The organism is Curtobacterium sp. WHRI 8282, assembly GCF_040223925.2.
Taxonomy (GTDB): Bacteria; Actinomycetota; Actinomycetes; order Actinomycetales; family Microbacteriaceae; genus Curtobacterium; species Curtobacterium flaccumfaciens.
Window position 1 is genome coordinate 283,037 of the sequence record NZ_JBEHCD020000002.1, and the last position, 114,475, is coordinate 397,511.

Genomic DNA, 114,475 nt, shown 5'->3' on the forward strand with positions numbered 1-114,475 from the left:
CCTCGGTGCGGCTCGGCTTGTAGTCGAAGTGCCGCGGGCCGTCGTACGCCGGGCCGCCCTGCGGGGCACCGTGCTCGAGCAGGTCGACGAGCGAGAACGCGTTCTGCAGGTCGCCGTGACCGAACACCAGGTCCTGGTCGTACTTGATGCCGCGCTGACCGTTGAGGTCGATGTGGAAGAGCTTGCCCTGGTAGAGCGCCTGGGCGATGCCGGCCGTGAAGTTCAGGCCCGCCATCTGCTCGTGGCCGACCTCGGGGTTGATGCCGAACAGCTCCGGACGCTCGAGCGTCTCGGTGAAGGCGATCGCGTGGCCGAGGGTCGGCAGGAGGATGTCGCCGCGGGGCTCGTTCGGCTTCGGCTCGATGGCGAACCGGATGCCGTAGCCCTTGTCGGTGACGTACTGGGCGAGCAGGTTGACGGCCTCGCGGTAGCGCTCGAGCGCGGCCTGCACGTCCTTGGCGCTGTCGTACTCGGAGCCTTCGCGGCCACCCCACATCACGAACGTCGACGCGCCGAGCTCGGCGGCGAGGTCGATGTTGCGGAGCACCTTGCGGAGCGCGAAGCGGCGGACCTGCCGGTCGTTCGAGGTGAAGCCGCCGTCCTTGAAGACCGGGGCGGAGAACAGGTTCGTCGTGACCATCGGCACGACGAGCCCGGTCGACTCCAGCGCACCCTTGAGGCGGTCGATCTGGGTCTGGCGTTCGGCGTCGGTCGAACCGAACGCGAACAGGTCGTCGTCGTGGAAGGTCAGGCCGTAGGCCCCGAGCTCGTCGAGCTTCTCGACCGCCTCGACCACGTCGAGGGCGGGTCGGGTCGGCCCGCCGAAGGGGTCGGAGCCGTTGTAGCCGATGGTCCAGAGACCGAAGGAGAACTTGTCTGCACGGGTGGGCGTCGTTGCCATGGTGGTCACCGTTCGTCGTCGAAACAAAATGTTGCCGCGCCCAACATAAGCGGTAGTGTTGGCTGTGGCAAGCACGTGATCGCAAAGGAGCGAGCGGATGGCAAGTGAGTCGACGGTGCAGCAACGACTGCGGGTCGCGATGGTGGGGCACGGCTTCATGGGAGCCGCACACTCACAGGCGTGGCGGACCGCCCCCAGGTTCTTCGACCTCGGCACCGAGCCGGAGATGGCGGTGATCGTCGGGCGTGATCCCGGACGCACCCAGGCCGCTCGGCAGCAGTACGGCTGGCAGGCGGCGTCCACAGACTGGCGCGCCGTCGTGGCCGATCCGGACATCGACGTGGTCGACGTCGTGTCCCCGGGGTCCTCGCACGTCGAGATCGCGATCGCCGCGCTCCAGGCCGGCAAGCACGTCCTGTGCGAGAAACCGCTCGCGAACACCGTCGCCGAGGCCGAGGCGATGACCGCCGCCGCCGACGCCGCCCGTGCACAGGGTGTCCGGGCGATGGTCGGGTTCAGCTACCGCCGGGTGCCGGCCATCGCGTTCGCCCGGCAGCTGGTGCAGGACGGCCGGATCGGCACCGTGCGCCAGGTCCGTGCGCTCTACCTGCAGGACTGGCTCGCCGACGCCGACGGCCCGATGACCTGGCGCCTCGACAAGTCGCTCGCGGGCTCGGGGGCGCTCGGGGACATCGGCGCGCACGCGATCGACCTGGTCGAGCACGTGACGGGCGCGTCGCTCGCCACCGTGTCCGGCACCCTCGAGACCTTCGTGACCGAGCGTCCGCTGATGGCCGAGGGGGTCGGGCTCTCCGGCACCGCGTCGAGCGAGCGCGGGCAGGTCACCGTCGACGACGCCGCGTTCTTCACCGCACGGCTCGACGGCGGCGCGGCCGACGGTGCGATCGGCACGTTCGAGGCGACGCGCTACGCGACCGGGCGGAAGAACGGTCTGACGCTCGAGATCAGCGGTTCCGAGGGCGCGATCCAGTTCGACCTCGAGTCGATGAACGAGCTCCGGCTGTACGAGTCGAACGCCCCGGCGGGGGAGCAGGGCTTCCGCCGCATCCTCGTCACCGAGCCCGAGCACCCCTACATGGCCGCGTGGTGGCCGACCGGGCACCTCATCGGGTACGAGCACACCTTCAGCCACCAGGTGAAGGACTTCGTCGACGCCATCGTCGCCGGCACCGACCCGTCGCCGTCGTTCGCCGACGGCCTGCACGTGCAGCGGGTCCTCGACGCGGTCGAACGCAGCGCGGCCGCCGGCAGCACCTGGACGGCGACCTCGTGAGCGCCGTCGAGCAGACCCGCCAGGCGCTCGTCGTCCGCGGCGGGTGGGACGGCCACCAGCCCGTCGAGACCACCGACCTGTTCATCCCGTTCCTGCAGGACCACGGCTTCGCGGTCCGGGTCGAGGGATCGCCCGCCGTGTACGCCGACCAGGAGTACATGGACACGGTCGACCTGATCGTCCAGGTGAACACCATGACGACCATCGCCGCCGACGAGTTCGCCGGTCTGCAGCGGGCCGTCCTGAACGGCACCGGCCTGGCCGGCTGGCACGGCGGCATCGCGGACTCGTACCGCGACAACGCCGACTACCTGCACATGATCGGCGGGCAGTTCGCGCACCACGCGGGCAAGCACCCCGACGAACGGGTCGGGGAGCAGTCGGACAACTACATCCCCTACACGGTGCACATCACCGACCTCGGGCACGAGCACCCCATCACCCAGGGCATCGACGACTTCGACCTCGTCACCGAGCAGTACTGGGTGCTGAGCGACGAGTACGACGACGTCCTCGCCACCACCACGCAGGAGGCCCGCTCGTGGGACCCCTGGAACCGGCCGGTCACCGCACCGGCGATCTGGACCCGGCAGTGGGGGAAGGGACGCATCTTCGTCTCGGCCCCCGGACACCGGATCGAGATCGTCGAGTCGCAGCCGGTCCGCACCATCATCGAACGGGGACTCCTGTGGGTAGCACGGTGAACGAAGGGGTGCTCCGCGGCGCTGCTGCCACGCCGCTCCGCGTCGGAGTCGTCGGCGTCGGGGTCATCAGCCAGCAGTACTTCGAGCACTTCCCGGCCCTGCCCGGCCTCGAGCTCGCCGCGGTCGCCGACCTCGACGTCGCCCGTGCCCAGCAGGTCGGTGCCGCCCAGGGCGTGCGCGGGACCACCGTGGACGACCTGCTCGCCGCCGATGACGTCGACGTGGTGCTCAACCTGACGATCCCGGCCGCGCACGCCGACATCGCCACCCGGGCGCTCGCCGCGGGCAAGCACGTCTACGGCGAGAAGCCGCTCGCGATGTCCACCGCCGAGGCCGCACCGGTGCTCGAGGCCGCCCGCGACGCCGGCCTGCGCGTCGGCAGCGCCCCGGACACCGTCCTCGGCACGGGCATCCAGACCGCACGGGCCGCCCTCGACGACGGTGCGATCGGCACCCCGGTCGGTGCCGCCGTCGCCTGGAGCGCACCCGGGCACGAGCTCTGGCACCCCGCGCCGGCGTTCTACTACCAGCCGGGCGGCGGACCGCTCCTCGACATGGGGCCGTACTACCTGACCAGCCTCGTCACGTTCTTCGGGCCGGTCGTCCGGGTCAGCGGCAGCGCTACCCGCTCCACCCGCGAACGGACGATCGCCACCGGGCCGAACGCCGGCACGTCGATCCCGGTCGACATCGACACCCACGTCGTCGCGATCCTCGAGCACGAAGGCGGGGTGGTCTCCACCGTGACCGTCTCGTTCGAGGTGTGGGCCACCCGCGCCCCGCTGTTCGAGGTGTACGGCACCGCCGGCACCCTGGGCGTCCCGGACCCGAACCGGTTCTCGGACACCGTCTCGATCGCCACCGCCGACGACCGCTCGTGGCGCGACCTGCCCGTCGCCGCCGGGTACGCCGACGCCGGCCGCGGTTACGGCCTCGCCGACATGGCGCACGCGATCGCGACGGACCGGCCGCACCGGGCCTCCGGCGACCTCGCGTTCCACGTGCTCGAGGTCATGGAGGCGGTCTCCGCCGCCGCCCGAGACCACACGGTCGTCGACGTGCACTCGCGCGTCGAGCGACCCGCCACCGTCCCCGCCGGGTCCGCACCCGGATCCTGGTGACGGAACCCGACCACCGCGAAGAAGGACGACGACGATGACGACGACGGACGCGAGCGACACGACGGAGACGACCCGGGCCTCCAGGCCGGTCACCCTGTTCACCGGACAGTGGGCCGACCTGCCCTTCGAAGAGGTCGCCCGGCTCGCCGGCGAGTGGGGCTACGACGGGCTGGAGATCGCCTGCTGGGGCGACCACCTGGACGTCCGGCGCGCCGCGACGGACCCCTCGTACGTCGCCGAGCGCAAGGCGATCCTGGAACGCCACGGGCTGCAGGTCTGGACGATCGCCAACCACCTGGTCGGCCAGGCCGTGTGCGACGACCCGATCGACCAGCGGCACGAGGACATCGTCCCGCCGCACGTGTGGGGCGACGGCGACCCGGAGGGCGTGCGGCAGCGTGCGGCCGAGGAACTGCAGTGGACCGCCCGTGCCGCCGCGGCGCTCGGGGTCGACACCGTCACCGGCTTCTCCGGCTCGTCGATCTGGAAGACCGTCGCCGGGTTCCCGCCCGTGCCCCCGGGGATGATCGACGCCGGGTACCAGGACTTCCACGACCGCTGGTCACCGATCCTCGACGTCTTCGAGGAGGTCGGGGTCCGGTTCGCGCTCGAGGTGCACCCGTCCGAGATCGCCTACGACTACTGGACCGCCAAGCGCACACTCGAGGTGTTCCAGGACCGGCCGGCGTTCGGGTTCAACTTCGACCCGTCGCACTTCGTCTGGCAGGACCTCGACCCCGCCGCGTTCCTGCTCGACTTCGCCGACCGGGTGTACCACGTGCACTGCAAGGAGTCGGTGAAGCAGCTCGACGGGCGCAACGGGCGGCTGTCCTCGCACCTGCCGTGGGGCGACCCCCGGCGCGGGTGGGACTTCGTGACCGCCGGCCACGGGGACGTGCCGTGGGAGCGGGTGTTCCGCGTGCTGAACCACATCGGGTACGCCGGACCCACCAGTGTCGAGTGGGAGGACGCCGGCATGGACCGGCTCGTCGGCGGGCCCGAGGCGCTGGCGTTCGTCCGGCAGCTCGGTACCATCGCGCCGCCGGACGCCGCGTTCGACGCCGCGTTCTCGCAGTCGCGCTGACCGGCCGACCACGACCTCAGACCCCACCCACCACCCCGAGGAGGACCCATGGCACGGCAGCCCACGGCGACGCCGGGCAACGCCGCGCGCGTCCTCCGGCTCGTCCACGAGGACGGCCCCGTCACCCGCGCCGAGCTCACCCGGCGCACCGGCCTGAACCGCTCCACCATCCTCGCGCTCGTCGGGGAACTCGTCGATGCCGGTCTCGTGCACGAGGAGGCCCCCGCCGCGGGGACCCCCGGTACCGGTGTCGGACGGCCGAGCGGAGTCGTCCGGGCGTCCGGCGACGTCCTCGCCGCCGCGGTCACGGTCGAGATCGACGCCGTCGGGGTCGCCCTCGTCGGCCTCGACGGCACCGTGCGCGACCGGCTGGTCGAGCCGCAGACCACCGTGCCCACCGTGGCGCAGGCGATCGACGCCGTCGCACGGGTCCTCGCAGCACTCCTCGCCCGCACCGGACCGGCAGCCCGGATCGTCGGGGTCGGCGTCGCCGTGCCCGGCATCGTCCGGGTCGAGGACGGCACCGTACGCGACGCCCCGCACCTCGGATGGCGTGACGAACCCCTCGCCGCACCGCTCGCGGAACGCCTGGGGCTGCCAGTCCGGGCCGCGAACGACGCCAACCTCGGCGCCTGGGCGGAACGGCTGTACGGCAGCGCCCGCGGCGTCGACGACCTCGTGTACCTGAACGGCGGCGCGAGCGGCATCGGCGGCGGGATCGTCAGCGCCGGCCGGCCCTTCAGCGGCGCCGACGGGTACGCGGGCGAGCTCGGGCACACCTTCGTCGCGGCGAACGGGATCCGCTGCCACTGCGGTGCGGTCGGCTGCCTGGAGACCGAGGCCTCGCGCTCCGCACTCACCGCGGTCACCGGGACCCCGCCGGACGACCTCGACGCGCTCGCCGCGGCGCTCGCCGAGGGCCGGCCCGAGCTCGAGCGGGTCGTCGACCGACAGGTCACCGCACTCGCGACCGCACTGCGGAACGCCATCCACACCGTCGACCCCGAGGTCGTCGTGCTCGGCGGGTTCCTCGGTGCGCTGCTCGGACACGTCGGCGACCGGATCGACACCGACGTGCGGGCGCAGACGATGGCCGCCATGACCGACCGGCTCCGCATCGTCCCGGCGGCACTCGGCCGCGACGTCCTGGTCCGTGGCGCCGCCGAGATCGGCTTCGCGGAGCTGCTGCGCGACGCCACCATGCCCGCGCCAGCGCCAGCGCGAGCGACCACGCCCGCAGCGCCCGCAGCCGCCCCGTCCACCACCCACACGTCCGGCCGCGACGACGCGGCCGAGGAAGCGAGAACCGCATGACCTCCACCCAGCGCACCAGCGTCCTGCTCGGCACCCAGGACCTCACCGTCGAGGACCGCCCCGTCCCCGCTGTCGACCCCGGCGACGTGCTCGTCCGGGTCGCCGCCGTGGGGGTCTGCGGCTCCGACGTGCACTACTTCCGCCACGGCCGCATCGGCGACTTCGTCGTCGAGGAGCCCCTCGTCCTCGGGCACGAGCTGTCCGGCACGATCGAGGCCGTCGGCGCGGGCGTCGACCCGTCCCGCGTGGGGGAGCGCGTGGCCATCGAGCCGCAGCGCCCCTGCCACCGCTGCGCGCAGTGCCTGGCCGGCCGCTACAACCTCTGCCCGCACATGCGCTTCTACGCGACGCCGCCGGTCGACGGGGCCTTCACCGAGTTCGTCACCATCGAGGCCGAGTTCGCGCACGTCCTGCCCGACGCCGTGTCGTTCGAGGCCGGCGCGCTCCTCGAGCCCCTGTCCGTCGGCATCGCCGCCGTCCGCAAGGCGGGCATCGTGCCCGGTTCGTCGGTGCTCATCGCCGGCGCCGGTCCGATCGGCATCATCTGCGCCCAGGTCGCGAAGGCCTTCGGTGCGTCGCGCATCGTCGTCAGCGACCTGGTGCCGGAGCGCCGTGCGCGGGCCCTGGAGTTCGGCGCCACCGAGGTCGTCGACCCCACCGCCGTGTCCGTCGCGTCTGACATCGTCCCCGTCGACGCGTTCATCGACGCCAGCGGTGCGCCCCGTGCGGTGTCGGACGGCATCAAGGCGGTCGGGCCGGCGGGTGCCGCGGTGCTGGTCGGGCTCGGCAACTCCGAGATGACACTGCCGGTCGAACACATCCAGAACCTCGAGGTCACGGTCACTGGGATCTTCCGGTACACGAACACGTGGCCGGTCGCCATCGAGCTGGTCGCGTCCGGGCAGGTCGACCTCGACTCGCTCGTCACCGGTCGCTTCGGGCTCGACGACGTCCGCGAGGCCCTCGAGAGCGACACCGACCCGGAGTCGCTCAAGTCCGTCGTCTACCCCGGCGGCGTCCCGGCCTGAGCGACCTGCGCGTCGTCCGGTGCGAGGTTCCGTACTCCGTGACGGCGCGCAGACCTCGCACGGAGTGCGGGACCTCGCACCAGAGCGGGCGAATCCGCGGAAGCGCATGCGGGGTGCGGGCGCGCGGACAAGGCGGACGGGAGGCTCGGGGGCGGGCCCGCCCCGCGCCTCCAGTCCGGCACGTGACCCGGAACGGGGCCACCGCCGCGTCACCGGGACGCGCTACGGTTCGCGCATGACCGCTTCACCGGCCGCCGTCGTGCCGCAGCGCACCGACCGGCGCGCGCTCGTCTCCTGGGCGCTCTGGGACTGGGGCTCCGCCGCGTTCAACGCGGTCGTCACCACCTTCGTGTTCAGCACGTACCTGGCCAGCCGGGCGTTCGTGGACCCGGCGCTCGTCGCCGACACGTCCGCGGCAGGAAAGGCGATCGTGGAGCGCGAGCTCGCGCACAACGCGGCCGTCGTGTCCACCGCACTGACCATCGCGGGCATCGTCGTGGCCCTGGTGGCACCGGCCATGGGGCGGCTCGCGGACTCGTCCGGACACCGCCGCCGGTCGGTCCTCATCGCCACGATCGGCGTCGCGCTGTCGATCGGCGGCATGGTCTTCGTGGCGCCGAGCCAGCCGTACCTGCTGCTCGGCGCCGCCCTGCTCGGCATCGGCACCGTCGCCTACGAGATCGCGAGCGTGGGCTACAACGCCATGATCGGGCAGGTCGCCTCCGGGGAACGCACCGGCCGGGTCTCCGCCATCGGGTGGGCTGCCGGGTACTTCGGCGGGATCGTGCTGCTCGTGGTGCTGCTCGTGCTCTGCATCCAGGACTTCCGGGGCGACGGGGTCGTCGGCGGGCTCCTGCAGTTGCCGGCCACCGTCGCCACGGGGCAGTGGGACGTCCGCGTCGCGATCGGCATCGCCGCCGTCTGGCTGGCCGTCAGCTCGATCCCGCTGTTCCTCACCGTGCCTGAGGCCGTGCCCGACCGCACCCGCGGCGGCGGCGTGTTCAGTGCCTACGCGGACCTCGGCCGGGACATCGCGCGGCTCTGGCGCGAGCGGCGCAACGTCCTCGCCTTCCTGCTCGCCAGCGCGGTGTTCCGCGACGGTGTCGGGGCCGTCTTCACGTTCGGCGGGATCGTCGCCGCGCAGGTGTTCGGCTTCACGCCGTCGCAGGTCATCCTGTTCGCCATCGCCGCGAACGTCGTGGCCGGCATCGCGACGTTCGTCTCCGGACGCCTCGACGACCGGTTCGGGTCGCGTTCGCTCATCATGGTCTCGCTCGTCGGCCTCGCCGTGTGCGGGGTCGGGGTCTTCGCCGCCGGCAACGAGACGCAGTGGTTCTGGGTGCTCGGGCTGACCCTCGCCGTGTTCGTCGGCCCGGTGCAGTCGTCGTCCCGCGCCTACCTGGCGCGGCTGGCGACCCCCGGCCGCGAGGGCGAGCTCTTCGGCCTCTACGCCACCACCGGCCGGGCCGCGTCGTTCCTCGCGCCGGCGCTGTTCGGCGTGGCGGTGACCGTCGGTGGATCGACCCGGTTCGGGATCCTCGGCGTGGTCGTCGTGCTCATCGCCGGGCTGGTGCTGATGGCGTTCGTCAAGCGGGAACCGCAGGGCGCGCGGGCCTGATCCACGGCGGGCCGTCGGCGCGGCCTGGAGGCGCGGTGCCGGTCCGTCCACAGGCTGCGGTTCCGCGCACGGTTCCGCACAGTGCCGTGGTCGCGTCGGGCGGCCCGGGCTGCGGTGCGCCAGGATGGGTGCATGACCGACCAGCGCATCGCCGTCGTCGTCCTCGCCGCCGGGCAGGGCACGCGCATGAAGTCGTCCACGCCCAAGGTGCTGCACCGGCTCGCCGGTCTGCCGCTCATCGGGCACGTCCTGCGCACCGCGTCGTCGCTCAGCCCCGAGCACGTCGCCGTCGTCGTGCGGCACGAGCGGGACCTCGTCGCGGCCGAGGTCGTCGAGCGCGCCCCCGACGCGATCGTCGTCGACCAGGACGACGTCCCCGGCACCGGACGCGCGGTCGAGGTGGCGGTCGAAGCACTGCCCGCCGACTTCGACGGCGCCGTCGTGGTGCTGTCCGGCGACGTCCCGCTGCTCGACGCCGCATCGCTCCGGCTCCTCGTCGACGCCCACGTCGGTGGCGGCAACGGGGCGACCTTCGTGAGCGCGATCGCCCCGGACCCCACCGGCCTCGGACGGATCGTGCGGGATGCCTCTGGCGCCTTCGTCAGCGTCGTCGAGCACAAGGACGCGACGGCCGAACAGCTGACCATCACCGAGGCGAACGCGGGCATCTACGCGTTCGACGTGGCACACCTCCGGGCGGCCCTGCCGTCGCTCACCACGGCGAACGCCCAGGGCGAGAAGTACATCACCGACGCCCCCGCGCTGATCAGCGAGCGCGGCGGGCGCATCGACGTGGTCACCCTGACCGATCCGTGGCTCGTCGCCGGCATCAACGACCGTGCGCAGCTCTCCGACGCCGCGCGTGAACTCAACGCCCGCATCGTCCGCCGCCACCAGCTCGCCGGCGTCACCGTGCAAGATCCGGCGACCACCTGGATCGACCTCGACGTCACCATCGAGCCCGACACCGAGGTCCTGCCGGGCACCCAGCTCATCGGCGCCACCGCGATCGCCGCCGGCGCCGTCGTCGGGCCGGACACCACGCTCCGCGACACCGAGGTCGGGGCCCGCGCCACCGTGAACCGCGTCGACGCCACCCTCGCCGTGATCGGGGACGGCGCCTCGGTCGGCCCGTTCGCCTACCTGCGGCCGGGCACGATCCTCGGCGACGACGGCAAGATCGGCACCTTCGTCGAGACGAAGAACGCCCGGATCGGTCGCGGCAGCAAGGTCCCGCACCTGTCCTACATCGGCGACGCCGAGGTGGGCGAGGACTCCAACATCGGCGCGAACACCATCACCGCGAACTACGACGGCGTGCACAAACACCGCACCGAGGTCGGCTCGAACGTCCGTACAGGCTCGCACAACGTGTTCGTCGCCCCCGTTAGGATTGGTGACGGTGCGTACACCGGCGCCGGGACCACCGTCCGCAAGGACGTTCCGGCAGGATCGCTCGCGATCAGCTACGCCCCACAGCGCAACACCGACGGATGGGTCGAGGAACACCGACCCGGCACACCGGCGGCCGAGGCTGCTCGGCTCGCGAACGGCGAATAGATCCCGGCGACCACCCGTCGCCGACATCGACCCCTCGTGGGTCAGGGAGTGAGCACCGCACTTGTCCGGAATCAAGACAACCGGCCAGAAACGACTCGTCCTCGTCTCGGGGCGAGCACACCCGGCGCTCTCTGCCGAGATCGCGGAGGAGCTCGGGGTCGACCTCGTGCCGACCGATGCCCGGACCTTCGCGAACGGTGAGCTCTACGCCCGCTTCGACGAGTCGGTCCGTGGCTGCGACGCCTTCGTCATCCAGTCGCACACCGCGCCGATCAACGAGTGGCTCATGGAGCAGCTCATCATGGTCGACGCGCTGAAGCGTGCCTCGGCGAAGCGCATCACGGTCGTGGCGCCGTTCTACCCGTACGCCCGTCAGGACAAGAAGGGCCGCGGCCGCGAGCCGATCTCGGCCCGCCTCGTCGCCGACCTGTTCAAGGCCGCCGGCGCGCACCGCATCATGAGCGTGGACCTGCACGCCGCGCAGATCCAGGGCTTCTTCGACGGCCCCGTCGACCACCTGTTCGCCATGCCGGTGCTGCTCGAGCGCTTCCGTCAGATCCTCGACCCGAAGACGCTCACCGTCGTGTCGCCCGACATGGGCCGCGTCCGTGTCGCCGACATCTGGTCCGAGAAGCTCGGCGCCCCGCTCGCCATCATCCACAAGCGCCGCGACCCGCTCGTGCCGAACCAGGTCTCGGTGCACGAGATCGTCGGTGACGTCAGCGGCCGCGTGTGCCTGCTCGTCGACGACCTCATCGACACCGGCCGCACGATCGCCAAGGCTGCCGAGGCGCTCAAGAACGCCGGCGCCACCGGTGTCGTCGTCGCCGCGACCCACGCCGTCTTCTCCGACCCGGCCACCGAGCTGCTGCAGAGTGAGTTCATCGACCGCGTGGTCGTGACGGACACCCTGCCCCTGCCGATGGACAAGCGCTGGGACCGCCTCGAGGTCCTGCCGATCGCCCCGCTCATCGCCCGTGCCATCCACGAGGTCTTCGACGACGGCTCGGTGACGTCGATGTTCGACGGCGCCGCTTGACACATCCCGCGCGTGACGCCCTCGCGGCCCGGCTCCGGGCCGCGGGGAGCGTCTTCGCCGAGGACGAAGCCGACCTGTTGCTCGAGGCCGGTGACGGTGAGCCGGTGCGACTCCGAACCCTCGTGCAGCGTCGGCTGGCCGGTGAGCCGCTCGAGTACGTGCTCGGCTGGGCCGCCTTCGACGGGCACCGCATCCGGGTGACCCCCGGCGTCTTCGTGCCGCGAGCCCGCACCAGCGTCGTCGTCGAGCAGGCTGCGCGTCGGCTGCAGCGCTACGACCGCGTGGTCGACCTGTGCTGCGGCGCCGGCGCGATCTCGGTGGCCCTGTTCGGTCGGGTCGGCGCGCTCGACCTCGTCGCCACCGACATCGACCCGGACGCCGTCGACGTCGCAGCCGAGAACATCGGCGACCGCGGCATCGTCGTCGCGGGTGACCTGTTCGCGCCGTTGCCCGATCGGTTCCGCGGGGCCGTAGCGGTCATCGCGGTGAACGCACCCTACGTGCCGACGGCCTCGATCGAACTCATGCCGACCGAGGCCCGCGAGCACGAACACCGCGTCGCCCTCGACGGAGGTGTGGACGGCCTCGATCTGCACCGCCGGATCGCCTCGGGTGCGGGGGAGTGGCTCCGTCCCGGTGGCGCCGTGGTCATCGAGGTGTCCGAGGCCCAGGCCGAGGCGTCCGCCGCTGCCTTCACGGCCGCCGGCTTCTCCACCGTGGTCGAGCGGGACGCCGAGGTCGACGGCACCTGCGTCGTCGCGATCCTGCCCGCCTGACCGGGTCTGCCTGGACCCGGTCTGCCTGCCGAACCCCGCGGTCGAGCGGTCACGACATGCCGCTCAGGTTCGCCGGGGCGGCACGAAGTGTCGCCTGCGCGTCCGCGAACCGACGCTTTCTGCACCCCCGGCGTGACGCACGTGGCGTGTCGCGCGACCAGGGCGAGGGACGGGGCGGGCCGGCACCGGGCCTCCAGGCCATCGGGCGACCGGAGCGCGCCGGCGGTGGGCGGTCACGACACACCGCTCAGGTTCGCCGAGGTGGCACGAAGTGTCGCCTGCGCGTCTGCGAGCCGACGCTTTCGGTACCCCCGACGTGACGCACGTGGCGTGTCGCGCGACCAGGGCGAGGGGCGGTGCGGGCCGGCACCGGGCCTCCAGGCCATCGGGCGACCGGAGCGCGCCGGCGGCGGGCGGTCACGACATGCCGCTCAGGTTCGCCGGGGCGGCACGAAGTGTCGCCTGCGCGTCCGCGAACCGACGCGTTCTGCCACCTCGCCGGCAGTCAGCGGGCGTGTCGCAGACCCACTCCCGGACGGTCAGCGCGCGTCGACCGTGACCGTGTGCCAGCCCGTCGCACCGTTGGGCGCCGGCGGCCGGTCCACGCTCGTCTGCACCTCGCCGTCCGCACTGGTCGCGCGCACCTCGATGCGGTGTGAGCCGGCGACCGGCGTCCACCGCACCACCCACTGTCGCCAGGTGTCCGCCGAGACCGAGTCGGCGAGTTCGGCGCGCTGCCAGTCGCCGCCTCCGACGCGGACCTCGACGGCCTTCACGCCCTTGTGCGGCTGCCACGCGACCCCGGCGATCGCGACCGGCTTGCCCGCGGTCACCGTCGACCCGTTCCGCGGGGTGTCGATGCGGGACTCGAGCTTGACCGGGCCACGCTCCGACCAGCCACGCGGGGTCCAGTAGCCCTGCGCGTCGGCGAACCGGGTGACCTCGAGCTCGGTGACCCACTTCGTTGCCGAGACGTACCCGAACAGGCCCGGTACGACCATCCGCACCGGGAACCCGTGCTCGGTCGGCAGGGGCTCGCCGTTCATCCCGACCGCGAGCAGCGCCGCGGTGCCGTCGTCCTGCAGCACGTCGAGCGGGGTGCCGGCGGAGAACCCGTCGATGCTCCGTGAGAGCACCATGTCGGCGTCGCCCGTCGGACGTGCCCGGCCGAGGAGCTTCCGGATGGGGTAGCCCAGCCACCGGGCCGTGCCGATGAGGTCACCGCCGACCTCGTTCGACACGCAGCTCAGGGTGGCCACGTGCTCCTCGAGCGGCAGCGCGAGCAGCTCGTCCCACGTCAGCGTGATCTCCTGCTCGACCGCACCGTGGATGCGGAGCGACCAGTCGGCGGGATCGACCTGCGGCACGCGCAGCGCCGTGTCGATCCGGTAGAAGTCGGCGTTGGGCGTGATGTAGGGGGTGATGCCGTCGACGTCGAGCGACGCACCCGCGGGGACCGCCGGTGCAGCGGTCGCCGCGGCGGGCAGCCGGATGGCCCGCCTGGCAGCAGCGGCCGCCTGCATCGCGGACGACCCCAGCCGGGAGGCGGTGCCCACCACGACCGCGACGGTCGCCGTCGCGACGCCCCAGACCAGGAACGTCCGGCGCTCCGTCGACGCGGGTCGCGGTGCCGCCGTCGGCACGGTCGCCGCGGCCTCCCACCGACGCAGCCGCTGGAGCAGCAGGCGCAGGACGACCACCGCTGCCGCGATGCCGAGGACCGTCGGGGCACCGTCGAGCGTCCCGCTGCCCGAGCGGGTGCTGACGGCCAGCAGCGCCAGCACACCTCCGGCGGCGAACACGAGGGCGCCGAAGGGTGGGCGCACGCGTTCGAGGACTCCGGCACCGGCACTGATCGCGATGACGATCACCGTCATGAGCACGAACAGGGCGACCTTGTCCCCGGTGCCGAACACGGCGACCATGAAGTCCTTCGCACCCGGGGGAGCGAGGTCGATGACGGCGGACCCGACGGCGACCAGGGGGCTACCAGCTCCGCCGAGCAGCAGCGCGCCGAACTCGGCGACACCGAGGAACGCGGCGGCGGCCACGACGCCGACGATCGCAGCGATCAGCGTCCAACGTCGGGTCGCAGGGCCGTCGGGCCCGCTCGGGCAGTCCGACGGACCCGCCGTCGATCGCCCGATCGGTTCGTCCGTCGTCTCGGTGGTCACCGCCCGAGCGTAGGTCTCCCGGCCGCTCGTGGGCTGTGTGTGCGGGCTTCCCCGCGCGTTCATCGGGTTCGGCCAGCAGGTGGCGCGCGGCTCGTGGGAGGATCGGACCGTGCTGCAGCGTCCGGATGGTGTCCCGCGGTCCGGTCGTGCCCGCGGTGCACGGCGGACACCGATGTCTCCGGCACGTCGACTCGCCACCCTGCGCTGGGTGATCGTCGCCGTCTGGCTGGTCCTCCTGATCACCCGGATCGTCGTCGTCTCGACGGCGCCGGGCGTCGACCTCTCCTGGTACGGCATCGTCGAGTTCGGCGCGATCGCCCTCGGCGTCGTGGTCATCGTGGTCGCCGTCGTGCGGACCGCGACGGCACGGCGGCGGCAGGCGGACGAGGCCCTCGCGCTCGCCATCCGGCGGATCGACCCGACGGTGTGGCTCGTGCCGGCGGCGCCGACACCGGAACTCCGTGGCATCGTCGACGAGGTCCGTCCGGACACCCACCTCGGTTCGCGCGTGACCTGGGCCTTCGGCGCCACCGAGGCCTCCCTGTGGGAACTCGACGAACGACGGGCGACCCGGCTGCTCGTGATCCGGTGGAGTCGTGTCGTGCACGTCGGGCTCGAGGACGTGGCGGACGGCTTCGACGGCTCGGGACGACTCGACGGTGCAGCAGCAGCCGACGGCGCGGGGCGACCCGGCGACTCGCCGCGACCTGGCGGTTCCGGTGCTGCTCGCCGCGCGTGTGCGGTGGCGATCCACCACGTGCGACCGGACGACACCCCCGCCGTGGCGACCTTCTTCGTCCGGAGCGCTCCGGGTTCGCGTCGGCTGCTCGGGCGCGGTCCGCGGCTGGACCGACTCGTCGCCGACCTGGCACGGGAACGCATCGTCGCCTGACGCTGCGGAGGGCCCCGGGTTCAGCGAGGCCCTCCTCGCGATGCCCCGCACCGACCACGGTGGTCGGCAGGGGGCGCGGCAGCGGGCGCGGTCGTCAGTGCGTGGACGGCTCCTGTTCGACCTCGCGGCGGTCGTCGTCCGACCACAGCGTGTGGAAGGTGCCGTCCTTGTCGATGCGCTGGTAGGTGTGCGCGCCGAAGAAGTCGCGCTGGCCCTGGATCAGCGACGCCGGCAGACGGTCGGACGCGAGCGAGTCGAAGTACGACAGCGCGGACGAGAAGCCCGGCGCGGGCACGCCCGACGCTGCCGCGATGCCGACGATGCGGCGCCAGGCGGCTTCGCCCTCGGCCACCGCGTTCGCGAAGTACGGGTCGACCAGCAGCGACTCGAGCTTCGGGTTCTCGGCGTACGCCTCGACGATGCGGTTCAGGAACTGGGCACGGATGATGCAGCCGCCCCGCCAGATCTTCGCGACGTTGCCGAGGTCGATGTCCCAGCCGTACTCCTTCGCCCCGGCGATGATGAGGTCGAACCCCTGTGCGTACGCGACGACCTTCGAGGCGTAGAGCGCCGCACGGACGTCGTCGGCGAAGGTGTCCGGCACCTCGGCGATCTGCGGACGGTTCTTGACCGACTGCTGCACGGCGGCACGCTGCGTCGGCTTCGACGACACCGCACGGGCGAACACGGCTTCGCCGATGCCCGACACCGGGATGCCCAGACCCACGGCGTTCTGCACGGTCCAGACGCCGGTGCCCTTCGAGCCGGCCGCGTCGCGGATGACGTCGACGAGCGGCTTGCCGGTGTCGGCGTCGCGCTGCTTGAGGACCTCGCCGGTGATCTCGATCAGGTAGGACTCGAGGTCGCCCTTGTTCCACTCGTCGAACACCTGCACCAGGTCCTCCACCGAGAGTCCGCCGACGCGACGGAGCAGGTCGTACGACTCGGCGATGAGCTGCATGTCGGCGTACTCGATGCCGTTGTGCACCATCTTGACGAAGTGCCCGGCGCCGTCGGTGCCGATGTGGGTCACGCACGGTTCGCCTTCGGCCACCGCGGCGATCGATTTGAGGATCGGCCCGAGCGTCTCCCAGGCCTCCTTCGAGCCACCGGGCATGATCGACGGGCCCTTGAGCGCGCCCTCTTCACCACCGGAGATGCCGGTGCCGACGAAGTTCAGCCCCTTCTCGCGCAGGTCGTGCTCACGTCGGATGGTGTCGTGGAAGTTCGCGTTGCCGCCGTCGACGATGATGTCGCCCGGTTCGAACCGTTCGGCGAGCTGCCCGATCACGGCGTCGGTGCCCTTGCCGGCCTGCACCATGATGATGGCCGTCCGGGGCTTCGACAGCGAGGCGACGAACCCGTCGATGTCCTCGGACGCGATGAACCCGGCGTCGCCGTGCTCCTGGAGCAGCTCCTCGGTGCGGGCGTACGTGCGGTTGTAGACCGCCACCGTGTTGCCTTCGCGCGATGCGAGGTTGCGGGCGAGGTTCGAGCCCATCACTGCGAGTCCCACGACTCCGATGTTCGCCTGACCGTTGTTGTCTGCCACGGGGGCCTCCTTTGTCCTGACGTTGGCGCCCAACCTACGACCGGTGGTCTGGGACTGCACAGGTGTTCCGGGAACTGGGGACCAGAGTTCACCGGATCAATACTGTGGAGGGATGAGCGAGCTCGCTGTCCACCCGCCCGTCCTCGTGATGGGGGTCTCCGGCTCCGGCAAGTCCACCATCGGCCAGGCGCTCACCGACGCCCTGGTCGCGCAGGGTGAACCGTGCGTCTTCGTCGACGCCGACGACCTGCACCCGGCCGCCAACAAGGAGAAGATGCGGCAGGGCATCCCACTCACCGACGAGGACCGCTGGCCGTGGCTCGACGCCTGCGCCGAGCGGATCGCCGCGGTCGAATCGGGCGGCTCCCGGTGCGTGATGGCGAACTCGGCGCTCAAGCGCGCCTACCGGGACCGTCTGCGCGAGTCGGCGCGGGGTCTCGTCATCGCCTTCCTCGACGGGTCGCGCGACCTGATCGCCGAACGGCAGTCCCACCGCCAGCACGAGTACATGCCGACGACGCTGCTCGACTCGCAGTTCGCGACCCTCGAGCGGCCGCAGCACGACGAGGCCGCCGTCGCGGTGTCGATCGACGGATCGGTCGACGACACCGTGCGGGAGATCCTCGCCGCGCTCGCGGTCACTTCCGGCTGAGCTCGGACAGCCGGGCGCGGTACTCCTCGGCGTCGATGTCGCCGCGAGCGAACCGGTCGGCCAGCACACCGCGGGCGTCTGAGCGGGCGCGCCGGCTCCCTCGTCGGAGCACCCCGAACACCAGGAACACGACGAGGAACGCGAAGAAGAACGCGGGGAACAGGAAGAACGGGAACCCGCCGCCCTGCCAGTACGGGCCGTGGGCTGCTGCCGTCGTGAGTGCGGATGCGGTGATGGACGTGAACACGGTGATCTCCTGTGGTCGGTTTCGGGGCCGCTGTCGCGACACGTCGACTCTCCGGCCTGGAGGCCCGCCACGCGTCCGCCGCGCAGCCCCACTTCCGTCTGCTCCCGCGGTCGTACTGCGGTCGTCCCTCACCAGGGCCGTACTCCCCGGGGAGTAGTCCACAGGCACCCCTGCGGTCGATGCCGGGGCGGACCGACGTCCCTAGGCTCGACCCATGACGACAGGGCCACGCGAAGACGACCGCGACTCGGCTGGCGACCGCTGGCCGGGGCGCCAGCGATTCGCCCGGTCCGGTCGGGTCCTGCCGGTGGCTGTCGTGCAGATCGTCGGCACGATCCTCGCGTCCCGCATCACGGTCGCAGGGCCGGGCGGTCCGCCGTGGGCACGGCACGGTGCGGTCGGCGGCGTCGATCCCGTCGTGCTCGGCCCACTCGCCGGCGCGCTCCTCGTGGCCGGCGTCGTCGTCCTGCCGTGGCGGTGGAGGTGGCCACGGTCGGTGCTGCTCGTCACGTTGGCGACGACCGTCGGGTACGCCCTGGTCGTCAGCCCCCGCGGGCCCTTCGTGGCGGCGCTCACGATGGCGATCGCGAACGCGTGGCTGCGGGGAAACCGACGGACCGTGGCGGTGGCCGCTGTCGTCGCTGTCCTGGTGCTCCCGTCGGCCGACGTGCTGCTCGGCCGGGCTCCGGGGCTCGACCTCGGTGCTGTGCTGCTGTGCGCGGCGTGGCTGACGGTGACGATCGCCGTGTCCGAACTCGTCCGGGTGCAGGTCGAGCGGGTCGCCGAACGCCGTCGACAGCGTGCCGAAGCCGAACGGGTGCGGGCGGGCGAGGAACGTGTACGCATCGCCCGCGAACTGCACGACTCGGTGGCGCACAGCATGTCCCTCATCAACCTGCAGGCGGGCGTGGCTCTGCACCTCGGTGACGGACTCCCCGCGCAGACCCACGACGCCCTGCTGAACATCCGTGACTCGAGCCGCGATGCGCTCGTCGAGCTCCGGACAATCCTCGGGGTGCTGCGCTCGGTGGACGGCGGCCCCGCGAGCAACGGTGGACCCGATCGGAGTCCCGTTCCCGGCCTCGATCGGGTCGCGGAGCTCGTCGATCGAGCGCGTGCCGCCGGCGTCGCGGTCGAGCTCCGGATCCACGGCGACCCGTCGAGCGTCACCGGGACCACCGGCCGGAGCGCTTTCCGCATCGTGCAGGAATCCGTCACGAACGTCATGAAGCACGCCCCCGGTCACGACACGTCGGTCGTGGTCACCGTCGGGGCCGACGTCGTCGACCTGGTCGTCGAGGACCACCCGTCGGCCGTCCCGGACCGCTCCGCGCGACGAGTCGGCCTCGGCGCGACCGGCAACGGCATCATCGGCATGCGGGAGCGCGCCGCCGCGGTCGGCGGAGAGCTGTCCGTGGGTCCGACGACGGACGGCGGTTGGCGCGTCGTGGCGCGCCTGCCGATCAGTACCGGCGGTTCGACCGACGACGCCGGTTCGATCGACGTCGCGGACGGAGCCGGATCATGACCCCGATCACCGTCCTGCTCGTCGACGACCAGGTCCTCATCCGTGCCGGCCTCCGCGCTCTCCTCGACGCCGAACCCGGCATGGCCGTCGTCGGCGAGGCCGGCGACGGGGACGCTGCGGTCGAAGCTGCCCGGGCGCTGCGACCCGACGTGGTGCTCATGGACATCCGCATGCCCGGCACCGACGGGCTCGCCGCCACCCGCAGCATCAACGACGACCCGGACCTCGACGGCGTGCACGTCGTCATCCTCACGACGTTCGAGCAGGACGATTACGTCTTCGAGGCGATCCGGTCCGGGGCGGCCGGGTTCCTGGTGAAGGACACGGAACCCGCCGAGCTCCTCCGCGCCGTCCGCACCGTGGTGGCCGGCGACTCGTTGCTCTCACCCGGTGCGACCCGTTCCCTGGTCGAGGCGTACGCCACCCACGCGAAGCCGTCGTCCCTCGCGCCGGGCCTCTCGGTGCTCACCGATCGCGAGCGCGAGGTCATGCAGCTCGTGGCGGTCGGGCTCACCAACGCCGAGATCGCCGCGCGGCTGTTCGTCAGTCCGCTCACCACGAAGACCCACGTCTCCCGAGCGATGATCAAGCTCGGTGCCCGCGACCGCGCGCAGCTCGTCGTGTTCGCCTACGAGACCGGACTCGTCACTCCGGGCTGGCAGCCCTGACACCGCGGCCGATCAGCGGCGCACCGCACTGATCGCCCCGTGCGGCCGGTGCCCCGGGTCCGTGCGGGTGTGGACGTCCACGACGTCGAAGCCCGCTTCGTCCAGCAGCGCCGCCAGGGACGCGACCGGCCAGCGGTAGGCGGTGATGACCGCGTGGTCGAAGGCTTCGACCGCGGCGCCCTCGAAGAACCCGAGCAGCAGCCCACCGCCGGGGGTGAGCACCCGACGGAACTCGTCGAGTGGCCCACCGATCCGCGACGGTTCGTGGTGGATCACCGAGTACCAGGCCAGGACCCCGTCGACGCTGCCGTCCGCGAGCGGGAGCGCGTCGAGCGACCCGACCCGGAAGTCGACCGAGGCGCCGTGCGTCCGTCGTGCGTGCTCGACGAACTCCGGTGCCGCGTCGATGCCGCTGACCCGGTGCCCCTGCTGTGCGAGGTGCGCCGTCCAGTGACCGGGGCCGCACCCGGCGTCGACCAGGGCACCGCTCTGACCGGCTGCCCAGGCGTCGACGAGGGCTCGGTCGTCGGGGTGGACGGCGTCCATCGACCCAAGCAGCGCCGCGTACTCGTCGGCCCGAGCGCTGTACGCCGCCGTCACGCGCTCCTTCATGCGCCCGACCGTACCGCCGCAGCGCCGAACCGTGCGAGGTTCCGTGTTCCGTGCGACCCGGCAACCCTCGCACCGAGAACGGAACCTCGCACCAAGCAGCAACACCGCGCTGCGCCAAGCAGCCGCACTACCCGCGCCGCGCACCACCCGCCCCGCACCCGCCCGCGTCAGAGCTTGAACGTCGCCCGCGGGATGTCGGACACGATGCGTCGGGCGGTGCGGACGGCGTCCTCCTCGGAGACCTGGTGCGTGACCACGAGCGACGCCAGGTACGCCGCGTCCGCCCGCCGCGCCATGTCGTGCCGCGCGGGGATGGAGCAGTACGCGCGGGTGTCGTCGATGAACCCGGAGGTCTTGGTGAACGATGTGGAGTCGGTGACGGCCGACCGGTAGCGCCCGATGGCCGCCGGGGTGTCGATGAACCACCACGGTGCGCCCGCGTACACGGCGGGGTAGAAGCCCGCGAGCGGCCCGATCTCGCGCGAGAAGACGGTCTCGTCGACGGTGAAGAGCACAAGGTGGAACCCGGGAGCGGTGCCGAAGGACTCGAGCAGCGGCCGGAGCGGCTCGGTGAAGGACCCGACGGCCGGCAGGTCGTGCCCGGTGTCCGGCCCGAAGCGCTCGAGCGTCGGGGTGTGGTGGTTCCGGATCACCCCGGGGTGCAGCTGCATGACCAGGCCGTCCTCCACGCTCATCTCCGCCCAGCGGTAGAGCATGTCGTGCCGGTACGCCGTCGCCTCGGCCTCGGTGACCGACGACGCATCGCGAAGCGCCGCCGCGTGGATGCGTTCCCGCTCGCTCGACGGCAGGGGGGCGGAGCCCGCGTCGAGCACCCCGGTGTCCGTGGCGGTCGCGCCGTGTTCGATGAAGTAGTGGCGACGTGCGCGGAGAGCCGCCAGCAGCCCTGCGTGGGTGCCCGTGTCGATGCCGGCGGTCTCGCCGATCGACGCGACCACGGGCCTCCAGTCCGACCGCGTCGGGTCGAAAACGGCGTCCGCGCGGAACGTGGGGAGCACCCGGCCGGTGAAGCCGGCGTCCGCCGCGAGCTGCGCGTGCGCAGCGAGGTCGTCCGCCGGGCCGTCCGTGGTGGCGAGGACCTCGATGCCGAAGGCGTCGAAGAGCGCGCGTGGCCGGAAGGCGGGGGAAGCCAGCAGGCCGGCGATGTGGTCGTACTGGTCGTCCGCGTTCGCGGCGGACGGCGCCTGGTCGAGCCCGAACACGTCGTGCAGCTCCGTCTCGAACCAGTAGCGCACGGGGGTCCCGAGGAAGTCGTCCCAGTGCTCCGCCAACTGCCGCCAGATGGCGCGGCCTGGCGGCGTCGGCTCAGCGGCATCGCGCCAGCGATGCGCCGACGCCGCCGGGCGAGCCTGCGAGCCCGGGCGGGGCCCCGACAGGTCCGCGCGTCCCAGCGCGGCCAGGTCCACCCCGTTCGCGTGCAGCAGGCGGAGCACGTAGTGGTCGGGCGTGATGAGCAGCGACGCGGGGTCGCTGAACGGCTGGTCCGAGGCGATCAGCGCCGCATCGACGTGCCCGTGCGGCGAGATGATCGGGGCGTCCTTCACCGCCTCGTACACGGTGCGTGCCACGGCTCGCGCTCCGGGATCGGCGGGGAACAGCCGGTCGGGGTGCGGTGCGAGCCGGGTCGGGGTGCTGGTGCGGGTCATCATCGACTCCTTCGGGGGCGGCGAGTTCGCCGGTGGCGAGTGCGGGGGCTGCTCGTGCGGGATCAGTCGGTGCCGGTGCCGGTGCCGGTGCCGGTGCCGGCGCGAGGTGCCGGTCCGGTCGACTCGCGCACGGTCAGGTGGGTGGGCAGGGCGACGGCGCCGGACATGTGCTCCCCGGGCAGTTCGTCGGCGGGCAGCGCGCCGAGCCGTCCGAGCAGCATCCGGATCGCGACCCGTCCGGCGCGCTCGATCGGCGAGGTCATCGTGGTGAGCGGCGGGTTGCAGAAGTCGGCGCCGAAGATGTCGTCGCAGCCCACGATGCTCATGTCCTCGGGGACGCGGACCCCGCGCTCCCGCAGCCGGGCGAGCATCCCGATGGCGATCAGGTCGTTGAAGGCGATGCACGCGGTCGCACCGGCGTGCACGGCGGCGTCGGCGGCCGCCGCGCCGGAGTCGACGAAGGGTGCGTGCGGCCCGACCCGGGCGACGCGGATCCCCAGGCGCTTGGCGACCTGCACGAGGGCGCGCCACCGACGCTCGTTCGACCACGAGCTGTCCGGCCCGGCGACGTACAGGATCTCCCGGTGTCCCAGCGACACCAGGTGCTGCACCGCCTGCTCCACCCCGCCGGGGGTGTCGATGAGCACCGAGGGCACGCCGGTGGGCCGACGGTTCACGACGACCAGGGGGATCCGTTCGGCAAACCGTGCGATCTGCGCGTCGGACAGGCGGGACGCCGTGAGCACGACCCCGTCGGCCTTCGCCCCCACGGCGGTGAGTGCGGCCATCTCGGCGTCGGCGGACTCCTCGGTGTCGACGAGCAGCTGCGTCCAACCGGCCCCGGCGAGCTGGTGCTGGGTGCCCCGGATGACGTCGAAGTAGAACGGATTCGTGATGTCGGACACGAGCACGGCGACGGCGCGGGTGCGCCCGGACGTCAGCGCCCGGGCCTGCGAGTTGGCGACGTAGCCGAGCTCGCGGGCCGCCCGCTGGATGCGCTCCTGGGTGACGGGGTTGACCCGGTCGGGCAGGGACAGGGCGCGGGAGACGGTGGACGCGGCAACCCCGGTGGCGTCGGCGATGTCGCGGATGGTGACGCGACGCGCGGCACCAGCGGCGGTGCCGGCAGCACCGCCCGTGCGCCCGCCGCCGTCCGTCGAGAGGTCCTTCACGAGGCCGAACGTATTCGCGTCTGGCAACAAGTGGCAACCGGTTGCCGCATGTTGCCAACGGCGGAACAGTGGTGCCACCGAGCAGCGCCGCTCGGAGGAGGTCTCGAGGAGGAAACCCCCGTGAAGACGCGAAGACTGCAAGTCCGCACCCTCGTCGGTGCCGTCGCCGTGGTCGCCCTCGCCGCACTGTCCCTGCAGGGATGTGCCGTGGTGAACGGCAGCGGCGACGACCCGAACACCCTCCGCGTGATGATGGGCGCGGACACCACCTACCCCAAGGAACGCAAGCAGTGGCAGCGGGAGACCGCCGCCGAGTTCAAGCGCACGACCGGTGCCGACATCCAGTGGGAGACCTACTCCTCCGCGCAGGAGGAACTGACCGCGATCCAGACGAGCGTCATCTCGGGGCAGGGCCCCGACGTCTACGCGATCGGCACCACCTTCACCCCGACCGCGTACGCCACCGGTGCCTTCGTCGAGATGGGCACGAAGGAGTGGGACGCGATCGGCGGCAAGGACCAGTTCGACCCCGCGTCGTTCGGCATCTCCGGTCCGAGTGCGTCGAAGCAGATCGGGATCCCGTTCGCCAGCCGTCCGTTCGTGATGGCGGTGAACAAGGACCTGCTCGCGAAGGCCGGCATCACCGACATGCCCACGACGTGGGACGAGCTGACCGCCGACGCGAAGGCCACCACGGGTGACGGACGCCACGGCATGGCGATCGCCTACGCCGACGGCTTCGACCCCTGGAAGTTCGTGTGGGGGATGGCCCAGAACGCCGGCAACACGATCGTCGACGGCTCGAAGGCCGAGATCGACAGCGAGGCCGTCGAGAACGCCTACCGCACCTACTTCGACTGGGTGACGAAGGACGGTGTCGTCGACCCGGCCGCGATCGGCTGGAACAACGCCCAGGCCCTCGCGCAGTTCACCGAGGGCAAGGCGGCGTTCTTCCCGATGACGACCACCACCGCCATCAACTCCTTCAAGGGCACCAAGGTCGACGGCAAGTACGAGTTCGCGCTGCTGCCGACCGTCCCGCCGGGTGCGACGGAACGTCCGTCCGACGGCATCGAGGCCGCCAGCATCCTGTCCGGCGACAACTGGGTCGTCGCCGACTACGGCACCAAGCAGGAGCTGTCGTTCGCGTTCGTCAAGCAGCTCAGCGCGCCGAAGGCCCAGCTCGAGTACTACGACCTGTTCGGCAACCTGCCGACCAACGCGTCCGCCGCCGCCGACCTGGCGGCCGACAACCCGCAGCTCAAGCCGATCATCGACGCCGGCCGCCTGTCCAAGCCGACCGCGTTCACCGGCGCCTGGTCCGACATCCAGCTCGCCCTGGTCGACGTGGTCGTGCAGTCGATCCCGTCGCTGAAGTCCGGCGAGGTCACCGACGACCAGCTCCGCAAGCGACTGCAGGACGCCCAGAAGGACGCCCAGGCCACCCTCGACCGTCAGAAGAACGGAGGTCTGTGATGACCAGCACGCAGACCAGGCCCCGCACCGACGCGGCGCCGCCCCGGCCGGTCCGCCCCGCCGGCAAGACGCCCCTCTACAAACGGGAGCGTCCACTGTGGATGCTCCTGCCCGGCGGGGTCCTCATGCTCGCCGTCATCGTGGTGCCGCTCCTGGTGGGCTTCTGGATCGCGATGCTCGACCTCGACCAGTACACGCTCCGCCAGTGGTTCAGCGCCCCGTTCGTCGGGTTCGCCAACTTCACCGAGGCGTTCACGAACTCGCCGCTGCTGCACTCCATCTGGATCTCGGTGTCGCTGTCGGTGCTCGTCACGGCCGTGACCGTGCCGATCGGGGTCGCCGCCGCGATCTCGACCCAGAACCGGTTCCCCGGTCGCGGGCTCGTCCGCTCGATCTACCTGATCCCGTACGTGCTCCCCGCGTTCGTCGTCGGCACGTTCTTCCGCACGATGCTCCAGCCGCAGGGCGTCGTGAACTCGATCCTGCACACCGACGTGCTGTGGCTGAACGGCTCGGCGTCGTACTGGGCGCTCGCCGGGGTGATGATCTGGACGAGCTGGCCCTTCGTCTACCTGCTGTCCCTGGCCGGGCTGCAGGCCGTGGACAACGAGGTGCACGAGGCCGCCGCGCTCGACGGGGTGACCTGGTGGGCGAAGCTGCGGTACATCATCTTCCCGTACCTGCGCGGACCCCTCAGCCTCGCGGTGATCATCTCGATCCTGCACAACATCAACAACTTCACGCTGCCGTTCGTGCTGTTCGGCATCCCGCTGCCGTCCAGCGTCGAGGTGATGCCCGTCCTGACGTACATCGCGAGCTTCCAGTCGTTCCGCTTCGGCCTGTCCGCAGCGATGGCGATCTGCTCGCTCGTGATCGTCGCGATCCCGCTGTTCGTCTACCTGCGGGCGGTCAAGCTCGACACCGGCGACGACGCCGGCCCCAACCGGAAGCAGCGTCGCGCCGACCGCGCCACGCTCGCCGCCGCCCCGACCGCCGCCGACATCGACGGAGCACGCGCATGACCACCCCGAGCACGTCCTTCAGCACCCGCACCCGCCCCACCGCGACGCTCACCGAGAGCATCACGACCGGCAACGGCGGGCGAGGGAACAAGCGCCCGTACGACACCGACGTCACCCGGCTGCTGCCGCGCTGGCTGCTCGTCACCGTCATCGGGGTGATCATCGCGTTCATCGCCGTCCCCGTGCTCTACATCCTGTTCGGCTCGGTCAACTCCGACGTCGCCGTCGCCCGTGGCGAGTACTTCCCGTCCGAGTTCACGCTGTCGAACTACGTCGAGATCTGGTCCACCGTCGCCCTCGGCGAGGGACTGGTGAACTCGATGCTCACCGCCGGTGCCGTCGCCGTCGCGAGTGCCGCGCTCGCCGTGTCCACGGCCTACGTGCTCGTCCGGTTCCGGTTCCTCGGGCGGCTGACCATCCTGCGTGGGCTCCTCGCCCTGCAGTCGATCCCCGGCACGCTCCTGCTCCTGCCGGTCTTCGTGGTGTTCTCGAACATCGCCAGCGCCACCGGCGTGCAGATCATCGGCACCCGTTGGGGCCTGTTCGTCACCTACCTGACGTTCGCCCTGCCGTTCTCGACGTGGGTCATGGTCACGTACCTGCGCGGCCTGCCGAAGGAACTCGAGGAAGCGGCGCGCATCGACGGCGCCAGCTCGACGAAGATCCTGACGAAGATCGTGCTCCCGCTGTCGTGGCCGGGCATCGTCGTGTCCGCGATCTTCGCCTTCCTGCTCGGCTGGAACGACGTCCTGTTCTCCACGATCATGACGACCCCGAACACCCGGACGGTCGCCGTGGTCCTGCAGGTGCTCGGCACCACCCAAGAGGGCGGCGCGGTCCCGATCTACGGCCAGATGATGGCCGCCTCGATCGTCTGCGCGGTCCCCGTCGTCGCCCTGTACCTGATCTTCCAGCGCTACCTGGTCGGCGGGCTCACCGCTGGCTCCGTCAAGTAGGCCGCAACCCAGAACCGGACTGGAGGCCCGTGGCGGCCCCGCCACGCGCCTCCCGTCCGAACGAAAGGACACCATGACCGACCAGCCCAGTTGGGAACTCTCCGGTTTCGGCGACGAGATCGACGCCGACCCGGTCGTCCAGGTCGCGGTCCTCCAGGCGCTCGGCGCGAGCGCCATCGAGGTCCGCAGCGCCTGGGGCGTCAACGTCGTCGACCTCGACGAGGACCAGCTCGCCGGACTCCACCGGCTGCTCGACGAGCGCGGGCAGACCGTGTCCGCGATCGCCTCGCCGATCGGCAAGGTGTCCGTCGACGAACCCGTCGAGCACGAGGTGTCACGGCTCGCCCGTGCGATCCGTGCCGCGCACGCCCTCGGCACGACGAACATCCGGATCTTCTCGTTCTACTTCGAGGGCCGCACGCCCGACGACGTCCGCGACGACGTCCTCGTCCGGATGCGGGCGCTGGCCGACCTCGCCGAGCGCGAAGGCGTGACCCTGCTGCACGAGAACGAGAAGGACATCTACGGCGATGTCCCCGCGCGCGTGCTCGACATCGTCGAGAGCGTCGGTTCGTCCGCGCTCCGCCTGGCCTGGGACAACGCGAACTACGTGCAGTGCGGCGTCCGGCCCTTCACCGACGGCTGGGAGCAGCTCGCCCCGTACGTCGACTACCTGCAGGTCAAGGACGCCCTCGCCGCCGACTCGTCGGTGGTGCCAGCGGGCGAGGGCGACGGCGAACTCGTCGAGACCCTCACCGCGCTCCGCGACGCCGGCTACTCCGGGTACGCCTCGCTCGAGCCGCACCTCAGCGACTTCACCTCCCTCGGCGGGTTCTCCGGCCCCGCGGCCTTCGGTCGTGCCGGCCGGGCCTTCCGCACCCTCACCGACCAGATCGGAGTCACCCTGCGATGACCGAGCCCACCAACCCGCTCCGCCTGGCCGTCGTCGGCGCCGGTGTCATCGGACGCCACCACGCCACCGTCGCGGTGCACCACCCCGACCTGCAGGTCGTCGCCCTCGTCGACGCCGTGCCCGAAGCCGCCACGAGCGCGGCGGACGCGGTGCAAGCGGTGGGTGCCGCCCGCCCGATCACGACCTCCACCATCGAGGAAGCGATCGAACAGACCGACATCGACGTCGTCGCGATCTGCTCGCCGTCCGGCATGCACGTGCAGCTCGCCGAGGCCGCCCTGGCCGCCGGCAAGCACGTCGTCATCGAGAAGCCGCTCGACACCACGATGCCCCGGGCACGGCAGATCGCGGCGCTCGCCGCAGCCGCTCGCGACCGCGGGCTCGTCACGAGCGTCATCAGCCAGCACCGCTTCGACCCGGCGTCGGCAGCCGTCGCCCGGGCCGCGCATGACGGCGGGTTCGGTACCGTGACCTCGGGGCTCGCGAGCGTCGCCTGGTACCGGTCGCAGGGGTACTACGACTCCGGTGACTGGCGCGGCACCTGGGCGCTCGACGGCGGCGGCGCGGTGATGAACCAGGGCGTGCACACCGTCGACCTGCTCGTCTGGGCACTCGGTCGTCCGGTCGAGATCTCGGCCCAGACGGGGCTCCTCGCCCACGACCGCATCGAGGTCGAGGACACCGCCGTCGCCACCGTCCGGTTCGCCGGCGGGGCGCTCGGGGTCGTCCACTGCACGACCGCGGCGTACCCGGGGCTCTCCGCCCGGTACGCCGTGTACGGCACGCACGGTTCCGCCATCGTCGACGACGACCGGCTCGCGTACTTCCACATCGCCCCGGACACCGCCACGCTCGAGTCGGCGTCCACCACGTCGAACGCCACCGCGGTCGCCGGCGCGGTCGACCAGAAGGACCAGGTCGTCCCGCCCGAGCACGTCGTCGGCGGCCCGGCTGAACCCGACCACTTCGCCGCGGGCCACGCTCGGCAGTACACGGACATCGTCGACGCGATCCGGCAGGGACGCGAACCGGGGGTCACCGTCGACGCGGCCCTCGTGTCGCTCGCCACCGTCCGCGGGCTCTACGTCAGCGCGACGCTCGGGCAACCCGTCCGCATCGACGACGTGATCGAGGGCAAGTACGACGACGTGGTGCCGGTCGTCGGCACACCCGCCACCGCCAGCGCGACCGAAGGAGCCACCCGATGAAGTTCTCCGTGTTCACCGCCTCCACGCCCGACTGGACCCCGTCCGAAGCCACCGAGACCCTGGCCGCACAGGGCTGGGACGGCATCGAGTGGCGCATCGTCGACGACCGCCCGGCCGACGGCGCCGAGGTCCCCGCCGAACGGTCGTTCTGGGCGGGCAACAACTCGACGTGGCAGTACACCGGCATCCGCGACCGGGTCGGCGAGATCGCCCGGGTCACCGACGCCGCCGGGCTCGAGTACTCGGGCATCGGCGGCTACCAGTCGGCCGCCGACCACGACGGCGTCGAGACGATGCTGCGCGTGACCAGCGAACTGGGTGCCCGGCAGGTCCGCGTCACGATGCCGAACTACCGGGCCGAGAAGGAACGCACCGGCGAGACCTACCCCGAGCTCTTCGACCGCACCCGCACCGACCTCGAGTGGGCGGCGGACCGCGCGGCCGAACTCGGCGTCAAGGTGTTGGTCGAGCTGCACCACATGACGATCACACCGTCGGCCTCCGCAGCGCTGCGGCTGATCGACGGTCTCGACCCCGCACACGTCGGCGTCATCCACGACCTCGGCAACCTCGTGATCGAGGGTGACGAGGACCACCTCGCCGCGTTCGAACTGCTCGGGCCGTACCTGGCACACGCCCACGTGAAGAACGCCCGCTGGGTCGACACCGGCGACACCCGGGCCGACGGCAGTTCGATCTGGCAGCACGAGTGGGCACCCCTGCGCACCGGCCAGGCGTCGGTGTCCGAGTACCTCGACGCGCTCCGCCAGGTCGGGTACGACGGGTGGGTCACCATCGAGGACTTCTCCACCGACCTCCCGCTCGAGACCCGCACCGCCGACAACCTGGCGTACCTCCGCTCCCTCGTCCCGGTGTCGGCATGACCGACCGGCGTCCGGGCATCGTCCATCTGGGGGTGGGTGCGTTCGCTCGTGCCCACCTCGCCTGGTACACCGCCCACACCACGGGGGAGCCGTGGGGCATCACCGCCTTCACCGGCCGCTCGCCCGCGGCCGCGGACGCGTTGGCCGCGCAGGACTGCCGGTACACGCTGGTCACGCGAGCTGCGTCCGGCGACGGAGCCGAGGTGGTCGACACGATCGTGGCCGCCCACCCGGGCAGCGACGACACGGCCTGGAGGCACGTGGTCGCGTCCCCCGAGACGACCATCGTCACGCTGACGGTCACCGAGCAGGGCTACCGGCCCGGTTCCGACGTGCCGGCGCGGCTGGTCGCGGGGCTCGACGCCCGCCGTGCCGCCGGTTCCGGGCGCATCGCGCTGGTCAGTCTCGACAACCTGACGCACAACGGGGTGGTCCTGCGCGGCGCCGTGCTCGACGCCGTCACCGACGACGACCTGCGCGACTGGATCGAGGCAAACGTCGCGTTCCCGAGCTCGATGGTCGACCGGATCACCCCCGCGACCACCGACGACGACGTCGCGCGCCTGTCGGAACTGCCGGGTGCGCTCGCCGGAGACCGGGTCCCCGTCGTCACCGAGCCGTTCGCCGAGTGGGTGCTCGAGGACGCCTTCGACGGGATCGACCGCCCCGCGTGGGAGACCGCCGGGGTGCGCATCGTCGACGACGTCACCCCGTACGAGCAGCGGAAGCTCTGGCTGCTGAACGGCTCGCACTCGCTCCTCGCCTACCTGGGGTTGCAGCTCGGCCACGACACCGTGGCCGAGGCGATGGACGACCCGGTCTGCCGCACCGCCGTCGAGCAGCTCTGGGACGAAGCCGCGCTCGAGCTCCCGCTGCCCGAGGCCGAGGTCACCGACGCCCGCGCAGCCCTGGTCGAGCGGTTCGCCAACCCGCGCATCCGGCACACGCTTCGGCAGATCGCGTCCGGCGGCTCGCAGAAGCTGCCCGTCCGTGTCGTCGACGTCGTGCGGCACCGGCTCGCCCGCGACCCCTCGGCCGGCATCGGCACCGGAGCGGCCACCGCCCTCGCCGCGTGGTGGTTGCACCTCACCGAGCAGTCCGACCTGGTGGACGACCCCGGTGCCCCCGGGCCAGACTCGGACGTGCACGACGTCCTGGCCGTCGTCGCGCCCGAACTCGACACCACCCCCGTGGTCGCCGCCGTGAAGGCGGCGGCCGACCGCATCCGCACCGCCGCGGCACGCGCCCGCGAACGCTCCAACGGAGGAGTCCACGCATGACCGACACGACCACCACGAACCCCGCGGCCCCGGTGCCCGGGGCCGCCGACAGCGGGCCGGCCGAGACCACCGCCGGCCGTCCGGACACCTGGGCCTCGGCGGACCGCGGCCAGCTGATCGATCGGGCCGAGGTCATCGTGACCAGCCCGAACCGGAACTTCGTGACGCTCAAGCTCACCACGGCCGACGGCGTCACGGGACTCGGCGACGCCACCCTGAACGGCCGTGAGCTCGCGGTCTCCGCCTACCTGTCCGAGCACGTCGTCCCGCTGCTCGTCGGCCGTGACGCCAGCCGCATCGAGGACGCCTGGCAGTTCCTGTACCGGTCGTCGTACTGGCGCCGTGGTCCGGTCACCATGGCCGCGATCGCCGCCGTCGACATGGCCCTCTGGGACATCAAGGCGAAGGTCGCCGGGATGCCGCTGTACCAGCTGCTCGGCGGGGCATCGCGCACCGGGCTCATGGCGTACGGCCACGCCTCGGGCAAGGAGCTGCCCGAGCTGTTCGACTCCATCCGCGAACACCAGGAAGAGGGCTACCGCTCGATCCGGGTGCAGACCGGTGTCCCCGGCCTCGAGTCCATCTACGGCATCGCGTCGAACAGGACCACCGAGGGCAACGCCGGCGTCCGCTACGACTTCGAGCCCGCCCAGCGCGGTGCGTACCCGGCGATGGAGGACTGGGACACCCGCGCCTACCTGCGCCACGTGCCCACCGTGTTCGAGGCCGTCCGCAACGAGTTCGGTCCCGAACTGCCGCTGCTGCACGACGGCCACCACCGGATGACCCCGCTGCAGGCCGCCAAGCTCGGCAAGTCGCTCGAGCCCTACGACCTGTTCTGGCTCGAGGACTGCACCCCCGCCGAGAACCAGGAGGCCCTGAAGCTCGTCCGGCAGCACACCACGACGCCGCTGGCGATCGGCGAGGTCTTCAACACCATCTGGGACTTCAAGGACATCATCCGCGACCAGCTCATCGACTACGTCCGCGGTGCCGTCACGCACATGGGCGGCGTCACCCCGCTCAAGAAGACGATGGAGTACGCGGCGCTGTACCAGGTCAGGTCCGGGTTCCACGGACCGACCGACATCTCCCCGGTGGGGCTCGCCGCGCAGATGCACCTCGGGCTCGCGATCCACAACTTCGGCATCCAGGAGTACATGCAGCACGGGCCGCAGACCAACCAGGTGTTCCACCAGACCTTCACGTTCACCGACGGCTACCTGCACCCGGGTGACGAGCCGGGCCTCGGGGTCAGCCTCGACGTCGACGAAGCCGGCAAGTACCCCTACGAGCAGGCGTACCTGCCGTTCAACCGCCTGGCCGACGGCACCGTCCACGACTGGTAGTCCCCGGCGCCGTGGCGGGCACGGTGTCGAGCGGGCACAGTGGTGGCATGGAGTTCGCCGACGTCGCCAGGGAGCTGCTGCTCGTCGCGCCGCAGGACTTCGTCGCCGAACGCACCGCACGACAACGCGCGGCGCGGAAGGACGACCGTGCCCTCGCGACGGCGATCGGGAAGCTCCGGAAGCCCGCCCCGGCGGCCTGGGTGATCGACCTGCTCGCCCACGACGGTGCCCTCGACGACGCCGTCGACCTCGGACCGGCGCTCCGCAAGGCCCAGGCCGACGCCGACCCCGACGCGATCCGGACCCTCCGCCGGCAGCGCGCCGAGGTCGTCGACGCCCTCGCGCAGGCCGGTGCGGACCTGGCGTCCGACGCCGGACACCCCGTCACCCCGGCGGTGCTCGAGCTGGTCCGGTCGACGATCGAGGCGGCGATGGCAGACCCGCACGCCGGCGCGGCCGTCCGGTCGGGGCTGCTCGTGACGGCGCTCGAGAGCGTGGGGTTCGACGCGGTCGACCTCGACGGGGCGCTCGCGGATCCGCACGCGGTCCCCGATGCCTGGTCCGGCAGCGATGCCCCACCCATCCCCATCTCCCAGGCGAGGGGTGCGCGGAAAGCGAGCCGTGCCTCCAGGCCCGCGCAGCGCGACGCTCCGGAACCGGACGCCGATCCCGAATCCGAACCCGAACCGAAGCGCGACCCGGCCGCCGACCGGAAGGCCGCGCGCCAGGCCGAGACCGCAGCGCGCACGGAGTCCCGCGACGCCGACGCAGCACTCGACGCCGCCGAGGCCGATCTCGAACAGGCGGAGGAGCGCCGCGCGGAGCTCCAGCGTGCCCTCGAGCAGGCCGAGGCCGAGATCACCCGGCTCGAGGCAGCCCGCGACGAGGCCGAGGCGGCGAGCGACCGGGCGCGCGACGTCCTCCGTGCTGCGCAGGAACACCGCCGGAAGGTCGGCCGCTGAGCCGTCCGGTCGGACCTCATCACCTCGGATGAAAAGCGGCCGAACGGCTCGGTCCCCGTCCGGCGCGGCCCATACGCTCGCGTCATGACCTCCCTCCTCCGCCGGTACCGGCACCTGCTGGCCCCCGCCGCCGGCGCCGTGTACCTCGTGCTCTGGATCGTCGCCGAGGCCGGACGCGCGGGGCTCGCCGACCACGTCGTCGTGGTGTCGGCCTTCGCCGTCGCCATCGGCCTCGCCGCGTGGATGCCCGCGACCGCGCTCGGACTGGTCGTCGGCATCCCGCTCCTGCAGGCGGCCCGGCTGCTCACCCGGCCGACCGACACGACCTGGCCGGAGTACCTGGCGATCGCGATCGTCGTCGGCGTCGTCGGCGCCGGTCGGTCCGATCTGCTCCGCTACCTGGCGGTCCCCGTGCTCCTGCTCGCGAGCGCGGCGGCCGCCTGGGCGATGGCGGTCCCGACCGCTGCCGACCAGGACGTCTGGGGCAGCTGGGTGGGGACCTCCGGAGGGACCCGGTCCGACCTCGTCACGATCACCTTCGCGTTCGTCGGGGTCAGCGGTGTCACCTGGGCGGTCGGCGTGGCCATCGGTGCCGCGTGGCGGATCGGCCTCGCCCGGGTCCGGGTGGTCGAGGCGCAACGCCGCACCGAGGTGACCACGACCGAGCTCCGGGCCGAGCAGGAGCGCGCACGGATCGCCCGCGACGTGCACGACTCGCTCGCCCACTCCCTGGCGGTCGTCGTGTCCCAGGCCCAGGGTGCCGCCGCCATCGCCGTGCGGGACGAACACGCCGCCCGGGCGCTGCAGGACATCGCCGACGTGAGCCGCTCGGCGCTGGGCGACGTCCGGGCCCTGGTGGAACGCATCCAGGCGAGCGACGACGCCGACCGTCACGGGCTGGCCGACGTCCCCGACCTGGTGGAGGACATGCGGGAGCTCGGGATGACCGCGACGTTCGAGGAGCACGGCGCCGGGGTCCTGCCCGCGGGCAGCGCCAGCGCGGTGCACCGGATCGTGCAGGAGAGCCTGACGAACGTGCTGAAGCACCAGGGGCGGACAGCGACGGCCCGGGTGGCGCTCGACTGGCGCGGCCCGGGGCTCGGCGTCGTCGTGACGTCACGGGGGAGCGAACCCCTCGTCGAGCTCGACGGCGCGGGGTCCGGTGTCGCCGGGATGCAGGAGCGTGCCCGGCTGGCCGGCGGCTGGCTGCGTGCCGGTGTCGGCGACACCCCGGACGAGTGGGTCGTCACTGCGTGGCTGCCGACGATCGCCGCCGTGCCGACCACGGCGACGGCCGACACCGACACCGACACCGCGGCCGTCCTGCCGGAGCACGTCCGATGAGCGCCGTCCGCGTCGCCGTCGTCGACGACCAGCGACTGTTCGCCACCGGGATGCAGATGCTCGTCGACGCCCAGGACGACATGACCTGTGTCGGGACCGCCGGTGACGGTGCCGCCGCCCTCGAGCTCTGCGCCGCCGAACACCCCGACGTGCTGCTGCTCGACCTGCGGATGCCGGTCATGAACGGCATCGAGACCCTGACGCGTCTCGTCGCCTCGACCCAGGACCGCCCGCGGGTCGTCGCGCTCACGACCATCCGCCGCGACGATGCCGTGCTCGCCGCACTCCGCGCCGGCGCCGCCGCGTTCCTGACCAAGGACGCCCTGCCCGACGTCGTCACCGCGACCATCCGTGACGTGCACGCCGGGCGACCGGCCCCGACCGAAGCCGAGGCACTCGACCTGCTGCGCGCGCAGGGCACCCCGGCCGTGACCGACCGACGCGACGAGGTCCTCGACGCGCTGACGGCCCGCGAGCGCGAGGTCTTCCTGCTTGTCGCGAAGGGGCTCAGCAACGCCGAGATCGCCGAGTCGGTCTTCCTGAGCGACGCCACCGTGAAGACCCACGTCCGCGCCGTCCTGACGAAGCTCGGACTCCGGAACCGGATCCAGGTCGTCATCACCGCACACGAACGCGGCCTCGTCCGCGCCTAGGGGGAACCATGCAGATCACGAACCGCGTCGCGAAGACCGGCACCGCCGTCGTCGTCCTCGCCGGACTGGCCACCGCCGTCGTCCACGGGTTGCCCGAACGCGCCGACGTCGCGGTCGCCCCCACCGTCGAACAGGACAGCACGGCGTGGGCGATGCCGCTCGACGCCTTCGTCGCACCGGCCTCGTCGAAGACCACGTACGCCGAGGACCTCGTCGCCCAGCCCTGCCTGCGGAAGGCCGGCATCGACGACCCGGCTCCCTGGGCGACCGCGGCCGGGCTGCAGGCCGACGACGACGCGGCCGACACCGCCGCTCGGGCGAACCCCGCACCCGCACTCGCGACCACCCGGCCCCTCACCGCGGCGCTCGCCGAGACCCGCGGTTACCACGGGCCGTCCGCCGCCGGTGCGAACCAGGAGGGCCTGCGGCAGTGGGGGTACGACCCGGACCGCCAGGCCGCGTTCGCGGCGCTCCCGGACGACGTGGCCGCCCGTTGCTGGAACGCCGCCCGGAAGACCCTCGGCACCACGCTGCGCGGCACCGAGCAGACCGCGTCCGAACTGGCCCAGCGCCTGACGTACCTGGCGGCGCTGGACGCACGCCAGGACGACCCGGTCCGCACGGCCGCGGCCGGGTGGCGCACCTGCATGGCGCCGTCCGGTGTGCCGGACCTGCCGTCGGGTCCGGAGGGCATGCCGACCCCCTCGATGCACGTCAGCGCCCGTGACGGCGACCAGGTCGTCCTGTTCTCGGACGATCCGGGGAGGGCCGAGGTCGCCGTCGCCGGACGGGACGTCGCGTGCCAGGAGTCATCCGGCTACCGCAGCGCGCTGTACGCGGCGGAGTGGGAACGGCTGCTGCACGTCACCGCGACCGACGCGGCCGCGCTCCGGAAGGGTTCGACGCGGCAGCCGCAGGTGGACGCCCGCCTCGACCGGGTGATCGCGCGGCTCGCCCCGGCGGCACCGGCGGACGTCGACTGACGCGGCGGTCGCGGAGAGCGGTCCTGGGGGGAGCGCCCCGCGCCCGCCGCGTGGGGACGACGGACGGGAGGCCCGTGGCGGGACCGCCACGGGCCTCCCGTCCGTCCCGCTGCCCGGGGGACGTCGCGTGTCGACCCGTGTCAGCCCGGGACGGCTTCGAGGACCCCGTCCCGTTCGCGGAGCGCGCCGTGCTTCGGGACCCACACCTGCAACTCGTCGACGGTGAAGTGCTCGAGGTCGTCGCGGTGTGCCGCCAGGTACGAGGCGATCCCGGGCTTCATCGGGAACCGCGGGTCGATCCCCTGCACCACGGCGACGACGTCGTCGGCGTCCGGCTCCCAGGTGCCGCGCTCGAAGAAGTACGGCCGCCACGCAACCAGGTTGTACCCGCTGAACAGGACGGTGCCGTCGTCGACGCCACGTGCCCGCAACTCGGCGTCGAGCCGGGCGACACCAGCCGGACGCGCCTGCGCCACCGCGCTGCCGAGCCGGACCACCGGCACGACGGCGAGGGCGAGCACGAGGCAGACCGCCGTGACCCGCAGTACCCGCTGCCGACGGCTGACGGGCCTGGACGGCCAGCCGGCACGTCCGAGTCCGATGCCGGCGAGGGCGATGAGGAGCGGCATCCACGCGTAGTAGTAGTGCGCGAGTGCGACGTCCGACGCGGTCAGGAAGGCGACCTGCGCACCGAGGCCGATGCCGAGGTAGGCGACGAGCCGGTCGGGTCGGAACACGAACGCCGCGACCAGCCCGATGACCAGCACGAGGACCACCCAGCGGCTGGTGCCCTGCGTGAAGTACACGAAGTTCGCCCACCACGGGGCGAACAGGTACTCGCGACCGAGCAGCTCGATGGAGTGGCCGAGCTCCGCGTGCCCGGTCTGGAACTGCAGCATGTGCACGAAGCCGCGCTCGAAGCCCACGGGCGCGTACAGCAGCACGAACGCGACGACGAACGACCCGGCCGCGATCAGCCCGCCGGTCAACAGGTCCCACCACCGGCGGAACAGGATCGGCAACGCGATGATCGCCACGACGAGCACGGCGGAGGTCATCTTCGACGTCACGGACAGGGCGAGCAACAGGCCGGACGCAGCGGCCCAGAGCCAGCGTCGGCGGTCGGCGCCGTTCACCCACCGCCACGCGGCGTACAGCGCGGCGACCGCGAAGAACACCATGACCGGTTCGAGCAGCGCCGTGCGGTCCATCCTGGTGGCGACACCTGAGCCCGGGTCACCCCAGGCGATGCCGTTCGCCCGGGGGGTGAGCCACCAGAGGGCGGCGGCGATGAGTGCCGCCCAGTACCCGACCGGACGGCGGAACCACAGGAAGAACAGGAGCCCGGTGCCCAGCGAGGCGGTCGCCGCGACGTAGCGCGGACCGAGCGGCCCCGGAGCGCCGAGGACGACCTCCGCCAGGCCGAACAGGTACTTCGCCGTCGGCGGGTGCTCGAGGTTGCGGATGAAGACGCCGTGCAGGTACTCCCAGCCGGACACCACGTACACGTCCTCGTCGACGTCCACGCGCTGCCGGCCCACGTGCCAGTAGGCGAAGACCACCGCGGCGGCGACGACGACCAGGAACGCGACGATCCGCACGACCCGCGGACGGTCGAGCGTTCGGCGGGCACGGTGGGAGGCGATCACGGTGGACAAGTCTCACACGCGGAGGTCGGCCGCGACGTGAGCCGGTCCCGTCCTGACCGCACCTGCACCCGTGGTCCGACACGCCCGGACGGGTGCTGCTAGACTCAGTCCCTGACTTCGGCGAGGGCTGCGTACGCGCGGCCGTGATCGACGCGGTGGGATACCCGGCAAGACCCTGGGATCGTTCCTCACGCGTGCACGCGTTCGAGTTGCAACACCACAGACCCCCACGATGCCGGCACCCCGGCGTCGTCCCCGACACCAGGAGGCACCATGGCCGACTACACCAAGCTCGCAGCGGAAGTCCGCACCAAGTTCGGCAAGGGCGCTGCTCGCAAGCTCCGCGCGGCCGACAAGATCCCCGCGGTCGTCTACGGCCACGGCACCGAGCCGATGCACATCTCGCTGCCCGGCCACGAGACCATGCTGCTCGTCCGTACCGCCAACGCGGTCGTCGACCTCGACATCGAGGGCGCTGCGCAGCTCGCCCTCGTCAAGGACGTCCAGCGTGACCCGGTGCGCCAGATCATCGAGCACATCGACCTCGTGGTCCTCCGTCGCGGCGAGAAGGTCACGGTCGACGTGCCCGTCGTCGTCGAGGGCGAGTCCTTCTCCGGCACCATCCACGTGCAGGACCTCAACACGATCTCGCTGCTCGTGCTCGCCACCGACATCCCGGAGCACGTCTCCGTGAACGTCGAGGGCCTCGAGGACGGCGTGCAGATCCACGCCTCGCAGCTCGAGCTCCCCGAGGGCGCCGAGCTCGAGACCGACCCCGAGGCGCTGGTCGTCGCGATCGTCACCCCGCGTGGCACCGCTGACGACGACGCCGCGGACGAGGCCTCGGCCGAGGCCGGCGCCGAGTCGGGTGCCGAGGGCGCCGCGGACTCCGAGTAACACCCCTTCGAAGACATCTGGTCGACGCTGTGACACTGCGCTCATGAACGGCAGCAGCATCCTGGTGGTGGTCGGGCTCGGGAACCCCGGGCCCGACTACGCCGGCAACCGCCACAACGTCGGCCAGATGGTCCTCGACGAACTCGCTTCCCGCATGGGAGCGTCGTTCAAGAAGCACAAGACGCCGAACCAGGTCACCGAGGGGCGCCTGGTGCCCGGCGGCACACGACTCGTGCTGGCGAAGCCCGGGTCGTTCATGAACACCTCGGGCGGACCGGTCTCCTCGGTGCTCGGGTTCTACAGCGCCACCCCGGCCGACCTCGTCGTCGTGCACGACGAGCTCGACCTGCCGTTCGACACCGTCCGCCTGAAGGGCAACGGCGGGCACGGCGGGCACAACGGGCTGCGCGACATCATCAAGGCCACCGGCACGAACGAGTTCATGCGCGTCCGGGTCGGCATCGGGCGTCCGCCCGGTCGGCAGGACCCGGCCGACTACGTGCTGCGTGACTTCTCCGCAGCCGAGAAGAAGACGCTGCCGATCCTGCTGGCCGACGCGGCCGACGCGGTGGAAGCGATCGCCGAGGTCGGGTTGCTCGCCGCACAGCAGCGCGTGCACGCTCCGTCCTGAGCGCTCGGCGCTGTTCGCCCGTCGCGCACGCCGCGGCCGGTGTCGGTGGCGGCCGGTACCATCTCCTGAGTGACGATCTCGGGCATCATCCCTGCGCTCTCGCGCGCCTCCGCCTTCGATCGCGTGCTGCGCGCCGCACCGCGCGACGCCGACTTCTCCGTCGTGGACGGCCTGCGCGTGCCGCTGCTCGGCGCGCTGCTCGCCGAGCGCAACGGTCCGCAGTGCGTCCTCGTCATCACGGCGACCGGGCGTGAAGCCGAAGCGGTCCGCGAAGCGTTCGGCAGCTACGTCCCCGACGCCGACGTGCTCGAGTTCCCGGCGTGGGAGACCCTGCCGCACGAACGCCTCAGCCCGAGTGCGCAGACCGTCGGCACGCGCATCGCAACGCTCCGGAAGCTCGCGGCGTGGCAGGCGGCGGACCCGGCCGAGCGTCGCCAGACCATCGTCGTCGCGAGCGTCCGCGCCGCGCTGCAGCCGATCGCGAGCAACCTGACGTCCCTGGCGCCGGTGGTGCTGCGGACCGACTCGCGGGGCAACGACCTGGCGGCGATCGCGTCCCAGCTGGTGGACCTCGCCTACTCCCGCGTCGACCTCGTCACCCGCCGTGGTGAGTTCGCGGTGCGCGGTGGCATCCTCGACGTCTTCCCACCGACGGCCGACCACCCGGCACGCGTCGACTTCTTCGGCGACGAGATCGAGGCGATCAAGGCGTTCTCGGTCGCCGACCAGCGCACGACAGAGGACGACCTCGGCTCGGTCGAGCTCACCGCCTCGCGCGAACTCCTGCTCAGCGACGACGTCCGGCAGCGGGCGCGCGAGATGCTGCACGAGTTCCCGAACCTGTCCCAGATGCTCGCGAAGATCGCCGAGGGCATCCCGGTCGAGGGCATGGAGTCCCTCGCTCCGGCGCTCGTGCAGGACCTCGTGCCGATGACCTCCTACCTGCCGGACGACGCCACCATCGCGGTGTTCTCGCCCGAGCGGGTGAACGGCCGGGCGAACAGCCTCGCCGAGACGAACACCGAGTTCCTGCAGGCGGCCTGGAGCGCAGCGGTCGCGGGTGCACAGGCCCCGATCGACCTCGACGCCGGCAACTTCCTGACCGTGCAGCAGCTCAAGAACACCCGCGGCCAGCGCACCTGGTGGACGGTGTCGCCGTTCGACTCCGGCCTCGACGAAGGGGACACCGAGCGTGTCCTCACCGACGCCGAGGCCGCTGCCGAGGCCGGTGAGTACATCCGCGTCCGGGCCGAGGCCGTCCCGAGCTTCGCCGGCAGCGCCGACGGGGCGATCGCGCACGTCAAGTCGCTGACCGACGACGGGTGGGCCGTCGTGGTGACCGCGCAGGGCCAGGGCCTCGTCGAGCGTGCGGTGCAGGTGCTCGCCGACGCCGGGGTCGCCGCCCGTGCCGATGCCGTGACCGCGCCGCCCGAGCCCGGCGTCGCCGTCGTGACGACCGCGACCGTCGAGCACGGCTTCGCGATCCCCGACCCCCGCATCGCGGTCCTGAGCGAAGCCGAGTTCTACGGCCGCAGCGTCCAGCAGGGCGCCCGCACCGTCAAGAAGCTCGCGAGCCGGCGCAAGAACGTCGTCGACCCGCTGCAGCTCAAGCCGGGCGACGTCGTCGTGCACGCGACCCACGGCATCGGCAAGTTCGTCGAGCTCGTCAGCCGCGAGGTCTCCAGCGGTGGCCGCAACGCCGTGAAGACGCAGCGCGAGTACCTCGTGCTCGAGTACGCGCCGTCGAAGCGCAACTACCCGGGCGACAAGCTCTTCGTGCCGACCGACCAGCTCGACCAGCTGTCGCGCTACGTCGGTGGTGAGTCCCCGACCCTGTCGAAGATGGGCGGCTCGGACTGGTCCGCCGCCAAGTCGAAGGCCCGCAAGGCCGTCCGCGACATCGCCGTCGACCTGGTCAAGCTGTACTCGGCGCGGATGGCGTCGAAGGGGCACGCGTTCGGCCCGGACACCCCGTGGCAGCGCGAGCTGGAAGAGGCGTTCCCGTTCGCCGAGACCGCCGACCAGCTCACCACGATCGACGAGATCAAGCGCGACATGGAACGCCCGATCCCGATGGACCGCCTGCTGTCCGGCGACGTCGGCTACGGCAAGACCGAGGTCGCGATCCGTGCCGCGTTCAAGGCGGTGCAGGACGGCAAGCAGGTCGTCATGCTCGTCCCGACGACCCTGCTCGTCCGCCAGCACATGGAGACGTTCCAGGAGCGCTTCGCCGGGTTCCCCGTGCACCTGCGTGCCCTGAGCCGGTTCCAGACCGAGAAGGAGTCGAAGGAGACCATCGCCGGGCTCGCCGACGGCACGGTCGACATCGTCATCGCGACCCACCGGATCCTGTCGCAGGGCATCACCTTCAAGGACGTCGGGCTCGTCATCATCGACGAGGAACAGCGGTTCGGCGTCGAGCACAAGGACCAGCTCAAGAAGTTCAAGACGAACGTCGACGTCCTGGCGATGTCGGCGACCCCGATCCCGCGCTCGCTCGAGATGGCGGTCACGGGCATCCGTGAGATGTCGACCCTGGCGACCCCGCCCGAGGACCGCCACCCCATCCTGACCTTCGTCGGGCCCGAGTCCGACCTGCAGGTGGCGGCGGCGATCCGCCGCGAACTGCTGCGCGAGGGCCAGGTGTTCTACGTGCACAACCGCGTGAAGGACATCCAGTCGGTCGCCGCACACCTGGCCGAGATCGTGCCGGACGCCCGTATCGCCGTGGCGCACGGGCAGATGTCCGAGACCACCCTCGAGCAGGTCATGGTCGACTTCTGGGAGCGCCGCTTCGACGTCCTCGTCTCGACGACGATCATCGAGACGGGCCTCGACATCGCGAACGCGAACACGCTCATCATCGACAAGGCGGACAAGTACGGCCTGTCGCAGCTGCACCAGCTGCGCGGTCGTGTCGGCCGTGGGCGGGAGCGCGGGTACGCGTACTTCCTCTACGACTCCGACAAGCCGCTGTCCGAGACCGCGCAGGACCGCCTCGAGACCATCGCCGCGAACAACGAGCTCGGCGCGGGGATGCAGGTCGCCATGAAGGACCTCGAGATCCGCGGGGCCGGCAACCTGCTCGGCGGGGAGCAGTCGGGCCACATCGCGGGCGTCGGGTTCGACCTGTACCTGCGGATGATCGGCGAGGCGGTGTCGCAGTTCCGTGGCGACGTCGCCGAGGGGCAGACCGAGCTCCGGCTCGAGATCCCCGTCGACGCGCACATCCCCGAGGACTACGTCGAGTCCGAGCGACTCCGGCTCGAGGCGTACCAGAAGCTCTCGGCGGCCTCGGCCCCGACGGCCCAGCCGAACGCGATCGACATGGTGCTCGACGAGCTCACCGACCGCTACGGGCAGCCGCCGCAGGCCGTGCAGACCCTGGTCGAGGTCTCCCGTCTCCGTCGCATGGCGCAGCAGGTCGGCCTGTCCGACGTCGTGGTGATGGGCTCGAACCTGCGGGTCGCCGGCAAGGAGCTCGCCGACTCGTCGCAGGTGCGCCTGAAGCGCATGTTCCCGGGGGCGCGCTGGTTCCCGCAGCAGAACGCGACGAGTATCCCGATGCCGCGTCCGCACGACCAGGCGCTGCCGGACGACGCCCTCATCCAGTGGGTGGAGAGCATCCTCACCGCCGTGTACGGGGCGACGACCCCGGCCGAGGCGCCGGCCGCGTAGACGCGAGCGGAGACGGACAGGAGGCACGGTGCGGGCCCGCACCGTGCCTCCAGTCCGTCATCGGCCACGTCCACGGCGCGCACGCTGTTCGCGACCATCCACGCGTCGAACGACGCGTGCTCTGTCGCGGAACGGGTGTGAACCCCGGCCCGCGACCCGTTACTCGGTGTCCTCGGCCTCGGACAGCTCGCGGCGCGCGCGGTACGCCCGCGCCCGCAGGGTGACGACGACCGCCGACGCGACGATGGCGATGCCCGAGCCGACGAGCACGGCGAGGACGCCCTCGTCGAGGATCTCCTCGTTGCGGGCGAACGCCAGCTCGTTCATGAGCAGCGACACCGTGAACCCGATGCCGCCGAGCACGCCGACGGTGATGATCGAGAAGAACGACAGCGACGAGCGGCCGGGCGAGCGGAAGATCCGCGTGGCGATCGTGCCGAACAGCGTGATGCCGATGACCTTGCCGACCGGCAGTGCGAGGACGACCGCCCAGAACGTGGGGGAGAGCTCGCTGATGCCGACCGAGGGGATGATGACGGCGGCCGACGCGAACGCGAACACCGGCAGCACGATGGCGTTCGACCACGGCTCGACGTTCTCGTGCAGGGTGTGGCCCGGGCGTCGGGGCAGCACGAGCCCGAGGGCGACGCCGGCGATCGTGGCGTGCACACCTGAGTGGTAGACGAGCCACCAGGTCAGGAGCCCGACCACGACCATCGCCACGATGACGAGCGTCTGCCCGCTGCGCCCCGGACGGAGCATCCGGCCGAGCAGCCAGAACGCCGCGAGGGTGACGACAGCGCCCGCGAGGGCCAGGAAGTCCGTGTCGTGGGCGAACACCACGGCGATGATGATGATCGCGATGAGGTCGTCGAGCACGGCCAGCGCGAGCAGGAACACCCGGATGCCGCTCGGCAGCCCGCGACCGAACATGGCGAGCACCCCGAGCGCGAACGCGATGTCCGTCGCCGTCGGGATCGGCCAACCGTGCGTGTACTGCGTGCCCGCGGTGACGAGCAGGAAGATGCCGGCCGGGACGAGCACGCCGCCGACCGCCGCGATGGCGGGGATGATCGCGGTCTTGGGGTTCGACAGCTCGCCGTCGACGAGTTCCTGCTTCAGCTCGATCGCGACGAGCAGGAAGAAGACCGCGAGCAGGCCGTCGCTGATCCAGTGCGCGATCGACAGGTCGAGGCCGAGGGCACCGAGCGGCAGGTGCGCGTCGAGCAAGCGTTCGAGGCCGGGGCCGATCGGGGAGTTCGCCACGACCAGGCCGAGCACGGCGGCGGTGAGGAGCGCGATGGCGCTGAAGCGGGGGGAGCGGACGAGGGACGACATGGATCTCCGTCTCGAGGGGTCGGGTGAGTGTCCGTCGACCAGACTTCCCGACACACCACGGCCAGTCTACGCGGGTGGCACGATGACCAGATGACCGCCGTACCGGACCTCGTGACCGTCGTCGACCACCTGCTCGCCGAGGACGGCGGGTGCGTCTGGAACCGGGCACAGACCCACGCCTCGCTCGCGCGCTACGCCGTCGAGGAGTCGTACGAACTCGTCGACGCCATCGACGACGGCGACCCGGACGACGTCCGCGAGGAACTCGGCGACCTGCTCTACCAGGTGGTCCTGCACGCGGGGATCGCCGCCCGCGCGGGGGACTTCACCCTCGAGGACGTCGCCGCCGGGGTGCGGGACAAGATGACCAGGCGGCACCCGCACGTGTTCGGCGACGAGACGGCGGACACCGTCGAGGACGTCGTGCGGGTCTGGCGTGCGGCCAAGGCAGCCGAGAAGGCGAGCCGGCGGAGTGCGTTCGACGGGGTGCCGCGGGCGATGCCGCCGCTGGAGCGTGCGGTGAAGCTGCTGGAGCGCCTGGAGGAACGTGGGGACGCCGACGCGGTCGTCGCGTCCGTCGTCGGGGCCGGTTCCGGCGTCGGCCTGGAGGCCCGTGGTGCGTCCGCCGCGTCCGCCGCGTCCGCCGCATCCGACGCGCCCGCGGACGACGGGGTGGGGACGGTCGACGCCGAGTGGGGGCGAGCGGTGCTCGGGGAGGTCGCGGCTGCGGCACGACGCGGGGTGGACCCGGTCGCGAGTCTGCGTGCCGCGGTGTCGGCGCTGGAGGAGGCCGGTCGGGCTGTGGAGTGATCCCCGGTCGGGAGATCGCTCCGGGCAGGGGAGAACGGGCGCCCTCCCAACCCGAAAAAGAGAGGGCGCCCGTGAGCGGGCGTCGGCTCCACCAGGGAGAGGGGCCGACAGGGAAGCCCGCTCGAACCGCGGGACGCACTGCAGCACGTCGCCCCGCGAATCGGTCCGGAGCGTGGATCAGGCACGATCCGGACCGAGGTTCTGCATGCAGTATGCCAGTGGGTCGGCACGCGCGCAAGCCGGAGACGCCCGTCTGCCAGAATTGACCGCATGGCAACGACCGTGACGGCACCCCGTGGCATGCGTGACTTCCTCCCGGCGGACAAGGCCCGGCGCGAGCACGTGCTCGGTGTCGTGCGGGACGTCTACTCGCGGCACGGTTTCGACGAGATCGAGACCCCGGTGGTGGAGGACGCTGCGCGGCTGCACTCCGGGCTCGGCGGTGACAACGAGAAGCTGGCGTTCGCGGTGATGAAGCGCGGGCTCACCACCGAGGACCTGCAGGCCGCCGAAGCGCCGCTGGACCTCGCCGACCTCGGTCTCCGGTTCGACCTGACGGTCCCGCTGGCCCGGTTCTACGCCTCGCACCGCGCGGAGCTGCCGTCGGTGTTCCGATCCGTGCAGATCGCGCCGGTCTGGCGTGCCGAGCGCCCGCAGAAGGGTCGCTACCGCCAGTTCGTGCAGTGCGACATCGACATCCTGGGGGAGCCCGGGCAGCTCGCCGAGATCGAGCTCATCCGCGCGACGACCGCGGCCCTCGACGCCCTCGGGGTCAGCGGCACGACGATCCGGATCAACGACCGCCGGATCCTGCTGGCGCTCCTCGCGTCGTGGGGGATCACCGAGCCCGCCGCCGCCGACCGCGCGCTCATCAGGATCGACAAGCTCGACAAGATCGGCGCGGACGGCGTCGCGGCGGAGCTCCGCAGCGCCGTGGGCGCCGACCTGCCCGGGCTCGAGGACACCATCCGCGCGCTCGAGGCCGCCGACTGGACGTCGGTCGAGGGGGCGCCGTGGCTCGACGCCGAGGCCTTTGCCGACCTGCTCCGCCTGCGTGAGGCGCTGCCCGGGGTGGACCTGCGCTTCGACCCGACGCTCGTGCGCGGCATGGGGTACTACACGGGCACGATCTTCGAGGTCGCGCACCCCGACTTCGGCTACAGCCTCGGTGGCGGCGGCCGGTACGACGGGATGATCGGCCGGTTCCTCGGGCAGGACGTCCCCGCGGTCGGGTTCTCGCTCGGGTTCGAGCGGCTCGTCGACCTCGTGACCCTCCCGGAGTCCGCCGAGGCCGACGCCGTCGTGCTCGTGTACGACAAGGACGTCGACCCGGTCCGGCTCGCCGCGCTGAAGACCGAGGCGCTGGCGTCCCACCGACGCGTCCGGCTCGAGCGCCGCACGAAGAACACGAAGAACCTGCTCGCCGGCCTCGCCGCCCAGGGCTTCACGGCGTTCGCCACCGTCTCGGCGGACACCGCGTCGCTCGAGGGCGTCGCGTTCCGCCCGCTCGACTGAGCACCCAGTCCTCGTTCCAGCACGGACTCGTCCACAGCGGGGCGTCACGGCCGACGTCGTGTTCACCTCCGCTCGCTAGGATCGACACCGCAATCACCACAACCAATGTGTAGGGAGTACCCCGTGGCCCTGATCGATGCCGTAGGCGCACGCGAAGTCCTCGATTCCCGAGGCAACCCGACGGTCGAGGTCGAGGTCCTCCTCGACGACGGCGTCGTGTCCCGCGCGCTCGTCCCGTCCGGTGCATCCACCGGCGCGTTCGAGGCGTACGAGCTGCGCGACGGCGACGCCTCGCGCTACGGCGGCAAGGGCGTGCTCAAGGCCGTCGACGCCGTCCTCGACGAGATCGGCCCGGCGCTCGAGGGCTTCGACGCCACCGACCAGCGCCTCGTCGACGCCGCGCTCATCGAGCTCGACGGCACCGAGAACAAGTCCCGCCTCGGCGCGAACGCGATCCTCGGTGCCTCGCTCGCCGTGGCCCGTGCCGCAGCCGACTCGGTCGACCTGCCGCTCTTCCGTTACCTCGGCGGCCCGAACGCGCACACGCTGCCCGTCCCGCTGATGAACGTCGTCAACGGTGGTGCCCACGCGGACACCAACGTCGACATCCAGGAGTTCTTCCTGGTGCCCTACGGCGCCGAGTCCTTCTCCGAGGCACTCCGCTGGGGCGTCGAGACCTACCACGCCCTCAAGGGCGAGCTGAAGAAGCAGGGCCTGGCCACCGGCCTCGGCGACGAGGGCGGCTTCGCGCCGGAGCTCGCGTCGAACCGCGCGGCGCTCGACTTCCTGCTCACCGCGATCGAGAAGGCCGGCTACACGCCCGGCAAGGACATCGCCGTCGGCCTCGACGTCGCGTCCACCGAGTTCTTCTCGGACGGCAAGTACCAGTTCGAGGGCAAGCAGCTCTCGAGCCAGGAGTTCACCTCCTACTTCGCCGAGCTCGTCGCGAACTACCCCCTCGTCACCATCGAGGACCCGCTGGCCGAGGACGACTGGGAAGGCTGGTCGCACCTGACCGCCGAGCTCGGCGACAAGGTCCAGATCGTCGGCGACGACCTGTTCGTCACCAACCCGAAGCGTCTGCAGCGGGGCATCGACGAGAAGGCCGCGAACTCGATCCTCGTCAAGGTCAACCAGATCGGCACGCTCACCGAGACCCTCGACGCGGTCTCGCTCGCGCACCGTCACGGCCTGACCTCGATCCTGTCGCACCGCTCCGGCGAGACCGAGGACACCACGATCGCGGACATCGCGGTCGCGGTCGACGGTGGCCAGATCAAGACCGGCGCACCGGCCCGCTCGGACCGCGTCGCGAAGTACAACCAGCTGCTCCGCATCGAGGAAGAGCTCGGCGACGCCGCGGTGTACGCCGGTCGCTCGGCCTTCCCGCGCGCCGCGTCGCTGTAACCAGCCCGGCCAGCAGTACCCGCACCACCGAGACGCCGTCCTCCTCCGGGAGGACGGCGTCTCGTCGTGTGTGCCGCCCCGGAGTGCCGAGCGGTCAGGACGTGCCGCCCGCCCTGCGTCGAGTGGTCGTGAGTCGTCGGTTGGTCCGGGCCTGGCCGACAGGACGTGACCACCGGACGTGCGCCGGGCGGTGTGTGGTGACCGCTCCAGGTGCGGGGCCGCAGGGGCGGGCCGGAGCCGTGCCTCCCGGCTGCCTCGACGTGACGACGCGAGACGCTGAGAGGGCGCCGAACGGCCGCGTGCCGGGCGGCCGGACCGACCGCGCCGGGTTATCGTCGGAGCGTGCCCAGCCAGAAGCCCCGCGTCCGCCGCGTCCCCGTGGCGATGCCCGACGGCAGCACGCCCGCGCAGCCCTGGTACCGCTCGATCCACTTCTCCGGGTTCAGCCTGCTCATGCTCGCGATCATCGTGCTCTTCGTGGTGGTGCTCGCGCCGTCGCTCCGGACGCTCATCCAGCAGCAGGAGCAGATCGCCCAGCAGCAGCACGAGGTCGCGAGTCAGAAGGCCGACGTCGCGCAGAAGAAGCAGGACGTCGCACGCTGGGACGACCCGGCGTACATCGAGGCACAGGCCCGCGACCGACTGCTCTACGTGTACCCGGGCGAGGAGAGCTACCTCGTGATGGGCGCCGAGGACGAGGCCGCCGACAAGACCCCCACCACCGACTCCGGCACCCCCGTGAGCGCGAAGGTGCAGACGCCCAAGGTCGACTGGGTGCAGGCGATGCTCTCGTCGGTGCTGCAGTCCGGGCTCACCGACGAGCGGGCAGCCGACCTCGTCGCCCCCGACGTCTCCGGGACGGGCGACAGCAAGTAGTCCCGGACCGCAGGGCGCGGAGCCGTCCGGCCCGACGGTGCGAGGGGTTCCGCTTCTCCGGTAGGCTCACGTTCCCGTGACGACCCCTCCCTTCGACCCGCCCTCCGACCGCGACGTCCAGGTCGTGTCGGCGCAGCTCGGCCGACCGGCACGTGACGTCATCGGGATCGCGGCACGCTGCGTCTGTGGCAACCCCACCGTCGTCTCCACGAAGCCCCGGCTGTCGAACGGCACCCCGTTCCCGACGTTCTACTACCTGTGCCACCCCGCGGCCACCGCTGCGGTCAGCACCCTCGAGGCCAACCAGGTGATGCCCGAGCTGGCAGCACTGCTCGAGGACCCCGAAGTCGCCGCGCAGTACCGCGCGGCCCACGAGTCCTACCTGGCCGATCGCGAGTCGATCGAACACGTCGACGAGATCGACGGCATCAGCGCCGGTGGCATGCCCACCCGCGTGAAGTGCCTGCACGCCCTCGTCGGCCACGCCCTCGCCGCCGGACCCGGCGTCAACCCCATCGGCGACCTCGCGCTCGAGCGCGCGGACTGGTCGCCCTCCCGGTGTGCATGCCGGGCGTATGATGACGGTGCAGACGCTGGAGTCGGGGCGGGTGGCGGCGAAGTCTGACTCGACTCCCGCACACCCCCATCCAAGGAGATCATCCCCCGTGCCCAAGATCCTCGTCGTCGGCGGCGGTTACGCCGGTTTCTACACCGCATGGAAGCTCGAGAAGCACCTTCGCCAGGGCGAAGCCGAGGTCGTCATGGTGGACCCGCTGCCGTACATGACGTACCAGCCGTTCCTGCCCGAGGTCGCCGCCGGCTCCATCGAGCCGCGTCACGCGGTCGTCGCGCACCGTCGTCACCTCAAGAAGACCCGCGTCGTCACGGCGAAGGTCACCAAGGTCGACCACGCCACCAAGACGGCGACGATCACCCCGACCGAGGGCGAGGCGTGGGAGGAGTCCTACGACCAGATCGTCATGACCGCCGGCGCGGTGTCCCGCACGTTCCCGATCCCGGGCGTCGCGGACGAGGCCATCGGCCTGAAGACCATCGAGGAAGCCGCGTCCATCCGTGACCGCATCCTCAGCAACTTCCACAAGGCGGCGAACCTGCCGGCCGGTCCCGAGCGCGACCGCCTGCTCACCGTCGTCGTCGTCGGTGGTGGCTTCGCCGGCATCGAGGTGTTCGCCGAGCTCCGCTCCTTCGTCACCGACCTGCTGAAGAGCCACCCGCAGCTGTCGTTCGACGACACGCACTTCCACCTGGTCGAGGCGATGGGCCGCATCATGCCCGAGGTCTCGCTCGAGACCTCGCACTGGGTGCTCAAGAACCTCGCCGAGCGTGGCGCGACCGTGCACCTCGAGACCCAGCTGGCCTCGGCCGTGGGTGGCGTCTGCGAGCTCAAGACGAGCGACGGCGCGATCGAGACCATCCCGTCCGACCTCATCATCTGGACCGCCGGCGTCATGGCGAACCCGATGGTCAAGGGCACCGACTTCCCGCTCGAGCAGCGTGGCCGCATCCGCGTGCAGCCCGACCTGCGCGTGGTCGACGACAACGGCGTGATCGCCGACGCATGGGCCTGCGGCGACGTCGCGGCCGTGCCGGACCTGACCGGTGGCGGTGTCGGTGGGTTCTGCGTGCCGAACGCCCAGCACGCCGTGCGCCAGGCCAAGCAGCTCGCGAAGAACGTCGTCGCGACCATCCGTGGCGAGGCGACGACCGACTACAAGCACGAGAACCTCGGCGCCGTCGCGGGTCTCGGCCTGGGCACCGGCGTGTTCCAGTCCGGCAAGTTCGCCATGAAGGGCTTCCTGGCCTGGGGCGCCCACCGCGGCTACCACGGCCTGGCCATGCCGTCGTGGGAGCGCAAGTGGCGCGTCATCGGCGACTGGGTCGGTGGCTTCTTCCTGGGCCGCGACATCGTGTCGCTCGACGACCGCGAGACCCCGCGTGCCGCGTTCGAGGCGTTCGCGTCCCGTCCGAAGCCCGCTGCCGAGGCCCCGGCCGCGCCCGCCGCAGCCCCGGCTCCGGAAGAGGGCAAGGTCGCCGGTGCGGCCGGCCCCGTGTACGGCGAGCCCGCGAAGGACGTCTCCAACGCCGCCGAGCCGGTGACGGCCCCGGCCGACGCCAAGTAGCACCACTCGTCACGAAGGCGGTCACCTGCGAAGGGTGGCCGCCTTCGTGCATCGGTAGGCTGTTGCGGCCCGCCCCCGTGGCCCAATCGGTAGAGGCATGCGACTTAAAATCGCCGAGTTGTGGGTTCGAGTCCCACCGGGGGTACCGAACACCGCACGCCCAGTAGCATCGACGATCGTGGTCGGACTCGGAAGCGCACTCGCCAACCTGCAGAACGCCCTCCGCCGACCGGAGGCCCACGTCGAGGTCGTCGACGGCGAGAGCGTCCCGGTCGGCATGCTCCTCGGCACCCTCGGAGCCCTGCTCCTGGACGCCGGCAGCTCCGTCACCGACGTCCGGTCGGCGCTCGAGAAGGCCCGGGACGCCGCCGGGGTCGGACCGACGCTCGCGATCGGCGTCCTGCCCGCCCTGGTGATGGTGAGCGAGGTCTCGACGGGCGCCGCCACCATCGTCAACGCCGAGGGCGTCGAACTGTCGTCCCGCCAGGCCGCCCGCGCCAACCGCGTCGTGCTCGGGCTCGAGAGCGGCTCCATCGCCCTCGCCGAGATCCCCGCCCGCGTCCGGGCCATCCGCGCCGGTACCGTCCCGCCGCCCGCCCTGCCGTGGATCCTCGGCAACGCCCTGACCTCGGCCGGCCTGGCCGTCGTCTTCCGCTGCCCCTGGTGGGCGATCGTCCTGGCGCTCGTCGTCGGTGGTCTGGTCGGCGTGATCGGACTGGTCCTCCGGCGGTTCCGCGAAGCCGTGGCGATCATCCCGTTCCTGGCCGCGTTCGTGTCGACGGCGATCGTCGGCCTGGTCGCCGCGGGCACCGGGTTCGAGCAGGTCCCGCTCTTCGCGGTCTGCGCCCCGGTCGCGGTGTTCGTCCCCGGCGCGCTCATCACCAACGCCTTGCTCGAACTCACCGCCGCGGACATCGTCACCGGGTCGTCGCGGCTGGTGCAGGGGCTCATCATGCTCGGCTTCATGGCCGCCGGCATCGCGTCCGGCAGCGCCCTGACCGGGTTGCACGTCGATCCGTCGTCGGCCGCGCTCGTCGGCGAGGTCGCGGGGGTCGGCACGGACCTGGCCGGCTGGGAGTCCGTGCCGGCGTACTGGGTGTCGTGGGTGGCCGTCGTGGTGCTCGCGGTCGGGCTCGGTCTGGTGTTCCGGTCCGGGTGGCGCCTGACGCTCGTGTCGGTGGCGGTCATGGTCACCGCCTACGCCGTGGTGAGCACGACGACGCCGCTCTGGGGCAGCGTCGTCGCGACCGGGGCCGCGGCGGCGCTGCTGTTCGTCGCGACCCGGTTGCTCGAGCGGCTCGTGCCGGCGATCCCGGCGACGGTGTCGTTCTTCCCGGCGTTCCTGCTGCTCGTGCCGGGGACGGTCGGGCTGGTGGCGGTGGCCACCTTCGACCCGGAGGCGCTCGCGACCCCGCTCGCGACCTTCGTCAGCCTGTGCATCGGGACGAAGATCGGCGGGCTCCTGCCCGGCCTCTTCGCCCGCAACGCGCCCCGGCGCGCGGTGGACGCGACCAGCTGACGACCTGGAGGCCGTGGCGGTGCCGCCACGGGCCTCCAGGTCGTCACCGGTCGCGTGCCGGGCCCGCTACGGCTCGATCAGCCGGCCGGCTGCCGCATCCGCCGCGGCCGTGTCCTTCGCCAGGTAGTGCACCTTCTTGCCGGTGGCGTTGTAGGGGACGTCCGTGACGAAGCGGTACCGCCGCGGACGCTTGTACCGGGCGAGGCCCGGGTGGGAGCCGGTCCACTCCTCGAGCGCGGCCGCTGCCTCGGAGTCGTCGGCCGGCAGTCGGTCGCCGGCACGGACGACGTACGCCGTGACGACCTCGCCCCACCGCGGGTCCGGCACACCCACCACGATGGAGTCGGCGACCCCGGGGTGCTCCTGCAACACCGCCTCGACCTGGACGGGGTGCACGTTCTCGCCGCCGGAGATCACCATGTCGTCCTTGCGGCCCACGATCGTGACCCGCTCGTGCTCGTCCCACGTGGCGAGGTCGCCGGGGTAGAACCAGCCGTTCGCGAACTTCTCCGCCTCGAGCCCGGGGTTCCGGTACGAGTAGCCGGACTTCACGGTGCGCACGGCGAACTCGCCGATCTCGGTGCCGTCCTTCGCCACCGTGTCGGTCGGGTCGGCCAGGCGGTCCTCGTGCACGCGGACGACGGCGACGTCGTCGTCGGTCGATGCGCGACCGGTGGAACCGGCGCCGTCCGGGAAGTCCTCGGGGCGCAGGAACGTGTTCCAGAAGGTCTCGGTGGTGCCGTAGCCGTTGAAGATCCGCGGCGACAGCAGCTCCTGGTACCGCAGTGCCGCGGCTCGGTCGAGTGGTGCGCCCATCGTGACGATGCCGTTGAGGCTCGACAGGTCCCGCGCCCGGCGTTCCTGCGCGTCGGCGAGCTGCACCAGGTTCGGCGGAGCGCCGATCAGGAACGTCAGGCGTTCGGACTCGACCAGGTCGAGCACCCGGTCGGCGTCGAAGTGGCGCAGCGTCGTGAGCTCCGCGCCGACGTAGAACACCGGGTTCGGGCCGCCGGAGTACAGGCCGCCGCGGTGGAACAGTGGCGACATGTTGAGCGTCTTGTCGAACGGACTGAGCGGGAAGTGCATGACCACGTCGTGCGCGCTGAGCACCTCGACCAGGCTCGGCAGGGGGACGGGCTTCGGACGACCGGTGGTGCCCGAGGTGTAGAGCCGGGTGGACTCGTCGTAGGTGCTGCGCGGACCGATCGCCGCGAGTTCCCCGGGGGAGAGGGGCTCGGACGCGAGCAGCTCGGCGAACCGGTCGTGGTCGCCGCCGACCGGGACGACCTGGTCCGGCCGGTGCGGCGACGACCCCAGCGCAGCGGTGATCGCACTCGTCCGCTCGGTGTCGTGCACCAGGACGGCGGGTGCGGAGTCCTCGATGATGAAGGCGACCTCGTCCGGGGCGAGCCGGAAGTTCGTCGGCGAGAACACCGCGCCGATGCGGTGGCAGGCCAGGTAGAGCATCGCGAACTCGGGTGTGTTGAACAGCTCGACCATCACGACCGAACCCCGTCCGCCACCGTGCCGGACGAGCCACCCGGCGATCCGGTCGACGACGTCGCCGAGTTCGGCGTAGGTCCACGAGCGGTCCGTCTCCGGCTCGCGCAGCGCGGGTCGGCCGGCGAAGCGGTGGGTGTTGCGGGCGAAGCCGTTGGCGTAGGTGAAGCTGCCCTCGAACACCTCGCGGAAGCGCGTCGCGTCGTAGTCGGACCGGGTGTCCGTGTCGGGGTGGCTGTCGGGTCGGGTGTCGGTCATCATCGCTCCTGCCGCGGTCGTGCGGTGCACACCGACCGTCCTGCGCAGGCACCGGTCACGAGGCGCCGCTGCACCGCTGGTCCGGTGCGGCGTGGTCGTCCGATCGTCACACTAGCCCGCTGTCCGCGAACCGGCCCGGATGTGCGTCTTCTGTCCCGGGGCGGTGCGGAGCGCCGCTCTGGAGGCCCGGCTCGGCTCAGACACGTGCCGCGCGCCGGTCACTGCGCAGCCAGACCAGGGCCGCGATCGCGGCCACCACACAGGCCGCGGCGATCCCGACGAGCAGGGCCGGTGCGGCGTGCGTGCCGGTCGTCCCCGAGTAGACCGCCGTCGTCAGCGCCACGGCGACCACCGCGAGCGCGACGTACCGACCGCGGGAGGCGGCGAGCAGCGCGCTGCCGGCGGACCCCGCGACGGGAAGCAGGGTCGCGACCACGGCACCGAGGCCACCGACGCACAGGGTGATGGCGAACTCCGACCCGAGCGACACCCAGAAGCCCCCGCCGGCGAGCAGGCTGTGCAGCACCCAGCCGGCCGCGGCGAGGCTGAGCAGGGCCAGCACCCGCCAGGTCGCACCCCGGGCGCTCGTGGCGATCCCGGTGCCCAGGCGGAGCGGGCCGGTCCCCAGTCCGGGGCGGCCGGACGGCACGAGGACGACACCGACGATGAGGGCGGGGGAGAGGTCGGCCGCACGGGTGACGCCGCACGCCACGAGCGCTGCGAGGACGAGCCACGGCGACACCCGGAACCCGACGGCGCGGTGGTCGCTGCCGGCTGCCCACCGCGTGGCGAACACGACGGCGGCGGTCAGGACACCGGTGCCGGCGAGGACGGCGATCGCCAGACGGGCGTACCGGGCCTCGAGTTCGACGCCGACCCCGAGCAGGGTGCACAGCGCCGCGACGGACACCGCGATGGCGATGGACGCCCAGGTCGGCAGGACGTCGTCGCCCCGTGTGCGGTCCGACCGCGAGCGGTTGCGTCCGAGCAGCGCCGCGAACGGCGAGCGGAGGCGGCCGCGGGTGACCGCGGCCACGAGGGCGAGCGGCGCGGCGATGAGCAGGAGGAACCCGGCGGCGACGGCGGTGGCGACCAGGACGGTCCGCCACGAGAACGCGGCCTGGATGGTCGGGACGGTGCGGTCGTAGGTGGTCGCCGCGGTCCAGTCGCCCGCGGGTCCGGACCAGTCGGGGTGGCCTCCGGTGCTGCCGACGCCGGCCGGGGTGCTGCCGGTGCCGGTGCCGCTGCCAGTGCCGGTACCGTCGCCGTTGCTGGACCCGTTGCCGGTGCCTGCTGCGCCGCCGTCGTCGTTGCCGCCGTCGCCCCCGTGGCCGGCGGCATTCGTGCCGTTGGCGTTGCCGGTTCCGCCGTGGCCGGTCGTGCCGGGGGTGCCCGCCGTCGCGCTGGACCCCGGCGTCGACGTGCCCGGTGTCCCCGGGGTGTCCGTGGCGGCCGGCGTCGGTGCTGCGGTCGGGGTCGTGGTGGTGGTCCGCACCGTGACCCGCACGGCGGCTGACGACCGGGAGTAGTTGCCCGCGACGTCGTGCTGCGTCGCAGTGAGCTTGTGCCCGCCGGCGCGCAACGTCGACCCCGCGGTGGAGCACGACCACGAGGCGTCCGACCCCACCACCGCGCCGCACACCGGCGCACGGTCGACGTACACGGTCACGCGGGCGCCGGGTTCACCGGTCCCGGCCACCGTCGTCGAGCGGGTGCCGATGCGCTGGCCGTCGTCCGGGGTCGTGATGCGCGGGGCGGCCGGCGCCGTGCGGTCGACCGTGACCGTCACGGGAGCGGAGGCCGCGCTCCGCAGGTCGGACCGGTACCCGTCGGCCGTGCTGGCAGTCTGCGACGCCGTGACGGTGAACCGACCGTCGGCCCGGGTCCCCAGGGCGGCGACCCACCGGCCGTCTGCGCCGACCTGGGCGGTCTGCTGGGCCGAGGACCCGGACACCGAGAGCGTCACGGTCGATCCGGGGTACCCCGTGCCGGAGACCGTCCCGCCGGTGGGCCCGGCGGACGCGAGGGTCGGCGGGACGATGACGTCCGACGCCGGTGCGCTCGCGACGGGCAGTGCGGCGGTGAGGTCGCGCACCGTGAACACCTGGTGCGGACCGGAGCGGACGGTTCCGAGGCAGGCCCACGATCCGTTCGGGTCGACCCGGGTCGTGCACCCGGACGAACCCGTCGCGGCCGGACCCGTCACCCGGACCGCGTGCCCGGGGGTACCGGTGCCGTGGAAACGGGTCGTCCCCGTCGTGACGTCACCCGGATCGGCGATCGTGGGCCGCACGGCGGGACGGGTGGGTGTGGGCGTCGGAGCGCCCGGACGGCCGGTGTTCGGCGGGGCGATCTCGCTCGTCCCGGGCGTGGCGGTGGGAGCGGCGGCGGCCGGGGCTGCCGGGGCGTCCGCAGCGGCCGTGACGATCGACGGGCCACCCGCGGCGACCGCGACGGCCGGGGCTGCCGCGGCGCCGAGCAGGGCGGCGACGAGGACCGTCGTCGCCGCTGCGAGCAGGGCGAAGCGGGGACGACGACGAGGGCTGTCGCCCCCGACAGCCCCCTCGTCCACGTTCTCCCCGCTCGTGTTCACCGGACCCATCCCACGGGATCGGCGGCCTCCGGTCAATACACCTCGCGGATGAGGTTCGGTATCGGGCCGCAGTCCGGGAGCCCGGTGTGCGTGACTCGGGAATCGGCCGTGAACACTGCTCGAGGAACAGAGCATGCTCAGCGCGTCGATAGACTTCACGATGGCCGTTCAGGCCAACGCAGCACCGCGGATCCCGACGCGCAAAGGAGTACGCCCGCATGGACACCGGACTCGTCACGACGCTCATCGTCGTCGGAGTGGTGGTGGTCGTCCTGGTGATCATCGGGATCTACCTCTGGGTGACGTACAACTCCCTCGTCACGCTCAAGGTCCGGGTCGACGAGGCCTGGAGCGACATCTCGGTGCAGCTGAAGCGCCGCGCCGACCTCATCCCCACCATCGTGGACACGGTCAAGGGGTACGCCACGCACGAGAAGGCGGTCTTCGACGACGTGACGAAGGCCCGCGCCGAGACCCTGTCCGCCGGTGATGCCGACACGGCCTCCACGGCCGAGGGGCACATGCAGAAGGCGCTGAAGAGCGTGTTCGCGGTGGCCGAGGGGTACCCGCAGCTGCAGTCGAGCCAGAACTTCCTGCAGCTGCAGTCCGAGCTCGTCGACACCGAGGACAAGATCCAGGCCGCCCGCCGGTTCTACAACGGCGGAGTGCGTGAGCTGAACACGAAGATCCGGGTGTTCCCGAACTCCACGTTCGCGAAGAACCGCGGCTTCTCCGAGGCACCGTTCTTCGAGACGAACGAGCCGGCGGCCATCGCCGAGCCGCCGCGCGTCCAGTTCTGACCACAGCGTCGGATCCGACGTGTACAGCGCCATCGCGCGGAACAAGCGCAACACCGTGGTCATCGTCCTGGTGTTCCTGCTGATCATCGGCGCGCTCGGGTTCCTCGGCGGGTACCTCGCCGGCAACGTCTCGATCGGCTTCATCGTCCTCGTGGTCGCCCTCGGGTACGCGGTGCTGCAGTACTTCCTGGCGGCACGCCAGGCCACCGCGATCGCCGGTGGGGTCGAGATCGACCGTGTCTCCGAACCACGGCTGTGGCGGACCGTCGAGAACCTCGCCATCGCGACCGGCATGCCGATGCCCCGGGTGTTCGTCATCCCCGACCCCGCGCCGAACGCCTTCGCCACCGGGCGTGACCCCGAGCACGCGGTGGTGGCGGCGACGACGGGGCTGCTCGAGCTCATGGACGAGCAGGAGCTGCAGGGCGTGATGGCGCACGAGCTCGGACACGTCCGGAACTACGACATCCGGGTGTCGACGATGGTCTTCGGTCTCGTCGTGGCCGTCGGCCTCATCGCCGACGTCCTGCTCCGCATCTCGATCTTCAGCGGTCTGTCCGGCGGGCGGAACCGCAACTCGGACAACGGTGGCAGCGCCAACCCGGTGCTGCTCATCGCCGGGATCGTCGCCGTCATCGTGGCCCCGATCGCGGCGGCCGGCGTCCAGGCGGCGGTGTCCCGGCAGCGCGAGTACCTGGCCGACGCGACGGGCGCGATGACGACCCGTCACCCGGAGGGCCTGGCGCGGGCCCTCGAGAAGCTCGGTGCGTACGGTCGGCCGACGCAGACGCAGAACTCCTCGATGGCACACCTGTGGATCGCCGACCCGATGCGCCCCGGCGTGATGGACCGGCTGTTCTCCACACACCCGCCGCTGCCCGACCGCATCGCGCGGTTGCGGGCGAACGCCGACCGGTTCTGAGGGGTCAGCCGACGCCGTCGGCGGCCGAGTCGTCGGCCGACTCGACCGGTTCGGGGGCGTCCGCGTCGTCAGCGGACTCGTGCGGCACCAGGGGTACCCCGAGGGCTCCGGCGACGGCCGCAGCCGCGGTGCCGCGGTCGGTCACCTCGATCGCGCCGAGGCCCTGCCAGCTCGCGGTCCGTCGCAGTGTGTCGGCGAGGCGCTCGGGGTTCAGGTGCTCGCCCGGTTCCTGCCACGCGGTCCGGACGCGGAGCACACCGCGCTGCCGGTCGCTCTTCAGGTCGATGCGGCCGACGAGCCGGTCGTCCTGCAGCACCGGCAGCACGTAGTAGCCGAACACCCGCTTCGGGGCGGGCGTGTAGATCTCGATCCGGTAGTGGAAGCCGTACATCCGCTCGGCCCGCCGCCGGAACCAGACGACCGGGTCGAAGGGGCTCAGCACCGCGTCCGTGGTCATTTGCCGGGGGACCCGAGCGTTCGCGTGCAGCCACGCCCGCTCGCCCCAGCCCTCGACCCGCACCGGCAGGACCTCGCCGGCGTCGGTGAGCTCGGCGATCGCGGTGGCCGTGTCGTCGGAGCGCAGCCGGTAGTAGTCCGCGATGTCCGCTCGGGTGCCGATGCCGAGCGCCCGTGCGGCCTGGCGCACGAGTTCGAGCACGGCGTCGGCACGCGGCGGGGCGGTCTCGAGGAAGCCTGCGGGCAGCACCTGCTCCGGCAGGGCGTACACGCGCTCGAAACCGGCTCGTCCGGCGCTCACGGCCTCGCCCCAGCGGAACATCTGCTCGAGCCCGAGCTTCACGTCGCTCCACCCCCACCAGGGGCCGCGCCGAACGTTCGACTCGTGCTCCACCGCGCTCGCCCGCATCGGCCCCTCGGCTCGGAGCAGCGCGTGCAGTTCGCGCCGGACGGCAGCGGTCCGGGCGACGCCGTCGACCCCGGTCGGGCCGGCGTCACGCTCCCGCAGGGCGTCCATCCGCCACCGGAACAGCCGCAGGTCGTCGCGGGGGATGAACGCCGCCTCGTGCGCCCAGTACTCGGTGTACGGACCCGAGCGTCCGAGCGTCAGCCGGTCGAGCGTCGACCGGTCGTAGGCCCCGAGCCGGGCGAAGAGCGGCAGGTAGTGGCTGCGTTCGAACACGTTGACGGAGTCGATCTGCAGCAGCCCGAGCCGGCCGAACGCGGCGTTCAGCGCACGCGTCGAGACGGGTTCGGCGGGTGGTCGTCCGAACCCCTGCGCGGCGAGTGCGACCCGGCGGGCCTCGGCGGCGGAGAGCGTCGACCTGGGCATGCCGCGACGCTACCGAACCCCGCCGACATGAGGGTCCACGAACGTATGCCGTATCTGGCACCTGACGGGAAGCACATCGCTACACTCGGGCGCATGGCATGGGGAAGCAAGCAGACACATCCCGACCCCGTGGTCGAGGAATCCGTCCCGGTCGGCGTGCGCATCGCCGGTGCGTGGTCGTGGCGGGCGCTCGTCGTCGTGGGCGTGATCGCCGTCTTCATCTGGCTCGTCACGGTCTTCAGCGAGATCCTCATCCCGTTCCTGGTCGGCATCGTGGTCTCGGCGCTCCTCGTCCCCATCTCGAACTGGCTGCAGCGGCACCACGTGCCCAAGTGGCTCGCCGTCGTGATGAGCCTGCTCGGCGGCATCGCGGCGCTCGGTGGCCTGATCTGGCTCGTCGTCGACCAGATCATCGCGTCCTACCCCTCCCTGCGTGACCGGACGGTCGACCAGTACGCGAACATCAAGGACTTCGTCCTGAGCTCCGGGTTCGGCATCAGCCAGTCCGACGTCAACGGCTGGCTCGACGACGGCACGAAGTGGCTGCAGGACAACTCCGCGTCGATCCTGTCCGGGGTCGCCAGCGCGGGTTCGGGGGCCACGCACGCCTTCGAGGCGCTCTTCATCATCCTGTTCACCACGATCTTCCTGCTGATCGACGGCAAGAACGTCTGGCGCTGGTCCGTCCGGCTGTTCCCGAAGAAGGCGCGCGCTGCGGTCGACGGCGCCGGTGTCGCCGGCTGGATCACCCTGACGAGCTTCATCCGGGTCCAGATCTTCGTCGCGTTCGTCGACGCGGTCGGCATCGGCCTGGGCTCCTTCATCGTCGGGCTCTTCTTCGGCGGCATGCCGCTGGTCATCCCGATCGCAGCCTTCGTGTTCCTCGGTGCGTTCATCCCGGTCGTCGGTGCCATCGTCACCGGCTTCCTGGCGGTGTTCGTCGCGCTGATCTTCAACGGTCCCCTCGCGGCTGTCCTGGTGCTCGGGGTCGTGCTGCTGGTCCAGCAGATCGAGGGCCACATCCTGCAGCCGCTCGTCATGGGCAACGCGGTCAAGGTCCACCCGCTGGCGGTCGTCCTCGGCGTCACCGCGGCCTCCGGTCTCGCCGGCATCGCCGGAGCGTTCTTCGCCGTCCCGCTGATCGCGACGCTGAACGCCATGGTCACCACCATCGCGAGCGGACGCTGGCGGCGGCTCGACTCCGACCACGTCCTCGAAGCGACGCCGAAGCGCGGGCAGCACGGGCAGATCCAGTTGCTCCGACGCCGTCGGCACAAGGTCGGCGACGACGTCCCGGCACCGGGCGTCGACTCGGGTCCCTCGGCCGAGGAAGACACCGCCAGCACCAACTGAGCGTCACACGAGTTCGCCGCGGGGGCCGGGAGCGACGATGATGGGGGAGTGACCGACACCAGCGCCTCCCCGCACACGCTCACCGCGATCCCGACCCTCGCGGACATCGAGGCGGCGCGCGAGACCATCAAGGGCGTCGCACGCGTCACCCCGATGGAGACGTCGCAGTTCCTCGCCGAGCTGCTCGGGTCCCCGGTGCACCTGAAGTGCGAGAACCTGCAGCGCACGGGTGCCTACAAGGTGCGCGGTGCCTACAACCGCCTCTCGACCCTGTCCGCCGAGCAGCGCGCCAAGGGCGTCGTCGCCGCGAGCGCCGGCAACCACGCGCAGGGTGTCGCCCTCGCCGCCCGCGAGCTCGGCATCCCCGCGACGATCTTCACGCCGGTCGGCGTCGCCCTGCCCAAGCTGCAGGCCACCCGCCACTACGGCGCCGACGTCGTGCTGCGGGGCCACTCCGTGGAAGAGGCGCTGAGCGCCGCGAAGGACTTCGCCGCCCACACCGGCGCCGTGTTCATCCCGCCGTTCGACCACCCGGCCGTGATCGCCGGGCAGGGCACGCTCGGCCTCGAGATCATCGACCAGGTGCCGGACGTCGACACCGTCGTCGTGCCGATCGGTGGCGGCGGCGTCATCTCCGGCATCGCGCTCGCCGTGAAGGGCATGGCCGGGCGGCTCGGACGGCAGATCCGGGTCATCGGCGTGCAGGCGGAGAACGCCGCGGCCTACCCGTCGTCGATCACCGCCGGCGAGCCCGTCACCATCACCACGAAGCCGACCATCTCCGACGGCATCGCGGTGGCGCGCCCCGGCGACCTGAACTTCCCGATCATCCGCGACCTGGTCGACGACATCGTCACCGTCTCGGACGACGACACCGCCCGCGCACTGCTCGTCCTGCTCGAGCGCGCCAAGCTCGTGGTCGAGGCAGCGGGGGCCGTCGGCGTCGCCGCGATCATGTCCGGTGCCGTCCGCGACACCGGCCGCACCGTGGTGCTGCTGAGCGGCGGCAACATCGACCCGCTCATGATGGAACGCGTGATCACCCGCGGGCTCGTGGCGGCCTCGCGCTACATCGGCATCCGCATCATGCTGCCGGACCGTCCGGGTCAGCTCGCCCGAGTCGCGCAGGTCATCTCGGACGCCGGCGCGAACGTGGTCGAGGTGCTGCACACCCGCCACGGCCAGGGCCTGGTCATCAACGAGGTCGCGCTGGACCTGTCGATCGAGGCGCGCGGCCCGGAGCACGCGCAGGAGGTCATCCAGCGCCTGCACGAGGTCGGCTTCCGCCCGGAGCTCCTCGAGCACTAGTCCGCGACGATCTACGAGTCGTTCGACGCGTGGACTGTCGGAAAGGCGGTGCGCGCTCTGGGCGCGACCAGCGGACAGACAGGAGGCCCGTGGCGGTGTCGCCACGGTCCTCCTGTCTGTCAGTGGGCCGGGTCTACGGCTCGTAACGCTCGATCTTGACGACCTCGACGGCGATCTCCTTGCCGTTCGGCGCCGTGTACGTGGCCTTGTCGCCGGCCTTGAGGCCGACGATGGCCGCGCCGACGGGGCTGACGGGGCTGTAGACCGTCAGGTCCGAGCCCTCGGCGACGATCTCGCGGCTGCCGACCAGGAAGGTGGACTCGTCGCCGGCGATGACCGCCGTGACGACGGTGCCCGGCTCGACCGTCCCGTCGAACTCCGCCTCGCTGACGGTGGCGTGCTTGAGGAGCTCGGTGAGGACGCGGATGCGGGCCTCGATCTTGCCCTGCTCGTCCTTCGCGGCGTGGTAGCCGCCGTTCTCCTTGAGGTCGCCCTCTTCGCGAGCGGCCTCGATGCGGCGCGCGATCTCGGCACGGCCCTCGCCGCTCAGCTCGTCGAGCTCCGCCTTGAGACGGTCGTGCGCCTCCTGGGTCAGCCAGGTGACCTGCGTGTCGTTGCTCATGTTCTGTCCCTTCGACCATGAAAAAACGAGACCGGCCGAGTGGTCGGTCTCGAGAGGCGAATCAGGACAGTCTAGGGAATCCAGCAGTCGTGGATCAAGCCGGTCACGCCCCGCGTCGTCGTGGTGACCTGCGTGGAGATGCTCCGGCTGCGCTGTTCGGACGCCGGGACGGTGATCTCCTTCCAGCCCACGATCGAGTAGCTCTTGTCGAGGACCTGCACGGCGCACTTCGCCTTAACGCCCGGGTCGACGGACACCTGCGAGTGGACGACGGTGCTGTGCTCGGACAGCACCTCGTACCCGATGACGTCCTGGTCGAGGCCGCGGTCGGACTGGTCGAGCCCGGCCCAGATCACCCACGCACCGAAGACCACGACGACCGCGATGGCCGCGACGATTGCGAAGAGGCGGCTGCGGCGCTTGCGGGCCGGGGTGCGGCCGTAGCGCTCGTCGAGGGTGGCGGTCTGGTGCTGTTCGGACAGTTCGGGGCTCCCGGGGTGGATATCCTGATCCCAGGGTAGTTCACGCGATGCTGTGCGCTGCCCGCGTCCGACGCCGCTCACCCGCAGTGAGGAACCCCACGTGCCCTACCGTCTGCTGGCCGTCCACGCCCACCCCGACGACGAGTCGAGCAAGGGTGCCGCGACCGCCGCGAAGTACGTGGCCGACGGGCACCAGGTGCTCGTCGTGTCCTGCACCGGTGGCGAGGCCGGCGACATCCTGAACGACCAGCTCGGCGAGCCGGCGACGAGCCGTGCCCACCGTGACATGGCCGGGTACCGCCGCACCGAGATGGCCGCGGCGCAGCAGGCGCTCGGCATCGACCACGTGTGGCTCGGGTACCACGACTCGGGGCTGCCCGACGCCGAGAAGGGTGAGACGGTCCGGCCGGGCACGTTCTCCACGGTGCCGCTCGAGTACAGCACCGAGGCCCTCGTCCGCGTGATCCGCCGGTTCCGCCCGCACGTGCTCGTCACCTACGACGAGAACGGCGGCTACCCGCACCCCGACCACATCCGCACGCACGAGGTGTCGATGGCCGCGTGGTCCGCCGCCGCCGACCCGTCGGCGTACCCGTCCGCCGGTGCCCCGTGGTCGATCGCGAAGCTCTACTACGAGCGCACGATGAACCCGCGCCGCTTCAGCACGATCTTCGAAGCCCTGCAGGAGCGCGACCCGGACAGCCCCGCGATCGAGCAGCTGCGCGAGTGGGTCGAGCGGTTCGCCGACCGCCCCGACCTCGCCACCACCCACGTCGACGTGCACGAGTACTTCGACCAGCGTGACGCCGCACTCCGCGCGCACGCCAGCCAGGTCGCACCGGACAGCGCCTTCTTCTACTGGCCGAACGACCTCCTCGCGACGGTGTGGCCGACCGAGGACTACCAGCTCGTGGAGGCACGCGTGCCGACCGAGCTCCCGGAGACCGACCTGTTCGCCGGGATCCCAGCCGACAAGGAACCGACCTCGTGAGCACCATCGCGGCGGCACTCGCCGCCACCCCCAGTCCCAGCCCCTCGGTCGTCCCCGACGTCGACGTCACCCCGGGTGTCGTCGGGTTCATCGCGATCGCACTCGTCGCGATCGTGACGATCCTGCTCGTGGTGGACATGACCCGACGCATCCGCCGGACCCGCTACCGCGCCGAGGTGCGTGAGCGGCTCGAGGCCGAGGCGAACGGCACCGCGGGCGACGGCACCGCGACGGACGAGCCGGAGCGGCGGGCGGCCGAGGACGGCCGGGCCGACGTCGGCGACGACACCGAGCGCGGCTGACGCGACCGGGTACGGACTGGAGGCCCGTGGCGATCCCGCCACGGGCCTCCCGTCAGCCTCGTGCGCACCTACCGCAACCGGGCGTACCTGGTCGAATCGGGCGCACCTGGTCAGAACTTCCGGGTGAGTACGCCCGGAACCACCAGGCATCGCACCCGTTCTGGGAAGGAACGTGCGACGGTCAGCGCACCGGGTCCAGCGCGACGATGAGCACGCCGACCCACTGCGCACCGAAGGCCACCACGGTCAGGGCGTGGAACACCTCGTGGAACCCGAACTGCGTCGGCACCGGGTTCGGCCGCTTGAAGCCGTAGACCAGCGCGCCGATGATGTAGGCGACGCCGCCGGACAGGATGAGCACGGTCATCGGCACGCTCGCCGCGAAGAACTGCGGCAGCAGCCCGAGGGCAGCGCACCCGAGCACCAGGTAGATCGGGACGTACAGCCACCGGGGCGCGTTGATCCAGAGCACCCGGAACGCGATGCCGAGCGCTGCGCCCGACCACATCACCCAGAGCACGACGACCATGAGCGTGTGCGGTAGGGCACAGATCGCGACGGGTGTGTAGGTGCCGGCGATGAGCAGCAGGATGTTGGTGTGGTCGATGCGCTTCAGCACGGCCTTCACCTTCGGCCCCCACGGGAACCGGTGGTAGGTCGCGGAGACGCCGAACATCGCCAGCGACGTCGCCATGAAGACCGCGCTGCCGACCTTCGCGGCGGTGCTGTCGGCGAGGGTGATCAGGACGACCCCCATCGCGATCGCGAACGGGAACGCACCGAGGTGGATCCAGCCGCGCCACGCCGGACGGGGTTCGGCAGCGGTCGTGGTGGCCGACGCCTCTTCCGTGAACGGGACGTGGGGGAGTGTTCCGGTCTCGTGCTCGTCCTGCATGGTCCCGACCATAGGGCCTGACCCCGAACGACAGCCACGTGTCCGCAGAGCGGGTGCTTCAGGGAGCGTGTGCCGGTGGTGCACTACGCTCGGTGCGTGACCGGGACGGCGGGATGGACAGGGCGAGGGATCCTCTACCGCGCCTACCAACGCCGGATACGCCGCCAGCTCGAGGGGGCAGCGAAGCCCAAGCACGTCGCCATGATCGTGGACGGCAACCGTCGCTGGGCGAAGCAGCTAGGGCTCGAGTCCGCCGCACACGGCCACCGCGCCGGCGCCGCGAAGATCCCGGAGTTCCTGACGTGGTGTGACGACCTCGGCATCGAGGTCGTGACGCTGTACCTGCTGTCGGCCGACAACCTGACGGGTCGCGGCGGCGAGGAGCTCGAAGAACTCGTGGGGATCATCGCCGACCTCGCCGGGGTCCTGGCCGACAACCGAGACTGGCGCGTGCAGCACGTCGGGTCGAACGAGGGCCTGCCGGAGAACCTGGTGACCGCGCTCGAACAGGCCGAGCAGCGCACCGCCGGCCGCACCGGGCTGCACGTCAACCTGGCCGTCGGCTACGGCGGCCGTCGTGAGATCGCGGACGCCATGCGCAGCATCGTGCAGGCGCACGGTGCGGGTGGCGGCACCATCGACACCCTGGCCGAGGTGCTGACGCCGGAGCTCATCGGCGACCACCTGTACACGCAGGGTCAGCCCGACCCCGACCTGGTGATCCGGACCTCTGGCGAGCAGCGGCTGTCCGACTTCATGCTGTGGCAGAGCGCGCACAGCGAGTTCTACTTCGTCGAGGCGTTCTACCCGGACCTGCGCGAGGTCGACTTCCTCCGGGCGGTCCGCGACTTCGGGCTCCGGTCGCGTCGCTTCGGCGGCTGAGCAGCCACCTCCCGCACCGGGTTCGTCGGCAGAGCCTCGTCCCAGTAGGCTCTCAGGGTTCAACCCTGTGAAAGGTGCACCACCTGTGAACATCGACGAGTACGCCGCTGGCTTCTCCGAAGACCCCGGTTACCTCGACCACGCTGCGTTCGGCCCCGTGCAGACCGCCGTGCTCGAGGAGCAGCGTGTGCTCGGCACGATCCAGGCACACATGCGCTTCGGCGCCATGGAGACCCTCGACGAGCAGGACGCCCGCGTCCGCACCGTCGCCGCCCGCCTGGTCGGCCGCCGCGAGGACCAGGTCGTCTCGCAGGCTGCGACGACCCCGGGCCTGCTGCACACCGCCTTCGGCCTGACCGGCGGTGTGCTCGTGTCCGCCGACGAGTACCCGTCGCTGCCGCTCGCACTGGCCAGCGCCGCCTCGGCCACCGGCGGACGGGTGCAGCCCGTCGTCATCGAGTCGGGTGCCGGCTGGGTGACACCCGAGCTGATCCGTGAGCGCCTGACCGACGAGGTGACCGCCGTCGCGGTGTCCCTGGTCGACTGGCGCACCGGCTACCTGACCGACCTCGCCGCCATCCGCGAGGTCATCGGCGACCGCCTGCTCATCGTCGACGCGATCCAGGGCTTCGGCGTCGTCGACGCCCCGTACGAGGTCGCCGACGTCGTCGCCACCGGCGGGCAGAAGTGGTTGCACGCCGGGTGGGGCACCGGGTTCGTGGCCTTCAGCGACCGTGCGCTGAACCGGATCCGTCCGGCACTGTCCGGCCCGCACGGCACGTCCGGCTGGCCCACCGAGGTGCCGGCGGTGCGTCCGGGGGCCGCCGGCTTCCAGATGTCCCGCATCGACCCGGTCGCGCAGGCCCGGCTCGCGGTGTCGCTCGAGCGCCTCACCGCGGTCGGCGTCGCCGCCGTGCAGGAGCGGATCACCGACCGCGTCGAGCGCGTGTTCGCCATCGCCGACGAGTTCGGGCTCGAGGTCGAGTCCAGCCGCGACCCGGCCGAGCGCGCCGGCATCGTGGTGCTCCGGCCGATGCAGGGTCGCGTGACGGCCCTGTCCGCCGCGATGCACAACCACGGCGTCACCGCGACCACGCGGCTCGGGGTCGCGCGAGTGTCCGTGTTCCCGTCGACCACCGACGAGACCCTGGACATGTTCCGCGACGCCTGCGTCTCGTACGCCACCATGCAGTAGCAGCGGCGCGCCTGCTGTCCGGCGTCCGGAGTCCGGAGCCGTTCCGGGGCCGTTCCGCAGTCCGCGAGCGGTCACGACACCCCGCTCACCTCCGCCGAGTGGTCACCACCTGTCGGCCGGAGTCGTCGCAGCCGACGGTTCGTGACCAGTCGACGCTGCCCGGGCGACGAGTCGCGACCAACGGACGGCCTGGAGGCGCGGTGGCAGGCCGCCACGGGCCTCCAGTGCGCAGTCCGCGAGCGGTCACGACACCCCGCTCACGTCCGCCGAGTGGTCACCATCTGTCGGCCGGAGGGGCCGCAGTCGACGGTTCGTGACCAGTCGGGGCCACCCGCGCGACGAGTCGCGACCGACGGACGGCCTGGAGGCGCGGCGCCAGGCCGCCACGGGCCTCCAGTGCGCAGTCCGCGAGCGGTCACGACACCCCGCTCACGTCCGCCGAGTGGTCACCACCTGTCGGCCGAGGCCGTCGCAGCCGACGGTTCGTGACCAGCCGAGGCCACCCGCGCGACGAGTCGCGACCAACGGACGGTCTGGAGGCGCGGTGCCAGGCCGCCACGAGCCTCCAGTTGGCAGCCGGCGAGCGGTCACGACACCCCCCTCAGGTCCGCCGAGTGGTCACCACCTGTCGGCCGGAGTCGTCGCAGCCGACGGTTCCTGACCGGCCGGCGTCACCGCCGCGAGCGGCGTCGCGAGCCACGCTCGCGTTGTTCACGCGACCGTAACTCCGGAAACCGCGTGTCGCTGTCAGCGTGTCGGGGGCCGGACGTACGTTGTCCCCATCGGGCACCGCGCCCGATCGAAGCGGCCACAGTCGGTGCTTCGGGACCCGCTCCGTGGCCGCGTTCGAGGACAGGACCGGGCCCGTCGCGGCCCGGGGATGGAGTGGTCGTGACCTCTCAGAACGTCTCTCGCGGAGCACAGCAGCAGCACACCGCGGACTCGTCCACATCGGTCGCCCAGCGCACGTACGTGCTCGACACATCGGTGCTCCTCAGCGATCCGCGGGCCTTGTTCCGCTTCGCCGAGCACGCCGTGGTCCTGCCCGTGGTGGTCGTCAGCGAACTCGAGTCGAAGCGCAATGACCCGGAGATCGGGTACTTCGCCCGGCAGGCCCTCCGTCTGCTCGACGAACTGCGCATCGAGCACGAGCGGCTCGACTTCCCGATCGCGATCGGCGACGGCGGCTCGTTCCGCGTTGAACTGAACCACTCCAACCAGTCTGTCCTGCCGTCGGGCCTGCAGCTCGGCGACAACGACTCCCGCATCCTCGCCGTCGCGTCGAACCTGAAGAACGACGGGCTCGACGTCGTCGTCGTGTCGAAGGACCTGCCGCTCCGGGTCAAGGCGTCGTCGATCGGCATGGCGGCGGAGGAGTACCGCGCCGAGCTCGCGGTCGACTCGGGCTACACCGGCATCGCCGACCTGCAGGTCTCCGGCGAGCAGATGTCCGACCTGTACGAGAAAGAGGAGATCCGCTCCGCGAAGCTCGACGGCGTCCCGGTGAACACCGGGGTCGTCATCCACTCCGAGCGCGGATCGGCCCTCGGCCGTGTGCACGTCGCCGGAGCCGTCGCCCTGGTGCGCGGCGACCGCGAGGTCTTCGGACTCCGCGGACGCTCGGCCGAGCAGCGGCTCGCCATCGACGCCCTGCTCGACTCGGAGATCGGCATCGTCTCGCTCGGGGGCAGCGCCGGCACCGGCAAGTCGGCGCTCGCCCTGTGCGCCGGACTCGAGGCGGTGCTCGAACGGCAGCAGCACAAGAAGATCATGGTGTTCCGGCCGCTGTACGCCGTGGGCGGGCAGGACCTGGGCTTCCTGCCCGGTGACGCCGGCGAGAAGATGAACCCGTGGGCGCAGGCCGTCTACGACACCCTCGGCTCGGTCGTGTCGGACAACGTCCTCGACGAGGTGATCGAGCGCGGCCTGATCGAGGTGCTGCCCCTGACCCACATCCGCGGCCGATCCCTGCACGACGCCTTCGTGATCGTCGACGAGGCGCAGTCGCTCGAACGGAACGTGCTGCTCACGATGCTCTCGCGCATCGGCCAGAACTCGCGGGTCGTGCTCACCCACGACGTCGCGCAGCGCGACAACCTGCGGGTCGGCCGGCACGACGGGATCGCGTCGGTCATCGAGCGGCTCAAGGGGCACCCGCTGTTCGCGCACGTCACGCTGACGCGGTCCGAGCGCTCCGCGATCGCCGCCCTGGTCACGGACCTGCTGGACTCGCCCGACCTGGTGTAGCGGCAGACACTGTCGGTTTTCGCGCTGACCGACAGATCACGCGCTTCCGGGCGCGTGACCTGTCGCTCAGCGCGTGAGGCGGGTCGAGCCGCCATCGGACGGACGGGAGGCCCGGTGCCAGCTGGCACCGGGCCTCCCGTCCGTCCTGGGGTGCGTCAGGAGCGTCGCGCTACTTCGGGTGGGTCATGCTGAGGACGTCGAGCGCCTCGTCGAGCTGCGCCTCGGTGACCTCGCCGCGCTCGACGTGGCCGAGGGCCACGACGGCTTCGCGCACGGTGAGGCCCTCGGCGACGGCGTACTTCGCGACCTTCGCCGCCGCCTCGTAGCCGATGACCCGGTTGAGCGGGGTGACGATCGACGGCGAGGACTCCGCGAAGGCGCGGGCACGCTCGAGGTTCGCCTGCAGCCCGTCGATGGTCTTGTCGGCGAGCACGCGCGAGCTGTTCGCCAGCAGTCGGATCGACTCGAGCAGCGCCGTGCCCATCACCGGAATGGCGACGTTGAGCTCGAACGCACCCGAGGCCCCGGCCCAGGCGATGGTGGCGTCGTTGCCGATGACCCGGGCACCGACCATCAGGGTGGCCTCGGGGATCACCGGGTTCACCTTGCCGGGCATGATCGAGGAGCCGGGCTGCAGGTCGGGGATGTGCAGCTCGCCCAGGCCGGTGTTCGGACCCGAGCCCATCCAGCGCAGGTCGTTGTTGATCTTCGTCAGGCTGACGGCGAGCACCTTGAGCGCTCCGGAGGCCTCGACCAGGGCGTCACGCGCACCCTGCGCCTCGAAGTGGTCGACGGCCTCGGTGATCGGCAGGTCGGTGTCGCTCGCGAGCTGGGCGATGACCCGCTGCGGGAAGCCCTTGGGGGTGTTGATGCCGGTGCCGACCGCGGTGCCGCCGAGCGGGACCTCGGCGACGCGGGGGAGCGTCGCCTGCACCCGCTCGATGCCCAGGCGCATCTGGCGTGCGTAGCCGCCGAACTCCTGCCCGAGGGTGACGGGCGTGGCATCCATCAGGTGCGTCCGGCCGGACTTCACGGCGTCGGCCCAGAGCGTGGCCTTCGCTTCGAGGGACTCGGCGAGGTGCTCGAGAGCGGGCACGAGGGTGCGGAGGAGCGCCTCGGTCACGGCGACGTGCACGGACGTGGGGAAGACGTCGTTCGACGACTGCGAGGCGTTGACGTGGTCGTTCGGGTGCACCGCCGAACCCGCGATGTCGGACGCCAGTGTCGCGAGCACCTCGTTCATGTTCATGTTCGACGACGTGCCGCTGCCGGTCTGGTAGACGTCGACCGGGAACTGGTCGTGGTGCTGGCCGCCGATGATCAGGTCGGCCGCACCGGCGATGGCGTCGGCGACGGGGGGCTCGACGATGCCGAGTTCACCGTTCACGATGGCCGCCGCCCGCTTGATCCGCGCGAGCGCCACGATCTGTGCCGACTCGAGCCCGGTGCCCGAGATGGGGAAGTTCTCGACGGCGCGCTGGGTCTGGGCACGGTAGAGCGCCGACTTCGGCACCCGTACCTCGCCCATGGTGTCGTGCTCGATGCGGAACTCGGTCGGGGTGGTGTCGGTCACGTCGTCGTGGTCCTTCCTGGGGTGCTCGCCGGTCGCGGTCGCGCCGGCCCGTGCCTGCGCCCCGGGGCCGCCGGGGCGGTCGTCGTCGGGCTGGGTCTTGTCTGGCTGGGTCTTCGTCGGGTTGGTCAGACCTGGCCGACGACGGTGTCGATGGTGACTTCCCCGGTGGCGAGGTCGTAGGTCGCCCCGACGACGGCCAATCTACCCTCGGCCACGGCATCGGAGACCGCGCCGGAGCGCTCGATCACCTGGCGGAGGGTGGCTTCGAGGTGTGCGGCGCCGACGGCTTCCTGCGGGAGCTCGGCGTCGGTGAGCCGGACCTTCTCGACACTCGGGGCGATCGCGTCCACGAGGGCCTGCAGGTGCGGGGCGGGGACGGGCTCACCGGAGCGGGCTGCCGCGACGGCACCGCACCGGGTGTGCCGGAGCACGACGACCAGCGGTGTGCCCAGGGCGACGACCGCGAACTCGATCGAGCCGAGCACGACGTCGTCGACGATCTGCCCGGCGTTGCGGATGGCGAACAGGTCGCCGATGCCGGCGTCGAAGACGTGCTCGAACGGCACCCGCGAGTCCGAGCAGCCGAGGACGGTCGCGAACGGCGACTGCGATCCTTCGAGCTCGGTGCGGCGATCCGGGTCCACGCGGCCCATCCGGCGCTTGTCGGCGGCGAAGCGGGCGTTGCCGTCGACGAGCAGGCGCAGGGCGTCGGACGGGGTGGAGGCGGCGCGGTCGGGCATGGGGCTCCTCGGTTCGGGTGGGACGGGGTGGTGACTGGCGGGGCAGTGCCCGTCGTCTACTCGGTCAGTTCTCGGGAGACGGCGGTCGCGACGGTCCGGAAGGCCTTGTCGTCGGCGGTGCCGGAGAGCACGATCGTGTTCTTGCCGAACGTCGAGACGAGCGAGTACGCGTGGTTGCCGGCGTCGGTGCCCTCGGCGCGGCGGTCGTAGACGGTCCACTCCGTGTCACCGATCGTGCGGTCACCGGTGGACGGCCGCTGGTCGAGCTGGTTCGACACCCACGAGGCGTTGGCGTCGATGCCCTGCTGCAGGCCGAGGTACTGCTTGTCCGGCGTCACGAAACCGACGGTCCAGACGTCCACGCCGTCGGTGGTCTTGCTCGCGAAGTCCGCGCGGTTGGCGCTGTAGCCGTCCGGAAGCGGCGGCGCCACCAGGGTGACGTCGTCGACGTTCGCCTTCGCCGCGATCTGCTGGTAGTCGACGGTGCGGTCGACCGTGGTGTCCGGACGGACGACGACCGCCACCAGGAACAGCACGATGCCGAGCGAGGCGATGAGCGCGATGACCAGGTTGAACGCGGTCTGGTGCTGTCGGCGGGCGGTCCGGGCAGCGTCCTTGCGGGCCCAGGTCTCCTCTGCCGTCTCGGGGCGACCGAGCTCGGCGACGATCGGGCGGCCGTCGGGGTCGGTCATCGGCCGGAGCCGTCCTGGGCGTCGCTGGCGGCACGGGCCGCGTCGAGCCGTGCACGAGCGCCGACGAGCCACTCTTCGCACCGGGCGGCGAGGGCTTCGCCCCGCTCCCAGAGCGCCAGCGAACGCTCGAGGGTCGCGGAGCCCTGTTCGAGCTCGCTCACGACGCGCACGAGTTCGTCGCGGGCCGCTTCGTAGCTCAGCGACTGGACGTCGGTCTGCTCGGGTTCCTGCTGGGATGACACGGGACGATCCTACCGAGCGTCCACCGACGATCCGACGCCTGGTCCCAGGCTGTGGAGAACACCCGTGGTGGTCAGGAGCCGTCCGGGCCGGGGCCGTCCGGTTCGAGCGTGCCCGTGGCCGTGCCGGCACCGAGCGTGACGTGCACCGGCGTTGCGCCGGACAGGTCGTCGGTGCCTCGGACGACACCCCCGTCGGCACGCTGCACGATGGCGTACCCGCGGCGCAGGGTGTCACGGGGCGAGAGCGCGCGGAGGCGGGCGGTCAGGTGGCCGACCTCGGAGTGCCCGCGTTCGAGCCGGCGGTCGAGCAGTTCGCGGGCACGGGACAGGTCGCGCGCGACCTCTTCCGCACGGGTGTCGACGAGCCACGCGGTCGACGCCAGGGCCGGCCGCGACCGCAGCGCGGCGAGCCGGTCGGCCTCGACCGACAGCGTGTGCGAGAGCCGCAGCCCGAGCCGGGCGCGGGCCGCCCGGACGTTGGCGAGTTCCTCGGCGACGTCGGGCACGACGCGCTTGGCTGCGTCCGTCGGGGTCGAGGCGCGCAGGTCGGCGACCTCGTCGAGGATCGGGCGGTCGGCCTCGTGCCCGATCGCCGAGACGATCGGGGTCGACGCCGAGGCCGCGGCACGGACGAGTCCTTCGTCGCTGAAGCCGAGCAGGTTCTGGAAGTCACCGCCGCCGCGGGCGATGATGATGACGTCGACCTCGGGGTCGGCGTCGAGCTCGAGGATCGCCGCCGTGACCTCGCCCACGGTCCGTTCGCCCTGCACGGCCGTGTGCACGGTGCGGAACTCCACCTGGGGCCACCGCAGCTGCGCGTTCCGCTTGACGTCCTTCTCGGCGTCGGAGTCCTTGCCGGTGATCAGACCGATGCGGTGCGGCAGGAACGGCAGACGGCGCTTGCGGGACGGGTCGAACAGCCCTTCCTCGGCGAGGGTGCGACGGAGGCGCTCGAGGCGTTCGAGCAGGTCACCGAGGCCGACGTGCTTCATCTCGACGACCTGCATGGTCAGCGAGCCGCCCTTGACCCAGTAGTTCGGCTTGAGCGCGGCGACGACGCGGTCGCCCTGCTTGATGTCCGCCGGCACCCGGGAGCGCACGCTCGACCAGATGGAGAACGACACGGTGGCGTCGACCTCGACGTCCTTGAGCTTGCCGTACACGTTGCCGCCGGCGACGTTCCACTGCGTGATCTCGCCCTCGACCCACGCGGTGCCGAGCCGTTCGATCCAGTCGCGCAGCTTCGCGCCGAGGAGCGCGACCGGCCACGGGTTGTCGGCCGTCGGCGGGCCCTGTTCGATCGCCATGTCGCTCCTTGTCCTACTGGGACGTCCATCGTGCCCGAGACCGGTGACAGGGGACGGCCGTCGTGTTCTCCACAGGCGCCCCGCGCGCCCAGGTCGCGTGCGTGCTGCTCACCTATCATCGGGGACGTGACGATCACCAACGGCCACACGGTCCCGCTCGCCCCGCCGCGTGTGCACGCGGCACGGGGCCGACTGCGTGACGAACCGGTCGCCGGCCCCAAGAAGGTGCTGCTCGCGGCACCCCGTGGCTACTGCGCCGGGGTGGACCGCGCGGTCGTCGCGGTCGAGAAGGCCCTGGAGCAGTACGGCGAGCCCGTCTACGTCCGCAAGCAGATCGTCCACAACGTGCACGTGGTGTCGACGCTCGAGCAGCGCGGTGCCGTCTTCGTCGACGACGTGGCCGAGGTCCCCCGGGGTTCGCACGTCGTCTTCAGCGCCCACGGTGTGTCGCCGGCCGTCGTCGCGGGTGCCGCCGAGCGCGACCTGCACGCCATCGATGCCACCTGCCCCCTCGTCACCAAGGTCCACCGCGAAGCCACCCGGTTCGCCAAGGCCGAGCGCACCATCATCCTGATCGGGCACGCCGGCCACGAAGAGGTCGAGGGAACGATGGGGCACGCCCCGGACCGCACGATCCTGGTGAACGGCCCCGACGACGTCGCCGCCCTGTCGGTCCCCGACCCGGACAACCTCGTCTGGCTGTCGCAGACCACGCTCAGCGTCGACGAGACGATGGAGACCGTGCGGCTGCTGCGCGAGAAGTTCCCGGCCATCCAGGACCCCCCGTCGGACGACATCTGCTACGCCACCCAGAACCGCCAGGTCGCGATCAAGAAGGTCGCGCCCGGTGCCGACCTGGTGATCGTGGTCGGCTCCGCGAACTCGTCGAACAGCGTCCGTCTGGTCGAGGTCGCGCTCGAACACGGTGCGCGGGCCGCCCACCGTGTCGACTACGCGGAAGAGATCCAGCAGGAGTGGCTCGACGGTGTCGAGACGGTCGGCGTGACCAGTGGTGCGTCCGTGCCGGAAGAACTCGTGGCCGAGGTGCTCGAGCAGCTCGCCGACGCCGGGTACGCCGCCGTCGAAGAGGTCGTCACCGCGCACGAAGACCTGATGTTCTCGCTCCCCAAGGAGCTCCGCACCGACGCCTCGGGCAACCCGACGCGCGCGCTCGGCGGGCGTCGGGCATGAGCGGCGCGGACGGCTGGTCCTCGGTCCCGCGTCGCGACCCGGCGAACCAGGTCGACGCCGGTTCCGGTGCCGGCCAGGAGGCCCGGGGTGCGTCCCCGACGTCGGCCGCCGGTTCCGTGGACGGCCGGCCCCAGGGCCGTCCCGCACCCGGGTACGGCGAGTACGCGCCAGAGGGGTGGGTCAACCCGGTCCTCGTCGAGCAGGAACGCCAGGAGCGTGAGCGTCAGGCGCAGGAACGGCAGGACCAGGCCTCCGCCGCCCGCGTGCGCGACGCTGCGCCGAGCGACGGCACGCACGGCGACCGCGCCGGTACGGATGTCCGCCCCGGTGCAGTCCCTGCCGGGGCACAGGGGTCGATGGCCCGCAGCCGGTTCGGCCGCACGCCCGCCGACTTCGTGCTCACCGTCGGGCTGCTCGCCTTCGGGCTCGTCTCCGTCGTGCAGTCCCTGTCGGTCGGCAAGGTCGCCTCGACCGTGCGGCGCACCCTCGAGGCCCAGTACACGGCCCTGAACGACCCGAGTGCCCTCAGCACGGCCGCCGCCATCGCCGCGATCACCAACGTGGTGGTCTTCGCCCTGGTCGCCTGGTGGTCCATCCGTCGGCTCCGAGCACGGAAGCGGACGTTCTGGGTGCCGCTGGTCGGAGCCGTCGTCGCCACGGCGATCAGCACGATCGCGTTCGTCGTCGTGGTCATGCAGGACCAGGCCTTCGTCAACTTCATGCTGCGACAGTCCGGCGGCGCCTGAAGGCCTGCCCGCCTGACCGCCGGGTTGCTCGCGGTGCCGGCCTCCGCGCGCCGAGTGGTCGCAACACACCGCAGGCCCGCTGTCGAGTGGTCAGAACGTGTCGTTCGGCACCGGCTCGACCGACAGTTCGTGACCTCTCGGCCCTGGGCGCGCGGGGAGTCGTGACCTCTCGGCAGCCCGTCCGTCGGCCAGTCGCGGTGTGGTGCCCTTTCGGCGAGCGTGGCCAGCCTCGCGGGCGCGCGCAGCTCCGACTGCCGGGTGGTCGCAACACGCCGCGGGCCCGCCGTCGAGTGGTCAGAACGTGTCGTTCGGCACCGGCGCGAGCGACAGTTCGTGACCTCTCGGCCCTGGGCACGCGGGGAGTCGTGACCTCTCGGCAGCCCGTCCGTCGGCCAGTCGCGGCGCGGTGCCGTTCCGGCGAGCGTGGCCAGCCTCGCGGACGCGCGCAGCACCCGATGCCGGGTGGTCGCAACACGCCGCGGGCCCGCCGTCGAGTGGTCAGAACGTGTCGTTCGGCACCGGCGCGAGCGACAGTTCGTGACCTCTCGGCCCTGAGCGCGCGGGGAGTCGCGACCACCCAGCAGCCGACGCCGCCCGGAGGTCAGCCGGCCAGGAAGGCGGCGACCGCTCCGTGCAGGGCAGCCAGGTCGTCGACGTGCACGAGCTCCCGGATCGAGTGCATCGACAGCAGCCCGACGCCGATGTCGATCGTCGGGATCCCGAGCCGGGTCGCCGCGATCGGGCCGATGGTCGAGCCGCCGGGGATCGTGTTCACGTTGACGAACGGCTGCCACGGCACACCGGCGGTCTCGCACGCCGCTGCCCAGACGGCCTCGCCCTTCGCCTCGGTCATGTAGCGCTGGTTCGCGCTGATCTTCAGCAGCGGTCCGGCTCCGGGGCGCGGACGGTTCGTCGGGTCGTGCTTATCCGGCTGGTTCGGGTGCACCAGGTGCCCGGCGTCGCTCGACAGCAGCCACGACGCACGGAACGCCCGTGCGGCCTCTGAGCGGGTGGCGCCGAGGCCCTCCTGCACACGGCCGAGGACGTCCTCGAGGAACGGACCACCGGCACCGGACGGCGTCGACGACCCGATCTCCTCGTGGTCGAACGCCGCGAACACCGGGATGTGGTCACCGTCGGTCGGAGCGTCCACGATGCCCCAGAGCCCGGCGTGCACGCTCGTCAGGTTGTCCATCCGGCCGGACGCCAGGAACTCCTGCTCGATGCCGATCCGGGCCGGCGCCTGGGTGTCGGCGAGGAACAGGTCCCACGACACCGCACCCTCGCCGAGTCGGGCACGCAACCACGACATCACGTCCGTCCCACCGGCGTCGCCGTCGACCCCCACGATCGGCAGGGTGTGGCGCTGGCGGTCGATCTCCTTGCCGTCGTTGACCCCACGGTCCAGGTGGATCGCCAGGTTGGGGATCCGGGCGACCGCGTCGGTGCTGACGAGCCGCACGCTGCCGTCGGCGTCGACGACCCGGCCGGCGATCCGCAGGTCGCGGTCGAACCAGGTCGACAGGAGCGCGCCGCCGTAGACCTCGACGCCCAGCTGCTCCCAGCCCCCGGTGCGCACGCCGGGGTTCGGCTTCACGCGGAAGCCGGGGGAGTCGGTGTGGGCGCCGAGGATCCGGAACGGCGTCGTCGGGCCGGCACCGTCGGGCAGGCGCCACGCGATGACGGCGCCGTCGCGGACCACCACGTACGCACCGGCTTCGGTCGGCCAGGCGTCGAGCTCGGACAGCTCGGTGAACCCGGCAGCGACGAGACGGTCCCGGGTCGCCGCCGCCGCGTGGAACGCGGTGGGCGACTCGGTGACGAACTGGGCGAACTCGGAGGCGATGGCGTCGACGGTCACCCGCCCATCGTGGCACGCGGTGGAGGCGACCCGACGCAGAACGGGGCGCGTCCATCGGACGCACCCCGTTCCTCCAGGCCGGTGGACCCGACCGGACGGACCTGCTCAGCCCTTGGCGTGACCGGCCGAGCCGAGGACCTTCGCGGCCTCGACGACGCGGGCCGCCATGGCGGTCTCGGCGACCTTGCCCCAGGCGCGGGGGTCGTACTGCTTCTTGTTGCCGACCTCGCCGTCGATCTTCAGGACGCCCTCGTAGTTGCGGAACATCGAGTCCGCGATCGAGCGGGTGAACGCGTACTGCGTGTCCGTGTCGATGTTCATCTTGATGACGCCGTTGCGGACAGCCTCGTGGATCTCGTCGTCGGTCGAACCGGAGCCACCGTGGAACACGAGGTCGAGGGGGTTCTCGCCCGTGCCGTGCTTCGAGGCGACCGACGCCTGGATCTCGCCGAGGAGCTCGGGGCGGAGCTTGACGTTGCCCGGCTTGTAGACGCCGTGCACGTTGCCGAAGGTGAGCGCCGCGATCCAGCGGCCCTTGTCGCCCAGCCCGAGTGCGTCGACGACCTTCTCGACGTCGTTCGGGGTGGTGTAGAGCGCGTCGTTCGTGCCCTCGTGCTGGACGCCGTCCTCTTCGCCGCCGACGACGCCGATCTCGACCTCGAGGATCGCGTTGATGTTCCGCGTCTTCTCGATCATGGTCTTCGCGATCTCGATGTTCTCGTCGAGCGGCACGGCCGAACCGTCCCACATGTGCGACTGGAAGATCGGGTTGCGACCCTGCCGGACCTCTTCCTCGCTCGCCGCGATCAGCGGCAGGACGAAGCCGTCGAGGGCGTCCTTCGGGCAGTGGTCGGTGTGCAGCGCGACCGTGATGTCGTAGTTCTTGGCGACCTCGTGGGCGAACTTCGCCATCGCGAGGGCACCAGCTGCGCGGTTCTTGATGGTGTGGCCGGCGAAGTAGTCGGCACCGCCCGTCGTGACCTGGAGGATGCCGTCGGAACCGGCCTCCTGCAGGCCCTGGAGGACCGCGTTGATGGTCTGCGAGGAGGAGACGTTGACCGCGGGGTACGCGAACTTGCCCGCCTTCGCGCGTTCGATCATCTCGGCGTACTGTTCCGGCGTTGCGATGGGCACGTGGATCTCCTTCGACTTCGGTGATGTCCCCGCCGATCGTAGTCAGAAGCTCTGGAGGCGCGGTCCGGGTTACGCGGTCGGCTCACGTCCGGCGTGCACATGCGTGCACGGGCCCGGTGTCCGGACCGCGGGTCGGCCGCCGGTCGGTAGGCTCGGGTCGTGACTCCCACTACGGAAACCGGCTCCCTGTTCCTCCAGCCCGACCGCAACCTCGCGCTCGAGCTCGTGCGTGCGACGGAGGCCGCCGCGATCCGTGCGCAGCCGTGGGTCGGGCGTGGTGAGAAGAACCTCGCCGACGGCGCCGCGGTCGACGCGATGCGCAAGTTCCTCGGCACGGTGAACTTCGACGGCGTCGTCGTCATCGGTGAGGGCGAGAAGGACAACGCCCCGATGCTCTACAACGGCGAGCACGTCGGCAACGGTCACGGTCCGGCCTGCGACATCGCGGTCGACCCGATCGACGGCACCTCGCTCACCGCCGCCGGCCGCCAGAACGCCATCTCCGTGATGGCCGTCTCGGACCGCGGCTCGATGTACGACCCCTCTGCCGTCTTCTACATGGACAAGATCGCCGCCGGCCCCGAGGGTCGCGGTGTCCTGGACCTCGAGAAGCCGATCGGCGACAACATCCGCGCGCTGGCGAAGGCCAAGGGCAAGGACCTCGAGGACATGGTCGTCGCCGTGCTCGACCGTCCGCGCCACGACGAGCTGATCCGCGCCATCCGCGCGACCGGTGCGGGCACGCGACTGCTGCTCGACGGTGACGTCGCCGGTGGGATCGCCGCCGCCCTGCCCGGCTCGACGATCGACATGTGCGTCGGTGTCGGCGGCACCCCCGAGGGCATCATCACGGCGTGCGCGATCAAGGCGCTCGGCGGCGTGATCCTCGGCAAGCTCCAGCCGAAGGACGACGAGGAGCGCGAGCGCGCCATCGCCGCCGGCCACGACCTGGACAAGGTCCTCGACCAGGACGACCTGGTCACGGGGGACAACACGTTCTTCGTCGCCACCGGCGTCACCGACGGCGTCCTGGTCGACGGCGTGCGTCGTTCGCGCGGCGTCATCCACACCGACTCGCTCGTCCTCCGCTCACGCTCGAACACGATCCGCCGCATCCAGGCCGACCACCGTGCGGAGAAGTGGTTCTGATCCGCACGCGGTCCTGATCGGCGCGGATCCCGCGCTGAACCACTGCAACCCGTCCGAACCACGCGATCCCGTGGTTCGGACGGGTTTCCGTTGTGCGGTGCGGTGCGGTGCGGTGCGGTGCGGTGCGGTGCGGTGCGGCGCGGCGCTGCGCGGTGCGGTGCGGTGCCGCGCCGTGCGGTGCGCCGTCAGTCCTCGTCGACGGCGCCGACGAGTTCCGGTGCCGTGAGCAGCCGCGGCTCGTCCTCGATCGACGACGGGTCCGCGATGACCTTCGACTCGTCGAGCAGCGACAGCCGACGGGCGCTCGGCAGCACCTGGCGTTCGAGGGACCCGACGAAGCGGTTGTAGTCGACGACCGAGCCCCGGATCGAGCGGCCGAGCTTGTCGACGTGCCCGGCCATCGTGGACAGCCGGCCGTAGAGCTCGCGGGAGACCTTGAAGAGCTCGTGCGCCTCTTGCGACACGACGTCCTGCTGCCACGAGAACGCCACGGTCTTGAGCACCGACCACAGGGTCACGGGTGAGGCGAGGGCGATGCGCTTGCGGAAGGCGTGGTCGAGCAGCCCGGGGTCGGCGGCGAGGGCGCTCGAGATGAGCGACTCGGACGGGATGAAGGCGACGGTGAGCTCGGGTGAGGCGTCGTACCCGGTCCAGTACTCCCGTGCGGCGAGGGCGTCGACGTGCGCGCGGAGCGCCTTGACGTGCTGGGCGATGAGCTGGTCGCGCCGTGCTGCCTCGGCGCCGGTGGCGGTCGCGGGGATCTCGGCGGCCTGCAGGTAGGCGCTGAACGGCACCTTGGCGTCGACGGCGATGGTCTTGCCGCCGGGCAGGTGCACGACCATGTCCGGCCGGGCGGAGCCGACCGCGGTGGTGACGGAGGACTGCACGTCGAAGTCGACCCGTTCGAGCAGCCCGGCGGCCTCGACCACGTTGCGCAGCTGCGTCTCGCCCCAGACGCCGCGCGTGCTGTTCGACGAAAGGGCGCTGGCCAGGGTGTCGGCGGTGGCGCGGAGGCGCTCTTCCGACTCGGCGGCCGACCGGAGCTGCGCCGACAGCGCGCCGTACTGCTCGCTCCGCGACTGCTCGAGCTCGGCGATCTTCGTGCGCATCACGTCGAGCGTCTGCGCCACGGGACTGAGCGCGGAGAGCACCTTCGACTCGTTCTGGTTGCGGGCCGCGTCGACGCCGTGCATGCGCTGCACCAGGTGCTCGAGTTCGGCGGAGCGTCGTTCGAGCGAGTCGACCTGGCGGCGGTACTGCGTGTCCTGGGCGTCGAGGCGTTCCTCGGCGTCGCGCCGCACCGCCTCGAGCTGGCCGCGCAGGGCCTCGGCCGTCGCGCGGGCCGACGCGGCGTCGACGCCCGCGCGCGAGCGGGCGAGCGACCAGGCGACGACCGCACCGACGGCGATGCCGATCACGAGACCGATGACCAGGGCGAGGATCTGCATGTCGCGACCCTGGCAGAACCCACCGACACCGCGCCTCCCGGCACTCCGAGGTGACCCGCCGGACCAGCGTGACGGACGCTACGCGACCCGCGTGACGGACCCCGCAATCCATGTCATGACATTAGGGCAAACAGGGTGTACAGTCGTGATCGTCCGCCGATGAAGCCGCACGGAAGGTCCACCGCGTCGCATGACGAACCAAGCTCCCCACGCCTACGACGTGATCACGATGGGACGCGTCAGCGTCGACATCTACCCGCAGCAGACCGGCCCGCTCGAGGACGTCTCGACCTTCTCGAAGTCCGTCGGCGGCAGCGCCACGAACGTCGCCATCGCCGCTGCTCGCCACGGCGCGGACGCCGCGGTCATCACCCGGACGGGCAACGACCCCTTCGGCCGGTACATCGCCCGCACGCTGCCCGAGTACGGCGTCGCGAACGCCTTCGTCGAGACGGTGGAGGGGCTGAACACCCCCGTCGCCTTCTGCGAGATCTTCCCGCCGGACGACTTCCCGCTCTACTTCTACCGGGCCCCGAAGGCGCCGGACCTGATGATCACGGCGAAGTCCCTGCCGCTGCACGAGATCGAGCGCGCGAAGATCTTCTGGACCACGGTGACCGGCCTCAGCGAGGAGCCGAGCCGACAGGCGCACCACGTGGCGTACGAAGCCCGGTCCGCCGCGCAGAACAGCACGAAGACCCACACCGTCTTGGACCTGGACTACCGGTCGATGTTCTGGTCGAGCCCCGAGGCCGCGACGCGCGAGGTCGCCATCGCCCTCGAGCACGCCACCGTCGCCGTCGGCAACCGCGAGGAGTGCGAGGTCGCGGTGGGGGAGACCGATCCGGTCCGCGCCGCCGACGCCCTGCTCGACCGCGGTGTCGAGATCGCGATCGTCAAGCAGGGGCCGAAGGGCGTGCTGGCGAAGACCCGCGACGAGTTCGTCGAGTTCCGTCCGCACCACATCGACGTCGTGAACGGGCTCGGCTCGGGCGACGGCTTCGGCGGCGCGCTGACCCACGGACTGCTGCAGGGCTGGAGCCTCGAGCGGATCCTGGCGTTCTGCAACGCAGCCGGCGCGATCGTCGCGACGCGGTTCGAGTGCTCGACGGCGATGCCGACGAGCGACGAGATCGAGCAGTTCCTGACCGACAACCCGGCCGAGGGCACGAACCACACGGGTGAGACGTACACGGGTGAGACGAACACCGAGGAGAAGACCCATGCCTGAGCTCAGCCCCGCTGACTTCCAGCGCCTCCGCGACATCCGTGCCGGCCAGCCCGACCTGGTGCGTGCCACGCTCGACGCCCGCCACAAGCGCTCCCTGCTCGCCGACGACGGCAAGCTCTTCATCGTCGCCGCCGACCACCCCGCACGCGGTGCGCTGGCCGTGCGCGACGACAAGTCCGCGATGGCGGACCGCTACGACCTGCTCGAGCGGCTCGTCACGGCCCTCGGCCGTCCGGGGGTCGACGGGGTGCTCGGCACCCCCGACATCCTCGAGGACCTCGCGCTGCTCGGCGCCCTCGACGGCAAGGTCGTCGTCGGGTCGATGAACCGCGGTGGACTCCGTGGCGCGACCTTCGAGATGGACGACCGGTACACGGCGTACTCGGCGCGGGCGATCAAGGACTCCGGGCTCGACTTCGCCAAGCTGCTGGTGCGCATCGCCCTGGAAGACGCGGGCACCGCGCCGACGCTCGAGGCCACGGCCCGTGCCGTCAGCGAGGCCGCGGCGCTCCAGCTGCCGATCATGCTCGAGCCGTTCATGTCCGAGTGGCGGGACGGCCGGGTCGTCAACGACCTGTCGGCCGACGCCGTGATCACCTCGATGGCGATCGCCGCGGGACTCGGCGAATCCAGCGCCTACAGCTGGCTCAAGATCCCCGTCGTCGACGACATGGAGCGCGTGATGGCCGCGACGACGCTGCCGACGCTGCTGCTCGGCGGCGACCCGGCGTCGCGCCCGCTGGAGACGTACGCCAAGTGGGCTGACGCCCTGGCCCTGCCCGGCGTCCGCGGCCTGGTCGTCGGACGCACCCTGCTCTACCCCTCGGACGGCGACGTCGCCGCCGCCGTGGACGTCGCCGCCGGTCTCGTCCACAGCCAGGAGGCCCGGGGCGGGTTCTCCACAGATGCCCACGACCCAGCCGCTCGGCTCGCGGGCGCCACCACCATGGACTCGTCCATCTCGGAAGGAAGCAACGCATGACGCTCACCGACACGACCACCACCACCGTCGGGCACTGGATCGACGGCAAGCGCGTCGAATCCGCGTCGGGCAAGACCGCCCCCGTGTACGACCCGGCGCTCGGCGTCGCGACCAAGCAGGTCGCGCTGGCCGACGAGTCCGAGATCCAGGCGGCCATCGGCAGCGCCAAGGCGGCGTTCCCCGGCTGGAGCAACCTGTCACTGGCCAAGCGCCAGGCGATCCTGTTCTCGTTCCGCGAGATCCTGAACCGCGACAAGGCCGAGCTGGCCGAGATCATCACGAGCGAGCACGGCAAGGTCATCGACGACGCCCTGGGTGAGATCGCCCGTGGGCAAGAGGTCGTGGAGCTCGCCACCAACATCCCGAGCCTGATGAAGGGCGAGTTCTCCGACCAGGTCTCGACCGGCATCGACGTCTACTCGATCCGCCAGCCGCTCGGCGTCGTGGGCATCATCAGCCCCTTCAACTTCCCGGCGATGGTGCCGCTCTGGTTCCTGCCGATCGCGATCGCCGCGGGCAACACCGTCGTGCTGAAGCCGAGCGAGAAGGACCCGTCGGCCGCCATCTGGCTCGCCGAGAAGTTCAAGGAGGCCGGGTTGCCCGACGGCGTCTTCAACGTGCTCAACGGCGACAAGCTGTCCGTCGACGGCCTGCTCACCAGCGACGACGTCGAGTCGATCTCGTTCGTCGGCTCCACGCCCATCGCGCAGTACGTCTACGAGAGCGGCACGAAGCACGGCAAGCGCGTGCAGGCCCTCGGCGGCGCGAAGAACCACATGCTCGTCCTGCCCGACGCCGACCTCGACCTGGTCGCCGACAACGCGATCAACGCCGGCTTCGGTTCGGCCGGTGAACGCTGCATGGCGATCTCGGTCGTCGTCGCCGTCGAGCCGGTGGCGGACGAGCTCATCCAGAAGATCAAGGACCGCGCGGCGACCCTGCGCATCGGCGACGGTCGTCGCGGGTGCGACATGGGGCCGCTCGTCACGAAGCAGCACCGTGACAAGGTCGCCTCGTACATCGAGGTCGCAGAGCAGGACGGTGCGGTGGTTGTGGTGGACGGCCGCACCGTCCGACCCGACGGCGACGAGAACGGCTTCTGGCTCGGTCCGACGCTGATCGACCAGGTGCCCACCACCAGCCGCGTCTACACCGAGGAGATCTTCGGTCCGGTGCTGAGCGTCGTGCGGGTCGCCACCTACGAAGAGGGCCTCGAGCTCATCAACTCCGGCGCGTACGGCAACGGCACCGCCATCTTCACGAACGACGGTGGCGCCGCCCGACGGTTCCAGCGCGACGTGCAGGTCGGCATGATCGGCATCAACGTCCCGATCCCGGTGCCCGTCGCCTACTACTCGTTCGGCGGCTGGAAGAACTCGCTGTTCGGCGACCACAAGGCGTACGGCGCCGACGGCGTGAGCTTCTTCACCCGTCAGAAGGCGATCACGAGCCGGTGGCTCGACCCGTCGCACGGCGGCATCAACCTCGGCTTCCCGTCGAACAACTGACCCGCAGCATGGCGAACGAACAGCACCAGCACGACCAGTGGTTCATCCCGGCGGGCTCCCGGCCCGAGGCGGGCTGGACTGACGTGGTCGACGGTCGCATCGAGGGGTGGGCGCACACCGGGCTCCGGACCGGCGCGCTGACCGACGGGGGCGAGCTGCGCCTCCCGGCCGACGCCGTGGAGCGCATCGTCGTGCCGCTCGCCGGGTCGTTCCACGTGACCCACTCGGGCGCTGCCGGTGACGGCGAGCAGACCCTGCAGGGGCGGGAGAGCGTCTTCGACGGCCCCACCGACGTCCTGTACCTGGGCTCGGGCTCCGCGGCCACCATCACCGGCAGCGGCCGGTTCGCCGTCGCCGAGGCGCCCACCGACACCGTCAAGCCGACCACCTACGTGGCCCGGCCGGACGTGCCGGTGGAGCTCCGCGGTGCCGGACAGTCGAGCCGTCAGGTGCACAACTTCGGCACCCCGGCGGCGCTCGACGCCGTCAAGTTCATCGTGTGCGAAGTGATCACGCCGGCCGGCAACTGGTCGTCGTACCCGCCCCACAAGCACGACACGAACGTGCCCGGGTCGGAGTCGAACCTCGAGGAGATCTACTACTACGAGGCTGCGGTGTCCCGTGGGCTCGAGTCGATCGCGACCGAGGCCGCCGACCCGTTCGCCCTGCACCGCACGTACGCCTCGGACGACCGCGCCATCGACGAGTTCCGGCAGGTCCGGACCGGCGACGTCGCCCTGGTGCCGTACGGCTGGCACGGTCCGGCGGTCGCCGCTCCGGGCTACGACATGTACTACCTGAACGTGATGGCCGGGCCCGACCCGGAGCGCGTCTGGAACATCACCGACGACCCCGCCCACGGGTGGGTCCGGCAGGCGTGGGCATCGGAATCGATCGACCCACGACTGCCCTACGAAAGGAAGCAGGCGTGACCACCACCACGCGGAAGATGACGGTCGGCCAGGCACTCGTCGAGTTCCTGGCCAACCAGTGGACCGTCGACGGCGACGTCCGCGAACGCACCATCCCGGGGATCTTCGGCATCTTCGGGCACGGCAACGTCGCCGGGGTCGGTCAGGCCATCAAGCAGCTCCACGTCGAGCAGCCCGGTCTGCTGCCGTACCACCAGGCCCGCAACGAGCAGGCGATGGTGCACGAGGCCGTCGGCTTCGCCCGCATGCACCGCCGCCGCGCGACCTACGCGTCGACGGCGTCGGTCGGCCCGGGCGCCGCCAACATGCTGACCGCCGCGGCACTCGCCACCACGAACCGGCTGCCGGCACTGCTGCTGCCGTCGGACACCTTCGCCACGCGCACCACGGACCCGGTGCTCCAGCAGATCGAGCTGCCGCACGACACGTCGTTGCAGGTCACCGACGCCTTCCGTCCGCTGTCGCGCTACTTCGACCGTGTGGAGCGTCCGGAGCAGCTGTTCTCGATCGCCCTCGCCGCGATGCGGGTGCTGACCGACCCGGCCGAGACGGGTGCGGTGACGATCGCGCTGCCCGAGGACGTCCAGGCCGAGGAGTTCGACGTTCCCGTCGCGTTCCTGCAGCCGCGCGAGTGGCACATCCGCCGCCCGCTGCCCGAGCGCGGCCCGCTCGAGCGTGCCGTGGCCGCGATCCGTGCCGGCCGGCGTCCGGTCATCGTGGCCGGTGGCGGGGTGCTGTACTCCGACGCCGCCGACGAGCTCCGCGCCTTCGTCGAGGCCACCGGGATCCCGGTCGGCACGTCGCAGGCCGGCGGCGGATCCCTGGTCTGGGACCACCCGCAGTACCTCGGCGGGATCGGCGCGACGGGCACCGCGGCCGCCAACGCGATCGCCGCCCAGGCCGACGTCGTCATCGGGATCGGCACCCGCTACAGCGACTTCACCACGGCGTCGCGCACGGCGTTCCAGAACCCGGACGTCACGTTCGTCAACGTCAACGTGGCCGCGTTCGACGCCTACAAGCACGGTTCGCAGCTGCCGCTGATCGCGGACGCCCGGGAGGCGCTGGTCGCCCTGACGGAGTCGCTCACGTCGGACACGGCGTACGTCGTCGACCCCGGCTACGCCTCCGAGATCGCCTCGCTGAAGGCGGCGTGGGACGCCGCCGTCGACGGCGCCTTCGCCCCGTCCGGTGCAGACCTGCCCGGTCAGCCCGAGATCATCGGGGCCGTGCAGTCGGTCTCCGACCCGCGCGACGTCGTGATCCAGGCGGCGGGCTCGCTGCCCGGCGACCTGCACAAGCTCTGGCGGGTGCGGGACGAGCTCGGGTACCACGTCGAGTACGCGTTCTCGTGCATGGGCTACGAGATCGCCGGTGGCATCGGTGTCCGCCGCGGGGCTCCGGACCGCGACGCGATCGTGATGGTCGGTGACGGCAGCTACCTCATGCTGCACACCGAGCTCGTCACCGCCGTGGCCGAGGGCATCAAGATCATCGTCGTGCTCATCCAGAACCACGGGTACGCGTCGATCGGGCACCTGTCCGAGACCGTCGGCTCCGAGCGCTTCGGCACGAAGTACCGCTACCTCGACGAGACCGAGTCGTTCGAGAACGGCGAGCCCCTGCCCGTCGACCTCGCCGCCAACGCCCGCTCGTACGGCGTCGACGTCATCGAGGTGCAGCCCGGTCCGGACAGCATCGAGGACCTGAAGGCCGCGCTGCGTCAGGCGAAGGCGAACGACCACACCACCCTGGTGCACATCAACTCCGACCCGCTGGTCTACGCCCCCGAGGGCGACGGCTGGTGGGACGTGCCGGTCGCGCAGACCTCCACCCTCCCCAGCACCCAGGCCGCCCGCGCCGAGTACGAGCAGCAGGTCGCCACGCAGCGTCCGCTGCTCGGCTGAACCGTTCACGAGACAGAAAGCGACAGCGACGTCATGACCGACACCGCCACCCCCATCGGCAGCCCCGCCACCGACGCGGCGCCCGCCTCGATCCGCATCGGCACCGCCCCGGACTCGTGGGGCGTCTGGTTCCCGGACGACCCGAAGCAGGTGCCGTGGCAGCGCTTCCTCGACGAGGCGTCCGCCGCCGGGTACGAGTGGATCGAGCTCGGGCCGTACGGGTACCTGCCGACCGACCCGTCGCAGCTGTCCGACGAGCTCGATTCCCGCGGGCTCAAGCTGTCGGCGGGCACGGTCTTCACCGGGTTCCACAAGGGCGAGGACCAGTTCCAGCGTGCGTGGGACCAGGCCGTCGCGGTCGCCGGTCTGGCAGCGAAGCTCGGCGCCGAGCACCTGGTGACGATCCCGGACCTGTGGCGCTCGGACGCCACCGAAGAGGTGCTCGAGTCGCGCACGCTCACCGACGAGCAGTGGGAGCGTCTCGGCAAGGGCCACGACCAGCTCGGCAAGGCGCTGCTCGAGGAGTACGGCGTCCACCAGCAGTTCCACACCCACGCGGACAGCCACGTCGGCACCTACAAGGAGACCGTGCGGTTCCTCGAGGTCACGAACCCCGAGTACACCAACCTCTGCCTCGACACCGGCCACTTCGCCTACTACGGCGGCGACAACCTCAAGCTCATCGCCGCCCACCCGGAGCGCATCGGCTACCTGCACCTCAAGCAGGTCGACACCGACCTGCTGTTCGACGTGCTCAAGAACGACGTGCCGTTCGCGACCGCCGTGTCGCAGGGCATCATGACCGAGCCGCCGCACGGCACCCCGGAACTCGCCCCGATCATCGAGGCCGTCGCCGCGATCAACCCGGACGTCTTCGGCATCGTCGAGCAGGACATGTACGGCTGCTCCGTCGACGCCCCCGGCCCGATCGCCGAGCGCACCTTCCAGCACATCTTCGGCTCGACCTCGGCCGCCCGCGCCTCCTGACGCGCCGTCCACGCAGCGTCAACAACCACCAGGAGAACACCACCATGACCACCACGCAGAACCTCCGCGTCGCCGTCGTCGGCGCCGGCATGATGGGCGCCGACCACGTCCGCCGCATCACCGCCAAGATCTCGAACGCCGACGTCGTCGCCGTCGTCGAGCCCGACCAGGCCCGTGCCGCCGCGGCGGCGGCCCTGGCGCCCGGCGCGATCACCGCCGCGTCCTTCGACGAGGCGCTCGAGCGAACCGAGATCGACGCCGTCATCATCGCGACGCCGGGCTTCCTGCACGAGCCGATCCTGGTGACGGCGCTCGAGCGCGGGCTCACCGTCCTGTGCGAGAAGCCGCTGACGACCAGCGCCGAGGACTCGCTGCGCATCGTCGAGCTCGAGCAGCAGCACGCCGCCCGACCGGTCATCCAGGTCGGCTTCATGCGCCGCTTCGACGCCGGGTACCAGGAGCTCAAGGCGCTGCGCGAGTCGGGGGCGAACGGCGCCCTGCTCGCCCTGCACCACGCGCACCGCAACCCGACGACGCCGCCCAACTTCAGCGAGTCGATGCTCATCCACGACTCGGTGATCCACGAGATCGACATCATCCCGTTCCTGACCGGCGAAGCCATCACGAGCGTCGAGGTGAAGAAGCCGCGCAAGAACTCCCTCGCGCCGGCCGACCTGCCTGAGCCGCAGTTCGTCCTGTTCACCACCGAGTCCGGCACGATGGCGATCGTCGAGATCAACGTCAACGCCCAGTTCGGCTACCAGGTCACCACCGACGCCGTGTTCGAGTCCGGCGTCGCCTACATCGGCCGCGACACGTCGCTCTCGCTCGTCGCAGCCGGAGCGACCTCGCAGGGCATCACGCCGTCCTTCAAGGAGCGCTTCGGTGCCGCCTACGACGAAGAGGTGCAGCGCTGGGTCGACGCTGCCCGGACCGGCGGCATCGACGGGCCGAGTGCCTGGGACGGCTACACCGCCTCCGTCGTCGCCGAGGTCGCGGTCCGGGCCCAGCAGTCCGGCGCGCACGAAGTGGTCGAGTACGCGGTCACGAAGCCGGCGTTCTACGACGAGACGATCGACGCGACCGCACCGTCCGCGCTCGCCGGGGCCTGATCGATGCCGAAGATCGCGCTCGACCCGACCCCGTTCCACCACGACCTGTCGCTGCTCGAGTTCCCGCGCAAGGTCGCGGAGCTCGGCTACGAGTACCTGCAGCTCACGCCGCACAAGGACTTCATCCCCTTCTACCGGCACCCGAAGGCCGACGACGACCTGGTCGACGCGTTCGCCGCGGCCTGCCGTGACGCCGGTGTCCAGGTGGCGAGCGTGCTGCCCGTGCTGCGCTGGTCGGGCCCGGACGAGGACGCCCGACAGGCTGCGGTGCGGAAGTGGAAGCGGGTCATTGAGATCACGAAGCGCCTCGGCGTGGACACCATCAACACGGAGTTCTCCGGCCGCCCCGAGCGTGCCGAGGAGTCCGAGGACCAGTTCTACCGGTCGATGGAGGAACTGCTGCCGATCATCGAGGACGCCGGCATCCGTGTGCTCATCGACCCGCACCCCGACGACTTCGTCGAGGACGGGCTCGAGGCGCTCCGGGTGATCCGCGGCCTGAACTCGAAGCACGTCGGCTTCGTCTACGTCGCCTGCCACACGTTCCACTACGGCGGCAACATGGACGAGATCATCGACGCCGCCGGTGACTCGCTGCAGCTGGTCCACGTCGCCGACGCGTACGACCACCGTCGCTCGCACGGCCTGCGCTACATCACGAACCCGCCGGGCAACCCGGTCCGGGTGCACCAGCACCTGCCGGTCGGCCAGGCGGACGTCGACTTCGACGCCTTCTGGGCGGCGCTCGACCGGGTCGGTTTCTCGGCGCGCGAGGACACCGTCGCGGTCTCGAGCGTCTTCGCCGAGGACGAGAACGCCGACGCGGTGTCGCGGTTCCAACTCGACACGATCACGAAGGGACTCCACCGATGACCACCACCCTCGAGACGCAGGCGTCCACCGACGCCGACTCCCGCCCCGTCACCCTGCAGGCCGCGGAGCAGACCCCGACCGCCCTGTGGAACGACTCCGCCGACCCGCGCGAACTGTCGACCGCCATCCACGAGTACGGTGCCGTCGGTGCGACCTGCAACCCGGTGATCGCGTACACCTGCATCCAGCAGGACCCGGAGACCTGGGTCCCGCGCATCCGCGAGATCGCCGAGGAGCACCCGACGGCGGGGGAGTCCTGGATCGGCTGGAAGGCCGTCGAGGAGCTCTCCATCGCCGCCGCGGCGCAGCTGCTGCCCGCGTTCGAGGCGTCCGGCGGCCGGAACGGTCGACTGTCCATGCAGACCGACCCCCGGTTCCACCGCGACGCCGACGCGCTCGTCGAACAGGCCGTCCGGTTCTCGCAGCTCGCGCCGAACATCATCGTGAAGATCCCCGCCACGAAGGTCGGCATCGCCGCGATCGAGGAAGCCGCCTACCGCGGGGTCTCGATCAACGCCACGGTGTCCTTCACCGTGCCGCAGGTCGTCGCCGTGGGCGAGGCCATCGAGCGCGCCCTCGACCGCCGTGCTGCCGAGGGCCTGCCGGAGCAGGAGTTCGGACACGTCGTCACCCTGATGGCCGGCCGCTTCGACGACTGGCTGAAGACCGTCGTCAAGCGCGACCACGTGATGGTGGACCCGGGCATCCTCGAGTGGGCCGGTGTCGCCGCGGTGAAGAACGCCTACCGCGTCTTCCAGGAGCGTGGGTTCCGCTCGCGCGTGCTGGTCGCCGCGTTCCGCAACGCGCTGCAGTGGTCGGAGTTCCAGGGCGGGGACCTGGTGGTGTCGCCCCCGTTCCAGTGGACGAAGGACATCAACGACAACGCGTTCCCGTTCCGTCCGCACGCCATCGACGACGAGGTCCCCGTGCACGTCATCGAGGCGCTCCGGGCCGCGACGCCGGAGTTCGCCCGCGGCTACGACGTGGACGGCATGACGATCGACGAGTTCGACCGCTTCGGTGCGACCGTGACGACGCTCCGACAGTTCCTGGACGCCGACGCGAAGCTCGACGCCCTGGTCTGCGACATCATCGTCCCCGCGATCTGAAACGCGATCTGATGCGCGGCGCGATCCGCGGTCGGAACCACGGGTCGCGCCCCGCGCGCTGACGCACCAGCCTGGAGGCCCGGTGCCGGTCCCCGAGACCGGCACCGGGCCTCCAGGCGGTTGCGTCATGTGCTGACAAAGTCCGCCGCATCGGCTACGCTCGTTGTCGCGCTCCAATGCGCGTCACCTGAACGAAGGAGTTCTCCATGGACAGCATCGGCGTCGGGCTGATCTCGGTCGGCTGGATGGGGCGGTTGCACTCGCGTGCCTACCGAGCGTTGCCGGACCACTTCCCGGAGCTCGGCGTCCAGCCGCGGCTCGTCGTCGCGGCCGACCCGATCGAGGCGGCCCGTGACCAGGCGGTGACGCGGCTCGGGTACGAGCGGGCCGTCGCCGACTACCACGAGGTCCTCGCCGACCCGGCGGTCGACGTCGTGTCGATCTGTTCGCCGAACTTCCTGCACCGCGAGATGGCCGTCGCCGCGGCCGAGGCGGGCAAGCCGTTCTGGATCGAGAAGCCGATGGGGCGGTACGCCAGCGACTCGCGCTCCATCCACCAGGCGGTGCAGCGCGCCGGAGTCATCACGAGTGTCGGTTTCAACTACCGGCACGCCCCGGCGATCGAGCGTGCCCGTGAACTCGTCCGGAGTGGACGACTCGGCCGGATCACGAACGTGCGCGGCTCGCTGCTCGCCGACTACTCGTCCGACCCGGCGGCCCCGCTGACCTGGCGCTTCGAGCGTGAGCGTGCCGGATCGGGTGTGCTCGGCGACCTGCTGTCGCACGGACTCGACCTGGCGCAGTACGTGGTCGGACGGATCGCGTCGGTCAGTGCGCTCGCCGAGACGTTCATCGAGTCGCGGCCCCGCCCGGCTGCCGGCATCGTCGACCGCAGCGCCGCGGCGACCGGCGAGCTCGGTGCAGTCGAGAACGAGGACTACGCGGCGCTGCTGTTCCGCTTCGAGGACGGTGCGGTCGGCACGATGGACTCGAGTCGGGTCATGCGTGGGCCGCGCGCCGAGTACACGCTCGAGATCTACGGCACCCGCGGTTCGGTCCGGTGGGACTTCCAGCGCCTCAACGAGCTCGAGGTGTACCTGGACGGCCAGGAGGTCGACGGGTACGCGACGCACTACGTCGCTCCCGGGGACGGCGAGTTCGGGCGGTTCCAGCCGGGTGCCGGCACGGCGATGGGGTACGACGACCTGAAGACGATCGAGGCGGCGCAGTTCATCGCGAGCGTGCAGCGCGGGGAGCAGCTCGCACCCTCGGTCGCCGACGGGCTGGCTGCCGCGTCGATCGTCGAGGCCGCGGAGGCATCGCTGGTCGACGGCTCGTGGCACGACGTCGCTCGCGTCGACGGGCCGCTGACGTACGGGGCACCGACGCCGAGGTTCTAGACACCTGGTCGTCCTTGCTTGTTAGTATGTAAGGACAAAGTCCGAGCAACCAGGAGGCACCATGCCGCTCGTCCGTATCGACCTCGCCACCGGCCGCACGCCGGAGGCCGTCCGTGGCATCGCCGACGCCATTCACCAGGCCATCGTCGACGTGTACGGGATCCCGGTACGGGACCGGTTCCAGGTGATCACCGAGCACCCCGCGCAACAGATCATCGCCGAGGACGCCGGCCTGGGGTTCGAGCGCACCGAGGGTGTCATCGTCATCCAGGTGTTCACGCAGCGCGGGCGGACCGATGAGGCGAAGGCGGCGCTGTACCGGGCGATCCACGACGCCCTCGCGGCGATCGGTGTCGCGTCCGAGGACGTCTTCATCGGCTACGTCGAGAACGGGCCGCAGGACTGGTCCTTCGGCTTCGGGCGTGCCCAGTACGTCACGGGTGAGCTCGGGGTGCCCGCGCTCGGGTGAGGGGGTGCGGGGGCGGGTGCGGGTGCGGGTGCGGGGTGGTCACGACACCCCGCTCAGTTCCGCCGTGCGGTCACGAACTGTCGGTTGCCGGGCCTCCGGGCGACAGTTCGTGACCACTCGGCGCATCGCCGACAGCGTGTCGTGACCCCTCGCCGAGCAGCCCCGGGCGACGGAACGTGACCGGTCGGCCACGTGACCGCTCGGCTTACTTGTCGACGAGTGTGACCTCGAACGAGTACCGGTCCGGGCGGTAGCAGTGCACGCCGTACTCGACCGCACGGCCCGAGGCGTCGTACGCGGTGCGGCTCATCGTGAGCACCGGGTCGCCGTCCTCGATCTCGAGCAGGCCGGCCTCTTCGTCGGTGACCGCACGGGCCCCGATCCGCTGCTTCGCCACCCGCATCGTGACACCTCGGCCGCGCAGCAGCTGGTACAGCCCGTACGCCTGCAGGTCCGCGTCGGTCAGGTCGAGGAACTCCGGCGGCAGGTAGTTCTCGAGGATCGCCATCGGGACGTCCTCGGCGAACCGCACCCGCCGGATGTGCGCGACGGTCGTGCCGGGCTCGATGCTCAGTGCCGCGGCGACCTCGTCGGACGCGGGGACGTCGTTGCGCTGCAGGAGCTTCGTCGCCGGAGCCTGCGAACCCTGCGCCAGGTCGTCGTACAGGCTCGTCAACTCGACCTTGCGGGTCACCGGCCCGTGCACGACCTGGGTCCCGATACCGCGGCGGCGCACCAGCAGACCCTTGTCGACGAGGTCCTGGATCGCCCGTCGGATCGTCGGCCGCGACAGACCGAGACGCTCACCGAGGGCGATCTCGTTCTCGAGCCGTGCCCCTGGTGGCATCGCGCCGGAGCGGATCGACTCCTCGATGCGCGAGGCGACCTGGAAGTAGAGGGGCATGGGACCCGACCGGTCCAGGTCCATGAACAGGTCGGACGGCAGCTGGCCTTCGTTGGTCATCGCGGTCCTTCACACGTGCGGAGATGCCGGCGTCGGTGCCGACGGCATTGTCGTGACAATACCACCGGGGATGTGGCACCCCGGCCGCGCGCAGCGGGCGTTGCGTCAGTCGGCGAACACCGTCAGTCAGCGCAGACCGTCAGTCGGCGAACACCATCGGCCGGTTCGACAGCCGCGGCTGGTTCGCGGCCTTCGGCTTCTCGGCACGCGCACGGACCGGGGCGATCGTCACCCGGGTCACCGCGCCGAGCGCCTCGACCGTCTCGACCCCGTGGTGCCCGGCAGCGTGCACGACGATCGCGGCGCAGGCCTCGGCGTCGGCGGCGGCGTCGTGGTGCTGGAAGCCCTCGAACCCGGCGGCCATCGCGGCGACCGGCAGGCGGTACGAGTCGAGCGCGTAGGTCTTGCGGGCCACCGCCAGGGAGCACAGCGAGTGGTGCTCGGCCAGGTCGATCCCCGTCGCTGAGCAGCCACCGGCGATGACGCCCATGTCGAAGCGGGCGTTGTGCGCCACCAGGACGTCGCCCTCGGCGAAGGCCACCAGGTCGGGGTACTGCTGCTCCCAGGTCTTGGCGTGCGTGACGTCCTCGGCGACGATGCCGTGGATCCGCGTGTTCCACTCCAGGAACGCGTCGTGCCCGAACGGCGGGCGGATGAACCACGACGCCCGATCGACGACCCGGCCGGCGCGGACCTTCACGAGCCCGACGGAGCAGGCGCTGGCGGGCGAGCTGTTGGCGGTCTCGAAGTCGATCGCGGTGAAGTTCAACGGCACGGTCCCGATCGTCGCACGGGGTGCCGACATCGCCCTCTGTTCCCGTCGGCGTTGCGTGTGGCTAGCCTCGGCGCATGGGGAACGAGACCGACCGCCGTCCGCTCGTCCTGGTGCTCGCCGGTGCCGGCTACGGGCAGCAGGCGCCGCTGCTGTGGTGGACGAGCGAGATCGCCGCCGCGGCCGGGTGTGAGGTCGTCGCGCCACGCTGGCACGTCGACGACGCTGCCGGTGCCGATCCGGTCGGGTTCGTCGAGACCGCTGTTGCCGCGGCACTGGGGGACCGGCTGCCCGACCTCGTCGTCGCGAAGTCGTTCGGCTGCTTCGCCCTGCCGTGGGCGATCCGCCACGCGGTGCCCGGCGTCTGGCTCACCCCGGTCCTCACGCACGGCGATTTGGCCACGGCGCTCGCCGCCGTGACTGACGCGCACGACGCGATCGGGGGTGGCGACGACACCATGTGGCGGCCCGAGCGGGTCTCCGGGACTGCTGCGCGCCTCCAGACCGTCGACCGTGCCGACCACTCGCTCCAGGTGCCGGGGGACTGGCGGCGCTCGCAGCGGCTGCAGGCCGACGTCTTCGACGTCATCGAGCGGCGCATCACGGTCCTGCGGCCCCTGATGAGCGGGCCGCGTCCGCTGATCTGACGGACGGACTGGAGGCCCGGGTCGGCTCCGACAGGCCGCCGCCGGTAGGCTGTTCTTCCGTGGCTCTCACCATCGGAATCGTCGGTCTCCCGAACGTCGGCAAGTCGACCCTGTTCAACGCCCTGACCAAGAACCAGGTCCTCGCCGCGAACTACCCGTTCGCGACGATCGAGCCGAACGTCGGGGTGGTGAACCTGCCCGACTCGCGGCTCGACCAGCTCGCTGAGCTCTTCCACTCGGAGAAGACCGTGCCGGCGCCGGTGTCGTTCGTCGACATCGCGGGCATCGTCAAGGGCGCGAGCGAGGGCGAAGGCCTGGGCAACAAGTTCCTCGCCAACATCCGCGAGGCCGACGCCATCGCGCAGGTCGTCCGAGGCTTCACCGACGACGACGTCGTGCACGTCGCGAACAAGGTCTCCCCGAAGGACGACCTCGAGGTCATCAACACCGAGCTGATCCTCGCCGACATGGAGACCATCGACAAGGCGCTCCCGCGGTACGAGAAGACCGTGAAGCTCAAGCAGACCGAGCCGATCGTGCTCGAGACCGCTCGTGAGGCCCGTGCCGCGCTCGAGCAGGGCACGCTGCTGTCCGCCACGAAGATCGACCTCTCGCCGATCGCCGAGCTCGGCCTGCTCAGCGCCAAGCCCTTCATCTTCGTCTTCAACGTCGACGAGGCGATCCTGACCGACGAGTCCCGCAAGGCCGAACTGGCCGCGCTCGTCGCACCGGCGCAGGCCGTGTTCCTCGACGCCCAGGTCGAGTCGGAGCTCATCGACCTCGACCCGGCGGACGCCGCCGAACTGCTCGAGTCGACCGGTCAGACCGAGTCGGGCCTCGACCAGCTCGCCCGGATCGGGTTCGACACCCTCGGACTGCAGACCTACCTGACGGCCGGTCCGAAGGAAGCCCGTGCGTGGACGATCGGCAAGGGGTGGAAGGCTCCCCAGGCTGCCGGCGTCATCCACACCGACTTCGAGAAGGGCTTCATCAAGGCCGAGGTCATCTCGTTCGACGACCTGATGGAAGCCGGCTCGATCGCCGAGGCCCGCGCCGCCGGCAAGGCCCGCATCGAGGGCAAGGACTACGTCATGCAGGACGGCGACGTGGTGGAGTTCCGCTTCAACAACTGATCTGCCCACGTGGTTCGTCGTGCGCCAGGATGAGCGCATGACGAATGCACAGGCAGGGTGGTGCGACGACGGCTCCGGCGCCATGCGGTGGTGGGACGGTTCCGCGTGGACGGAGCAGGTGCAGCAGCAGGCGCCCGCGGCGTCGGGCGTCGGCGGAGTGATCGGCCGGATCCAGGCCGAGGCCGCTTCGGGTGGTCAGCCGCGTCCGGCGCAGAACGGCATGAGCTACGTCGTGCTGCAGGTGGTGCTCAAGGAGAAGTTCTTCGGGACGGGTTCGGGCAACCTCACCGAGCTCGAGAAGGCGATCAACGCGCAGGCTGCGCTCGGGTACCGGCTGCACACGATCACGACGGCTTCCTCGGGGAGCACGGGTTTCGGCGGCGGCGACCGGGTGCAGGCCACGATGGTCTTCGAGCGCCTGAACTGAGGCGATGCCACGAACGGTGCGAGGTTCCGTGAACGGTGCGACGACCGCTGCCTCGCACGATTCACGGAACCTCGCACGAAACCCGCAGTGACCCACGCTGCCCCGGGAACGACGAAGCGCCGCCGAGCGAACTCGGCGGCGCTTCGCGTTCGTACTGGTGGACCTAGGCCGCGAGGGCCATCTCGCCCGCCTGCACGGACTGTGCCTGCAGCAGGGTGCGGCTGGACTCGCCCGCCCAGGAGCGGCCCGGGACGGTCCAGCCGGCCTCGCCGACGGCGTCGAGCCGGGTGCCCCGGGTGACGAAGGTCCCCAGGTCGTCGGCCGCGATGCGCACGAGGTACTCGCGCTGCGAGCGGTCGTCGCGCACCGGGAACTCGGCGATGCGGTCGGGGGTGATCGTCGGGGCCGCGAGTGCGGTCCCGAACACGGTGATTCGTTCGTTGCTGGTCATGGTGCTGTACTTCCTGGTCATTCGGCGCCAGGGCGACTCGGTGTCGGCGGACGTCTCAGTCCAGCGCGACGCATCGAGTGCGGGGCGCGCACGTCGAGTTTCAACGTGCAGCTCGTCCGTTCGGATCGAGCGGTGTCTCGAGTGGAATGCGACTCGGGTGAGTCGGTGTCGAGAGGTTGGTGTGCGCGAGTCAGATGGGTTCGCTGCAGTGCACCAACCAGAGACTATACGCCCACCCCGCCGAGAAGTCCAGCGAGCGACCGGACCGAGGGTCAGGACGCCAGGAACGCCGTCCAACGGTCTCCGCCGGCGGCCACGTTGCCCGAGCCGTCGAGGCGAGCCGCGGCCGAGGAGGGCTTGCGCGAAGCCTGCTCGTGGATCAGCCCGTCGAACGACGCCGAGAAGTCCAGACGGGGCAGCGCGGCCGTGACGTCCCGCAGGTCATCCGACGACCACCTGTCGAAGCCCACGCCGGAGACGTCGAGCGAGGTCGCCACCTCGAGCAGGTGCCCCTCGGCGTCGAGCTCCGGGTCGACGGACCGCCACATGTGCCGTTCGATGATCTCCCCGACCCGACGGGCTCGCACGGCGTCCCACCCGGCACCGAGCGCGAAGACCGCGCCGACCGCGCCGCCGGCGTCCTCGAAGGGCACCCCGTGGGCGTCGAACGACGGAGTCACGCCGAGGTCGTGGAGCATCGTCGCCACGAAGAGCAGCTCGGGGTCCGGTTCGAGGTCGACCGTCGGGGCGAGCAGGACGGCCCAGGCCCACGAGCGCAGGCAGTGGTGCACGAGGGCGGGTTCGGACCATGCCCGCACGACCTCCAGTGCACGCGCAGCGACGGGGGAGGGCGGGGTGAGCAGGGCTTCGACATCGACCGACATGGCACGACAGTAGCGGCAGGAACGAGCCGTAACGGGGCGGAAACGTGCCGGGCCAGAACCGGAAACAGCACCCCGTTAGCTTTCGGTTCACTGAGTACCCGCTCAGCACCCCTCCACCCCACCCGAAGGAACTGCGCCCATGCAGCACCGACCACGGCTGCGCCCCCGCGCGACGATCGTCTCCTCGACGCTCGTCGCCGCCGGGGCGTTCGGCCTCGCCGTCCTGACGGCCGCTCCGGCCCAGGCAGCACCCACCGCGACCACCGCCACCATCGACGCCCCGGCCACCGTGACCGTCGGCACCGCGTTGGACGTCGACCTGACGATCCCGGACACGGCCGACGTCTACGCGTACGAGATCACGCTCGAGGCCGACTCGGTGCAGTACCGGGACGACAGCGTCACCGGCCCGGACGGTGGCTTCGACAGCGTCGAGCAGGACGGCGACGCCCTGACGATCGTGCACACCCGCCTCGGCACCTCACCGGCACTCGACGGCGACCTGGCCACCTCGATCTCGCTGACCCCGACGGCGGTCGGCAGCGTCGACCTCGACGTCACGAGCATCACCCTCGCCGGCTCCGACGGCACGTCGACGACCCTCGACGCCCCGGCGAGCACCACCGTCGTGGTCGCCGCGGCCGCGACCACCGCCCCGACGGCCACGCCGACGCCGGGTGCGACCACGCCGCCCGGCGACGGTGGCGGAACGGGCGACCCGACGGCACCGGGCGCCGGTCCGACCGACGGCGCCACCGCCGGGGCAGGAGCCGGCGGGGACGACCGTCCTGCCGGAGGCAACCTCGCCTGGACCGGCGCCGACGTCGCGCCGTGGATCGCCGCGTCCATCGCCCTGCTCGCAGCCGGCGGCACCCTGATCACCCTGCGGGCCCGTCGTGCCCGCCGCGACCGCACCGGAGCCTCCGCATGACCGCCACGAAGCAGGCCGCCAGCAAGCAGGCCGCCACGAAGCAGGCCGCCCGCAAGCAGGCCGCCAGCAAGAAGCGCACCGCCATCGCGGGCGCCTCGCTCATCGCCCTCGTCGGCACCGTCCTCGCCGCGACCCCCGCGATCACCGCCGCCGCAGCACCCGCGGCCGTCGACGCCAGCCCCGCCGCCATGCTCGCGCCGTACTACACGGACCTCGACCTGACCGGCGACGACCAGGTCACCCGGGCCGACCTCGCCGTGCTCACCGACCACCTCGGTGCGACGACCGCGAGCACCGACTGGGCGACGGTCAGCGCCGCGGACACCGACGCCGACGGCACCATCACCGTCGCCGACCTGGCCGGGTTGTCCCAGCGGATGATCTACGACGACGGCCCCTTCCAGCTCGTCGAGGCGTCGACCATCGACATGCAGGCCGCGATGAACGCCGGCGTCACCACGTCGGTCGCGATCACCGAGGACTACCTCGACCGCATCGCCGCCTACGACCGCGCGAAGGTCGACACCGCGTCGACCGGGCGCCCGCTCAACTCGATCGTCACCACCAACGCCGACGCCCTGGCCGCCGCGAAGACCGCGGACGCCGAGCGCGCCGAGCACGGGATGACGAGCATGCTGCTCGGCGTGCCGATCGCGGTGAAGGACAACTACGACACGAAGGACATGCCGACCACCGGTGGCTGCGGCTGCTGGGACGACAACCAGACCGACACCGACGCCGCCATGGTCACCGGCCTGCGCGACGCCGGCGCCGTGATCCTGGCGAAGGCCAGCCTCGACGAGTTCGCCTTCGGCTTCGTCTCCGAGTTCTCGTCGAACCAGCCCGCGGGCTCGTCGCTCCTGGTCGCCAGCCCGTACAACACGGCGCAGACGGCCGGTGGCTCGAGCGGCGGCACCGGTGCGGCGATCTCCGCGAACCTCGCGGGCATCGGCTTCGGCACCGACACCGGCGGGTCGATCCGCGTGCCGTCGACGTACAACCAGCTCGTCGGCATCCGGCCCACGGTCGGCCTGACCAGCCGTGACGGGATCATCCCGCTCGCCCTGTCGCAGGACACCGGCGGCCCGATCACCCGCTCGGTGACCGACGCGGCGGTCGCGCTCGACGCCGTCACCGGCGTGGACGCGGCGGACCCGGCGACGGCTGCGCAGGCCGGCAAGGTGCCGACGTCGTACACGGCGTCGCTCGACGCCGACTCCCTGCAGGGCTCCCGCATCGGCTACGTGACGAGCATGGTCGGCACGAACGCCACGACGAAGCGCCTGTTCGACGCCTCCGTCGCGAAGCTCGAGGCCGCCGGTGCCACCGTCGTCCCGATCACGGCGACGACGGCCTTCAACCGGGTCCTGTCCGAGGGCAGCGGCAGCACGAACGAGTTCAAGCACGACCTGGACGAGTACGTGGCGAAGCACCTCGACCCCGACGTCGCCGCTCGCTCGCTGCAGGGCATCCTGGCCTCGGGCGAGTACGTGCCGAGCCGCAAGAGCACCTACCAGTCGCGCGACCTGATCACCGACACGCAGTACCAGGCGTGGGCCGGTCCGACGGGGTCGCACACGACGCAGCTCGCCACCGGCAAGCAGCTCGTGACGCAGATGCTCGACGACCAGGACCTCGACGCGCTCGTCTACCCGTCGGGCACGCCGTACGGCACGCAGTCGACGAACATGCGCCTCAGCCCGAACACCGGTATGCCGGCGATCACCGTCCCGATGGGCCAGGCGACCGCTGCCGACAACACGATCACCGGTGCCGGCGTGAACCTGGAGTTCCTCGGCCGCTCGTTCGACGAGAGCACGGTCATCGGCCTCGGCTACGCCTTCGAGCAGGAGACGCACGCGCGCACCACGCCCGCGCTGTACCCGGCGCTCGGATGAGCTGAGCGGGTCGCGTGACGCGACCACGGGACGGACGGGAGGCCCGGTGCCAGCTGGCACCGGGCCTCCCGTCCGTCCGCTCCGTCAGTTCAGGGTCGGGGTGTCCTCCGGCACGACGCCGTCGGCGTACAGGTCGGTCGCCAGGTCACGGAGCGCGCGCAGCGCGACCCGCTGCGTGAGCGGGCCGTACGAGATGCGGGCGACGCCGAGCGCCTCGTACTCCGCGGCGGGCAGGGCACCGGGCAGGCCGATGACCGAGAGCTTGCCGCGGCCCAGACCGGCGACGAGTCGCTCGACCACGGAACGCTCGATCGCGCCGGGCACGAAGACCAGGGCGGCGCCGTTGTCCAGGAACGCCTTGCCGCGGGTGATCGCGTCCTCGATGCTCTCGTCGATCGGGCGCTCGCCGCCGCGCACGATCGCGTCGGTGCGGGCGTTCAGCTGGAAGTCGACGCCCTCGGCCTGTGCCGCAGCGGTGATCGCGGCGACGCGGGCGACGGCCTCGTCGAAGGGACGCAGCCGGTCCTCGACGTTGGCGCCCACGATGCCCGAGCCGATGGCGCGGCGGATCGTCTCGGCGGGGTCCTCGTAGCCGTCGTCCAGGTCCGCGGTGACCGGCAGGTCCGTGGCGGCCGCGACGATCGCCGCCCCGGACAGGGCGAGTTCGAGGGGCATGCCGCCGTCCTCGTACCCGTACGACGCGGCGATCGAGTGCCCGGCGGTGGCGATCGCCTTCGTGCCGGGCAGGTCGCTGACGACCTTGGCGGTGATCGCGTCCCACACGTTCACGACGCGCAGGATCTCGGGGGCTTCGTGCAGCTGCTTGAGGGTGACGGCCTTGTCGGCGGTGCTCGTGCTCATGCTGCCGACAGTAGGCCGACGGGGCGGGCAGTGCCGAGCGGTCAGCGAAGCTGGACCGATCAGCCGGACAACGCGGAGGCCGAAAGGAGCTCGCGTCATGCCGTAGATGAAGTTTCAGTCATGGATAGGCTTCCGTTGTCAGCAACTTGGGAGGTCCACCAGTGGCACGGAAGCGCGGATTCTTCGCGGAGATCCAACACCAACAGCGGGTCGCGGAAGCAAACGCTGCTCGAGCGCAGCGCCAGCAAGCGGCGGTAGTGCGCCAGCAAGCGGCGGCCGTCGCTGCGGTGGAGCGCGCTCGTGCGCAGGCGGAGCGTGCGAATGCTGCTGCCGCTCGCGCCACTGACGCGGAAAGAAAGCGCCTCGAACGCGAGGCGCAGGCTGCCTACGGTGAGGCGCGCAAGGCAGAGGCCGATGAGCTGAACGCAGAGGTCCAAGCGATCAACGAAGCCATTGCGAACCTTCTCGCTGCAACGCTCGACGTTGACGACCACGTCGATCTCGAAGAGCTCAAGCGCACGGCAAACCACCCGCCGTTCCCGCACCCAGATCTCGAGATTCCGCGCCCCCGTCCGCTTCCCCTTGTTCTGCCGCCGCAGCCGGTGTGGCAGGAACCGCCGGCCCCGAAGGGGATGTTCGGAAAGAAGAAGAAGCACGATCAGCTGAAGCAAGAGTGGTGGGCCGGTTTCCAGGCCGCGTCTGCTGAGTGGGAGGCACTCCGTGCCTCCTTGCCTGAACGGCAGGCTCAAGCGGACCGGCAGCACAACGAGATCGAACAGCGTCGGGTGGAACTCCTCGGCGCTGAGCGAGAGCGCTACAACGCTGAATGCCGACTTCGCGAGGCTGAGGTTGCGGAGCACAACGGTGAGATCGACGCGCTGATCGCCGGACTCGGCTACGGCGTGACCGAGGCTGTCGAAGAGTACGTCGACATCGTGCTGGCCAACTCCGTGTACCCGGACGCCTTCGAGGTGACGCACCAGGCTGAGTTCGATGGAAGTACGTCCGAGGCGCTCATCCGGGCGGTGACTCCGGCGCCGGACGCGGTCCCGGCCGTCAAGAGTTATCGCTGGGTGAAGGCCAACGACGAGATCGTCGGCAGCCCCGCAACGAAGAAAGACATCAACGAGCGGTACGGCGACGCGTTGGCGCAGGTCGCACTGCGGACGCTGCACGAGGTGTTCGAAGCAGATCGCCGCGGCATCATTCAGACGGTGGCACTGCAGGTCGGACCGGCGACGAAAGACCCCGCGACCGGCCTGGATCGCTTCTTCCCGCTCGTCGCCGTGAGCGCCTCACGGGACCAATTCACGGCGTTCGACCTCACGGGGGTTGTGCCGTCGGCGACACTGGAACTCCTCGGAGCAGCTACCTCGAAGAATCCTGCTGGACTCGTCGTCGTTGACCCCGGCGGGGTGCGCCGCTCGTGAACGTTGGACGTCGGTTCAACCCGCCTCCGGGCTGGCCTGCGGTGCCGGTGGGATGGACGCCGCCCCCGTCTTGGACCCCTCCCGCCGACTGGCCCACCCCTCCTGAGGGGTGGGAATTGTGGCTCGCAGAAGGTGATCCGGCTCCGTCGCCAGATGCTCATACACCGTCCGGTCAACCCTCGCTTCCGAGTCCTGCAGAACCTGCGAGCACGGCTGTTGTCCGCGAGCGCCGCTCGGCACGCCTGAAAGCCGACGGGGACTCCCGCGACGAGAAGATCGATTCGCTCGAAGCCACGATTCGGGACCTCCGTGCTGCCCTCAACTCGGGCGCCGACGAGCAAGTTGTGCCGCTTGATGATGAGCGGGTCCTCCAAGAGGTCGGTATCTACCGTTACCACCATCCCCTCGAAGATGCGGCCGCCTACAAAGAACGGTTGAAGGACATCGAGGCACGAATCGCCGGTCTCGTCCGCTCCGGTCGGGCGATCGAACGCTCGAACATGTTCACTTTCGACAACTCCCTCGCGAAGGGACGGAAGATGACCGATGATCTGTCAAAGCTGATGCTCCGCGCGTACAACGCCGAAGCTGACAACTCAATCCGATCACTTCGTGCGGGAAATGCGGAGACAGCGAAGCGCCGACTCGAGAAGTCACGCGATGCCATTGCGAAGCTCGGCTCGATGATGGAGATGCGGATCGCTCCCGGGTTCCACTCACTTCGCGAAGAAGAAATCGAACTCACGGCTGACTGGCTGATGAAGAAGCAGGAAGAGCGTGAACGGGAGCGCGACGAGCGAGCGCAGCTCCGTGAGGAGCGGCGCGTTCAGCAGGAGCTCGACGCCGAGCGTGAGCGACTCGACAAAGAACGCGCGCTCATTCAACAGACTCTCGCGCAGCTACACCGCAGTGGGCAGAGTGACGCGGACCTCGAACATCGACTGCTCGCCATCGATGACGCCATCGCTCAGAACGACTTCCGTGCTGCCAACATCCGTGCGGGTTACGTCTACGTGATCTCGAACAGGGGCGCATTCGGTCCGGACGTCGTCAAGATCGGTTTGACTCGACGACTTGAGCCTCTGGATCGTGTGAGCGAACTGAGCGGAGCCTCAGTGCCGTTCCGATTCGACGTGCACACGATCTACTTCTCCGAGGACGCCGTCACCCTGGAGACACAGCTCCACCGGCACTTTGCGGCCCGGGCACTGAATCAGGCCAATTCCCGCAAGGAGTTCTTTTTCGCTACTCCAGCAGAGGTGCGCGAGGTCCTCTTGCAGAAGGTCGGGGCGCTCTTGGAATTCCGGGAGGATGCCGATGCCACGGAGTACTTGCAGTCAGTAGGCGCTTGGCCGTCTCGCCCCTGAACCCAGCCGGCTCGCGTTAGGCGCTGGGGCCCGAGACGGGGCGGCCCCCGGCCGCGAGCCCACCCGAAGACGACGCGGGATGACGTCCGGAGTCGCGCCGGGCCTCCTGGCAGGGGCATGCTGGGACGCATGGCGAGCGACGAGCAGGACCCGGTCGGTACGCTCCGCGGGGTCCGGACGAGCATCAAGTGGACGCGGTACGCGCCCGACGTGCTGCCCCTGTTCGTCGCCGAGATGGACCACGACGTCGCCCCGGCGATCCGGCAGGCCCTGATCGAGCGGGTCTCGCAGTCCGACCTCGGGTACCTCGACGGCCCCGGGCCGCTCGCTCCGGCCTTCGCGCAGTTCGCGCTGGACCGCTGGGACTGGGAGATCGACCCGTCGCGGATCCACCTGGCCACCGACGTCAGCGTCGGGATCGTCGAGTCGCTGCGGCTCGCGCTGCCCGACGGCGGGCGCGTCGCGATCACGCCGCCGGTGTACCCGCCGTTCTTCGAGCTCGTCGAAGAGGCCCGATGTCAGGTCGAGGAGGTCCCGCTACTCGAGCAGTGGGGGCAGTACCGGCTCGACCTCGAGGGCCTGGAGCGGGCGTTCGCCGACGGGGTCGGCGTGTTCCTGCTCTGCAACCCGCACAACCCCGTCGGACTGGTCCACGACCGGGCCGACCTCGTCGCGATCGCCGAACTGGCCGCGAAGTACGACGTCCTCGTCATCAGCGACGAGATCCACGCGCCCCTGACCCACCCCGGCGTGCAGTTCACCCCGTTCGCCGCCGTCGCCGAGCCGCTCGGTGCCCGCAGCGTGTGCGTGACCTCGGCGAGCAAGGGGTGGAACCTCGCCGGTGTGAAGTGCTCGGTCATCGTTGCCGGCGATCCCCGGACCGCCGCGCTCCTCGACACCCTGTGGGAGGAGGTCGCCTGCCGCACGAGCATCCTCGGGCTGCACGCGAACCTGGCGGCGTTCACCCTGGCGACGGACTGGCTCGACGACGTCGTGGCGCGCATCGTGGCGAACGACCGACTGCTCGCCAAGCTGCTCGCCGAGCACCTGCCCGGGGTCGTCTACACGAGGCCGCGCGCCGGGTACCTGGCGTGGCTCGACTTCCGCGGCATCGGCCTCGGCGACGACCCCGCGGTACCGCTGCGGGAGCACGCGTACGTCGCGCTCAACTCCGGGCTGGGGTTCGGGTCCGAGGGGCGCGGGTTCGTCCGGCTCAACCTGGCGTGCTCACCGGAGACCCTGCGCGAGGCCGTGTTCCGGATCGCCTCGGCGTACCCGTCGAGCGCGCAGGAGGGGCTGGTCTGGCACGTCGCCTGACCTGCTCCTGACCCGCGCCTGACCGGCGCGTGCCGGCGACGCGGCTGGAAGGCTCGTCTTCCACAACTCGCCCTGGCTGAAATCTGTTCACAGATCCGCGTTGAGTCTCCTGGATCGCGCTCCGCGGACCGCCACGGTCGGTGCATGCAGAGATCCGATCCGACAGTGTCCAATCGAGATAGGCAGGATTGCCTAGTCACAGTTGGCCAGCTACGGTGAAGCGCACGGAGTTGCTCCGCCGGCTCGCTCGGAAGGCTGACGAGAACGACGTCGAGTTCGTGTTCCACCGCCACGGCGGGAGACACGACCTGTTCCGCTTCGGTCGGAACACGGTCGTCGTTCCGAGGCACCGAGAGGTGGAGGAGATGACGGCGCGCGGCATCCTCCGTGACTGCGACCGAAGAGGAGATGGGCGACGATGAGCCGACACACGGTGCGCGCGGAGCGCGGCAAGAAGTACTGGGTGATCTGGATCGACGGCGTCATCCGGACGCAGGCGAAGCGCGAACGAGAGATCGAGCTGATGGCTCGCGACTGGCTCTCGTTGATGAACGACGACCGCGATCCGGAGTCCTTCGAACTCGTCGTCGAGGTGGCGATGCCCGAAGCGGCGCAGGCGCACCTGGACCGTGCGGTCGCCCTCCGCGAGGAGTCCGAGCGCGCACGCGTCGAGGCAGCGAAGGAGACCGCCGCCGCGGCGCTGGTGCTGCACGAGTGCGGGCTCACGGTGCGTGAGATCGGACCGCTGCTGCACGTCTCGCACCAGCGAGCACAACAGCTGGTCGCCGCCGCTCGCTGACCGCCCGGGTCATCGAGCTCCGCTGCGATCAGGCCACGTACTGGTTGCGGCCGACGACGCGGATGCGCAGGTCGTCGTCACGGTCCATCGCGAGGAGCTCGCGGGCCACGAACCCGACGGACGGCCACCGGGACACCTCGGTCACCATGAAGCCGTCGATGAAGACCTGCCACGCGCCGGCCTCGCGGACCGCCTGCACCTCGTACGTCGCCATGCCGCGAGCGTACCGGGACCGGGACGGGGCCGCCGTCAGTGCAGGTCGAACGTCAGTGCAGGTCGAGGGTCATGTGCACGTCGGCCCGCACGTACGGGCTCGGGGCGACCTCGTCCTCGCGCAGGTGCCGGAAGCCGAACGCCTCGTACAGGTGCACGGCGCTGGTGAGCTGCGCGTTGCTCTCCAGGTCGATGCGGTGTGCACCGAGTTCGCGTGCCCGGTCGAGCGCGGCGGTGATGAGCTTCCGCCCGGTGCCGTGCCCCTGGTGGTCGGGGGAGACGGCCATCTTCACGAGCTCGAACACTCCGGGGGTGGTGGGCACGACCCCGATGCACCCGATGACCTGGTCGTCGAGCCGGGCGACCAGGACGGCTCCACCCTGGTCCACGACGCGGCCGACGGGGTCGGAGAGGAACACGCGGTCCTCGTCCTCGAGGGTGAAGTACCGGGTGATCCACGCCTCGTTGAGCGTGCGGAACGCCTCGGCGTCCGCGGGGGTGGCGAGGTCGGCGATGGTGACGGTGGAAGTCGCTTCGGGCATGCAACCATCCTCGGGCGGTGATGCAGTCACGTCCAATACTCGTTCGCGCTGATCGATACCCTGTGTGCATGGATCGAGAACCGGACGTCGACCTCCGGCAGCTGCGGGCGTTCCTGGCCGTCGCCGACGAGCTGCACTTCGGCCGTGCTGCCGAGCAGCTGCGGATCGCCCAGCCCGCGCTGTCCCAGCAGATCCGGCGGACCGAACGCGCGCTCGGGGTCGACCTGTTCGTCCGGACCAGCCGCAGTGTGGCCCTGACCGCAGCCGGCCGGGTGCTGCAGGGGCGTGCGCGATCGCTGCTCGGGCAGGTGCGACGGGACCTCGACGAGACGGTGCGGGTCGGTCGGGGCGAGGTCGGGCGGCTCGACGTCGGGTTCGTCGTCTCCGCGCTGCCCCTCGGTCCGATCGAACGCGTGCAGGCGTTCCGGGAGCGCTACCCGCTGGTCCGGGTGGAACTGACCGAGGGGTACTCGTCGACCCTGCTCGCCCGGATCGTCCGCGGCGAGCTCGACCTCGCCGTCGTCCGCGATGCCGACCCGGACCCCGCCGTGCGGCTGCTGCCGTTCCGGTCCGAGGCCTTCGTCGCCGCTGTCCCGCGCGGCCACCGGTTGGCGGATCGGGATCGCATTCGCGGCACCGAACTGGTCGACGAGCCGTTCGTGTTCTTCCCGGCGGTCGCGGGGGCCCTGGCGACCGAGCGCAACCTCGCACCGGTCACCGCCGGTGGCCGCCGTCCCGTCATCGTGCAGGAGGCCACGACGTGGGCGACCGTGCTCCACCTGGTCGGGGTGGGCCTCGGTGTCACGGTGGTGCCGGAGAGCGCCGCGCTCGCCGCACCCGACACCGTGGCGCTCCTGCCCCTCGAGGGCAGCGACCACCGCAGCGAGCTCGCCTGGGCGATGCGCGCCGACGACGATCGAGAGATCCTGCGCAACTTCGTCGCCGCGGACTGACCGAGCGGACCGGCTGCGCGAGCGGACGCCGGTCGGGCATCCTCGCTCAGCCGAGCGACAGGACGGGCGCCCGGTGGTCACCGAGTTCGTCGATGCGCCACGGCCGAGCGCCGCGCAGCGTCAAGCCGAGCTGGACCAGCACGAACCCGACGTGCGGCTCGACGTCGGGGTCCCACGGCCCCTCGACGCCCAGGCCGAAGGCGCCGAGTTCGTCGTCGGCCTCGTCCCGCAGGGTCAGCCGCCACCGGCCGTCGCCGAGTTCCTCGACCACGGCCCAGCGGGCGGTGCCGAACCGGCTCACGCCGTCTTGGTGATGTCCGCGGTGAAGTTCTGCACGCGCTGCAGCAGGGAGGCACCACGCATCGCGATGGTCGCCGGCGGGTTCAGGTGCGGGGGCGCGGTGCGGATCAGCATCGGGCACCCGAGGTCTTCGCAGATGTACGTGCCGATCGTGTTGCCGTTGCGCCCGGACTCACCGGCACGCGCGGCGGAGAACAGCCGGACCTGGGTCGCGGGCTGCGGCGAGTGGCAGAACGAGCACATCGCGGCGATGCCGGGGCGCAGCGAGCCACCGGCGGACCGGACGACGATGCCCACGGGGCGCTCGTCGATCCAGGACACGATGTACCCGCGGCGGGCGGCCTGCGGGTCGCGCCAGCCCAGGAACTCGCGTTCGTCCCAGAGCGTCTCGTGCAGGCCCGGGATGGGCAGCTGTGCGAGTTCGTCGGGGGTGGCGTTCACGAACGACGATCGGATGTCGGCTTCGGTCAAAGGCTTCACGGTCCGATCACCATATGCCTCGCCCCCGACACGTGGTGCGTCACGACAGCCGTGTGGGCGACGGCGCAGTCTCGGATCGTCCCGTTCAGGACAGCCTGGAGGCACGGATCGCTCCGAGCGCGCTGCTCCCGTCCGCCACCAGCACCGCCCGGCGCAGGGCATCGCGTCCGACGCGACGGGCCGCCGCGTCGTCCGCGGCGAACTCCACGAGCACACGCGTCGACCGCGCCATGGCGCGCGCACCGGGCACCCACGGGACCGCACGTTCGATCGATTCGGCGACCGCGACCGCAGCCGCGTGGTGCTGGGTCAGGTGGGCGCGTTCGTGGGCGACCACGGCCTCCAGTTCGTCGGTGCGCAACCGGTCTGCCAAGCCGGTGCTGACGAGGACGCCACCGCTCCGCCCCGGCACGGCGCACGCCAGTGCGTGGTCGGCCTCGACGACGGCGACGGGGGTGCCGTCGATCTCGCGGTGCGGGGCGACACCGGAACGCATCGCCTGCCGGACGGCCTCGTGTTCCGGGCCGGGGCGCACCCGGACCGCGACGACGAACGCGACGACCCCGAGCAGCGCGACGCCGACGTTGAAGCCGTGCGTGGGGGAGCCGTCCCCGCCGAACAGCTCGGTGACCGGACGGTCCGCGAGCACCACGAGGGTGATGCCGACCACGAAGCCGACGACGCCGAGCAGGACCGCGACCGACCAGCAGACCAGCGCGGTGCGGGGCAGGTCGATCGTCCAGGCGGAACGGGTCAGGACCCGGGGCGCGAACACCACCACCGCGAGTGCGAGGACGATGAGCGCGATGCCGGCGACGACCACGGTGCGCAGCCGGTCAGGAGCGGGCGCGGGCGTCGAGGGCGCGGCGCAGGGCCTCGAGGTCGTCCGAGGCGAGCGAGCCGGTGAACTGCAGCAGTGCGGCCTCGCGGTCGGAGGACGCGGCGAGCGCGCTCGACATCAGCGACGCGGTCTGCTCGTCGCGACTGTGCACGGCGCGGAACGTCAGGGGAGCGTCGTCGTGCTGTTCCCGTTCCACCTGGCCCTTGCGGCCGAGCCGGTCGAGCACGGTGAGGACGGTCGTCAGCGCGGGGCGGGGCTCCGGGAACGCGTCGAGCACCTGGCGTGCGGTGAGACCTGCGTCGGCGGAGCGGAGTGCGTCGAGCACCGCCTGCTCCAGCTGCCCGCGGGGGCGCGATCGTTGTCCGGCCATCCCCGCATTCTACGAGATGTCGAAGGCCGGGGCCACGACACACGCTCGTAACGCGGTCTCGGTATGCTCTGGGCGGACAACTGAACACACCGGCCGCTCATCCGTCGCGGGAGACGCCGTGCACGTACCTCCGGGTACGTCGTGCCCTCGGGCACACGCACGGCACCGAAGGAGCAATCCCCCCGTCAATCTCTCAGGTCCCACACCGCAGCGGACAGGCCACTCTGAAAAGCAGACGCTCGGTCGTCTCGCCCACGGTGAAAGCCGCCGGACCTCACGGGCCGCGGTGAAACTCTCAGGCCCATGACAGAGGGGGAGTTCCACCCGGCGATCGTCGCCGGGCCCTGCCGATGCCAGGAGAACTCCGCCATGAGTCCGTCCCCACTGCCCACGCCAGGTCAGCGTTCGTCGCCGCTCGAAGCCGTGCACGAGGCCGCCGGTGCGACCTTCACCGACTTCGCCGGGTACCGCATGCCCGTGCGCTACTCGTCGGACCTCGCCGAGCACCACGCCGTGCGCGAGGCCGCAGGGGTCTTCGACCTGTCGCACATGGCCGAGATCGGGGTGACCGGCACCGACGCCGTCGCCTTCCTCGACCACGCGCTGGCCGGGTCCTTCGGCGCCATGCCGATCGGCCGCGCCAAGTACTCGCTGCTGCTCGCCGAGGACGGCGGGATCCTCGACGACCTCGTCGTGTACCGGACCGACGACGACGTCTTCCTCGTCGTCGCGAACGCCTCCAACCGCGATGTGGCCGTCAGCGCGCTCACCGCCCGGGCCGACGGGTTCGACATCGAGGTCTCCGACGACTCCGACACCACGGCCCTCGTCGCCGTGCAGGGACCGGCGGCGGCCGGCACGCTCGACGCCCTCGTCGTCGCCGACCGCCTGCAGCCCGAGACCCCGCTCGACGAACTCGGCTACTACCGGGTGCTGCACGCATTGTTCGACGGTGCCGACGTGCTCGTCGCGCGCACCGGGTACACCGGCGAGGACGGCTTCGAGGTCTACACCGACCCGGACACCGCCCCGGTGCTCTGGGACGCCCTGCTCGAGGCCGGTGCCGACCGCGGGGTCGTCCCCGCAGGCCTCGCCGCACGCGACACCCTGCGGCTCGAGGCCGGCATGCCCCTGTACGGGCACGAGCTCGGCACCGACGTCCGCCCGGCCCAGGCAGGCCTCGGCCGCGTCGTCGCCAAGGACGGCGACTTCGTCGGTGCGGCCGGCGTCACCCCGTCCGCGGACGCCCGCGTGCTCGTCGGCCTGGTGACCGAGGGACGCCGTGCTCCCCGAGCCGGCTACGACGTCGTGCTCGACGGCACGGTCGTCGGCACCGTGACCTCGGGCGCGCTCTCGCCGACGCTCGGCCACCCGGTCGCGATGGCCTTCGTCGACCCGGCCGCGCTCGCCGCCGTGTCGGACGGGGCACAGGTCCTCCACATCGACGTCCGCGGGACTGCCGTCCCCAGCACGGTCTCCGCGTTCCCCTTCTACCGCCGCGCCTCGAAAGGCTGACCCCATGACCGACCAGACCGCACTCCAGTACACGGCCGACCACGAGTGGCTGCTCGTC

The 114,475-nt window shown here is 71.3% G+C and carries 106 protein-coding genes, 1 tRNA gene and 1 riboswitch (2 of these 108 cut by a window edge); of the genes, 73 read left to right on the forward strand and 34 right to left on the reverse strand.

Features of this window, described 5'->3' with window-relative positions:
- Window positions 1-901, reverse strand: the 5' portion of a protein-coding gene (gene xylA, locus ABRP24_RS07700; protein WP_111033642.1) for a xylose isomerase. The gene continues 293 nt to the left of window position 1, outside the view; only the first 901 of its 1,194 coding nucleotides appear in the window; it begins with the start codon at window positions 899-901; its stop codon lies off the left edge, out of view.
- Between the two features lie 97 nt (window positions 902-998).
- Between xylA and ABRP24_RS07705 the strand changes: the two genes are divergently transcribed.
- From ABRP24_RS07705 to ABRP24_RS07750, 10 genes are all read left to right on the forward strand, one after another.
- Window positions 999-2,195, forward strand: a complete 1,197-nt coding sequence (locus ABRP24_RS07705) for a Gfo/Idh/MocA family oxidoreductase (protein WP_349849781.1) — start codon at window positions 999-1,001, stop codon at window positions 2,193-2,195.
- A complete protein-coding gene (locus ABRP24_RS07710) occupies window positions 2,192-2,899 on the forward strand; it encodes a ThuA domain-containing protein (RefSeq protein ID WP_349849779.1) in 708 nt (235 codons plus the stop codon). The genes ABRP24_RS07705 and ABRP24_RS07710 overlap by 4 nt, the downstream gene beginning before the upstream one ends.
- Window positions 2,896-4,020, forward strand: coding sequence for a Gfo/Idh/MocA family oxidoreductase (locus ABRP24_RS07715; RefSeq protein WP_349849777.1), 1,125 nt, complete (start codon window positions 2,896-2,898; stop codon window positions 4,018-4,020). The genes ABRP24_RS07710 and ABRP24_RS07715 overlap by 4 nt, the downstream gene beginning before the upstream one ends.
- A gap of 34 nt (window positions 4,021-4,054) precedes the next feature.
- Window positions 4,055-5,104 carry a sugar phosphate isomerase/epimerase gene (locus tag ABRP24_RS07720; RefSeq protein ID WP_214524664.1) on the forward strand — a complete coding sequence of 350 codons (1,050 nt, stop codon included), beginning with the start codon at window positions 4,055-4,057 and terminating at the stop codon, window positions 5,102-5,104.
- Window positions 5,105-5,152: 48 nt separating this feature from the next.
- A complete protein-coding gene (locus tag ABRP24_RS07725; RefSeq protein WP_349849774.1) occupies window positions 5,153-6,418 on the forward strand; it encodes an ROK family transcriptional regulator in 1,266 nt (421 codons plus the stop codon).
- The gene (locus tag ABRP24_RS07730; protein ID WP_301599966.1) at window positions 6,415-7,446 is read left to right on the forward strand and encodes an NAD(P)-dependent alcohol dehydrogenase; all 1,032 of its coding nucleotides are present in this window, start codon (window positions 6,415-6,417) and stop codon (window positions 7,444-7,446) included. The genes ABRP24_RS07725 and ABRP24_RS07730 overlap by 4 nt, the downstream gene beginning before the upstream one ends.
- A gap of 235 nt (window positions 7,447-7,681) precedes the next feature.
- Window positions 7,682-9,064 (forward strand): MFS transporter, encoded by a 1,383-nt coding sequence (locus tag ABRP24_RS07735; RefSeq protein ID WP_138802664.1) that lies wholly within the window; start codon window positions 7,682-7,684, stop codon window positions 9,062-9,064.
- Between the two features lie 132 nt (window positions 9,065-9,196).
- A complete protein-coding gene (glmU, locus tag ABRP24_RS07740) occupies window positions 9,197-10,624 on the forward strand; it encodes a bifunctional UDP-N-acetylglucosamine diphosphorylase/glucosamine-1-phosphate N-acetyltransferase GlmU (RefSeq protein ID WP_071245981.1) in 1,428 nt (475 codons plus the stop codon).
- A 61-nt stretch (window positions 10,625-10,685) separates the two neighbouring features.
- Window positions 10,686-11,663: a ribose-phosphate diphosphokinase gene (locus ABRP24_RS07745; RefSeq protein ID WP_027464468.1), complete on the forward strand. Its 978-nt coding sequence runs from the start codon at window positions 10,686-10,688 to the stop codon at window positions 11,661-11,663.
- A complete protein-coding gene (locus ABRP24_RS07750; protein WP_349849771.1) occupies window positions 11,660-12,439 on the forward strand; it encodes a putative protein N(5)-glutamine methyltransferase in 780 nt (259 codons plus the stop codon). Before ABRP24_RS07745 ends, ABRP24_RS07750 begins: the two co-directional genes overlap by 4 nt.
- A 539-nt stretch (window positions 12,440-12,978) precedes the next feature.
- Here the strand turns inward: ABRP24_RS07750 and ABRP24_RS07755 are convergent.
- A complete protein-coding gene (locus tag ABRP24_RS07755; RefSeq protein ID WP_349849769.1) occupies window positions 12,979-14,613 on the reverse strand; it encodes a molybdopterin-dependent oxidoreductase in 1,635 nt (544 codons plus the stop codon).
- A 109-nt stretch (window positions 14,614-14,722) separates the two neighbouring features.
- Between ABRP24_RS07755 and ABRP24_RS07760 the strand changes: the two genes are divergently transcribed.
- Window positions 14,723-15,505: a hypothetical protein gene (locus tag ABRP24_RS07760; protein WP_349849767.1), complete on the forward strand. Its 783-nt coding sequence runs from the start codon at window positions 14,723-14,725 to the stop codon at window positions 15,503-15,505.
- Window positions 15,506-15,599: 94 nt separating this feature from the next.
- Here the strand turns inward: ABRP24_RS07760 and gndA are convergent, their stop codons facing one another.
- Entirely contained in the window at window positions 15,600-17,057 is a 1,458-nt protein-coding gene (gene gndA, locus ABRP24_RS07765; protein WP_027464472.1) for an NADP-dependent phosphogluconate dehydrogenase, read from the reverse strand.
- 112 nt (window positions 17,058-17,169) lie between these two features.
- Between gndA and ABRP24_RS07770 the strand changes: the two genes are divergently transcribed.
- On the forward strand, window positions 17,170-17,709 hold the full coding sequence (locus ABRP24_RS07770) for a gluconokinase (protein ID WP_071245987.1): 540 nt from the start codon (window positions 17,170-17,172) through the stop codon (window positions 17,707-17,709).
- Here the strand turns inward: ABRP24_RS07770 and ABRP24_RS07775 are convergent.
- On the reverse strand, window positions 17,696-17,956 hold the full coding sequence (locus ABRP24_RS07775; RefSeq protein WP_349849764.1) for a hypothetical protein: 261 nt from the start codon (window positions 17,954-17,956) through the stop codon (window positions 17,696-17,698). The two genes, ABRP24_RS07770 and ABRP24_RS07775, sit on opposite strands and share 14 nt — an antisense overlap.
- 214 nt (window positions 17,957-18,170) lie before the next feature.
- Here ABRP24_RS07775 and ABRP24_RS07780 point away from each other — a divergent pair, with 214 nt between their 5' ends.
- Both ABRP24_RS07780 and ABRP24_RS07785 read left to right on the forward strand, forming a co-directional pair.
- On the forward strand, window positions 18,171-19,484 hold the full coding sequence (locus ABRP24_RS07780) for a histidine kinase (protein ID WP_349849762.1): 1,314 nt from the start codon (window positions 18,171-18,173) through the stop codon (window positions 19,482-19,484).
- Entirely contained in the window at window positions 19,481-20,152 is a 672-nt protein-coding gene (locus tag ABRP24_RS07785) for a response regulator transcription factor (RefSeq protein WP_111056942.1), read from the forward strand. Before ABRP24_RS07780 ends, ABRP24_RS07785 begins: the two co-directional genes overlap by 4 nt.
- 12 nt (window positions 20,153-20,164) lie before the next feature.
- On the opposite strand, the gene ABRP24_RS07790 is transcribed toward ABRP24_RS07785, so the two are convergent.
- The 3 genes from ABRP24_RS07790 to ABRP24_RS07800 all read right to left on the reverse strand — a co-directional run bounded on the left by ABRP24_RS07790 (window position 20,165) and on the right by ABRP24_RS07800 (window position 23,600).
- Window positions 20,165-20,764 carry a class I SAM-dependent methyltransferase gene (locus tag ABRP24_RS07790; protein WP_349849760.1) on the reverse strand — a complete coding sequence of 200 codons (600 nt, stop codon included), beginning with the start codon at window positions 20,762-20,764 and terminating at the stop codon, window positions 20,165-20,167.
- Between the two features lie 167 nt (window positions 20,765-20,931).
- On the reverse strand, window positions 20,932-22,428 hold the full coding sequence (gene uxaC / locus ABRP24_RS07795; RefSeq protein WP_349849758.1) for a glucuronate isomerase: 1,497 nt from the start codon (window positions 22,426-22,428) through the stop codon (window positions 20,932-20,934).
- Between the two features lie 62 nt (window positions 22,429-22,490).
- A complete protein-coding gene (locus ABRP24_RS07800) occupies window positions 22,491-23,600 on the reverse strand; it encodes a LacI family DNA-binding transcriptional regulator (protein ID WP_349849756.1) in 1,110 nt (369 codons plus the stop codon).
- Between the two features lie 120 nt (window positions 23,601-23,720).
- On the opposite strand from ABRP24_RS07800, the gene ABRP24_RS07805 reads away from it, so the two are divergent.
- The 12 genes from ABRP24_RS07805 (at window position 23,721) to ABRP24_RS07860 (ending at window position 36,630) form a co-directional block, all read left to right on the forward strand.
- The gene (locus tag ABRP24_RS07805) at window positions 23,721-25,076 is read left to right on the forward strand and encodes an ABC transporter substrate-binding protein (RefSeq protein WP_301625254.1); all 1,356 of its coding nucleotides are present in this window, start codon (window positions 23,721-23,723) and stop codon (window positions 25,074-25,076) included.
- Window positions 25,076-26,098: a carbohydrate ABC transporter permease gene (locus tag ABRP24_RS07810; protein ID WP_027464479.1), complete on the forward strand. Its 1,023-nt coding sequence runs from the start codon at window positions 25,076-25,078 to the stop codon at window positions 26,096-26,098. Before ABRP24_RS07805 ends, ABRP24_RS07810 begins: the two co-directional genes overlap by 1 nt.
- Window positions 26,095-27,054, forward strand: a complete 960-nt coding sequence (locus tag ABRP24_RS07815) for a carbohydrate ABC transporter permease (RefSeq protein WP_349849753.1) — start codon at window positions 26,095-26,097, stop codon at window positions 27,052-27,054. The genes ABRP24_RS07810 and ABRP24_RS07815 overlap by 4 nt, the downstream gene beginning before the upstream one ends.
- 73 nt (window positions 27,055-27,127) lie before the next feature.
- Complete coding sequence (locus ABRP24_RS07820; RefSeq protein ID WP_173035888.1) at window positions 27,128-27,967, forward strand: sugar phosphate isomerase/epimerase; 840 nt, start codon at window positions 27,128-27,130, stop codon at window positions 27,965-27,967.
- Window positions 27,964-29,175, forward strand: coding sequence for a Gfo/Idh/MocA family oxidoreductase (locus tag ABRP24_RS07825; protein ID WP_349849750.1), 1,212 nt, complete (start codon window positions 27,964-27,966; stop codon window positions 29,173-29,175). Before ABRP24_RS07820 ends, ABRP24_RS07825 begins: the two co-directional genes overlap by 4 nt.
- Window positions 29,172-30,059, forward strand: coding sequence for a sugar phosphate isomerase/epimerase family protein (locus ABRP24_RS07830; protein ID WP_349849748.1), 888 nt, complete (start codon window positions 29,172-29,174; stop codon window positions 30,057-30,059). The genes ABRP24_RS07825 and ABRP24_RS07830 overlap by 4 nt, the downstream gene beginning before the upstream one ends.
- The gene (locus tag ABRP24_RS07835) at window positions 30,056-31,339 is read left to right on the forward strand and encodes a mannitol dehydrogenase family protein (RefSeq protein ID WP_349849746.1); all 1,284 of its coding nucleotides are present in this window, start codon (window positions 30,056-30,058) and stop codon (window positions 31,337-31,339) included. Before ABRP24_RS07830 ends, ABRP24_RS07835 begins: the two co-directional genes overlap by 4 nt.
- Entirely contained in the window at window positions 31,336-32,688 is a 1,353-nt protein-coding gene (gene manD / locus ABRP24_RS07840) for a D-mannonate dehydratase ManD (RefSeq protein WP_258373588.1), read from the forward strand. The genes ABRP24_RS07835 and manD overlap by 4 nt, the downstream gene beginning before the upstream one ends.
- Window positions 32,689-32,735: 47 nt before the next feature.
- A complete protein-coding gene (locus ABRP24_RS07845) occupies window positions 32,736-33,650 on the forward strand; it encodes a hypothetical protein (protein WP_349849743.1) in 915 nt (304 codons plus the stop codon).
- A gap of 84 nt (window positions 33,651-33,734) precedes the next feature.
- Window positions 33,735-34,994, forward strand: coding sequence for a histidine kinase (locus ABRP24_RS07850; protein WP_349849741.1), 1,260 nt, complete (start codon window positions 33,735-33,737; stop codon window positions 34,992-34,994).
- Window positions 34,991-35,647: a response regulator transcription factor gene (locus ABRP24_RS07855; protein WP_027464485.1), complete on the forward strand. Its 657-nt coding sequence runs from the start codon at window positions 34,991-34,993 to the stop codon at window positions 35,645-35,647. Before ABRP24_RS07850 ends, ABRP24_RS07855 begins: the two co-directional genes overlap by 4 nt.
- Window positions 35,648-35,655: 8 nt before the next feature.
- Window positions 35,656-36,630 (forward strand): hypothetical protein, encoded by a 975-nt coding sequence (locus ABRP24_RS07860; RefSeq protein ID WP_349849739.1) that lies wholly within the window; start codon window positions 35,656-35,658, stop codon window positions 36,628-36,630.
- A 140-nt stretch (window positions 36,631-36,770) separates the two neighbouring features.
- On the opposite strand, the gene ABRP24_RS07865 is transcribed toward ABRP24_RS07860, so the two are convergent.
- The gene (locus ABRP24_RS07865) at window positions 36,771-38,279 is read right to left on the reverse strand and encodes a phospholipid carrier-dependent glycosyltransferase (protein WP_349849737.1); all 1,509 of its coding nucleotides are present in this window, start codon (window positions 38,277-38,279) and stop codon (window positions 36,771-36,773) included.
- A gap of 273 nt (window positions 38,280-38,552) precedes the next feature.
- Here ABRP24_RS07865 and ABRP24_RS07870 point away from each other — a divergent pair, with 273 nt between their 5' ends.
- The 3 genes from ABRP24_RS07870 to mfd all read left to right on the forward strand — a co-directional run bounded on the left by ABRP24_RS07870 (window position 38,553) and on the right by mfd (window position 43,485).
- The gene (locus ABRP24_RS07870) at window positions 38,553-39,176 is read left to right on the forward strand and encodes a 50S ribosomal protein L25/general stress protein Ctc (RefSeq protein ID WP_027464488.1); all 624 of its coding nucleotides are present in this window, start codon (window positions 38,553-38,555) and stop codon (window positions 39,174-39,176) included.
- 43 nt (window positions 39,177-39,219) lie between these two features.
- Window positions 39,220-39,807: an aminoacyl-tRNA hydrolase gene (pth, locus tag ABRP24_RS07875; RefSeq protein WP_349849734.1), complete on the forward strand. Its 588-nt coding sequence runs from the start codon at window positions 39,220-39,222 to the stop codon at window positions 39,805-39,807.
- A gap of 69 nt (window positions 39,808-39,876) precedes the next feature.
- Window positions 39,877-43,485, forward strand: a complete 3,609-nt coding sequence (gene mfd / locus ABRP24_RS07880) for a transcription-repair coupling factor (protein WP_349849732.1) — start codon at window positions 39,877-39,879, stop codon at window positions 43,483-43,485.
- Between the two features lie 159 nt (window positions 43,486-43,644).
- Here the strand turns inward: mfd and nhaA are convergent, their stop codons facing one another.
- Window positions 43,645-44,823, reverse strand: coding sequence for a Na+/H+ antiporter NhaA (nhaA, locus tag ABRP24_RS07885; RefSeq protein WP_111033598.1), 1,179 nt, complete (start codon window positions 44,821-44,823; stop codon window positions 43,645-43,647).
- Between the two features lie 90 nt (window positions 44,824-44,913).
- On the opposite strand from nhaA, the gene ABRP24_RS07890 reads away from it, so the two are divergent.
- The 8 genes from ABRP24_RS07890 (at window position 44,914) to ABRP24_RS07925 (ending at window position 53,091) form a co-directional block, all read left to right on the forward strand.
- Window positions 44,914-45,633 (forward strand): MazG family protein, encoded by a 720-nt coding sequence (locus ABRP24_RS07890; RefSeq protein ID WP_349849730.1) that lies wholly within the window; start codon window positions 44,914-44,916, stop codon window positions 45,631-45,633.
- 270 nt (window positions 45,634-45,903) lie between these two features.
- Window positions 45,904-47,148, forward strand: a complete 1,245-nt coding sequence (gene hisS, locus ABRP24_RS07895) for a histidine--tRNA ligase (RefSeq protein WP_349849728.1) — start codon at window positions 45,904-45,906, stop codon at window positions 47,146-47,148.
- Window positions 47,149-47,271: 123 nt separating this feature from the next.
- The gene (eno, locus tag ABRP24_RS07900) at window positions 47,272-48,555 is read left to right on the forward strand and encodes a phosphopyruvate hydratase (protein ID WP_027464494.1); all 1,284 of its coding nucleotides are present in this window, start codon (window positions 47,272-47,274) and stop codon (window positions 48,553-48,555) included.
- A gap of 342 nt (window positions 48,556-48,897) precedes the next feature.
- Complete coding sequence (locus ABRP24_RS07905; protein WP_111056958.1) at window positions 48,898-49,431, forward strand: septum formation initiator family protein; 534 nt, start codon at window positions 48,898-48,900, stop codon at window positions 49,429-49,431.
- Window positions 49,432-49,507: 76 nt separating this feature from the next.
- Window positions 49,508-50,056: a DUF501 domain-containing protein gene (locus tag ABRP24_RS07910; RefSeq protein WP_027464495.1), complete on the forward strand. Its 549-nt coding sequence runs from the start codon at window positions 49,508-49,510 to the stop codon at window positions 50,054-50,056.
- A gap of 40 nt (window positions 50,057-50,096) precedes the next feature.
- Entirely contained in the window at window positions 50,097-51,572 is a 1,476-nt protein-coding gene (locus ABRP24_RS07915) for an NAD(P)/FAD-dependent oxidoreductase (RefSeq protein ID WP_071246022.1), read from the forward strand.
- A gap of 71 nt (window positions 51,573-51,643) precedes the next feature.
- Window positions 51,644-51,717, forward strand: a tRNA-Leu gene (locus ABRP24_RS07920).
- Window positions 51,718-51,750: 33 nt separating this feature from the next.
- The gene (locus tag ABRP24_RS07925) at window positions 51,751-53,091 is read left to right on the forward strand and encodes a threonine/serine exporter family protein (protein ID WP_027464496.1); all 1,341 of its coding nucleotides are present in this window, start codon (window positions 51,751-51,753) and stop codon (window positions 53,089-53,091) included.
- 66 nt (window positions 53,092-53,157) lie between these two features.
- Here the strand turns inward: ABRP24_RS07925 and ABRP24_RS07930 are convergent, their stop codons facing one another.
- On the reverse strand, window positions 53,158-54,849 hold the full coding sequence (locus ABRP24_RS07930; protein WP_349849724.1) for an AMP-binding protein: 1,692 nt from the start codon (window positions 54,847-54,849) through the stop codon (window positions 53,158-53,160).
- A gap of 196 nt (window positions 54,850-55,045) precedes the next feature.
- Entirely contained in the window at window positions 55,046-57,442 is a 2,397-nt protein-coding gene (locus ABRP24_RS07935; RefSeq protein ID WP_349849722.1) for an Ig-like domain-containing protein, read from the reverse strand.
- A 218-nt stretch (window positions 57,443-57,660) separates the two neighbouring features.
- On the opposite strand from ABRP24_RS07935, the gene ABRP24_RS07940 reads away from it, so the two are divergent.
- Window positions 57,661-58,242 carry a LemA family protein gene (locus ABRP24_RS07940; protein ID WP_027464499.1) on the forward strand — a complete coding sequence of 194 codons (582 nt, stop codon included), beginning with the start codon at window positions 57,661-57,663 and terminating at the stop codon, window positions 58,240-58,242.
- Window positions 58,243-58,261: 19 nt separating this feature from the next.
- The gene (locus ABRP24_RS07945) at window positions 58,262-59,164 is read left to right on the forward strand and encodes a M48 family metalloprotease (protein ID WP_349849720.1); all 903 of its coding nucleotides are present in this window, start codon (window positions 58,262-58,264) and stop codon (window positions 59,162-59,164) included.
- 4 nt (window positions 59,165-59,168) lie between these two features.
- Here the strand turns inward: ABRP24_RS07945 and ABRP24_RS07950 are convergent, their stop codons facing one another.
- Window positions 59,169-60,452 (reverse strand): DNA glycosylase AlkZ-like family protein, encoded by a 1,284-nt coding sequence (locus tag ABRP24_RS07950; RefSeq protein WP_349849718.1) that lies wholly within the window; start codon window positions 60,450-60,452, stop codon window positions 59,169-59,171.
- Between the two features lie 93 nt (window positions 60,453-60,545).
- Between ABRP24_RS07950 and ABRP24_RS07955 the strand changes: the two genes are divergently transcribed.
- Window positions 60,546-61,805, forward strand: coding sequence for an AI-2E family transporter (locus ABRP24_RS07955; protein WP_051596497.1), 1,260 nt, complete (start codon window positions 60,546-60,548; stop codon window positions 61,803-61,805).
- Window positions 61,806-61,853: 48 nt separating this feature from the next.
- The gene (gene ilvA, locus ABRP24_RS07960) at window positions 61,854-63,113 is read left to right on the forward strand and encodes a threonine ammonia-lyase (RefSeq protein ID WP_349849716.1); all 1,260 of its coding nucleotides are present in this window, start codon (window positions 61,854-61,856) and stop codon (window positions 63,111-63,113) included.
- 133 nt (window positions 63,114-63,246) lie between these two features.
- Here ilvA and greA read toward each other — a convergent pair whose 3' ends face one another.
- Together greA and ABRP24_RS07970 are read right to left on the reverse strand one after the other, a co-directional pair.
- Window positions 63,247-63,735, reverse strand: coding sequence for a transcription elongation factor GreA (greA, locus tag ABRP24_RS07965; RefSeq protein ID WP_017886739.1), 489 nt, complete (start codon window positions 63,733-63,735; stop codon window positions 63,247-63,249).
- A gap of 71 nt (window positions 63,736-63,806) precedes the next feature.
- Window positions 63,807-64,298: a DUF4307 domain-containing protein gene (locus ABRP24_RS07970; protein WP_176708296.1), complete on the reverse strand. Its 492-nt coding sequence runs from the start codon at window positions 64,296-64,298 to the stop codon at window positions 63,807-63,809.
- A gap of 19 nt (window positions 64,299-64,317) precedes the next feature.
- On the opposite strand from ABRP24_RS07970, the gene mca reads away from it, so the two are divergent.
- Together mca and ABRP24_RS07980 are read left to right on the forward strand one after the other, a co-directional pair.
- Entirely contained in the window at window positions 64,318-65,208 is an 891-nt protein-coding gene (gene mca, locus ABRP24_RS07975; RefSeq protein ID WP_027464504.1) for a mycothiol conjugate amidase Mca, read from the forward strand.
- Complete coding sequence (locus ABRP24_RS07980) at window positions 65,205-65,510, forward strand: hypothetical protein (protein WP_017886736.1); 306 nt, start codon at window positions 65,205-65,207, stop codon at window positions 65,508-65,510. The genes mca and ABRP24_RS07980 overlap by 4 nt, the downstream gene beginning before the upstream one ends.
- A gap of 181 nt (window positions 65,511-65,691) precedes the next feature.
- On the opposite strand, the gene ABRP24_RS07985 is transcribed toward ABRP24_RS07980, so the two are convergent.
- The gene (locus ABRP24_RS07985; RefSeq protein ID WP_232536596.1) at window positions 65,692-66,405 is read right to left on the reverse strand and encodes a hemolysin III family protein; all 714 of its coding nucleotides are present in this window, start codon (window positions 66,403-66,405) and stop codon (window positions 65,692-65,694) included.
- A 96-nt stretch (window positions 66,406-66,501) separates the two neighbouring features.
- Between ABRP24_RS07985 and ABRP24_RS07990 the strand changes: the two genes are divergently transcribed.
- The 3 genes from ABRP24_RS07990 to ABRP24_RS08000 all read left to right on the forward strand — a co-directional run bounded on the left by ABRP24_RS07990 (window position 66,502) and on the right by ABRP24_RS08000 (window position 70,729).
- Window positions 66,502-67,287: an isoprenyl transferase gene (locus ABRP24_RS07990; protein ID WP_027464506.1), complete on the forward strand. Its 786-nt coding sequence runs from the start codon at window positions 66,502-66,504 to the stop codon at window positions 67,285-67,287.
- Between the two features lie 85 nt (window positions 67,288-67,372).
- Window positions 67,373-68,482 (forward strand): aminotransferase class V-fold PLP-dependent enzyme, encoded by a 1,110-nt coding sequence (locus tag ABRP24_RS07995; protein ID WP_035807560.1) that lies wholly within the window; start codon window positions 67,373-67,375, stop codon window positions 68,480-68,482.
- A gap of 885 nt (window positions 68,483-69,367) precedes the next feature.
- Entirely contained in the window at window positions 69,368-70,729 is a 1,362-nt protein-coding gene (locus tag ABRP24_RS08000) for a PhoH family protein (RefSeq protein ID WP_173035851.1), read from the forward strand.
- Between the two features lie 169 nt (window positions 70,730-70,898).
- On the opposite strand, the gene ABRP24_RS08005 is transcribed toward ABRP24_RS08000, so the two are convergent.
- The 5 genes from ABRP24_RS08005 to xseA form a co-directional block, all read right to left on the reverse strand.
- Window positions 70,899-72,302 (reverse strand): class II fumarate hydratase, encoded by a 1,404-nt coding sequence (locus tag ABRP24_RS08005; RefSeq protein WP_371836738.1) that lies wholly within the window; start codon window positions 72,300-72,302, stop codon window positions 70,899-70,901.
- A 125-nt stretch (window positions 72,303-72,427) separates the two neighbouring features.
- Entirely contained in the window at window positions 72,428-73,042 is a 615-nt protein-coding gene (locus ABRP24_RS08010; protein WP_027464510.1) for a carbonic anhydrase, read from the reverse strand.
- Window positions 73,043-73,098: 56 nt separating this feature from the next.
- Window positions 73,099-73,734, reverse strand: coding sequence for a DUF4245 domain-containing protein (locus ABRP24_RS08015; RefSeq protein ID WP_111029594.1), 636 nt, complete (start codon window positions 73,732-73,734; stop codon window positions 73,099-73,101).
- On the reverse strand, window positions 73,731-73,976 hold the full coding sequence (locus tag ABRP24_RS08020) for an exodeoxyribonuclease VII small subunit (protein ID WP_027464512.1): 246 nt from the start codon (window positions 73,974-73,976) through the stop codon (window positions 73,731-73,733). Before ABRP24_RS08020 ends, ABRP24_RS08015 begins: the two co-directional genes overlap by 4 nt.
- A gap of 71 nt (window positions 73,977-74,047) precedes the next feature.
- Window positions 74,048-75,283, reverse strand: coding sequence for an exodeoxyribonuclease VII large subunit (gene xseA, locus ABRP24_RS08025; protein WP_349848128.1), 1,236 nt, complete (start codon window positions 75,281-75,283; stop codon window positions 74,048-74,050).
- Between the two features lie 126 nt (window positions 75,284-75,409).
- Here xseA and ABRP24_RS08030 point away from each other — a divergent pair, with 126 nt between their 5' ends.
- Window positions 75,410-76,474, forward strand: coding sequence for a 4-hydroxy-3-methylbut-2-enyl diphosphate reductase (locus ABRP24_RS08030; RefSeq protein WP_081827167.1), 1,065 nt, complete (start codon window positions 75,410-75,412; stop codon window positions 76,472-76,474).
- The gene (locus ABRP24_RS08035; protein WP_349848126.1) at window positions 76,471-77,220 is read left to right on the forward strand and encodes a DUF6264 family protein; all 750 of its coding nucleotides are present in this window, start codon (window positions 76,471-76,473) and stop codon (window positions 77,218-77,220) included. Before ABRP24_RS08030 ends, ABRP24_RS08035 begins: the two co-directional genes overlap by 4 nt.
- A 601-nt stretch (window positions 77,221-77,821) precedes the next feature.
- On the opposite strand, the gene ABRP24_RS08040 is transcribed toward ABRP24_RS08035, so the two are convergent.
- Window positions 77,822-79,081, reverse strand: coding sequence for a M18 family aminopeptidase (locus ABRP24_RS08040; RefSeq protein WP_349848124.1), 1,260 nt, complete (start codon window positions 79,079-79,081; stop codon window positions 77,822-77,824).
- A 105-nt stretch (window positions 79,082-79,186) separates the two neighbouring features.
- Window positions 79,187-80,215, reverse strand: coding sequence for a class II fructose-bisphosphate aldolase (gene fbaA, locus ABRP24_RS08045; protein WP_110860683.1), 1,029 nt, complete (start codon window positions 80,213-80,215; stop codon window positions 79,187-79,189).
- A gap of 159 nt (window positions 80,216-80,374) precedes the next feature.
- Between fbaA and glpX the strand changes: the two genes are divergently transcribed.
- Window positions 80,375-81,364, forward strand: a complete 990-nt coding sequence (gene glpX, locus ABRP24_RS08050) for a class II fructose-bisphosphatase (protein ID WP_017886722.1) — start codon at window positions 80,375-80,377, stop codon at window positions 81,362-81,364.
- A gap of 185 nt (window positions 81,365-81,549) precedes the next feature.
- On the opposite strand, the gene ABRP24_RS08055 is transcribed toward glpX, so the two are convergent.
- The gene (locus ABRP24_RS08055; RefSeq protein WP_111056968.1) at window positions 81,550-82,812 is read right to left on the reverse strand and encodes a DNA recombination protein RmuC; all 1,263 of its coding nucleotides are present in this window, start codon (window positions 82,810-82,812) and stop codon (window positions 81,550-81,552) included.
- A gap of 190 nt (window positions 82,813-83,002) precedes the next feature.
- Between ABRP24_RS08055 and iolC the strand changes: the two genes are divergently transcribed.
- The 11 genes from iolC to ABRP24_RS08110 all read left to right on the forward strand — a co-directional run bounded on the left by iolC (window position 83,003) and on the right by ABRP24_RS08110 (window position 95,322).
- On the forward strand, window positions 83,003-84,043 hold the full coding sequence (iolC, locus tag ABRP24_RS08060) for a 5-dehydro-2-deoxygluconokinase (RefSeq protein ID WP_027464520.1): 1,041 nt from the start codon (window positions 83,003-83,005) through the stop codon (window positions 84,041-84,043).
- Window positions 84,036-85,025 (forward strand): class I fructose-bisphosphate aldolase, encoded by a 990-nt coding sequence (locus ABRP24_RS08065; protein WP_301629576.1) that lies wholly within the window; start codon window positions 84,036-84,038, stop codon window positions 85,023-85,025. Before iolC ends, ABRP24_RS08065 begins: the two co-directional genes overlap by 8 nt.
- Window positions 85,022-86,533 (forward strand): CoA-acylating methylmalonate-semialdehyde dehydrogenase, encoded by a 1,512-nt coding sequence (locus ABRP24_RS08070; RefSeq protein ID WP_301629577.1) that lies wholly within the window; start codon window positions 85,022-85,024, stop codon window positions 86,531-86,533. Before ABRP24_RS08065 ends, ABRP24_RS08070 begins: the two co-directional genes overlap by 4 nt.
- An 8-nt stretch (window positions 86,534-86,541) precedes the next feature.
- The gene (gene iolB / locus ABRP24_RS08075; RefSeq protein ID WP_176708304.1) at window positions 86,542-87,465 is read left to right on the forward strand and encodes a 5-deoxy-glucuronate isomerase; all 924 of its coding nucleotides are present in this window, start codon (window positions 86,542-86,544) and stop codon (window positions 87,463-87,465) included.
- Between the two features lie 17 nt (window positions 87,466-87,482).
- Window positions 87,483-89,372 (forward strand): 3D-(3,5/4)-trihydroxycyclohexane-1,2-dione acylhydrolase (decyclizing), encoded by a 1,890-nt coding sequence (iolD, locus tag ABRP24_RS08080; protein WP_035807757.1) that lies wholly within the window; start codon window positions 87,483-87,485, stop codon window positions 89,370-89,372.
- A gap of 33 nt (window positions 89,373-89,405) precedes the next feature.
- Window positions 89,406-90,359, forward strand: coding sequence for a sugar phosphate isomerase/epimerase (locus ABRP24_RS08085; protein ID WP_301629579.1), 954 nt, complete (start codon window positions 89,406-89,408; stop codon window positions 90,357-90,359).
- Window positions 90,360-90,403: 44 nt separating this feature from the next.
- Window positions 90,404-91,471, forward strand: coding sequence for a Gfo/Idh/MocA family protein (locus ABRP24_RS08090; RefSeq protein WP_301629581.1), 1,068 nt, complete (start codon window positions 90,404-90,406; stop codon window positions 91,469-91,471).
- A 3-nt stretch (window positions 91,472-91,474) separates the two neighbouring features.
- Complete coding sequence (locus ABRP24_RS08095) at window positions 91,475-92,344, forward strand: sugar phosphate isomerase/epimerase family protein (RefSeq protein ID WP_110864413.1); 870 nt, start codon at window positions 91,475-91,477, stop codon at window positions 92,342-92,344.
- Window positions 92,341-93,453 (forward strand): transaldolase family protein, encoded by a 1,113-nt coding sequence (locus tag ABRP24_RS08100; RefSeq protein WP_349848117.1) that lies wholly within the window; start codon window positions 92,341-92,343, stop codon window positions 93,451-93,453. The genes ABRP24_RS08095 and ABRP24_RS08100 overlap by 4 nt, the downstream gene beginning before the upstream one ends.
- 206 nt (window positions 93,454-93,659) lie before the next feature.
- The gene (locus ABRP24_RS08105; protein ID WP_349848115.1) at window positions 93,660-94,853 is read left to right on the forward strand and encodes a Gfo/Idh/MocA family oxidoreductase; all 1,194 of its coding nucleotides are present in this window, start codon (window positions 93,660-93,662) and stop codon (window positions 94,851-94,853) included.
- Between the two features lie 61 nt (window positions 94,854-94,914).
- On the forward strand, window positions 94,915-95,322 hold the full coding sequence (locus ABRP24_RS08110; RefSeq protein ID WP_071405737.1) for a tautomerase family protein: 408 nt from the start codon (window positions 94,915-94,917) through the stop codon (window positions 95,320-95,322).
- Between the two features lie 205 nt (window positions 95,323-95,527).
- Here the strand turns inward: ABRP24_RS08110 and ABRP24_RS08115 are convergent, their stop codons facing one another.
- A complete protein-coding gene (locus ABRP24_RS08115) occupies window positions 95,528-96,286 on the reverse strand; it encodes a GntR family transcriptional regulator (RefSeq protein WP_176708309.1) in 759 nt (252 codons plus the stop codon).
- A gap of 139 nt (window positions 96,287-96,425) precedes the next feature.
- Window positions 96,426-97,091 (reverse strand): exonuclease domain-containing protein, encoded by a 666-nt coding sequence (locus ABRP24_RS08120; RefSeq protein WP_371836740.1) that lies wholly within the window; start codon window positions 97,089-97,091, stop codon window positions 96,426-96,428.
- 44 nt (window positions 97,092-97,135) lie between these two features.
- Here ABRP24_RS08120 and ABRP24_RS08125 point away from each other — a divergent pair, with 44 nt between their 5' ends.
- From ABRP24_RS08125 to ABRP24_RS08135, 3 genes are read left to right on the forward strand one after another with little or no spacing between them, the layout of a single operon-like run.
- On the forward strand, window positions 97,136-97,705 hold the full coding sequence (locus ABRP24_RS08125) for a hypothetical protein (RefSeq protein WP_349848112.1): 570 nt from the start codon (window positions 97,136-97,138) through the stop codon (window positions 97,703-97,705).
- A 59-nt stretch (window positions 97,706-97,764) separates the two neighbouring features.
- Window positions 97,765-98,838 carry a redox-regulated ATPase YchF gene (gene ychF, locus ABRP24_RS08130; RefSeq protein ID WP_027464533.1) on the forward strand — a complete coding sequence of 358 codons (1,074 nt, stop codon included), beginning with the start codon at window positions 97,765-97,767 and terminating at the stop codon, window positions 98,836-98,838.
- Between the two features lie 37 nt (window positions 98,839-98,875).
- Window positions 98,876-99,265, forward strand: coding sequence for a DUF2510 domain-containing protein (locus tag ABRP24_RS08135; protein ID WP_349848110.1), 390 nt, complete (start codon window positions 98,876-98,878; stop codon window positions 99,263-99,265).
- Between the two features lie 163 nt (window positions 99,266-99,428).
- Here the strand turns inward: ABRP24_RS08135 and ABRP24_RS08140 are convergent, their stop codons facing one another.
- A complete protein-coding gene (locus tag ABRP24_RS08140; protein ID WP_146247910.1) occupies window positions 99,429-99,716 on the reverse strand; it encodes a hypothetical protein in 288 nt (95 codons plus the stop codon).
- Between the two features lie 272 nt (window positions 99,717-99,988).
- Window positions 99,989-100,600 (reverse strand): HD domain-containing protein, encoded by a 612-nt coding sequence (locus ABRP24_RS08145; protein ID WP_349848107.1) that lies wholly within the window; start codon window positions 100,598-100,600, stop codon window positions 99,989-99,991.
- 139 nt (window positions 100,601-100,739) lie between these two features.
- On the opposite strand from ABRP24_RS08145, the gene ABRP24_RS08150 reads away from it, so the two are divergent.
- Both ABRP24_RS08150 and ABRP24_RS08155 read left to right on the forward strand, forming a co-directional pair.
- A complete protein-coding gene (locus tag ABRP24_RS08150; RefSeq protein ID WP_349848105.1) occupies window positions 100,740-101,531 on the forward strand; it encodes a hypothetical protein in 792 nt (263 codons plus the stop codon).
- A complete protein-coding gene (locus ABRP24_RS08155; protein WP_349848102.1) occupies window positions 101,528-103,429 on the forward strand; it encodes an amidase family protein in 1,902 nt (633 codons plus the stop codon). Before ABRP24_RS08150 ends, ABRP24_RS08155 begins: the two co-directional genes overlap by 4 nt.
- A gap of 84 nt (window positions 103,430-103,513) precedes the next feature.
- Here ABRP24_RS08155 and ABRP24_RS08160 read toward each other — a convergent pair whose 3' ends face one another.
- Window positions 103,514-104,290 (reverse strand): isocitrate lyase/phosphoenolpyruvate mutase family protein, encoded by a 777-nt coding sequence (locus ABRP24_RS08160; RefSeq protein WP_349848099.1) that lies wholly within the window; start codon window positions 104,288-104,290, stop codon window positions 103,514-103,516.
- A gap of 161 nt (window positions 104,291-104,451) precedes the next feature.
- Between ABRP24_RS08160 and ABRP24_RS08165 the strand changes: the two genes are divergently transcribed.
- The 5 genes from ABRP24_RS08165 to ABRP24_RS08185 all read left to right on the forward strand — a co-directional run bounded on the left by ABRP24_RS08165 (window position 104,452) and on the right by ABRP24_RS08185 (window position 109,203).
- Window positions 104,452-105,720: a hypothetical protein gene (locus ABRP24_RS08165; RefSeq protein WP_301604429.1), complete on the forward strand. Its 1,269-nt coding sequence runs from the start codon at window positions 104,452-104,454 to the stop codon at window positions 105,718-105,720.
- Window positions 105,721-105,836: 116 nt separating this feature from the next.
- Complete coding sequence (locus tag ABRP24_RS08170) at window positions 105,837-107,087, forward strand: DUF4041 domain-containing protein (RefSeq protein ID WP_258376332.1); 1,251 nt, start codon at window positions 105,837-105,839, stop codon at window positions 107,085-107,087.
- Window positions 107,088-107,216: 129 nt separating this feature from the next.
- Complete coding sequence (locus ABRP24_RS08175) at window positions 107,217-108,404, forward strand: MalY/PatB family protein (RefSeq protein WP_232536598.1); 1,188 nt, start codon at window positions 107,217-107,219, stop codon at window positions 108,402-108,404.
- Window positions 108,405-108,619: 215 nt separating this feature from the next.
- The gene (locus ABRP24_RS08180; protein ID WP_232749676.1) at window positions 108,620-108,826 is read left to right on the forward strand and encodes a hypothetical protein; all 207 of its coding nucleotides are present in this window, start codon (window positions 108,620-108,622) and stop codon (window positions 108,824-108,826) included.
- Window positions 108,823-109,203 (forward strand): hypothetical protein, encoded by a 381-nt coding sequence (locus tag ABRP24_RS08185; protein WP_035807565.1) that lies wholly within the window; start codon window positions 108,823-108,825, stop codon window positions 109,201-109,203. Before ABRP24_RS08180 ends, ABRP24_RS08185 begins: the two co-directional genes overlap by 4 nt.
- 28 nt (window positions 109,204-109,231) lie before the next feature.
- Here ABRP24_RS08185 and ABRP24_RS08190 read toward each other — a convergent pair whose 3' ends face one another.
- Window positions 109,232-109,417, reverse strand: a complete 186-nt coding sequence (locus tag ABRP24_RS08190) for a hypothetical protein (RefSeq protein ID WP_017887087.1) — start codon at window positions 109,415-109,417, stop codon at window positions 109,232-109,234.
- A gap of 52 nt (window positions 109,418-109,469) precedes the next feature.
- Window positions 109,470-109,958, reverse strand: coding sequence for a GNAT family N-acetyltransferase (locus ABRP24_RS08195; protein WP_176708318.1), 489 nt, complete (start codon window positions 109,956-109,958; stop codon window positions 109,470-109,472).
- A gap of 68 nt (window positions 109,959-110,026) precedes the next feature.
- Here ABRP24_RS08195 and ABRP24_RS08200 point away from each other — a divergent pair, with 68 nt between their 5' ends.
- Window positions 110,027-110,911 (forward strand): LysR substrate-binding domain-containing protein, encoded by an 885-nt coding sequence (locus ABRP24_RS08200; protein WP_071404180.1) that lies wholly within the window; start codon window positions 110,027-110,029, stop codon window positions 110,909-110,911.
- Window positions 110,912-110,957: 46 nt separating this feature from the next.
- On the opposite strand, the gene ABRP24_RS08205 is transcribed toward ABRP24_RS08200, so the two are convergent.
- From ABRP24_RS08205 to ABRP24_RS08220, 4 genes are all read right to left on the reverse strand, one after another.
- On the reverse strand, window positions 110,958-111,212 hold the full coding sequence (locus ABRP24_RS08205; RefSeq protein ID WP_017887084.1) for a hypothetical protein: 255 nt from the start codon (window positions 111,210-111,212) through the stop codon (window positions 110,958-110,960).
- Window positions 111,209-111,691: an FBP domain-containing protein gene (locus tag ABRP24_RS08210; protein ID WP_027464546.1), complete on the reverse strand. Its 483-nt coding sequence runs from the start codon at window positions 111,689-111,691 to the stop codon at window positions 111,209-111,211. Before ABRP24_RS08210 ends, ABRP24_RS08205 begins: the two co-directional genes overlap by 4 nt.
- 85 nt (window positions 111,692-111,776) lie before the next feature.
- The gene (locus ABRP24_RS08215) at window positions 111,777-112,514 is read right to left on the reverse strand and encodes a M48 family metalloprotease (RefSeq protein WP_027464547.1); all 738 of its coding nucleotides are present in this window, start codon (window positions 112,512-112,514) and stop codon (window positions 111,777-111,779) included.
- A gap of 13 nt (window positions 112,515-112,527) precedes the next feature.
- Entirely contained in the window at window positions 112,528-112,902 is a 375-nt protein-coding gene (locus tag ABRP24_RS08220) for a BlaI/MecI/CopY family transcriptional regulator (RefSeq protein ID WP_027464548.1), read from the reverse strand.
- Between the two features lie 97 nt (window positions 112,903-112,999).
- Window positions 113,000-113,120, forward strand: a riboswitch (glycine riboswitch).
- Window positions 113,121-113,271: 151 nt separating this feature from the next.
- On the opposite strand from ABRP24_RS08220, the gene gcvT reads away from it, so the two are divergent.
- Both gcvT and gcvH read left to right on the forward strand, forming a co-directional pair.
- Complete coding sequence (gene gcvT, locus ABRP24_RS08225) at window positions 113,272-114,417, forward strand: glycine cleavage system aminomethyltransferase GcvT (protein WP_214524190.1); 1,146 nt, start codon at window positions 113,272-113,274, stop codon at window positions 114,415-114,417.
- Between the two features lie 4 nt (window positions 114,418-114,421).
- Window positions 114,422-114,475, forward strand: partial view of a glycine cleavage system protein GcvH gene (gcvH, locus tag ABRP24_RS08230; RefSeq protein ID WP_027464550.1) — the 5' portion only. It continues 324 nt past the right edge of the window; 54 of the gene's 378 nt are visible here — the first part of the coding sequence; the start codon lies at window positions 114,422-114,424; its stop codon lies off the right edge, out of view.

Excerpts from the sequence above, each read along its gene's own strand:
- ABRP24_RS07705 (WP_349849781.1), top strand. The coding sequence starts at position 999 with ATGGCAAGTGAGTCGACGGTGCAGCAACGACTGCGGGTCGCGATGGTG.
- ABRP24_RS07720 (WP_214524664.1), top strand. The coding sequence starts at position 4,055 with ATGACGACGACGGACGCGAGCGACACGACGGAGACGACCCGGGCCTCC.
- ABRP24_RS07725 (WP_349849774.1), top strand. The coding sequence starts at position 5,153 with ATGGCACGGCAGCCCACGGCGACGCCGGGCAACGCCGCGCGCGTCCTC.
- ABRP24_RS07730 (WP_301599966.1), top strand. The coding sequence starts at position 6,415 with ATGACCTCCACCCAGCGCACCAGCGTCCTGCTCGGCACCCAGGACCTC.
- ABRP24_RS07735 (WP_138802664.1), top strand. The coding sequence starts at position 7,682 with ATGACCGCTTCACCGGCCGCCGTCGTGCCGCAGCGCACCGACCGGCGC.
- glmU (WP_071245981.1), top strand. The coding sequence starts at position 9,197 with ATGACCGACCAGCGCATCGCCGTCGTCGTCCTCGCCGCCGGGCAGGGC.
- ABRP24_RS07770 (WP_071245987.1), top strand. The coding sequence starts at position 17,170 with ATGAGCGAGCTCGCTGTCCACCCGCCCGTCCTCGTGATGGGGGTCTCC.
- ABRP24_RS07780 (WP_349849762.1), top strand. The coding sequence starts at position 18,171 with ATGACGACAGGGCCACGCGAAGACGACCGCGACTCGGCTGGCGACCGC.
- ABRP24_RS07785 (WP_111056942.1), top strand. The coding sequence starts at position 19,481 with ATGACCCCGATCACCGTCCTGCTCGTCGACGACCAGGTCCTCATCCGT.
- ABRP24_RS07790 (WP_349849760.1), bottom strand. The coding sequence starts at position 20,764 with ATGAAGGAGCGCGTGACGGCGGCGTACAGCGCTCGGGCCGACGAGTAC.
- uxaC (WP_349849758.1), bottom strand. The coding sequence starts at position 22,428 with ATGACCCGCACCAGCACCCCGACCCGGCTCGCACCGCACCCCGACCGG.
- ABRP24_RS07810 (WP_027464479.1), top strand. The coding sequence starts at position 25,076 with ATGACCAGCACGCAGACCAGGCCCCGCACCGACGCGGCGCCGCCCCGG.
- ABRP24_RS07815 (WP_349849753.1), top strand. The coding sequence starts at position 26,095 with ATGACCACCCCGAGCACGTCCTTCAGCACCCGCACCCGCCCCACCGCG.
- ABRP24_RS07820 (WP_173035888.1), top strand. The coding sequence starts at position 27,128 with ATGACCGACCAGCCCAGTTGGGAACTCTCCGGTTTCGGCGACGAGATC.
- ABRP24_RS07825 (WP_349849750.1), top strand. The coding sequence starts at position 27,964 with ATGACCGAGCCCACCAACCCGCTCCGCCTGGCCGTCGTCGGCGCCGGT.
- ABRP24_RS07830 (WP_349849748.1), top strand. The coding sequence starts at position 29,172 with ATGAAGTTCTCCGTGTTCACCGCCTCCACGCCCGACTGGACCCCGTCC.
- ABRP24_RS07835 (WP_349849746.1), top strand. The coding sequence starts at position 30,056 with ATGACCGACCGGCGTCCGGGCATCGTCCATCTGGGGGTGGGTGCGTTC.
- manD (WP_258373588.1), top strand. The coding sequence starts at position 31,336 with ATGACCGACACGACCACCACGAACCCCGCGGCCCCGGTGCCCGGGGCC.
- ABRP24_RS07845 (WP_349849743.1), top strand. The coding sequence starts at position 32,736 with ATGGAGTTCGCCGACGTCGCCAGGGAGCTGCTGCTCGTCGCGCCGCAG.
- ABRP24_RS07850 (WP_349849741.1), top strand. The coding sequence starts at position 33,735 with ATGACCTCCCTCCTCCGCCGGTACCGGCACCTGCTGGCCCCCGCCGCC.
- ABRP24_RS07855 (WP_027464485.1), top strand. The coding sequence starts at position 34,991 with ATGAGCGCCGTCCGCGTCGCCGTCGTCGACGACCAGCGACTGTTCGCC.
- ABRP24_RS07860 (WP_349849739.1), top strand. The coding sequence starts at position 35,656 with ATGCAGATCACGAACCGCGTCGCGAAGACCGGCACCGCCGTCGTCGTC.
- ABRP24_RS07870 (WP_027464488.1), top strand. The coding sequence starts at position 38,553 with ATGGCCGACTACACCAAGCTCGCAGCGGAAGTCCGCACCAAGTTCGGC.
- pth (WP_349849734.1), top strand. The coding sequence starts at position 39,220 with ATGAACGGCAGCAGCATCCTGGTGGTGGTCGGGCTCGGGAACCCCGGG.
- nhaA (WP_111033598.1), bottom strand. The coding sequence starts at position 44,823 with ATGTCGTCCCTCGTCCGCTCCCCCCGCTTCAGCGCCATCGCGCTCCTC.
- ABRP24_RS07890 (WP_349849730.1), top strand. The coding sequence starts at position 44,914 with ATGACCGCCGTACCGGACCTCGTGACCGTCGTCGACCACCTGCTCGCC.
- hisS (WP_349849728.1), top strand. The coding sequence starts at position 45,904 with ATGGCAACGACCGTGACGGCACCCCGTGGCATGCGTGACTTCCTCCCG.
- ABRP24_RS07930 (WP_349849724.1), bottom strand. The coding sequence starts at position 54,849 with ATGACCGACACCCGACCCGACAGCCACCCCGACACGGACACCCGGTCC.
- ABRP24_RS07940 (WP_027464499.1), top strand. The coding sequence starts at position 57,661 with ATGGACACCGGACTCGTCACGACGCTCATCGTCGTCGGAGTGGTGGTG.
- ABRP24_RS07950 (WP_349849718.1), bottom strand. The coding sequence starts at position 60,452 with ATGCCCAGGTCGACGCTCTCCGCCGCCGAGGCCCGCCGGGTCGCACTC.
- ABRP24_RS07955 (WP_051596497.1), top strand. The coding sequence starts at position 60,546 with ATGGCATGGGGAAGCAAGCAGACACATCCCGACCCCGTGGTCGAGGAA.
- greA (WP_017886739.1), bottom strand. The coding sequence starts at position 63,735 with ATGAGCAACGACACGCAGGTCACCTGGCTGACCCAGGAGGCGCACGAC.
- ABRP24_RS07985 (WP_232536596.1), bottom strand. The coding sequence starts at position 66,405 with ATGCAGGACGAGCACGAGACCGGAACACTCCCCCACGTCCCGTTCACG.
- ABRP24_RS08010 (WP_027464510.1), bottom strand. The coding sequence starts at position 73,042 with ATGCCCGACCGCGCCGCCTCCACCCCGTCCGACGCCCTGCGCCTGCTC.
- ABRP24_RS08015 (WP_111029594.1), bottom strand. The coding sequence starts at position 73,734 with ATGACCGACCCCGACGGCCGCCCGATCGTCGCCGAGCTCGGTCGCCCC.
- xseA (WP_349848128.1), bottom strand. The coding sequence starts at position 75,283 with ATGGCGATCGAACAGGGCCCGCCGACGGCCGACAACCCGTGGCCGGTC.
- ABRP24_RS08035 (WP_349848126.1), top strand. The coding sequence starts at position 76,471 with ATGAGCGGCGCGGACGGCTGGTCCTCGGTCCCGCGTCGCGACCCGGCG.
- ABRP24_RS08055 (WP_111056968.1), bottom strand. The coding sequence starts at position 82,812 with ATGCAGATCCTCGCCCTGGTCATCGGTCTCGTGATCGGCATCGCCGTC.
- iolC (WP_027464520.1), top strand. The coding sequence starts at position 83,003 with ATGACGAACCAAGCTCCCCACGCCTACGACGTGATCACGATGGGACGC.
- ABRP24_RS08065 (WP_301629576.1), top strand. The coding sequence starts at position 84,036 with ATGCCTGAGCTCAGCCCCGCTGACTTCCAGCGCCTCCGCGACATCCGT.
- ABRP24_RS08070 (WP_301629577.1), top strand. The coding sequence starts at position 85,022 with ATGACGCTCACCGACACGACCACCACCACCGTCGGGCACTGGATCGAC.
- iolB (WP_176708304.1), top strand. The coding sequence starts at position 86,542 with ATGGCGAACGAACAGCACCAGCACGACCAGTGGTTCATCCCGGCGGGC.
- iolD (WP_035807757.1), top strand. The coding sequence starts at position 87,483 with ATGACGGTCGGCCAGGCACTCGTCGAGTTCCTGGCCAACCAGTGGACC.
- ABRP24_RS08085 (WP_301629579.1), top strand. The coding sequence starts at position 89,406 with ATGACCGACACCGCCACCCCCATCGGCAGCCCCGCCACCGACGCGGCG.
- ABRP24_RS08090 (WP_301629581.1), top strand. The coding sequence starts at position 90,404 with ATGACCACCACGCAGAACCTCCGCGTCGCCGTCGTCGGCGCCGGCATG.
- ABRP24_RS08095 (WP_110864413.1), top strand. The coding sequence starts at position 91,475 with ATGCCGAAGATCGCGCTCGACCCGACCCCGTTCCACCACGACCTGTCG.
- ABRP24_RS08100 (WP_349848117.1), top strand. The coding sequence starts at position 92,341 with ATGACCACCACCCTCGAGACGCAGGCGTCCACCGACGCCGACTCCCGC.
- ABRP24_RS08105 (WP_349848115.1), top strand. The coding sequence starts at position 93,660 with ATGGACAGCATCGGCGTCGGGCTGATCTCGGTCGGCTGGATGGGGCGG.
- ABRP24_RS08110 (WP_071405737.1), top strand. The coding sequence starts at position 94,915 with ATGCCGCTCGTCCGTATCGACCTCGCCACCGGCCGCACGCCGGAGGCC.
- ABRP24_RS08115 (WP_176708309.1), bottom strand. The coding sequence starts at position 96,286 with ATGACCAACGAAGGCCAGCTGCCGTCCGACCTGTTCATGGACCTGGAC.
- ABRP24_RS08120 (WP_371836740.1), bottom strand. The coding sequence starts at position 97,091 with ATGTCGGCACCCCGTGCGACGATCGGGACCGTGCCGTTGAACTTCACC.
- ABRP24_RS08125 (WP_349848112.1), top strand. The coding sequence starts at position 97,136 with ATGGGGAACGAGACCGACCGCCGTCCGCTCGTCCTGGTGCTCGCCGGT.
- ABRP24_RS08135 (WP_349848110.1), top strand. The coding sequence starts at position 98,876 with ATGACGAATGCACAGGCAGGGTGGTGCGACGACGGCTCCGGCGCCATG.
- ABRP24_RS08140 (WP_146247910.1), bottom strand. The coding sequence starts at position 99,716 with ATGACCAGCAACGAACGAATCACCGTGTTCGGGACCGCACTCGCGGCC.
- ABRP24_RS08145 (WP_349848107.1), bottom strand. The coding sequence starts at position 100,600 with ATGTCGGTCGATGTCGAAGCCCTGCTCACCCCGCCCTCCCCCGTCGCT.
- ABRP24_RS08150 (WP_349848105.1), top strand. The coding sequence starts at position 100,740 with ATGCAGCACCGACCACGGCTGCGCCCCCGCGCGACGATCGTCTCCTCG.
- ABRP24_RS08155 (WP_349848102.1), top strand. The coding sequence starts at position 101,528 with ATGACCGCCACGAAGCAGGCCGCCAGCAAGCAGGCCGCCACGAAGCAG.
- ABRP24_RS08160 (WP_349848099.1), bottom strand. The coding sequence starts at position 104,290 with ATGAGCACGAGCACCGCCGACAAGGCCGTCACCCTCAAGCAGCTGCAC.
- ABRP24_RS08175 (WP_232536598.1), top strand. The coding sequence starts at position 107,217 with ATGGCGAGCGACGAGCAGGACCCGGTCGGTACGCTCCGCGGGGTCCGG.
- ABRP24_RS08185 (WP_035807565.1), top strand. The coding sequence starts at position 108,823 with ATGAGCCGACACACGGTGCGCGCGGAGCGCGGCAAGAAGTACTGGGTG.
- ABRP24_RS08190 (WP_017887087.1), bottom strand. The coding sequence starts at position 109,417 with ATGGCGACGTACGAGGTGCAGGCGGTCCGCGAGGCCGGCGCGTGGCAG.
- ABRP24_RS08195 (WP_176708318.1), bottom strand. The coding sequence starts at position 109,958 with ATGCCCGAAGCGACTTCCACCGTCACCATCGCCGACCTCGCCACCCCC.
- ABRP24_RS08200 (WP_071404180.1), top strand. The coding sequence starts at position 110,027 with ATGGATCGAGAACCGGACGTCGACCTCCGGCAGCTGCGGGCGTTCCTG.
- ABRP24_RS08220 (WP_027464548.1), bottom strand. The coding sequence starts at position 112,902 with ATGGCCGGACAACGATCGCGCCCCCGCGGGCAGCTGGAGCAGGCGGTG.
- gcvT (WP_214524190.1), top strand. The coding sequence starts at position 113,272 with ATGAGTCCGTCCCCACTGCCCACGCCAGGTCAGCGTTCGTCGCCGCTC.